The 112,929-nt window shown below is 64.0% G+C and carries 106 protein-coding genes, 1 other RNA gene and 1 pseudogene (2 of these 108 cut by a window edge); 42 read left to right on the forward strand and 66 right to left on the reverse strand.

Annotated features, from left to right (window positions below; translation table 11 throughout):
- The 3 genes from ttgB to AC1MHZ_RS09560 all read left to right on the forward strand — a co-directional run.
- Window positions 1-2,868: the 3' portion of a multidrug efflux RND transporter permease subunit TtgB gene (ttgB, locus tag AC1MHZ_RS09550; RefSeq protein ID WP_084855861.1), read on the forward strand. Its footprint begins 285 nt before the window's first position; only the last 2,868 of its 3,153 coding nucleotides appear in the window; its start codon lies beyond the left edge, outside the window; the stop codon is at window positions 2,866-2,868.
- The gene (locus tag AC1MHZ_RS09555; RefSeq protein ID WP_084855860.1) at window positions 2,865-4,319 is read left to right on the forward strand and encodes an AdeC/AdeK/OprM family multidrug efflux complex outer membrane factor; all 1,455 of its coding nucleotides are present in this window, start codon (window positions 2,865-2,867) and stop codon (window positions 4,317-4,319) included. The genes ttgB and AC1MHZ_RS09555 overlap by 4 nt, the downstream gene beginning before the upstream one ends.
- A 188-nt stretch (window positions 4,320-4,507) precedes the next feature.
- Window positions 4,508-5,032 (forward strand): Mpo1 family 2-hydroxy fatty acid dioxygenase, encoded by a 525-nt coding sequence (locus AC1MHZ_RS09560; RefSeq protein ID WP_324812857.1) that lies wholly within the window; start codon window positions 4,508-4,510, stop codon window positions 5,030-5,032.
- Between the two features lie 154 nt (window positions 5,033-5,186).
- On the opposite strand, the gene pcaD is transcribed toward AC1MHZ_RS09560, so the two are convergent.
- The 6 genes from pcaD to pcaR all read right to left on the reverse strand — a co-directional run bounded on the left by pcaD (window position 5,187) and on the right by pcaR (window position 11,340).
- Window positions 5,187-5,978 (reverse strand): 3-oxoadipate enol-lactonase, encoded by a 792-nt coding sequence (gene pcaD, locus AC1MHZ_RS09565; RefSeq protein ID WP_482966294.1) that lies wholly within the window; start codon window positions 5,976-5,978, stop codon window positions 5,187-5,189.
- A gap of 112 nt (window positions 5,979-6,090) precedes the next feature.
- Window positions 6,091-7,380, reverse strand: a complete 1,290-nt coding sequence (locus AC1MHZ_RS09570) for an MFS family transporter (RefSeq protein WP_465001758.1) — start codon at window positions 7,378-7,380, stop codon at window positions 6,091-6,093.
- A gap of 81 nt (window positions 7,381-7,461) precedes the next feature.
- Window positions 7,462-8,673 (reverse strand): 3-oxoadipyl-CoA thiolase, encoded by a 1,212-nt coding sequence (gene pcaF / locus AC1MHZ_RS09575; RefSeq protein WP_482966335.1) that lies wholly within the window; start codon window positions 8,671-8,673, stop codon window positions 7,462-7,464.
- Entirely contained in the window at window positions 8,670-9,449 is a 780-nt protein-coding gene (locus AC1MHZ_RS09580) for a CoA-transferase subunit beta (protein ID WP_084855855.1), read from the reverse strand. Before AC1MHZ_RS09580 ends, pcaF begins: the two co-directional genes overlap by 4 nt.
- Window positions 9,446-10,306, reverse strand: a complete 861-nt coding sequence (locus tag AC1MHZ_RS09585) for a CoA transferase subunit A (RefSeq protein WP_084855854.1) — start codon at window positions 10,304-10,306, stop codon at window positions 9,446-9,448. Before AC1MHZ_RS09585 ends, AC1MHZ_RS09580 begins: the two co-directional genes overlap by 4 nt.
- A gap of 164 nt (window positions 10,307-10,470) precedes the next feature.
- On the reverse strand, window positions 10,471-11,340 hold the full coding sequence (pcaR, locus tag AC1MHZ_RS09590) for a pca regulon transcriptional regulator PcaR (protein ID WP_084855853.1): 870 nt from the start codon (window positions 11,338-11,340) through the stop codon (window positions 10,471-10,473).
- A gap of 562 nt (window positions 11,341-11,902) precedes the next feature.
- On the opposite strand from pcaR, the gene AC1MHZ_RS09595 reads away from it, so the two are divergent.
- Complete coding sequence (locus AC1MHZ_RS09595) at window positions 11,903-12,103, forward strand: hypothetical protein (protein WP_084856120.1); 201 nt, start codon at window positions 11,903-11,905, stop codon at window positions 12,101-12,103.
- Window positions 12,104-12,420: 317 nt separating this feature from the next.
- Complete coding sequence (locus AC1MHZ_RS09600; RefSeq protein ID WP_084855852.1) at window positions 12,421-13,893, forward strand: inorganic phosphate transporter; 1,473 nt, start codon at window positions 12,421-12,423, stop codon at window positions 13,891-13,893.
- 110 nt (window positions 13,894-14,003) lie between these two features.
- Here the strand turns inward: AC1MHZ_RS09600 and AC1MHZ_RS09605 are convergent, their stop codons facing one another.
- Window positions 14,004-15,479 (reverse strand): helicase HerA-like domain-containing protein, encoded by a 1,476-nt coding sequence (locus tag AC1MHZ_RS09605; protein WP_324812873.1) that lies wholly within the window; start codon window positions 15,477-15,479, stop codon window positions 14,004-14,006.
- Between the two features lie 167 nt (window positions 15,480-15,646).
- Here AC1MHZ_RS09605 and AC1MHZ_RS09610 point away from each other — a divergent pair.
- From AC1MHZ_RS09610 to gpgF, 5 genes and pseudogenes are all read left to right on the forward strand, one after another.
- Window positions 15,647-16,663, forward strand: a pseudogene (locus tag AC1MHZ_RS09610) (HAMP domain-containing protein); the annotation flags it as partial.
- 93 nt (window positions 16,664-16,756) lie between these two features.
- Window positions 16,757-17,521: a methyl-accepting chemotaxis protein gene (locus AC1MHZ_RS09615; RefSeq protein WP_482966336.1), complete on the forward strand. Its 765-nt coding sequence runs from the start codon at window positions 16,757-16,759 to the stop codon at window positions 17,519-17,521.
- 316 nt (window positions 17,522-17,837) lie between these two features.
- Window positions 17,838-18,959: an N-acetylglucosaminyl phosphatidylglycerol synthase gene (gene gpgS, locus AC1MHZ_RS09620; protein WP_482966295.1), complete on the forward strand. Its 1,122-nt coding sequence runs from the start codon at window positions 17,838-17,840 to the stop codon at window positions 18,957-18,959.
- Entirely contained in the window at window positions 18,952-19,716 is a 765-nt protein-coding gene (gene gpgD / locus AC1MHZ_RS09625) for an N-acetylglucosaminyl phosphatidylglycerol deacetylase (RefSeq protein ID WP_084855848.1), read from the forward strand. The genes gpgS and gpgD overlap by 8 nt, the downstream gene beginning before the upstream one ends.
- Window positions 19,713-20,705: a glucosaminyl phosphatidylglycerol flippase gene (gene gpgF, locus AC1MHZ_RS09630; RefSeq protein WP_084855847.1), complete on the forward strand. Its 993-nt coding sequence runs from the start codon at window positions 19,713-19,715 to the stop codon at window positions 20,703-20,705. The genes gpgD and gpgF overlap by 4 nt, the downstream gene beginning before the upstream one ends.
- A 65-nt stretch (window positions 20,706-20,770) precedes the next feature.
- Here gpgF and purU read toward each other — a convergent pair whose 3' ends face one another.
- On the reverse strand, window positions 20,771-21,622 hold the full coding sequence (purU, locus tag AC1MHZ_RS09635; RefSeq protein WP_084855846.1) for a formyltetrahydrofolate deformylase: 852 nt from the start codon (window positions 21,620-21,622) through the stop codon (window positions 20,771-20,773).
- 305 nt (window positions 21,623-21,927) lie between these two features.
- Here purU and mvaT point away from each other — a divergent pair, with 305 nt between their 5' ends.
- Window positions 21,928-22,305 carry a histone-like nucleoid-structuring protein MvaT gene (gene mvaT / locus AC1MHZ_RS09640; RefSeq protein ID WP_084855845.1) on the forward strand — a complete coding sequence of 126 codons (378 nt, stop codon included), beginning with the start codon at window positions 21,928-21,930 and terminating at the stop codon, window positions 22,303-22,305.
- A 67-nt stretch (window positions 22,306-22,372) separates the two neighbouring features.
- On the opposite strand, the gene sbcB is transcribed toward mvaT, so the two are convergent.
- The 3 genes from sbcB to AC1MHZ_RS09655 form a co-directional block, all read right to left on the reverse strand.
- Window positions 22,373-23,803 carry an exodeoxyribonuclease I gene (gene sbcB / locus AC1MHZ_RS09645; RefSeq protein WP_324817788.1) on the reverse strand — a complete coding sequence of 477 codons (1,431 nt, stop codon included), beginning with the start codon at window positions 23,801-23,803 and terminating at the stop codon, window positions 22,373-22,375.
- Window positions 23,804-23,891: 88 nt separating this feature from the next.
- Complete coding sequence (locus tag AC1MHZ_RS09650; RefSeq protein WP_084855843.1) at window positions 23,892-24,251, reverse strand: PilZ domain-containing protein; 360 nt, start codon at window positions 24,249-24,251, stop codon at window positions 23,892-23,894.
- 117 nt (window positions 24,252-24,368) lie between these two features.
- A complete protein-coding gene (locus AC1MHZ_RS09655) occupies window positions 24,369-24,755 on the reverse strand; it encodes a tol-pal system YbgF family protein (RefSeq protein ID WP_084855842.1) in 387 nt (128 codons plus the stop codon).
- 182 nt (window positions 24,756-24,937) lie between these two features.
- On the opposite strand from AC1MHZ_RS09655, the gene pyk reads away from it, so the two are divergent.
- Window positions 24,938-26,392: a pyruvate kinase gene (pyk, locus tag AC1MHZ_RS09660; RefSeq protein ID WP_084855841.1), complete on the forward strand. Its 1,455-nt coding sequence runs from the start codon at window positions 24,938-24,940 to the stop codon at window positions 26,390-26,392.
- 136 nt (window positions 26,393-26,528) lie between these two features.
- Here pyk and AC1MHZ_RS09665 read toward each other — a convergent pair whose 3' ends face one another.
- Window positions 26,529-27,449 carry an iron-sulfur-binding ferredoxin reductase gene (locus tag AC1MHZ_RS09665; RefSeq protein ID WP_324817783.1) on the reverse strand — a complete coding sequence of 307 codons (921 nt, stop codon included), beginning with the start codon at window positions 27,447-27,449 and terminating at the stop codon, window positions 26,529-26,531.
- A 365-nt stretch (window positions 27,450-27,814) separates the two neighbouring features.
- Here AC1MHZ_RS09665 and AC1MHZ_RS09670 point away from each other — a divergent pair, with 365 nt between their 5' ends.
- Window positions 27,815-29,338, forward strand: coding sequence for a fumarate hydratase (locus AC1MHZ_RS09670; RefSeq protein WP_084855838.1), 1,524 nt, complete (start codon window positions 27,815-27,817; stop codon window positions 29,336-29,338).
- A gap of 113 nt (window positions 29,339-29,451) precedes the next feature.
- Here the strand turns inward: AC1MHZ_RS09670 and AC1MHZ_RS09675 are convergent, their stop codons facing one another.
- Window positions 29,452-30,324 carry a carbon-nitrogen hydrolase family protein gene (locus AC1MHZ_RS09675; protein WP_084855837.1) on the reverse strand — a complete coding sequence of 291 codons (873 nt, stop codon included), beginning with the start codon at window positions 30,322-30,324 and terminating at the stop codon, window positions 29,452-29,454.
- Window positions 30,321-30,911, reverse strand: a complete 591-nt coding sequence (locus AC1MHZ_RS09680; RefSeq protein WP_084855836.1) for a GNAT family acetyltransferase — start codon at window positions 30,909-30,911, stop codon at window positions 30,321-30,323. Before AC1MHZ_RS09680 ends, AC1MHZ_RS09675 begins: the two co-directional genes overlap by 4 nt.
- A gap of 115 nt (window positions 30,912-31,026) precedes the next feature.
- On the opposite strand from AC1MHZ_RS09680, the gene AC1MHZ_RS09685 reads away from it, so the two are divergent.
- The gene (locus AC1MHZ_RS09685) at window positions 31,027-31,425 is read left to right on the forward strand and encodes a nuclear transport factor 2 family protein (RefSeq protein WP_482966296.1); all 399 of its coding nucleotides are present in this window, start codon (window positions 31,027-31,029) and stop codon (window positions 31,423-31,425) included.
- 214 nt (window positions 31,426-31,639) lie between these two features.
- Here the strand turns inward: AC1MHZ_RS09685 and AC1MHZ_RS09690 are convergent, their stop codons facing one another.
- The 6 genes from AC1MHZ_RS09690 to AC1MHZ_RS09715 all read right to left on the reverse strand — a co-directional run bounded on the left by AC1MHZ_RS09690 (window position 31,640) and on the right by AC1MHZ_RS09715 (window position 36,395).
- Window positions 31,640-32,218: a DJ-1/PfpI family protein gene (locus AC1MHZ_RS09690; protein WP_084855834.1), complete on the reverse strand. Its 579-nt coding sequence runs from the start codon at window positions 32,216-32,218 to the stop codon at window positions 31,640-31,642.
- 80 nt (window positions 32,219-32,298) lie between these two features.
- Window positions 32,299-33,456 carry a phospholipase D-like domain-containing protein gene (locus AC1MHZ_RS09695; RefSeq protein WP_084855833.1) on the reverse strand — a complete coding sequence of 386 codons (1,158 nt, stop codon included), beginning with the start codon at window positions 33,454-33,456 and terminating at the stop codon, window positions 32,299-32,301.
- A 1-nt stretch (window position 33,457) separates the two neighbouring features.
- Complete coding sequence (locus AC1MHZ_RS09700; protein WP_482966297.1) at window positions 33,458-34,039, reverse strand: YceI family protein; 582 nt, start codon at window positions 34,037-34,039, stop codon at window positions 33,458-33,460.
- A gap of 44 nt (window positions 34,040-34,083) precedes the next feature.
- Window positions 34,084-34,380, reverse strand: coding sequence for an amidase (locus AC1MHZ_RS09705; RefSeq protein ID WP_084855831.1), 297 nt, complete (start codon window positions 34,378-34,380; stop codon window positions 34,084-34,086).
- The gene (locus tag AC1MHZ_RS09710; protein WP_482966298.1) at window positions 34,377-35,465 is read right to left on the reverse strand and encodes a serine hydrolase domain-containing protein; all 1,089 of its coding nucleotides are present in this window, start codon (window positions 35,463-35,465) and stop codon (window positions 34,377-34,379) included. The genes AC1MHZ_RS09705 and AC1MHZ_RS09710 overlap by 4 nt, the downstream gene beginning before the upstream one ends.
- A gap of 42 nt (window positions 35,466-35,507) precedes the next feature.
- Window positions 35,508-36,395 carry an acyl-CoA dehydrogenase middle domain-containing protein gene (locus AC1MHZ_RS09715; protein ID WP_084855829.1) on the reverse strand — a complete coding sequence of 296 codons (888 nt, stop codon included), beginning with the start codon at window positions 36,393-36,395 and terminating at the stop codon, window positions 35,508-35,510.
- 134 nt (window positions 36,396-36,529) lie between these two features.
- Here AC1MHZ_RS09715 and olsB point away from each other — a divergent pair, with 134 nt between their 5' ends.
- A complete protein-coding gene (olsB, locus tag AC1MHZ_RS09720) occupies window positions 36,530-37,285 on the forward strand; it encodes an L-ornithine N(alpha)-acyltransferase (RefSeq protein WP_084855828.1) in 756 nt (251 codons plus the stop codon).
- Window positions 37,285-38,073 carry a lysophospholipid acyltransferase family protein gene (locus AC1MHZ_RS09725; RefSeq protein WP_482966299.1) on the forward strand — a complete coding sequence of 263 codons (789 nt, stop codon included), beginning with the start codon at window positions 37,285-37,287 and terminating at the stop codon, window positions 38,071-38,073. The genes olsB and AC1MHZ_RS09725 overlap by 1 nt, the downstream gene beginning before the upstream one ends.
- Before the next feature lie 27 nt (window positions 38,074-38,100).
- Here AC1MHZ_RS09725 and AC1MHZ_RS09730 read toward each other — a convergent pair whose 3' ends face one another.
- On the reverse strand, window positions 38,101-38,673 hold the full coding sequence (locus AC1MHZ_RS09730; RefSeq protein ID WP_324813620.1) for an acyl carrier protein phosphodiesterase: 573 nt from the start codon (window positions 38,671-38,673) through the stop codon (window positions 38,101-38,103).
- Window positions 38,674-38,824: 151 nt separating this feature from the next.
- On the opposite strand from AC1MHZ_RS09730, the gene AC1MHZ_RS09735 reads away from it, so the two are divergent.
- Together AC1MHZ_RS09735 and AC1MHZ_RS09740 are read left to right on the forward strand one after the other, a co-directional pair.
- Complete coding sequence (locus tag AC1MHZ_RS09735; RefSeq protein ID WP_084855825.1) at window positions 38,825-39,127, forward strand: ArsR/SmtB family transcription factor; 303 nt, start codon at window positions 38,825-38,827, stop codon at window positions 39,125-39,127.
- Window positions 39,128-39,210: 83 nt separating this feature from the next.
- Window positions 39,211-40,260, forward strand: a complete 1,050-nt coding sequence (locus AC1MHZ_RS09740) for an alkene reductase (protein WP_084855824.1) — start codon at window positions 39,211-39,213, stop codon at window positions 40,258-40,260.
- Window positions 40,261-40,378: 118 nt separating this feature from the next.
- On the opposite strand, the gene AC1MHZ_RS09745 is transcribed toward AC1MHZ_RS09740, so the two are convergent.
- The 3 genes from AC1MHZ_RS09745 to AC1MHZ_RS09755 all read right to left on the reverse strand — a co-directional run bounded on the left by AC1MHZ_RS09745 (window position 40,379) and on the right by AC1MHZ_RS09755 (window position 43,250).
- On the reverse strand, window positions 40,379-41,224 hold the full coding sequence (locus AC1MHZ_RS09745) for a coiled-coil domain-containing protein (RefSeq protein ID WP_084855823.1): 846 nt from the start codon (window positions 41,222-41,224) through the stop codon (window positions 40,379-40,381).
- A 90-nt stretch (window positions 41,225-41,314) separates the two neighbouring features.
- Window positions 41,315-42,310 (reverse strand): NAD-dependent epimerase/dehydratase family protein, encoded by a 996-nt coding sequence (locus AC1MHZ_RS09750; protein ID WP_368829550.1) that lies wholly within the window; start codon window positions 42,308-42,310, stop codon window positions 41,315-41,317.
- 49 nt (window positions 42,311-42,359) lie between these two features.
- A complete protein-coding gene (locus AC1MHZ_RS09755; protein WP_324813613.1) occupies window positions 42,360-43,250 on the reverse strand; it encodes a LysR family transcriptional regulator ArgP in 891 nt (296 codons plus the stop codon).
- Between the two features lie 124 nt (window positions 43,251-43,374).
- On the opposite strand from AC1MHZ_RS09755, the gene AC1MHZ_RS09760 reads away from it, so the two are divergent.
- The 9 genes from AC1MHZ_RS09760 (at window position 43,375) to AC1MHZ_RS09800 (ending at window position 57,048) form a co-directional block, all read left to right on the forward strand.
- The gene (locus AC1MHZ_RS09760) at window positions 43,375-43,974 is read left to right on the forward strand and encodes a LysE/ArgO family amino acid transporter (protein WP_084855820.1); all 600 of its coding nucleotides are present in this window, start codon (window positions 43,375-43,377) and stop codon (window positions 43,972-43,974) included.
- A 283-nt stretch (window positions 43,975-44,257) separates the two neighbouring features.
- Window positions 44,258-44,854 (forward strand): superoxide dismutase, encoded by a 597-nt coding sequence (locus AC1MHZ_RS09765; RefSeq protein WP_084855819.1) that lies wholly within the window; start codon window positions 44,258-44,260, stop codon window positions 44,852-44,854.
- 288 nt (window positions 44,855-45,142) lie between these two features.
- Window positions 45,143-47,194, forward strand: coding sequence for a putative bifunctional diguanylate cyclase/phosphodiesterase (locus AC1MHZ_RS09770; protein ID WP_224458060.1), 2,052 nt, complete (start codon window positions 45,143-45,145; stop codon window positions 47,192-47,194).
- Between the two features lie 144 nt (window positions 47,195-47,338).
- On the forward strand, window positions 47,339-48,673 hold the full coding sequence (locus AC1MHZ_RS09775) for an imelysin family protein (RefSeq protein ID WP_482966300.1): 1,335 nt from the start codon (window positions 47,339-47,341) through the stop codon (window positions 48,671-48,673).
- A 404-nt stretch (window positions 48,674-49,077) separates the two neighbouring features.
- A complete protein-coding gene (locus AC1MHZ_RS09780; protein ID WP_368829551.1) occupies window positions 49,078-50,505 on the forward strand; it encodes a di-heme oxidoreductase family protein in 1,428 nt (475 codons plus the stop codon).
- A gap of 17 nt (window positions 50,506-50,522) precedes the next feature.
- On the forward strand, window positions 50,523-51,587 hold the full coding sequence (locus AC1MHZ_RS09785) for an imelysin family protein (RefSeq protein ID WP_084855815.1): 1,065 nt from the start codon (window positions 50,523-50,525) through the stop codon (window positions 51,585-51,587).
- A 2-nt stretch (window positions 51,588-51,589) separates the two neighbouring features.
- Entirely contained in the window at window positions 51,590-52,687 is a 1,098-nt protein-coding gene (locus AC1MHZ_RS09790) for a DUF1513 domain-containing protein (RefSeq protein WP_084855814.1), read from the forward strand.
- Between the two features lie 163 nt (window positions 52,688-52,850).
- Window positions 52,851-54,002, forward strand: a complete 1,152-nt coding sequence (locus AC1MHZ_RS09795) for an efflux RND transporter periplasmic adaptor subunit (RefSeq protein ID WP_084855813.1) — start codon at window positions 52,851-52,853, stop codon at window positions 54,000-54,002.
- 13 nt (window positions 54,003-54,015) lie between these two features.
- Complete coding sequence (locus AC1MHZ_RS09800) at window positions 54,016-57,048, forward strand: multidrug efflux RND transporter permease subunit (protein WP_324813599.1); 3,033 nt, start codon at window positions 54,016-54,018, stop codon at window positions 57,046-57,048.
- Window positions 57,049-57,294: 246 nt separating this feature from the next.
- Here the strand turns inward: AC1MHZ_RS09800 and AC1MHZ_RS09805 are convergent, their stop codons facing one another.
- From AC1MHZ_RS09805 to colR, 5 genes are all read right to left on the reverse strand, one after another.
- Window positions 57,295-57,522: a hypothetical protein gene (locus AC1MHZ_RS09805; protein ID WP_084855811.1), complete on the reverse strand. Its 228-nt coding sequence runs from the start codon at window positions 57,520-57,522 to the stop codon at window positions 57,295-57,297.
- The gene (locus AC1MHZ_RS09810) at window positions 57,519-58,220 is read right to left on the reverse strand and encodes a lipopolysaccharide kinase InaA family protein (protein WP_084855810.1); all 702 of its coding nucleotides are present in this window, start codon (window positions 58,218-58,220) and stop codon (window positions 57,519-57,521) included. The genes AC1MHZ_RS09805 and AC1MHZ_RS09810 overlap by 4 nt, the downstream gene beginning before the upstream one ends.
- Window positions 58,221-58,225: 5 nt before the next feature.
- Window positions 58,226-58,906, reverse strand: coding sequence for a class I SAM-dependent methyltransferase (locus AC1MHZ_RS09815; protein WP_368829555.1), 681 nt, complete (start codon window positions 58,904-58,906; stop codon window positions 58,226-58,228).
- Window positions 58,907-59,014: 108 nt separating this feature from the next.
- Entirely contained in the window at window positions 59,015-60,343 is a 1,329-nt protein-coding gene (locus tag AC1MHZ_RS09820) for a sensor histidine kinase (protein WP_482966301.1), read from the reverse strand.
- Entirely contained in the window at window positions 60,333-61,016 is a 684-nt protein-coding gene (gene colR, locus AC1MHZ_RS09825; protein WP_043213544.1) for a two-component system response regulator ColR, read from the reverse strand. The genes AC1MHZ_RS09820 and colR overlap by 11 nt, the downstream gene beginning before the upstream one ends.
- Before the next feature lie 178 nt (window positions 61,017-61,194).
- On the opposite strand from colR, the gene AC1MHZ_RS09830 reads away from it, so the two are divergent.
- The gene (locus tag AC1MHZ_RS09830) at window positions 61,195-61,923 is read left to right on the forward strand and encodes a phosphatase PAP2 family protein (protein WP_482966302.1); all 729 of its coding nucleotides are present in this window, start codon (window positions 61,195-61,197) and stop codon (window positions 61,921-61,923) included.
- 160 nt (window positions 61,924-62,083) lie between these two features.
- On the opposite strand, the gene groL is transcribed toward AC1MHZ_RS09830, so the two are convergent.
- From groL to AC1MHZ_RS09855, 5 genes are all read right to left on the reverse strand, one after another.
- On the reverse strand, window positions 62,084-63,727 hold the full coding sequence (gene groL, locus AC1MHZ_RS09835; protein WP_084855806.1) for a chaperonin GroEL: 1,644 nt from the start codon (window positions 63,725-63,727) through the stop codon (window positions 62,084-62,086).
- A 48-nt stretch (window positions 63,728-63,775) separates the two neighbouring features.
- Window positions 63,776-64,069: a co-chaperone GroES gene (locus tag AC1MHZ_RS09840; protein WP_012274036.1), complete on the reverse strand. Its 294-nt coding sequence runs from the start codon at window positions 64,067-64,069 to the stop codon at window positions 63,776-63,778.
- A 275-nt stretch (window positions 64,070-64,344) separates the two neighbouring features.
- Window positions 64,345-64,806, reverse strand: a complete 462-nt coding sequence (locus AC1MHZ_RS09845) for an FxsA family protein (RefSeq protein WP_324813589.1) — start codon at window positions 64,804-64,806, stop codon at window positions 64,345-64,347.
- A gap of 67 nt (window positions 64,807-64,873) precedes the next feature.
- A complete protein-coding gene (locus AC1MHZ_RS09850) occupies window positions 64,874-65,605 on the reverse strand; it encodes a HugZ family pyridoxamine 5'-phosphate oxidase (protein WP_084855804.1) in 732 nt (243 codons plus the stop codon).
- A gap of 110 nt (window positions 65,606-65,715) precedes the next feature.
- Window positions 65,716-66,723 carry a DUF481 domain-containing protein gene (locus AC1MHZ_RS09855; protein WP_482966303.1) on the reverse strand — a complete coding sequence of 336 codons (1,008 nt, stop codon included), beginning with the start codon at window positions 66,721-66,723 and terminating at the stop codon, window positions 65,716-65,718.
- A gap of 153 nt (window positions 66,724-66,876) precedes the next feature.
- Here AC1MHZ_RS09855 and AC1MHZ_RS09860 point away from each other — a divergent pair, with 153 nt between their 5' ends.
- Complete coding sequence (locus AC1MHZ_RS09860; protein ID WP_324813581.1) at window positions 66,877-67,230, forward strand: MGMT family protein; 354 nt, start codon at window positions 66,877-66,879, stop codon at window positions 67,228-67,230.
- A 44-nt stretch (window positions 67,231-67,274) separates the two neighbouring features.
- A complete protein-coding gene (locus AC1MHZ_RS09865; RefSeq protein WP_084855801.1) occupies window positions 67,275-68,822 on the forward strand; it encodes an AmpG family muropeptide MFS transporter in 1,548 nt (515 codons plus the stop codon).
- Between the two features lie 86 nt (window positions 68,823-68,908).
- Here the strand turns inward: AC1MHZ_RS09865 and AC1MHZ_RS09870 are convergent, their stop codons facing one another.
- From AC1MHZ_RS09870 to AC1MHZ_RS09880, 3 genes are all read right to left on the reverse strand, one after another.
- A complete protein-coding gene (locus AC1MHZ_RS09870; RefSeq protein WP_084855800.1) occupies window positions 68,909-70,150 on the reverse strand; it encodes an MFS transporter in 1,242 nt (413 codons plus the stop codon).
- A 179-nt stretch (window positions 70,151-70,329) separates the two neighbouring features.
- A complete protein-coding gene (locus tag AC1MHZ_RS09875; protein WP_324813576.1) occupies window positions 70,330-71,172 on the reverse strand; it encodes a mechanosensitive ion channel family protein in 843 nt (280 codons plus the stop codon).
- Between the two features lie 118 nt (window positions 71,173-71,290).
- A complete protein-coding gene (locus AC1MHZ_RS09880) occupies window positions 71,291-71,776 on the reverse strand; it encodes a YajQ family cyclic di-GMP-binding protein (RefSeq protein WP_084855798.1) in 486 nt (161 codons plus the stop codon).
- Window positions 71,777-71,872: 96 nt separating this feature from the next.
- Between AC1MHZ_RS09880 and AC1MHZ_RS09885 the strand changes: the two genes are divergently transcribed.
- Genes AC1MHZ_RS09885 through AC1MHZ_RS09895 form a run of 3 tightly spaced genes read left to right on the forward strand, consistent with a single transcriptional unit; the run spans window position 71,873 to window position 75,428 of the window.
- A complete protein-coding gene (locus tag AC1MHZ_RS09885) occupies window positions 71,873-72,790 on the forward strand; it encodes a putative 2-dehydropantoate 2-reductase (RefSeq protein ID WP_482966304.1) in 918 nt (305 codons plus the stop codon).
- A gap of 39 nt (window positions 72,791-72,829) precedes the next feature.
- Window positions 72,830-74,860, forward strand: a complete 2,031-nt coding sequence (locus tag AC1MHZ_RS09890; protein ID WP_084855796.1) for a sensor histidine kinase — start codon at window positions 72,830-72,832, stop codon at window positions 74,858-74,860.
- Window position 74,861: 1 nt separating this feature from the next.
- Complete coding sequence (locus AC1MHZ_RS09895) at window positions 74,862-75,428, forward strand: cob(I)yrinic acid a,c-diamide adenosyltransferase (RefSeq protein ID WP_084855795.1); 567 nt, start codon at window positions 74,862-74,864, stop codon at window positions 75,426-75,428.
- 129 nt (window positions 75,429-75,557) lie between these two features.
- On the opposite strand, the gene AC1MHZ_RS09900 is transcribed toward AC1MHZ_RS09895, so the two are convergent.
- From AC1MHZ_RS09900 to secA, 4 genes are all read right to left on the reverse strand, one after another.
- Complete coding sequence (locus AC1MHZ_RS09900) at window positions 75,558-76,502, reverse strand: Nudix family hydrolase (protein WP_084857301.1); 945 nt, start codon at window positions 76,500-76,502, stop codon at window positions 75,558-75,560.
- Window positions 76,499-77,131 carry a glutathione S-transferase family protein gene (locus AC1MHZ_RS09905; RefSeq protein WP_084857299.1) on the reverse strand — a complete coding sequence of 211 codons (633 nt, stop codon included), beginning with the start codon at window positions 77,129-77,131 and terminating at the stop codon, window positions 76,499-76,501. Before AC1MHZ_RS09905 ends, AC1MHZ_RS09900 begins: the two co-directional genes overlap by 4 nt.
- Before the next feature lie 155 nt (window positions 77,132-77,286).
- A complete protein-coding gene (gene argJ / locus AC1MHZ_RS09910) occupies window positions 77,287-78,504 on the reverse strand; it encodes a bifunctional glutamate N-acetyltransferase/amino-acid acetyltransferase ArgJ (protein ID WP_084857297.1) in 1,218 nt (405 codons plus the stop codon).
- Window positions 78,505-78,683: 179 nt separating this feature from the next.
- Window positions 78,684-81,422 (reverse strand): preprotein translocase subunit SecA, encoded by a 2,739-nt coding sequence (gene secA, locus AC1MHZ_RS09915; protein WP_084857295.1) that lies wholly within the window; start codon window positions 81,420-81,422, stop codon window positions 78,684-78,686.
- Between the two features lie 198 nt (window positions 81,423-81,620).
- Between secA and AC1MHZ_RS09920 the strand changes: the two genes are divergently transcribed.
- Complete coding sequence (locus tag AC1MHZ_RS09920; protein WP_301178466.1) at window positions 81,621-81,749, forward strand: hypothetical protein; 129 nt, start codon at window positions 81,621-81,623, stop codon at window positions 81,747-81,749.
- A gap of 32 nt (window positions 81,750-81,781) precedes the next feature.
- The gene (locus tag AC1MHZ_RS09925; RefSeq protein ID WP_084857293.1) at window positions 81,782-82,237 is read left to right on the forward strand and encodes a DUF721 domain-containing protein; all 456 of its coding nucleotides are present in this window, start codon (window positions 81,782-81,784) and stop codon (window positions 82,235-82,237) included.
- An 86-nt stretch (window positions 82,238-82,323) separates the two neighbouring features.
- Here AC1MHZ_RS09925 and lpxC read toward each other — a convergent pair whose 3' ends face one another.
- From lpxC to rsmI, 18 genes are all read right to left on the reverse strand, one after another.
- Entirely contained in the window at window positions 82,324-83,235 is a 912-nt protein-coding gene (gene lpxC / locus AC1MHZ_RS09930; protein ID WP_070092350.1) for a UDP-3-O-acyl-N-acetylglucosamine deacetylase, read from the reverse strand.
- Window positions 83,236-83,347: 112 nt separating this feature from the next.
- A complete protein-coding gene (ftsZ, locus tag AC1MHZ_RS09935) occupies window positions 83,348-84,544 on the reverse strand; it encodes a cell division protein FtsZ (protein ID WP_084857291.1) in 1,197 nt (398 codons plus the stop codon).
- A gap of 55 nt (window positions 84,545-84,599) precedes the next feature.
- Complete coding sequence (gene ftsA, locus AC1MHZ_RS09940) at window positions 84,600-85,856, reverse strand: cell division protein FtsA (protein WP_084857289.1); 1,257 nt, start codon at window positions 85,854-85,856, stop codon at window positions 84,600-84,602.
- Window positions 85,857-85,870: 14 nt separating this feature from the next.
- The gene (locus AC1MHZ_RS09945; RefSeq protein ID WP_084857287.1) at window positions 85,871-86,740 is read right to left on the reverse strand and encodes a cell division protein FtsQ/DivIB; all 870 of its coding nucleotides are present in this window, start codon (window positions 86,738-86,740) and stop codon (window positions 85,871-85,873) included.
- A gap of 5 nt (window positions 86,741-86,745) precedes the next feature.
- The gene (locus AC1MHZ_RS09950) at window positions 86,746-87,702 is read right to left on the reverse strand and encodes a D-alanine--D-alanine ligase (protein ID WP_084857285.1); all 957 of its coding nucleotides are present in this window, start codon (window positions 87,700-87,702) and stop codon (window positions 86,746-86,748) included.
- Window positions 87,699-89,153, reverse strand: a complete 1,455-nt coding sequence (gene murC / locus AC1MHZ_RS09955; protein WP_482966305.1) for a UDP-N-acetylmuramate--L-alanine ligase — start codon at window positions 89,151-89,153, stop codon at window positions 87,699-87,701. The genes AC1MHZ_RS09950 and murC overlap by 4 nt, the downstream gene beginning before the upstream one ends.
- A complete protein-coding gene (gene murG, locus AC1MHZ_RS09960) occupies window positions 89,146-90,225 on the reverse strand; it encodes an undecaprenyldiphospho-muramoylpentapeptide beta-N-acetylglucosaminyltransferase (protein WP_084857281.1) in 1,080 nt (359 codons plus the stop codon). The genes murC and murG overlap by 8 nt, the downstream gene beginning before the upstream one ends.
- On the reverse strand, window positions 90,215-91,429 hold the full coding sequence (gene ftsW, locus AC1MHZ_RS09965) for a putative lipid II flippase FtsW (protein WP_084857279.1): 1,215 nt from the start codon (window positions 91,427-91,429) through the stop codon (window positions 90,215-90,217). Before ftsW ends, murG begins: the two co-directional genes overlap by 11 nt.
- Window positions 91,426-92,772 carry a UDP-N-acetylmuramoyl-L-alanine--D-glutamate ligase gene (murD, locus tag AC1MHZ_RS09970; RefSeq protein ID WP_084857277.1) on the reverse strand — a complete coding sequence of 449 codons (1,347 nt, stop codon included), beginning with the start codon at window positions 92,770-92,772 and terminating at the stop codon, window positions 91,426-91,428. The genes ftsW and murD overlap by 4 nt, the downstream gene beginning before the upstream one ends.
- Window positions 92,773-92,778: 6 nt before the next feature.
- Window positions 92,779-93,861, reverse strand: a complete 1,083-nt coding sequence (gene mraY, locus AC1MHZ_RS09975) for a phospho-N-acetylmuramoyl-pentapeptide-transferase (protein WP_084857275.1) — start codon at window positions 93,859-93,861, stop codon at window positions 92,779-92,781.
- A complete protein-coding gene (locus AC1MHZ_RS09980; protein WP_482966306.1) occupies window positions 93,861-95,228 on the reverse strand; it encodes a UDP-N-acetylmuramoyl-tripeptide--D-alanyl-D-alanine ligase in 1,368 nt (455 codons plus the stop codon). The genes mraY and AC1MHZ_RS09980 overlap by 1 nt, the downstream gene beginning before the upstream one ends.
- A complete protein-coding gene (locus AC1MHZ_RS09985) occupies window positions 95,221-96,708 on the reverse strand; it encodes a UDP-N-acetylmuramoyl-L-alanyl-D-glutamate--2,6-diaminopimelate ligase (RefSeq protein WP_084857271.1) in 1,488 nt (495 codons plus the stop codon). The genes AC1MHZ_RS09980 and AC1MHZ_RS09985 overlap by 8 nt, the downstream gene beginning before the upstream one ends.
- Complete coding sequence (locus tag AC1MHZ_RS09990) at window positions 96,708-98,462, reverse strand: peptidoglycan D,D-transpeptidase FtsI family protein (RefSeq protein WP_172403020.1); 1,755 nt, start codon at window positions 98,460-98,462, stop codon at window positions 96,708-96,710. The genes AC1MHZ_RS09985 and AC1MHZ_RS09990 overlap by 1 nt, the downstream gene beginning before the upstream one ends.
- Window positions 98,462-98,755: a cell division protein FtsL gene (gene ftsL, locus AC1MHZ_RS09995; protein ID WP_070092339.1), complete on the reverse strand. Its 294-nt coding sequence runs from the start codon at window positions 98,753-98,755 to the stop codon at window positions 98,462-98,464. The genes AC1MHZ_RS09990 and ftsL overlap by 1 nt, the downstream gene beginning before the upstream one ends.
- A complete protein-coding gene (rsmH, locus tag AC1MHZ_RS10000) occupies window positions 98,752-99,699 on the reverse strand; it encodes a 16S rRNA (cytosine(1402)-N(4))-methyltransferase RsmH (RefSeq protein ID WP_084857267.1) in 948 nt (315 codons plus the stop codon). Before rsmH ends, ftsL begins: the two co-directional genes overlap by 4 nt.
- Complete coding sequence (mraZ, locus tag AC1MHZ_RS10005; protein WP_011535546.1) at window positions 99,696-100,151, reverse strand: division/cell wall cluster transcriptional repressor MraZ; 456 nt, start codon at window positions 100,149-100,151, stop codon at window positions 99,696-99,698. The genes rsmH and mraZ overlap by 4 nt, the downstream gene beginning before the upstream one ends.
- A gap of 310 nt (window positions 100,152-100,461) precedes the next feature.
- An RNA gene (gene rnpB, locus AC1MHZ_RS10010) (RNase P RNA component class A) lies at window positions 100,462-100,821 on the reverse strand.
- Between the two features lie 67 nt (window positions 100,822-100,888).
- Entirely contained in the window at window positions 100,889-101,764 is an 876-nt protein-coding gene (rsmI, locus tag AC1MHZ_RS10015; RefSeq protein WP_084857265.1) for a 16S rRNA (cytidine(1402)-2'-O)-methyltransferase, read from the reverse strand.
- A 187-nt stretch (window positions 101,765-101,951) separates the two neighbouring features.
- Between rsmI and AC1MHZ_RS10020 the strand changes: the two genes are divergently transcribed.
- The 5 genes from AC1MHZ_RS10020 to AC1MHZ_RS10040 all read left to right on the forward strand — a co-directional run bounded on the left by AC1MHZ_RS10020 (window position 101,952) and on the right by AC1MHZ_RS10040 (window position 105,697).
- Window positions 101,952-103,769 carry a penicillin-binding protein activator gene (locus AC1MHZ_RS10020; protein ID WP_482966307.1) on the forward strand — a complete coding sequence of 606 codons (1,818 nt, stop codon included), beginning with the start codon at window positions 101,952-101,954 and terminating at the stop codon, window positions 103,767-103,769.
- Entirely contained in the window at window positions 103,769-104,140 is a 372-nt protein-coding gene (locus AC1MHZ_RS10025; protein ID WP_084857262.1) for a YraN family protein, read from the forward strand. The genes AC1MHZ_RS10020 and AC1MHZ_RS10025 overlap by 1 nt, the downstream gene beginning before the upstream one ends.
- 88 nt (window positions 104,141-104,228) lie before the next feature.
- Entirely contained in the window at window positions 104,229-104,822 is a 594-nt protein-coding gene (locus AC1MHZ_RS10030) for a phosphoheptose isomerase (RefSeq protein ID WP_043207486.1), read from the forward strand.
- On the forward strand, window positions 104,819-105,397 hold the full coding sequence (locus tag AC1MHZ_RS10035) for a BON domain-containing protein (protein WP_084857260.1): 579 nt from the start codon (window positions 104,819-104,821) through the stop codon (window positions 105,395-105,397). The genes AC1MHZ_RS10030 and AC1MHZ_RS10035 overlap by 4 nt, the downstream gene beginning before the upstream one ends.
- A gap of 81 nt (window positions 105,398-105,478) precedes the next feature.
- Window positions 105,479-105,697, forward strand: a complete 219-nt coding sequence (locus AC1MHZ_RS10040) for a YgdI/YgdR family lipoprotein (RefSeq protein ID WP_084857259.1) — start codon at window positions 105,479-105,481, stop codon at window positions 105,695-105,697.
- A 52-nt stretch (window positions 105,698-105,749) separates the two neighbouring features.
- Here AC1MHZ_RS10040 and AC1MHZ_RS10045 read toward each other — a convergent pair whose 3' ends face one another.
- The 7 genes from AC1MHZ_RS10045 to rplM all read right to left on the reverse strand — a co-directional run bounded on the left by AC1MHZ_RS10045 (window position 105,750) and on the right by rplM (window position 110,615).
- Window positions 105,750-106,169, reverse strand: a complete 420-nt coding sequence (locus AC1MHZ_RS10045) for a ClpXP protease specificity-enhancing factor (RefSeq protein WP_084857257.1) — start codon at window positions 106,167-106,169, stop codon at window positions 105,750-105,752.
- A 10-nt stretch (window positions 106,170-106,179) separates the two neighbouring features.
- Window positions 106,180-106,803 (reverse strand): glutathione S-transferase N-terminal domain-containing protein, encoded by a 624-nt coding sequence (locus AC1MHZ_RS10050; RefSeq protein ID WP_084857255.1) that lies wholly within the window; start codon window positions 106,801-106,803, stop codon window positions 106,180-106,182.
- A 122-nt stretch (window positions 106,804-106,925) separates the two neighbouring features.
- Window positions 106,926-107,708 (reverse strand): cytochrome c1, encoded by a 783-nt coding sequence (locus AC1MHZ_RS10055; protein ID WP_084857253.1) that lies wholly within the window; start codon window positions 107,706-107,708, stop codon window positions 106,926-106,928.
- A complete protein-coding gene (locus tag AC1MHZ_RS10060) occupies window positions 107,708-108,919 on the reverse strand; it encodes a cytochrome b (RefSeq protein ID WP_084857251.1) in 1,212 nt (403 codons plus the stop codon). Before AC1MHZ_RS10060 ends, AC1MHZ_RS10055 begins: the two co-directional genes overlap by 1 nt.
- The gene (gene petA / locus AC1MHZ_RS10065; RefSeq protein WP_084857248.1) at window positions 108,919-109,512 is read right to left on the reverse strand and encodes a ubiquinol-cytochrome c reductase iron-sulfur subunit; all 594 of its coding nucleotides are present in this window, start codon (window positions 109,510-109,512) and stop codon (window positions 108,919-108,921) included. Before petA ends, AC1MHZ_RS10060 begins: the two co-directional genes overlap by 1 nt.
- Window positions 109,513-109,779: 267 nt before the next feature.
- Window positions 109,780-110,172, reverse strand: coding sequence for a 30S ribosomal protein S9 (rpsI, locus tag AC1MHZ_RS10070; protein ID WP_054893989.1), 393 nt, complete (start codon window positions 110,170-110,172; stop codon window positions 109,780-109,782).
- Window positions 110,173-110,186: 14 nt separating this feature from the next.
- Window positions 110,187-110,615 (reverse strand): 50S ribosomal protein L13, encoded by a 429-nt coding sequence (rplM, locus tag AC1MHZ_RS10075; RefSeq protein ID WP_043207468.1) that lies wholly within the window; start codon window positions 110,613-110,615, stop codon window positions 110,187-110,189.
- Between the two features lie 257 nt (window positions 110,616-110,872).
- Between rplM and AC1MHZ_RS10080 the strand changes: the two genes are divergently transcribed.
- Together AC1MHZ_RS10080 and AC1MHZ_RS10085 are read left to right on the forward strand one after the other, a co-directional pair.
- A complete protein-coding gene (locus AC1MHZ_RS10080; RefSeq protein WP_482966308.1) occupies window positions 110,873-111,913 on the forward strand; it encodes an NADP(H)-dependent aldo-keto reductase in 1,041 nt (346 codons plus the stop codon).
- 298 nt (window positions 111,914-112,211) lie between these two features.
- Window positions 112,212-112,929: the 5' portion of a GlxA family transcriptional regulator gene (locus AC1MHZ_RS10085; protein WP_172403018.1), read on the forward strand. Its footprint extends 179 nt past the window's final position; only the first 718 of its 897 coding nucleotides appear in the window; its start codon is at window positions 112,212-112,214; its stop codon lies off the right edge, out of view.

Here is a 112,929-nt window from a genome sequence, read left to right on the forward strand (position 1 = left end):
CAGGGCACCAACCCTGACACCGCGCAGGTCCAGGTGCAGAACAAGCTGAACCTGGCCACCCCGTTGCTGCCGCAGGAAGTGCAGCAGCAAGGTATCCGTGTGACCAAGGCGGTGAAGAACTTCCTGTTGGTGATCGGCCTGGTGTCCGAAGACGGCAGCATGACCAAGGACGACCTGTCCAACTACATCGTCTCGAACATGCAGGACCCGATCTCGCGGACCGCAGGTGTAGGTGACTTCCAGGTCTTCGGTGCCCAGTACGCCATGCGTATCTGGCTCGATCCGGCCAAGCTGAACAAGTTCCAGCTGACCCCGGTCGACGTGCGCACCGCCGTCAGCGCGCAGAACGTGCAGGTCTCCTCCGGCCAGCTCGGCGGCCTGCCGGCGATGCCTGGTACCCAGCTCAACGCCACCATCATCGGCAAGACCCGCCTGCAGACCGCCGAGCAATTCGAAAATATCCTGCTCAAGGTCAACAGCGACGGCTCCCAGGTGCGCCTGGGCGATGTCGCCAAGGTCGGCCTGGGTGGCGAGAACTACGCCATCAGCGCGCAGTACAACGGCTTCCCGGCCTCGGGCCTGGCGATCAAGCTGGCCACCGGCGCCAACGCCCTGGATACCGCCAAGGCGCTGCGCAAGACCATCAGCGACCTGGAGCCGTTCTTCCCGCCAGGCGTGAAGGCGGTGTTCCCGTATGACACCACCCCGGTGGTCACCGAATCCATCAGCGGCGTGATCCACACCCTGATAGAGGCGGTGGTGCTGGTGTTCCTGGTGATGTACCTGTTCCTGCAGAACTTCCGCGCCACCATCATCACCACCATGACCGTGCCGGTGGTGTTGCTGGGTACCTTCGGCATCCTGGCCGCGGCGGGCTTCAGCATCAACACCCTGACCATGTTCGCCATGGTCCTGGCCATCGGCCTGCTGGTGGACGATGCCATCGTCGTGGTGGAGAACGTCGAGCGGGTGATGTCCGAGGAGGGCCTGCCGCCCAAGGAGGCGACCAAGCGCTCGATGGAGCAGATCCAGGGCGCCCTGGTGGGTATCGCCCTGGTGCTGTCGGCGGTCCTGCTGCCAATGGCCTTCTTCGGCGGCTCCACCGGTGTGATCTACCGGCAGTTCTCGATCACCATCGTCTCGGCCATGGGCCTGTCGGTGCTGGTCGCGCTGATCTTCACCCCAGCCCTGTGCGCCACCATGCTCAAGCCGCTGAAAAAGGGCGAGCACCACGTGGCCAAGCGTGGCTTCTTCGGCTGGTTCAACCGCAACTTCGACCGCAGCGTGCAAGGCTATGAGCGTAGCGTTGGCACCATCCTGCGCAACAAGGCACCGTTCCTGCTGGCCTACGCGCTGATCGTGGTCGGCATGATCTGGCTGTTCATGCGCATCCCCACCGCGTTCCTTCCGGAAGAAGACCAAGGCGTTCTGTTCGCCCAGGTGCAGACTCCGGCGGGCTCCAGTGCCGAGCGCACCCAGGTGGTGGTCGACCAGATGCGCGAGTACCTGCTCAAGGACGAAGCCGATACCGTGTCGTCGGTGTTCACCGTCAACGGCTTCAACTTCGCCGGTCGTGGCCAGAGCTCGGGTATGGCATTCATCATGCTCAAGCCGTGGGAAGAACGTTCGGCCGAGAACAGCGTGTTCAACCTCGCCGCCCGCGCCCAGCAGCACTTCTTCAGCTTCCGCGACGCGATGGTGTTCGCCTTCGCACCGCCTGCGGTACTCGAACTGGGTAACGCCACCGGCTTCGACGTGTTCCTCCAGGACCGCGCCGGCGTCGGCCACCAGAAGCTGATGGAAGCGCGCAACCAGTTCCTGGCCAAGGCCGCCCAGAGCAAGGTGCTCAGCGCCGTGCGCCCGAATGGCCTGAACGACGAGCCGCAGTACCAGCTGACCATCGATGACGAACGTGCCAGCGCCCTGGGCGTGACCATCGCCGACATCAACAACACCCTGTCGATCGCCCTCGGCGGCAGCTACGTCAACGATTTCATCGACCGCGGCCGGGTCAAGAAGGTGTACATCCAGGGTGAACCCAGCGCCCGGATGAGCCCGGAAGACCTGCAGAAATGGTACGTGCGCAACGGCGCCGGCGAGATGGTGCCGTTCTCCTCCTTCGCCAAGGGCGAATGGACCTACGGCTCGCCCAAGCTGTCGCGTTACAACGGCGTGGAAGCCGTCGAGATCCTCGGCGCCCCGGCGCCGGGCTACAGTACCGGTGAAGCCATGGCCGAGGTCGAGCGCATCGCCGGCGAACTGCCAGCAGGCATCGGTTATTCCTGGACCGGTATGTCCTACGAGGAGAAGCTCTCCGGCTCGCAGATGCCGGCGCTGTTCGCCCTCTCGGTACTGTTCGTGTTCCTGTGCCTGGCGGCGCTGTACGAAAGCTGGTCGATCCCGATCGCCGTGGTGCTGGTGGTGCCGCTGGGTATCATCGGTGCGCTGATCGCCACCAGCCTGCGCGGGCTCTCCAACGACGTGTACTTCCTGGTCGGCCTGCTGACCACCATTGGCCTGGCGGCGAAGAACGCGATCCTGATCGTCGAGTTCGCCAAGGAACTGCACGAGCAAGGTCGCAGCCTGTATGACGCGGCCATCGAGGCCTGCCGCATGCGTCTGCGTCCGATCATCATGACCTCGCTGGCGTTCATCCTCGGCGTGGTACCGTTGACCATCGCCAGTGGCGCAGGCTCGGGCAGCCAGCACGCCATCGGTACCGGGGTGATCGGCGGCATGATCAGTGCGACCGTGCTGGCTATCTTCTGGGTACCGCTGTTCTTCGTAGCAGTGTCGTCGTTGTTCGGCAGCAAGAAGCCAGAACCCGACGCCACCCCTGAAACTACTCGTTATGAGGCTGGGCAATGACCAAGTCTTTGTTATCCCTGGCGGTGACCGCTTTCATCCTGGGCGGCTGCTCGCTGATCCCTGACTACCAGACCCCGGAATCGCCGGTGGCTGCGCAGTGGCCGCAAGGCCCTGCGTACTCGCCGACCGAGTCGGCCAACGTGGCCGCCGCCGAGCAGGGCTGGCGCCAGTTCTTCCACGACCCGGCGCTGCAGAAGCTGATCCAGACGTCCCTGGAAAACAACCGCGACCTGCGCGTCGCGGCGCTGAACATCGACGCCTACCGGGCCCAGTACCGCATCCAGCGGGCCGACCTGTTCCCGGCGGTCTCGGCCAATGGCAGCGGCAGTCGCCAGCGGGTACCGGCGAACATGTCGCAGACCGGCGAGGCAGGCATCACCAGCCAGTACTCGGCGACCCTGGGCGTCAGTGCCTACGAGCTGGACCTGTTCGGCCGTGTACGCAGCCTGACCGAGCAGGCCCTGGAGACCTACCTCTCCAGCGAGCAGGCCCGCCGCTCCACGCAGATCAGCCTGGTGGCCAGCGTGGCCAATGCCTACTACACCTGGCAGGCCGACCAGGCCCTGCTCAAGCTGACCGAGGAAACCCTCAAGACCTACGAGGAAAGCTACAACCTGACCCGCCGCAGCAACGAAGTGGGCGTGGCCTCGGCGCTCGACCTGAGCCAGGCGCGCACCGCCGTGGAAGGCGCCCGGGTCAAGCTGTCGCAATACCAGCGCCTGGTGGCCCAGGACCTGAACAGCCTGACCGTGCTGCTGGGCACCGGCGTGCCTGCCGACCTTCCAGCACCGCTCAAGCTCAGCGAAGACCAGTTGGCCGAAGTGCCGGCAGGCCTGCCGTCCGAGTTGCTGCAACGCCGCCCGGACATCCAGGAAGCCGAGCACCTGCTCAAGGCGGCCAACGCCAACATCGGCGCGGCCCGGGCGGCGTTCTTCCCGAGCATCAGCCTGACCGCCAACGCCGGCACCCTGAGCCCGGACATGGGCGGGCTGTTCAAGGGCGGCTCGGGCACCTGGCTGTTCCAGCCGCAGATCAACCTGCCGATCTTCAACGCCGGCAGCCTGAAGGCGAGCCTGGACTACTCGAAGATCCAGAAGGACATCAACGTCGCCAAGTACGAAAAGACCATCCAGACCGCCTTCCAGGAAGTCTCCGATGGCCTGGCCGCGCGCAAGACGTTTGAAGAACAGCTTCAGGCGCAGCGCGACCTGGTGGCCGCCAACCAGGACTACTACCGCCTGGCCGAGCGTCGCTATCGCATCGGCATCGACAGCAACCTGACCTTCCTCGATGCCCAGCGCAACCTGTTCAGCTCGCAACAGGCGCTGATCAGCGACCGCCTCTCGCAGCTGGTCAGCGAGGTCAACCTGTACAAGGCCCTGGGTGGTGGCTGGCTGGAGCAGACCGGCCAGGCCAACCAACAGGCCGCGGCGCAATCACCGAAAGGCTGATCGCTCTGCAGTGCATCAAGCCCACCCTCGCGGTGGGCTTTTTCGTTTTGCGGCCTGCCCATTCGCCCCAGTGATGGATGCCCATTACCTACGCACGGTTCCAGCGCCGGTGGTCGAGCGCTATGCTCATGCCATGGCGGTTAGCCCCGCTGCAGGGTGAACCTGTAGCCACACAGGGAGGAACAACAATGAAAAGCCTCGTCGACCACCTGAGCCAATACGCGGCCTACCACCGCGACCCGCGCAATATCGCCACCCACTTCATCGGCATCCCGTTGATCGTGCTGGCGGTGACCATCCTGCTCTCACGCCCCGGCTGGGACCTGGCCGGCATCTGGCTCTCCCCCGCGCTGCTCGTGGCCGCCGCATCGGTATGGTTCTACCTGCGCCTGGACCTGCGTTTCGGGCTGGTCATGGGTGCGCTGCTGGGGTTGTGCCTGTGGGTCGGCCAACTGCTGGCCATACAGGCCACCGGGCTATGGTTGAGCGCCGGGTTGGGGGCGTTCGTGGTGGGCTGGATCATCCAGTTCGTCGGGCATTATTACGAAGGCCGCAAGCCGGCGTTCGTCGACGATATCAGCGGGCTGATCATCGGCCCGCTGTTCGTGGTAGCGGAGCTGGCGTTCATGCTCGGGCTATGCCCGGCGCTCAAGCGCGCGGTAGAGGCCAACGCCGGCCCGGTGGCGGTGCGGCAGAAGAAAGCGGCGGTTTGATCCGCGTCATTGCGCCGCCCTCATCGCGGGACAAGCACCCTCCCAAAGGAACAGTGCTGCCCTCAAGGCTAATACGTGACTTGTGGGAGCCGGCTTGCCGGCGATGGGCATGCAGCGCCCCGAGGCCTTGACTGACAGGCACTCCCTCAGAGTCTCAATGAACCAGCAGGAAATCGAGCACGCGGCGGCTGAACGGCGCACCGACCTCGACGTTGGACAAGTGCGCGGCCGGGAACTCGACATACTCGGCGCCTGCGATCCGCGCCTGCATGAAGCGGCCATGCTCAGGCGTGGTCACGGCATCCTCGGTACCGGCGACGATCAAGGTCGGCACCTGGATCTGCCCCAGTTGCTCGCGAAAATCGGCGTCACGCACGGCTGCGCAGTTGGCCGCATAGCCCTCGGCCGAGGTCTGCGCCAGCATCTGGCAGATACGCTGGGCCTGCTCGGGTCGGGCCTGAACGAAGCCCGGGGTGAACCAACGTGCGAGCGAGGCGTCGCGCAGGTCGAGCATGGCGTGTTGTCCGCCTTGGCCCACGGTCTCGATACGGGTGTTCCACACCTCGTCATCGGCGATCTTCGCGGCGGTATTGCACAACGTCAGGCTACGCAGGCGCGTGCTGGCGTTGATGCCCAGCCATTGGCCGATCAGCCCGCCCATGGACAAGCCGACGAAGTGGGCCCGTGGAATGTCCAGGGCATCGAGCAACGCCAGCACGTCACGGCCCAGCTGCTCGATGGTATAAGGCCCCTCGGTCACCAGCGACCCGCCATGGCCACGGGTGTCGTAGCGCAGTACCCGTACCCGCTCACGCCACGCCGGCACCTGCGTGTCCCACATATGCAGGTCGGTCCCCAACGAGTTGGACAACACCAGCACCGGCGCGTGTTCAGGGCCATCGAGTTGGTAGTTCAGTACGCCATCGGCCAGTTGCAGGTGCGCCACAGCGGTCTCCTTCAAACATTTGAACATTGATGGACGGCCAGCCCCGTTACCGGAGCGTGCCTCTTGTGTCCTGCCTCGCCAAACGTGAACAGCTTATTTCCGAGACAGGACACTAGTGGTCATGGTGCAGGTAGGCCGCCTCTTTCGGCAGGCGCAGGCTGAACAGGAAGGCCACCGCCATCATGGCGGTCACGTACCAGTAGAACGTGTTCTCCATGCCCAGGGTCTTCAAGCCCAAGGCCACGTATTCGGCCGAACCGCCGAATACGGCGTTGGCCACGGCATAGGCCAGGCCCACGCCCAAGGCACGCACCTGCGCCGGGAACATCTCGGCCTTCACCAGGCCGCTGATCGAGGTGTAGAAACTCACGATGCACAGCGCCAGGGTCACCAGCACGAACGCCAGGAAAGGGCTGGTCACGGTTTTCAACGCCATCAGCAGCGGCACGGTGAACAGCGTGCCCAGGCCACCGAACAGCAGCATGGAATTGCGCCGCCCGATGCGGTCGGACAGCATGCCGAACAGCGGCTGCAAAAGCATGAACAGGAACAGGGCACCGGTCATCACGTAGCTGGCACTCTTGGCGTGCATGCCGGCCGTGTTGACCAGGAACTTCTGCATGTAGGTGGTGAAGGTATAGAAAATCAACGAACCGCCCGCGGTGTAGCCCAGCACGGTGATGAAGGCGGCAGCATGGTTGCGCAACAGCCCACCGATGGTACCGGCTTCTTTGTTCTGGCGGGTTTCGGCGCTGCTGGTCTCTTTCAGCGAGCGACGCAGCATGAGCGAGATCAAGGCGGCGACGGCACCCACCACGAAGGGGATCCGCCAACCATAGGCCCGCAGCTCCTCCTCGGTCAGCAGTTGCTGCAGGATCACCACCACCAGCACCGCCAGCAACTGGCCACCGATCAGCGTGACGTACTGGAACGAGGCGAAGAAGCCGCGCTGGCCACGCAGGGCCACCTCGCTCATGTAAGTGGCGGTGGTGCCGTATTCGCCGCCCACCGACAGGCCCTGGATCAGCCGCGCCAGCAACAACAGGGCCGGGGCCCAGGCGCCGATGCTGGAGTAGGTCGGCAGGCAGGCGATGATCAGCGAGCCACCGCACATCATCAGCACCGAAATCATCAAGGAATTCTTGCGGCCATGGCGGTCCGCCAGGCGACCGAAGATCCAGCCGCCGATCGGACGCATCAAGAAGCCTGCGGCGAACACGCCGGCAGTATTGAGCAACTGCACGGTGGGGTTGTCGGAGGGGAAGAATGCCGGGGCGAAGTAGATGGCGCAGAAGGCGTAGACATAGAAGTCGAACCATTCCACCAGATTGCCCGACGAAGCCCCGACGATGGCGAAGATGCGTTTGCTGCGTTCTTCGCCTGTGTAATAGGTAGAAGTCATGAGGTACTCACTCCAGGAAGGTCCCTGCCTGATCTAGACACACCCAGTAACAATCTCGTTCCACCGCCGCGCCTACAGGGCTTAGGTGTCTACGCGCTCGATCGCCAGGGCCAACCCCTGCCCTACCCCTACGCACATGGTCGCCAGGCCCTTGCGCCCGCCGCACTTTTCCAGTTGGTGCAACGCCGTCAGCACCAGCCGCGCGCCGCTCATGCCCAAGGGGTGCCCCAAAGCGATGGCGCCACCATTGGGATTGACCTGCGGCGCATCGTCCGCGATGCCCAGCTCACGCAACACCGCCAAGCCCTGGCTGGCGAACGCTTCGTTGAGTTCGATGACATCGAATTCACCCACCGCGATCCCCAGCCGCTCGCTCAGCTTGCGCACCGCAGGCACTGGTCCGATGCCCATCACCCGCGGCGCTACCCCGCCGCTGGCCATGCCCAGCACCCGCGCACGCGGGGTCAGGCCATGCGCGTGCACCGCCTCGGCCGAGGCCAGGACCAGCGCCGCGGCGCCATCGTTGACACCCGAGGCGTTGCCGGCAGTAACGGTCTTTTCCGGGCCGTTGACCGGTTTGAGGCGTGCCAGCGTCTGCAGGGTGGTTTCCGGGCGCAAATGCTCATCCTGCTCGACCAGGCTTTCACCCTTCTTGTGGGCAATACGCACCGGCACGATTTCCTCTGCAAAGTAGCCCGCGGCTTGGGCAGCCGCGGCCTTCTGCTGGCTTCGCAGGGCGAAGGCGTCCTGGTCGGCGCGCGAGATATGGAAATCGTCGGCCACGTTGTCGGCAGTCTCAGGCATTGAGTCCACGCCGTACTCGGCCCTCATCAATGGATTGACGAAGCGCCAGCCGATGGTGGTGTCCTCGAGCTTCATGTTGCGCGAATAGGCGCTCTCGGCCTTGCCCATCACGAAAGGTGCGCGGGACATGGATTCGACCCCACCGGCAATCGCCAGCTCCATCTCGCCGCTGGCAATGGCGCGAAACGCGGTACCGATGGCATCCATGCCCGAGGCGCACAGGCGGTTCAGGGTCACGCCCGGCACGCTTTGCGGCAGGCCGGCCAACAGCAGCGCCATGCGTGCCACGTTGCGGTTGTCCTCGCCAGCCTGGTTGGCGCAGCCAAGAAACACTTCGTCCAACTGGGCCCAGTCGACCTGGGGGTTGCGCGCCATGAGCGCCTTGAGCGGCACCGCCGCCAAATCATCGGCACGCACGCTGGCCAAGGTTCCGCCGAAACGGCCGATCGGGGTGCGGATGGCATCACAGATGAATACGTCACGCATCAGACTTCTCCTACTGTCTGCCCATGGGCGACAGCGGTGCGGGCCTCCAGCTCGCGCAGGGCACCCAGCTCGATGTCGCTGGGTGCAGCGGTGGTCTGCACGCTGTCGGCGAAGCGAATCGGCCAGCCGGTGGCGGCGATGATCTGCTCGCGGGTCACGCCCGGGTGGATCGATGTCACCACGAACTCATGGGTACCGGCTTCCGGTTCCATGATGCACAGGTCGGTGATGATGCCCACCGGCCCCTCCCCTGGCAGGCCCAGGCGTTGACGCGAATCACCGCCCTCGCCGTGGCCGACCGAGGTAATGAAATCGAGCTTTTCGACGAAGGCACGCGTCGACTGCTTGAGGATGATCAGCACCTGCTTGGCCGAGCCTGCAATCTCCGGGGCACCACCGGCACCCGGCAGGCGGGTCCTGGGGGCATGGTAGTCACCCACCACGGTGGTGTTGATGTTGCCGAAGCGGTCGACCTGGGCAGCACCGAGGAAGCCCACGTCGATCCGCCCACCCTGCAGCCAGTAGCGGAAGATCTCGGCGGTGGGCACCACGGTGTCGGCGGTTTCCGCCAGCTCACCATCCCCGATGGACAGCGGCAGCACGCTGGGCTTGGCGCCGATCGGGCCGGACTCGTAGATCAACACCACATCGGGCGACGAGGTCAGACGCGCCAGGTTGGCGGCCTTCGACGGCAAGCCGATGCCGACGAAGCAGACAGCCCCGTTACGCAGGCGACGGGCTGCGGCGACAGTCATCATTTCGGACGTTGAATAGCTCATTGCGCAGCCTCCGCGGTACCGGCCAGCTTGGCCTTGAATGCGTTGAAGTCGACGGTGCCTCGGATATAGGTGTCGATCCAGGCGGTGAACGACTCACGGTCGCGGGCGATCGGGTCCCAGGCCTGGTAGAAGTGGTTGTCTCGCTCGTAATAGCCATGCGCATAGGATGGATGAGCGCCACCAGGCACCAGGCACACCGCGCTCAAGGCCCAGGTCGGCAGGATGCAGGCGTTCATCGGCGCCCGCAGGTCGTCGACGATTTCCTCGACAGTGACGATGCAGCGCCTGGCCGCCAAGGCCGCCTCCTTTTGCACGCCGAGGATGCCCCATAGCAGCACGTTGCCCTTGCGGTCAGCCTTCTGCGCGTGGATCACGGTGACGTCGGGGCGCACCGACGGCACCGCCGCGAGCACCTCGCCGGTGAACGGACAGGTGACGCTCTTGATCAATGGGTTGACCTTCGGCAGGTCGGAGCCTGCGTAGGCACGCAGCACCGCGAAGGGCAGGCCTGAGGCACCCGCAACGTAGGCATTGGCCAGGTCGGCGTGGCTGTGTTCCTCGATTTCGATCGCGTGGGGCCAGCGCTTTTCCACTGCGTCTCGCAAGCGATGCAGGGAACCGACCCCCGGGTTGCCGCCCCAGGAGAAGATCAGCTTGCGCGCACAACCGGCACCGATCAGCTGGTCGTAGATCAGGTCCGGGGTCATGCGCACCAAGGTGAGGTCCTGCTTGCCCTGGCGGATGATCTCGTGGCCCGCGGCGGTCGGGATCAGGTGGGTGAAACCTTCGAGGGCGACCGTGTCGCCATCCTGGATGAATTGCTTCACCGCGTCGTGAAGGGAAAGGATTGCTGCCATTGGAGACTCCTGGTCAGGACGAGCCGGTCAGTGAGCAGCGGGCAAGAGCATCGCTGCGATGCGCTCAGATTAAGGAGCCTCGCAGGTGGCTTACAATCCGATAATCGAACTTTAGTTCGATTATCGAACTAAAAATTTGAGACGCAAACGTAGCTGCGGTAACCCTAGCCAAACAGTTGATGGCATAGGTCCCGACTGGCTGCCAGCAGGATCGGCAGGAACCGCTGCTCCAGTTCGCTGCGGGTCACCCTCCCCACGTGCGTGCTGACGTTCAGCGCCGCCAGCACCTGCCCCGAGGCGTCATAGATCGGCACGGCAATCGAACGCAAACCTTGCTCCAGTTCCTGATCGACCACGCACCAGCCCTGGGCACGCACCTGCTGGATGCAGGCGAACAGCGAATCCGGATCATGCAGGGTGCGACTGGTACGGGCCTTGAGGTCGGCACGCTCCAAGTACTCCCAAAGGCTCGCATCGTCCAGCGCCGCCAACAGGATCCGCCCCATGGACGTGCAATAAGCCGGCAAGCGGCCGCCGACCGACAAGTCGACCGAAATCAGGCGCTCCACGGTGGCCGAGCGGGCGATATAGAGAATGTCGTCGCCTTCAAGGGTCGCCATGTTGGCCGCTTCGTGCAGTTGGTCGCTGATGCGGTCCAGATACGGCTGCGCGGACACCGCCAACGGGGTCGACGACAGGTAGGCATGCCCCAAGGTCAGCACCTTGGGCAACAAGGAATAGGTACGCCCATCGGTGGTTGCGTACCCCAGCTTCATCAGCGTGTGCAAGCAACGGCGCACCGCCGCCCGGGGGATCTCGGTCCGGTGGCTGATCTGAGCGATGGTCAGGTGGCGCTTACGCTCCTGGAACGCCTGGATGACGGCCAACCCCCGGGCCAGGGAGGTCATGAAGTCCGGATCACCGGTAAAGGCCTGGATGCGCTTGGCCGGCGATGCCACGATCGGCGGTGCCAGCGCGGGCGCCGCAGGGCGCGCCGGTTCCGGGTTGGTGGTGTCCTGGGTGTCTTCGCTCATGGCTACCTCAAAAAAATCTCCGCTTTGTGCGATTATCGAACAAACGGCCGATAATCGCAATTGACCGCTGACACGTTTGCTTATACCTTTCTCCTGCCACATGTGGCTTCTTTGGAGAGACTGGTCAGGTACCCACCGTAGAAGTCCCCAGGCAACGGCCTCGCTAACCCCGAGGCCGTTTTTCCTTTTGTTGCTCTTTGTAAGAACTTTCGAAACCCTCGAGCCTCAAACTTTCAAGGCCTACCCAATTGTGAAACACGCCAGGCTTAAACTGTGCAGTGGCTTGGTGTTGTCGCCTAAAGTAGGTAGCCATTGACTTGCTGGTTGCTATAATCGAACCCGCTGGCCCGGACATTCGGCATCGCCCTCATCCGGCACCCTCATCGAGTTCCCCGCCAGCAAAGCCGCGTGCAGGGCCAAGACCTTAATCACTTTCCGGGTGCCCTGTTCCGTATTGAATATTGTCGCTACGACAACCTGTTCGCACTGGCGGCGTAGCCGTATGCATAACTTTGCATGACGAAGGCCAGCGCAAAATTTCAAATTTTATTCGGGTATGACTGTGACGAAAGAAGAACTGCGCGCGGAACTCGAGCGCCAGGCTGAACGTTACAAGGATGTTTACGGTGGTGAAGTCACCACTTATGCCGCACAACCGGAACCGGAGCGCAAACCTTGGCGCAAGCGTGCCACGGTCCAGGACCAGGCGTTCGCCCAGGAACTGGAAAAAATGGAAAAGGAACTGCGCAGCGAAGAAAGCTGACCCAGCGCTTCATGCCATCACGCATGCCTTGCCGTCAGGCAAGACGGGCGTAGGCTTTTTTACCGAAAAGCCAGGAACGAAACGGAATTACACAAATTTAATACAAGCGTTTGAATCATTCAGCGCATGCAGAATTTGCGATTTTTCCATTTGTTTCGCAGGATTTAGCTGCTTTTAGCCACTGAAGTCCTGCAGAAGCTCGCCTTGCGTTGCGCTTCGTGGCAGTCGGCAGGGTCGTCATCGGTTCGTCGCAGGGGCATCGATTGCCAAGGTTTTCTGGCATAATCGCGCCCCCCTATGACCGCCAGACAACCTTCATGATCGAATTATTCAGCGGACTGGATGCGTGGGTGCTGGTGAGCTTGCTGCTCGCTTTGACCTTCGTGCTCGCATTCGAGTTCATCAATGGCTTTCATGACACCGCCAACGCGGTAGCCACTGTCATCTATACCAAAGCCATGCCGCCGCACCTGGCCGTGTTCTTCTCCGGCGTGTTCAACTTCCTCGGGGTTCTGCTGGGCGGTGTCGGGGTGGCCTATGCCATCGTCCACCTGCTGCCGGTCGAGCTGCTGATCAATGTGAACACCGGCCACGGCCTGGCCATGGTCTTCTCGTTGCTGGCCGCGGCCATCACCTGGAACCTGGGCACCTGGTACTTCGGTATCCCGGCGTCCAGCTCCCACACCCTGATCGGCTCGATCCTCGGCGTGGGCCTGGCCAACGCGCTGCTCAACGACATCCCACTGGGCGATGGCGTCAACTGGCAGAAGGCGATCGACATCGCCCTGTCGCTGGTGGTCTCGCCGATGGCCGGCTTCGCCGTCGCAGCCCTGGTGCTGATCGGCCTGAAGTGGTGGCGTCCGCTGTCGAAGATGCACAAGACCCCCGAGCAGCGTCGCAAGCTCGATGACAAGAAGCACCCGCCCTTCTGGAACCGCCTGGTACTGGTGATCTCTGCCATGGGCGTGAGCTTCGTGCACGGTTCCAACGATGGCCAGAAAGGCATCGGCCTGATCATGCTGGTGCTGATCGGCATCGTTCCGGCGAAGTTCGTCCTCGATCTGAACAGCACCACCTACCAGATCGAGCGCACCCGCGACGCCACCTTGCACATGAGCCAGTTCTACGAGCGCAACGCAGCCACCCTGGGCGAGTTCCTGGCGCTGGGCAAAGCCAAGTCGTCCGACCTGCCCGAGCAGTTCAGCTGCAACCCGCAGCAGACCGAGCCGACCATCGCCGCCCTGCAATCATCGCTCAAGGGCGTGACCGATTACCGCGACCTGAGCGCCGAGAAACGTGTCGAAGTGCGTCGCTACCTGCTCTGCCTGGACGACACCGCGAAGAAGGTCGGCAAGCTGCCAGGCCTGGAAAGCCGTGAAAAGGCCGACTTGGAAAAGCTGCGCAAAGACCTGACCGCCACCACCGAATACGCCCCGTTCTGGGTGATCGTGGCCGTCGCCCTGGCCCTGGGCCTGGGCACAATGGTCGGCTGGAAGCGCGTGGTCCTGACCGTTGGCGAGAAGATCGGCAAGCAAGGCATGACCTACGCCCAAGGTATGTCGGCACAGATCACTGCAGCCTGCGCCATTGGCATGGCCAATATCTTCAGCCTGCCGGTGTCGACCACCCACGTATTGTCGTCGGGCGTGGCGGGCACCATGGTCGCCAACAAGAGCGGCCTGCAAGGCGGCACGGTGAAAACCATCCTGCTGGCTTGGGTACTGACCCTGCCAGCTTCGATGAGCCTGGCCGCCGGCCTGTTCTGGCTGGCCTCCAAGGCGATCAGCTGAGCGATACCGCTGTAGTGGAAAAGGCGCCCTTCGAGGCGCCTTTTTCGTTCCTGCTCACATCCGTGACGCAGCCATCGCGGGACAAGCCCGCCCCCACAGGGCCCTGCTCGCTACCGCCGCTTGCCCCCCAGCAACGACCCCATCAACCCCCGCACCAATTGCCGGCCGAGCTGATTGGCCGCCTGACGTACCGCCGACTTGATGGCCTGCCCCGCGGCACTCTGCAGGAACTCGCCGGCCTTGTCGGCAAAGCTTTCCTCGTCAGCCTGCGGCTGCGGGGCCGGCTCTACCGGCTCGCCCTTGCGTGCCGTGAGCATTTCATAGGCCGACTCCCGGTCGATCGGCTTGTCATAGCGCCCGGCCAAAGGTGACCCCGCAATCAAGGCTCTGCGCTCGACCTCCGTCAACGGGCCGATCCTCGACTGCGGCGGGGCGACCAGCACCCGCTGGACCATTTCCGGCGTGCCCTTGTCCTGCAGGGTGCCCACCAACGCCTCGCCGATCCCAAGCTCGGTGAGTACGCTGAGCGCATCGAAGGCCGGGTTCGGCCGGAAGCCATCGGCCACTGCCCGCAGCGACTTCTGCTCCTTGGCGGTAAAGGCGCGCAGCCCATGCTGGATACGCAAGCCCAACTGCGCCAATACCGCATCCGGCAGGTCACCCGGCGACTGGGTGACGAAATACACGCCCACGCCCTTGGAGCGGATCAGCCGCACGACCTGTTCCAGACGATCCTGCAGCGCTTTCGGCGTGCCATTGAACAGCAGGTGGGCTTCGTCGAAAAACAACGCCAGCACCGGCTTGTCGGCATCGCCACGCTCGGGCAACTGTTCGAACAATTCGGCCAGCAGCCACAGCAGGAAAGTCGCGTATACCTTGGGCGCTTCATGCACCAGGCGGCTGGCATCGAGCAGGTGGATGCGCCCGCGGCCATCACCGTCCGGGCGCAGCAGGTCTTCCAGCTGCAAGGCCGGTTCGCCGAACAAGGCCTCGGCCCCCTGCTGCTCCAGGGTCGAGAGGCGGCGCAGCAAGGCCTGGGTGGAGCCGGTGGTCATCAGCGCGGCATCGTCACCCAGCAGTTGCGGGTTGTCCTTCAGGTGCCCGAGCAGGGCCTTGAGGTCCTTGAGGTCAAGCAACAACAGCCCCTCGCGGTCTGCCACCTTGAACGCGGCGTACAGCGCCGCCTGCTGGCTGTCGGTCAGCTCCAGCAGGTTACCCAGCAGCAAGGGCCCCATTTCGCTGAGGGTGGTGCGCAACGGGTGGCCCGACTGGCCGGCGACATCCCACAGGGTGACGGGGTAGGCCTGGGGCTTATGGCCCAGCCAGGGCATGCCGGCAATACGTTCGGCCACCTTGCCCTGTGGCGCACCGGCCGCGCCCAGACCGCACAGGTCACCCTTCACGTCGGCGGCGAACACCGCCACGCCGGCGTCGCTGAAGGCCTCGGCCAGGTGCTGCAGGGTCACGGTCTTGCCCGTTCCCGTGGCACCGGCCACCAAGCCGTGGCGGTTGGCCAGGCGCATGGCCTGGCCTACGGGCTGGCCATCCATGCCCGCCCCTACAACGATTTGCGAAGAATCCGACATCTTCTTTCATCCTCTATTCAAGCTTTGCCGCGTTACGGCCGATACCCCAGGGTGATGTTTCACCTCGAAAGACAGGAACAACCCGAAAAGGACCTGCGGGCATTGTTGCACTGTTTTCAAGCTGCCTTCGTGCGAACGACCCGATAAAAACCTTAGCGGACCACGCCATGAACAAAAGCCTTCGTTTCAGCCACAAGATACTCTTGGCGGCCTCATTGATCGTGATAGTCGCCTTCAGCCTGTTCACGCTCTATAACGATTACCTCCAGCGTAATGCGATTCGCGACGACCTGGAGAGTTACCTGGCGGAAATGGGCGAGTCGACATCGACCAATATTCGCAACTTGTTCGACGGCCGTATCAAGTTGGTGGAGAACCTGGCACAGAACATCGCACATAATCCCGCCAATGCCGAAACTTTCATGGGGCAACCGGCCCTGCTTTCGAGTTTCCTCACCGTTTACCTGGGCAAGGTGGACGGCGGCTTCAGCGTCCGCCCGGACTCGAAGATGCCTGATGGCTACGACCCGCGGGTACGCCCCTGGTACAAGGACGGTATGAGCGCCAGCGGCGCCATGCTGACCGAGCCCTATATCGACCTGACCACCAACAAGATGGTCATCGGTATCCTCAGCAAGGTGTCGGCCAACGTCGGCGTAGTCGGTGGTGACCTGGCCCTCGATGGCCTGGTGGAAATCATCAATTCGCTGGACTTCGGCGGCATGGGCTACGCCTTCCTGGTCAACGACCAGGGCAAGATCCTGGTGCACCCTGATAAAGAGCTGGTGATGAAGTCGCTCACCGACCTGTTCCCCGAGGGTACCCCGACGCTTTCCGGCGAACTGACCGAAGTCCAGGCCAATGGCCAGGCCCGCCTGCTGACTTTCACGCCGATCAAGGGCCTGCCTTCGGCCAACTGGTATATCGGCCTGTCGGTGGACAAGGACAAAGCCTTCTCCATGCTCAGCACCTTCCGAACCTCGGCGATCATCGCCACGCTGGTGGCGGTGGTCATCATCATCGCCTTGCTGGGCCTGCTGATCCGTGTGCTGATGCAACCGCTGCATACGATGACCCGTGCCATGGAGGACATCGCCGAGGGCGAAGGCGACCTGACCAAGCGCCTGCAGATCCACCAGCACGACGAATTCGGCATCCTCGGCACTGCGTTCAACCGTTTCGTGGAGCGCATCCATGGCTCGATCCGCGAAGTATCCTCGGCCACCGAGCAGGTCAATGAAGTAGCCCTGCGGGTGATCAGCGCCTCCAACTCGTCGATGGCCAACTCCGACGAGCAGTCCAACCGCACCAGCAGCGTCGCCGCCGCCATCAACGAACTGGGCGCCGCCGCCCAGGAAATCGCCGGCAATGCGGCCCAGGCCTCCCAGCACGCGACCTCCGCGCGGCTGCTGGCCGAGGAAGGCCAACAGGTGGTGGAACGCAACATCGAGGCGATGAACCGTCTCTCGGACCTGATCGTGACCTCGAGCGCGCACATCGAGACGCTCAATCACAAGACCGTTAACATCGGCCAGATCCTCGAGGTGATCACCAGCATCTCCCAGCAGACCAACCTGCTGGCACTCAATGCCGCCATCGAAGCTGCCCGCGCCGGGGAAGCCGGCCGTGGCTTCGCCGTGGTCGCCGACGAAGTACGCAACCTCGCCCACCGTACCCAGGAATCAGCCCAGCAGGTGCAGGCCATGATCGAGGAACTGCAGGTAGGCGCCCGCGAATCGGTGGAAACCATGGGCCAGAGCCAGCGCCACAGCCAGGACAGCATGGAGATCGCCAACCAGGCCGGCGAACGCCTGGACAGCGTGACCCTGCGCATCGGTGAAATCGACGGCATGAACCAGTCGGTGGCCACTGCCACCGAGGAACAGACCGCCGTGGTCGACTCGATCAACATGGACATCAACGAGATCAACATGCTCAACCAGGAAGGCGTCGAGAACCTGCAGGCCACCCTGCGCGCCTGCGCCGACCTGGAGCAGCAGGCCAGCCGGCTCAAGCACCTGGTCGGCAGCTTCCGCATCTGATTCACCGCTCCCCTCCTGTAGGAGCGGCCTCGTGCCGCGAAAGGGGCGCAAAGCGCCCCCGTCGATCTACAGCCGATCACCGATAGCGGCCGGACCACTCCTGGCCTTGGAATCTTGGGGCTGCCTTGCAGCCCTTTCGCGGCACGAGGCCGCTCCTACAACAGACAAGACGCCGTGGCGCCTCCCGCCTGCAGGACAAGGCCCGCCCTCGCCTCGAATCCCGATCGAACAAACTATCCTTAAGGAAGGTCAACCTTTAGGCGTGTCATTACGGCCATTACCGCCAGATGACAGACCCGAAGACGATCCCGGAGGGATGCTGATCGTGCACATCGCTGACATCACCATGTTCTACGCCCCGGCCAGCGGAGGCGTACGTACCTATCTTGATGCCAAACATCGCCGACTCGACGCCAGGCCAGGCGTGCGTCACAGCCTCTTGATCCCCGGCGCCAGCGCCAGCCATGCCAACGGCATCTACCAGGTGCCGGCACCGCCCTTGCCCTTCGGCAACGGCTACCGTTTCCCGGTACGCCTGGCTCCCTGGTGCAATGTGCTGCGGCGCCTACAGCCGGACCTGATCGAAGTCGGCGACCCCTACCTCACCGCCTGGGCCGCCCTCGAGGCGCGGCGCAAGCTTGACGTCCCGGTGATTGGTTTCTATCACTCCGACCTGCCGTTGCTGGTCAGCAACCGCATGGGCAATTGGTTCACCCCCAATGTCGAGGCCTATGTCAGCAAGCTCTACGGCAACTTCGACCGGGTCCTGGCCCCCAGCCAAGTGATGGCCGACAAACTGTGCCGGCTCGGGGTCAAGGATGTGCATGTGCAACGCCTGGGCGTGGACCTGGCCACCTTCAACCCCGAACACCGCGACCCTCACCTGCGCGCCGAGCTCGGCATCCACGACACCACCCGCCTGCTGGTGTTCGCCGGCCGCGGTTCGCGGGAGAAGAACCTGCCGGTGCTGCTCGACTGCATGACCCACCTGGGCCGCCACTACCACTTGCTGCTGGTCGGCTCCAACATGCCCGCCAACGTACCGGGCAATGTCAGCGTCATCGACCACTTCTGCCCGCCCCAGGAGGTCGCCCGGTTGTTCGCCAGCGCCGACCTGCTGGTGCATGCCGGGGACCAGGAAACCTTCGGCCTGGTCATCCTCGAGGCCATGGCCAGCGCCACGCCGGTGGTAGCGGTGCATGCCGGTGCCTTCGGCGAGATCATCACCGACCAGTGCGGGCGCCTGTGCACGCCCAACGACGGCCAGGCCATGGCCACCGCGGTGCGGGAAATCTTCGAAGCTGGTGTGCGGCGTCTCGGCGCCCAGGCCCGCCGCCACGTGGAGCAGCACTACGCCTGGGACAAGGTGGTCGATGGCTTGCTCGCCCACTACCAGGCCGTGCTGGGCCATCAGCCGCAGGTGCGTGCCCATGGTTGAAGCGGCCGCCGCGCCACGCAGCCTTATGCTGGTGCTGCACGACGTCGCGCCCGAGACCTGGCCCGACTACCAGCCCTTCGTCCAGGCCGTGGACCAGCTCGGTGGGGTGCCCATGACCTGGCTGGTGGTACCGGACTTTCACCACCGCAATGCGTTGGCGCGCTCACCGACCTTCTGCCGGCTGCTCGAGCGACGCCTGGCACAGGGGGACGAACTGGCCCTGCATGGCTACTTCCACACCGACGACGCTCCGGCGCCACGCAGCCCCGGCGAGTTCTTCATGCGCAGGGTGTATACCCACGAAGGCGAGTTCTATGGGCTGGACGAAGCCGATGCCTTGCTGCGCCTGGAGGCCGGGCTGGAAGTATTCCATCGCCATGCCTGGCCTGTGGCCGGCTTCGTCGCCCCGGCCTGGCTGATGAGCGAAGGCACGCGCCAGGCCCTGCGCCGTCTACCGCTGCGCTATACCAGCACACCACGGCACCTCTACCGACTGCCGGAATTCACCGCCATCGACGCCCCCGGCCTGGTGTGGAGCGCCCGCAGTGCCTGGCGCCGTGGGCTATCACGGATGGTCTGCGATTGGCAATGCCAGCGATGGCGCGAAGCCGACACCCTGCGCCTGGGGCTGCACCCGGTGGACATGCGCCATCGATCCTCCCGTGACTATTGGCTGCGTACCTTGTACACATTGCTCGAGCAAGGCCGTCAACCGCTGACCAAGTCTGCCTGGCTGGCACGCCAGGCTGTCGCATGAACCGCTTCGGCTGGCTGGGGCTGGCGCTGCTGGTGGCAGTGCTGGTCCCGACCCTGCTGGGCGGTGGTGACCTGCTGCCACGCCTGAAATCCTTCGCCCCCGGGCTGATGGCGATACTGCTGGGCATGATTCTGGTGTGCTGGATGATCAATGCCCTGCGCCTGCGCCTGCTGCTCGGCCAGCAGGGCGCCAGACTCGGCCGGGTCCGCAGCCTGGGCGTAATCATGGCCACCGAATTCGCCATCTGCACCACCCCGGGCGGCAGTGGCGGGCCGCTGACGCTCATGGCGTTGCTGGCCCGCGAGCGTATCGGCCCGGCGCGCAGCGGCGCCGTGTTCGCCATGGACCAGCTCAATGACTTGGTGTTTTTCTTCTGCGCCATGCTGGCCATTGCCGGCTACGCCCTGTTCCACAGCCTGGGGCACACCCAGGAAAGCATGCTGTTGGGCAGCGCCTTGCTGCTGTGCTCGGCTCTGGCAGGGATCGTCGCGCTGCTGCGCTATCGCCGCGCGGTGATGCGTTTCAACGGGCGATTGTTGTATCGGTTGGGCATGTCATGCCGGCGACGGCGACGCTGGGCGCGCAAGCTGCTGCGGTTCGTGCACGCCCTGACGGATACCTGGCGCCTGCCCAAGCGCACCCTGGCCCTGGTCTTCACCCTGACCTGCGCCCACTGGAGCCTGCGCTACAGCGTGCTGTACCTGGTATTGCGAGGTTTGGGCGTGGAGTTGTCGTGGATCCCCAGTTTCCTGGTGCAGATCCTTTCGCTCAGTGCAGGGCAGTTCAGCCTGTTGCCCGGCGGAGCGGGTGCAGCCGAGCTGACCTCGGCCAGCCTGCTCGCGCCCCTGGTGGGCAGTTCGACGGCCGCCGCAGCGATCCTGATCTGGCGCGCGGTGACCTACTACTTCTATTTGATCGCGGGCGGGCCGGTGTTCGTCTGCCTGTTGGCGCGTCCATTGCTGGAGCGCTGGCGTCGTCAGACGCGCTGAGCGGCATAGGCCGCTGTGCGGCCCGCATCGACAAGATTTCGCGCCCCGAGCCGCAGCGATAGCGATCAGTCGAACACTACGGTCTTGTTGCCATGCACCAGCACGCGGTCTTCCAGGTGATAGCGCAGGCCGCGGGCCAGCACCATCTTTTCCACGTCACGGCCGAACCGCACCATGTCCTCGATGCTGTCGGCATGGCTCACACGTACCACGTCCTGCTCGATGATGGGGCCTGCGTCCAGCTCCTCGGTGACGTAGTGGCAGGTGGCGCCGATCAGTTTCACGCCACGCAGGGCCGCCTGGTGGTAAGGCTTGGCACCGACGAAGGACGGCAGGAAGCTGTGGTGGATGTTGATCACCTTTTCAGCGTATTCCTGGCACAGCTGCGGTGGCAGGATTTGCATGTAGCGGGCCAATACCACTACGTCGGCACCGTGCTCCTCGACCAGACGCGACACTTCGGCGAATGCCGGTTGCTTGTCCTTCGGGTCCACCGGGACATGGAAGAAGGGAATGCCGTGCCACTCGACCATGCTGCGCAGGTCATTGTGGTTGGAGATCACGCATGGGATGTCGCAATCGAGCTCATCGGTGTGCCAGCGATGCAGCAGGTCGGCCAGGCAGTGGGACTCACGGCTGGCCATCAGGACAACGCGCTTCTTCTGGGCCGAATCGGTGATTCGCCAAGTCATGGAGAACTCTTCGGCGATCGGCGCGAACGCCTCGCGGAAGGCCTCGATGCCAAAGGGCAGGGATTCGGCGCGGATCTCATGGCGCATGAAGAACCAACCACTCTGCTCATCGGAGTGGTGGCTGGCTTCGTTGATCCAGCCGTTGTACAAGGCCAGGAAATTACTGACTTTCGCCACGATGCCGACACGGTCGGGGCAGGCAATCACCAGTCGATAGGTGCGCATGAAGGAGACTCCGGAAACTTCGCAAAGGCGCACATTCTAGCGGCCCTCCGGAAAAAACGCAGTATCGATTGCCCGGCCCCTTGGATGCCCTGTCGCTTGTACCGCCGGCAAACGCTGTCGTGGGCAATATCTGTAGGAAAGGATGAATTTGCCAGCCGATATGTAAAAATTTCTTAACCCAAAGCCTGCTTTGTCGCACAACAATTAACAGTTCATTGTCTTTTTAATTGTTTACTTGCGAGTTTGGCCTGTCTATTATTGCCCCGAACTGTTATCCCTCGAACATGCTACTCAAGGAACACTCCATGTCCCTGATCAACGAATACCGCGCCACCGAAGAAGCTATCAAGGAACTTCAGGCCCGCCTGGCCAACCTGTCTCAAGATGACAAGCTGAAGAAAGAGCTGGAATTCGAAGGCAAACTGCGCGCACTGATGGGTGAATACTCCAAGTCCCTGCGCGACGTGATCGCCCTGTTGGATCCAGAATCCAAGCTGAGCAAAGCACCGCGCGGTGCCGTCAAGGCCACCGGCACCAAACGTGCCCGTAAAGTCAAGCAATACAAGAACCCGCACAACGGTGAAGTGATCGAAACCAAAGGCGGCAACCACAAGACCCTGAAAGAGTGGAAAGCCAAGTGGGGCGGTGATGTGGTTGAAAGCTGGGCAACCCTGTTGGATTAAAGGGTTGCCTGTGCAATACCCATGAAAAACGCCGGCCTATTGCCGGCGTTTTTTTATGGGCTCGACCCTACAACTGATACTGCGCTTTCAATTGCTGAACATAGGCTCGCCATGCGTCCAGCACTTGTCGCCCTGCCTCGTCAGCCGCACCCCAGGCGCTCTGGCACGCCTGTTCGAAGTCACCCAACGTATTCGGCGCGCCCAAGCGTGGGTCACTCAAGCGCTGCTGGCAGAACCGATGCCAACGTTGCTGTTCTTCTGCAGTCAAGGTGTCGGTAAAGTTCCTGGCACGGTAACGGAACAACAATTCCGGCATTCGTGGGTCGTCGAACATCCAATGCCCCTGCCCCAATTGGCGAGGGTCAAGGCTACGGACCTGTTCGCATAATCGACGATCCCGATCGCCCAGGAAACCGTCATACAGTTGCTGCTCCGGATCTTCGCTGGGGGCAAACTCGTCGCCTGTGTAAATAGCGTCCAGCTTGCCCTGCCAAAGGTGTTGCTGATTGGCCAAATGTTCGCCGCGCTGTTGCAGGAGGGCCATATCCAGCCCCAGCCGTTGCTGGTCGGCAGGCCGTAATACCGACAACGGAGCGAGTACCGGACAACGGTTGATCTGCACCAACTTCAGAGGAACAGGTAATTGTCCGTCAGACAATTCGTCACGCCGGGTATACAAACATTTTCGTAATGTTTCGGCACTGTCCTGCAACAGCGGCGCGCTGTCCAGGTGCAGGTCACATACAATCAACGCATTGCGATTACGTGGATGCCAGGCCAACGGCAATACAACCCCCAGGTAACTACGCTCTGCCGAAAAACGCCCCGACACATGCACCAGGGGCTGCAGAAGGCGAATGTGTTCCATGACCTTGTGTTTGCTGCGCAGGTTGAACAGCCAGTCATACAAGCGGGGTTGTTTTTCACGAATCAGGCGCGCCAGGGCGATGGTTGCCCGCACGTCTGACAGCGCCTCGTGCGCCTGCCCATGGTCGATACCGTTGGCCTTGCTGAGCAGCTCCAGACGCAGGCTGGTGCGCCCGTCTTGTTGCGGCCAGACGATGCCCTCCGGGCGCAACGCATAGGCGGTGCGCACCACATCGATCAAGTCCCAGCGGCTGTTGCCGCCCTGCCATTCGCGTGCATACGGGTCGAAGAAATTGCGATAGAGGCTGTAGCGGGTGACCTCGTCGTCGAAACGCAAGGTGTTGTAGCCGGCACCGCAGGTACCGGGGCGTGCCAGCTGCTCATGCACACGGGTCATGAATTCGGCTTCGCCCAGGCCGTTGGCGGCCAGCTGCGCGGGCGTGATGCCCGTCACCAGGCATGCCGCCGGGTGCGGCAGGATATCGTCACTGGGCCGGCAATACAGGTTGAAGGGCGCTTCGATCTCGTTGAGCTCGAGGTCGGTGCGCACGCCGGCGACCTGCAGCGGGCGGTCGCAACGGGGGTTGATGCCGGTGGTTTCGTAGTCGTGCCAGAAGATGCTGGAGCTCACGGGGTCTTCCTGTAACAAGGTCGACAGAGTCTAGCGGCCTGGCCGGTCAATTCGAATACCGATTTCGATGCAGCGCATTGCGTGCGCCTTATGCGGAGGCGTTCAGGGGGCGAAAACTGAAGTAGTCACGCAGCGCCCGGACGAAGTCCTCGTACTCGCGCGGCGGCTGCAGCAACATGAACCCTGCATCGTAGTGGCCGGGCGTCTGATCTTCACGGCACCAGAGGCAACTGGCTGTCAGGTCGATGCACTGGCTAGCTGCGCCAGCGAGCGGCAGGCGCAACTGCAGCTCGAAGTCCGGCCCCACCAGCACCGGCAACTGGCTGATCAGCATCATGCCATCTTCCGAGGCATTGCCCAGGAAACCGATCGGCTGGTCGGTATAGCGGTTGTAGACCTTGAGCATGCAAGGCAGTTGATGCCGCTCTATATGACGTTGGATAAACATGGGGCGCGGTCCGTACCTGATGCCAGGAAGACAAGGTACTGGCGATGAACGTTACAACCCTTAACAGATTAGCTCAGCGCAGGTGGCTGTTTCGGTGATAGCAAGAACACCTTGGTATTAACGCCAAGGTGTAGCTGCCGCCGGGCTCGCGAGTGCCGCCTCGCCTGGGCGGTAATGGCCCAGCTGCTCGAGGGTCTGCAAACGCGCCTTGGCCCGGTAGGCATACTCGTTGTGTGGGTAGCGCTGGATCAGGTACTGATAGGTCTGCGCCGCATCCACATAGAGTTTCTGGCGCTCCAGGCATTGGCCGCGCAGCATCGAGACCTCGGGATGGATGAATGGCCGGGCCCGGCTGGTGCGGTCGACCTGGGACAGCTCCAGCATCACACGCTGGCAATCGCCACGGTCGTAGGCGCGGTAGGCATTGTTCAGGTGATGGTCCATGGACCAGCGGGTACAACCGACGACACTGGCCGCCACGGCCAAAACGATCAGGGCACGCATGGGGAATCTCCTTTGATGAGCAGGGTATCGGCCGGGCGCGGCAAATCTTCACACGTGCATGCAAGCATACCCCGGTCCGTTCAAATGCCAGCCTGCCGAACCCGGAGGTAGTGCAACGGAACAATGACTACAGCGATATTCAGGAGTAGCCTTTCGCTGCGCTTCACTATAGGAGTCTGTGCATGACCATCCGCCGTACCAAAATCGTCGCCACCCTTGGCCCCGCCAGCAACTCGCCGCAAGTGATCGAACAGCTGATCCTCGCCGGCCTGGACGTGGCACGCCTGAACTTCTCCCACGGCACCCCGGACGAGCACAAGGCCCGCGCCCGCCTGATCCGCGAGATCGCCGCCAAGAACGGCCGCCATGTGGCGCTGCTGGGCGACCTGCAGGGTCCGAAGATCCGCATCGCCAAGTTCACCAACAAGCGCATCGAACTGAAGATCGGTGACAAGTTCACCTTCTCCACCGTCCACCCGCTGACCGAAGGCAACCAGGACATCGTCGGTATCGATTATCCCGACCTGGTCAAGGACTGCGGCGTCGGTGACGAACTGCTGCTCGACGACGGCCGCGTGGTCATGCGCGTCGAGACCGCCACGGCCGATGCCTTGCACTGCGTGGTGATCGTCGGCGGCCCGCTGTCCGACCACAAGGGCATCAACCGCAAAGGTGGCGGCCTGACCGCGCCGGCCCTGACCGAAAAAGACAAGGCCGACATCAAGCTGGCCGCGGAAATGGACCTGGACTACCTGGCCGTCTCCTTCCCGCGCGATGCCAAGGACATGGAATACGCCCGCAAGCTGCGCGACGAAGCCGGCGGCACCGCCTGGCTCGTGTCCAAGATCGAGCGCGCCGAAGCCGTGGCCGACGATGAGACCCTCGATGGCCTGATCGCCGCTTCCGACGCCGTGATGGTCGCCCGTGGTGACCTGGGCGTGGAAATCGGCGACGCCGAGCTGATCGCGATCCAGAAGAAGATCATCCAGCACGCCCGCCGCAACAACAAGGCGGTGATCGTCGCGACCCAGATGATGGAGTCGATGATCCAGAACCCGATGCCGACCCGTGCCGAGGTTTCCGACGTGGCCAACGCCGTGCTGGACAACACCGATGCGGTGATGCTCTCGGCCGAAAGCGCCGCCGGCGCCTACCCGATCGAAGCAGTCCAGGCCATGGCACGCATCTGCCAGGGTGCCGAGAAGCATCCGACCAGCCAGAAGTCCAGCCACCGCCTGCACACCACTTTCGAACGCTGCGACGAAAGCATTGCCCTGGCGGCCATGTACACGGCCAACCACTTCCCGGGGGTCAAGGCGATCATCTCGCTTACCGAGAGTGGCTACACCCCGCTGATCATGTCGCGCCTGCGCTCGCATGTGCCGATCTTCGCCATGTCGCCGCACCGCGCCACCCAGGCGCGCGCCTCGCTGTTCCGTGGCGTGTACCCCATCGCCTTCGACCCGGCTTCACTGCCGGCGGACAAGGTCAGCCAGGCAGCCGTCGACGAGCTGCTCAAGCGCGGCCTGGTGGAGCAAGGCGACTGGGTGATCCTGACCAAGGGCGACAGCTACCACACCATCGGTGGCACCAACGGCATGAAGATCCTGCATGTGGGTGACCCGCTGGTTGGCTGATAGCCCCGAGGGCCGCTTTGCGGCCCTTTCGCGGCGCAAGGCCGCTCCTACAGGTATCGCGCAGGCCGGGGTCTTGCGCTGCCCCTGTAGGAGCGGCCTTGTGCCGCGAAAGGAGGGCGAAGCCCTCCCCGTCCACTCAGGCATGCTCGACAAACACATCAGAGAACATCTGGTTCCTCGGCACCCCGGCAATGAACAGCCGCCGAGCAAAGCGCTCGACACTCCCCGGCGCTCCGCACACCAACGCCACCGTTTGCCGCGAGGACGGCCGCAATCCCGCCAGCGTTTCATCCAACTGCTCCGCCAGCACCAGCTCGACATTCACGCCTTCCAGGTGCATCAGCGGCTCAGCCAGATAGTGCCCAAGGCTATCGCACGCCACATGTACCACCCTGATCTCCCCTTGATGCCCCTGCCGTAACGCCTCTCGCAAAATGCCCCATAACGGCGCCAGCCCCGTACCTGCCGCCAGCAGCCAGAGCGGTCGCTCCTGCCAGCCCGGGTCATAGTGCAACGCCCCACCCCTGAGTTCACCCAAGCTCAACACATCGCCGACCTGCAGCAGGCGGGCCTGGCCACAAAAAGCACCCGGGTGCCGGCAATCGATATGAAACTCGAGAAAATCATCTTCTCCCGGCACGCTCGCCAAGGAATATGGCCGGGCCACCGTTCCAAGCCACAGCACCAGGTGCTGCCCTGCCTGGTAGCGCAGCGGCCGCTCGGGGCGCAGGCGCAAGCGCAGCACGTCACCGAACCAGGCCAGGTCACACACCGTTGCGGCCTGGCCATCGCTGCGCGGGTCGAACACCGCCACGCGCAGGTCGCCCTGCACCTGGCACTGGCAGGCCAGGCACCAGCCCTGCTCACGCTGCGCCGGGCTCAGGGCATCGGGCATGGCCTCGAGCGGGTGACCATCCAGGCAGCGCACCAGGCAGGCATGACAACTGCCGGCGCGGCAGCTGTAGGGCACCGTGACGCCGGCCTCGTTCAAGGCATCGAGCAGGTTGCTGGCGACCGGCACCGTCCAGCGGCGGTCGCCGACACAGAGTTCGGGCATGGTCAGAAAATCTCGTTCAGTTCAAAAATCACCTGAGGCTGCATCGCGGGCAAGCCTGCTCCCACAGGTATGGCGGTGTCTCTAAAACAACGCAGGACAGGTGGGAGCCGGCTTGCCGGCGATGGCCGCGCAGCGGCCCTCATGCAACAGGATCGCACGTTCGCAGCAAAAAGAATGCCCGCCCCGTGCCGACCTTGGTCCAGACCACGCGCAGGTGTGCCGGGCACGGATGCGCGCTATACTGCCGCGCCCTTTTGCGTCGGCCACTGCCTGCCGGCGCGCCTTGCAAGGTGTTTCGACGCGCTGGTCGGCTGTGTCGGAAATGCCTTTACGAAATGTTCCCGTCTTTAAGAGGAGCGCGCTGCATGACCGTGATCAAGCAAGACGACCTGATTCAGAGCGTTGCCGACGCCCTGCAATTCATCTCGTACTACCACCCCGTCGATTTCATCCAGGCGATGCACGAGGCCTACCTGCGTGAAGAGTCGCCCGCCGCACGCGACTCCATCGCCCAGATCCTGATCAACTCGCGCATGTGCGCCACCGGCCACCGCCCGATCTGCCAGGACACCGGCATCGTCACCGTGTTCGTGCGCGTGGGCATGGACGTGCGCTGGGACGGCGCCACCATGAGCGTCGACGACATGATCAACGAAGGTGTACGCCGCGCCTACAACCTGCCTGAAAACGTCCTGCGCGCCTCGATCCTGGCGGACCCCGCCGGTGCCCGCAAGAACACCAAGGACAACACCCCGGCCGTCATCCACTACTCCATCGTTCCCGGCGACAAGGTCGAAGTCGACGTCGCGGCCAAGGGCGGCGGCTCGGAGAACAAGTCGAAGATGGCCATGCTCAACCCATCCGACTCGATCGTCGACTGGGTCCTGAAGACCGTGCCGACCATGGGCGCTGGCTGGTGCCCACCGGGCATGCTGGGCATCGGTATCGGCGGCACCGCCGAGAAGGCGGCCGTGATGGCCAAGGAAGTGTTGATGGAGTCCATCGACATCCATGAGCTCAAGGCCCGCGGCCCGCAGAACCGTATCGAAGAGCTGCGCCTGGAGCTGTTCGAGAAGGTCAACCAGCTGGGCATCGGCGCCCAGGGCCTGGGCGGTCTGACCACCGTGCTCGACGTCAAGATCATGGACTACCCGACCCACGCCGCGTCGCTGCCGGTCTGCATGATCCCTAACTGCGCCGCCACCCGCCACGCCCACTTCGTGCTGGACGGCTCCGGCCCTGCCGAGCTGGAAGCGCCGTCGCTGGATGCGTACCCGGAAATCGTCTGGGAAGCCGGCCCGAGCGCCCGTCGCGTCAACCTCGACACAATCACCCCGGAAGAAGTGGCCAGCTGGAAGCCGGGCGAGACCCTGCTGCTCAACGGCAAGATGCTCACCGGCCGCGATGCCGCGCACAAGCGCATGGTCGAAATGCTCAACCGTGGCGAAGAACTGCCGGTCGACCTCAAGGGCCGCTTCATCTACTACGTCGGCCCGGTCGACCCGGTCGGTGACGAAGTGGTAGGCCCTGCCGGCCCGACCACCGCCACCCGCATGGACAAGTTCACCCGCCAGATCCTCGAGCAGACCGGCCTGCTGGGCATGATCGGCAAGTCCGAGCGTGGCCCGACCGCCATCGAGGCGATCAAGGACAACAAGGCCGTGTACCTGATGGCCGTCGGCGGCGCCGCCTACCTGGTGGCCCAGGCGATCCGCAAGTCCCAGGTCCTGGCGTTCGCCGAACTGGGCATGGAGGCGATCTACGAGTTCGAGGTCAAGGACATGCCGGTCACCGTCGCGGTGGACAGCAACGGCGAGTCGGTGCACATCACCGGCCCTGCCCTGTGGCAGAGCAAGATCGCCCAGAGCCTGGCGGTTGAAGTGAAGTAACCCTCGGGGCCGCTTTGCGGCCCTTTCGCGGCACAAGGCCGCTCCTACAGAAATCACACGTCTCCTGTAGGAGCGGCCTTGTGCCGCGAAAGGGCTGCGCAGCAGCCCTGAATTCAGCTCACGCATTCGAACTGCTCCGGCCAGTCCCGCCGGATGAACACCTGCCCCTCGCGCCGCACCCGGCGTACCGCCTCCAGATCCAGCTCGCAGATCAGCCAGCGGCTACCCTCCGGGCACAACTCGGCACTCTCGGCCACCACCCCGTTGCCCGGCATGCCATGGTCCGGTGGCACGAACAGCCCTGCCCGTCCGATATTCTCATCCAGCGCCGGCGACCAGGCCGCCATGCCCACCGTTGGGCTTTGCAGCACCGCGATCTGGTTCTCCAACGCCCGTGCCTGGGCGCCGATGCGTACGCGGTGGTAGCCCGCCTCGGTGTCGGTGCAGCTCGGCGCCAGGATCAGGTCGGCCCCACCTTCGGCCAAGTGGCGGGCCAGCATGGGAAATTCATTGTCATAGCAGATCAGTATGCCCAACCGCCCGAGTGCGGTATCGAACACCTTGAGCCCTTCACCGGCAGCGATGTCCCACTGCTCCCGCTCGAAGCGCGTCATGATCAGCTTGTCCTGGTACCCCAGCACGCCGTCCGGGCCGAACAGCCAGGCACGGTTGCGATAGCAACCATCCGCATCGAGCACCGGCAGGCTGCCCGGCTGGAGATAGATACCCCAGCGCCTGGCAACGCCTTCGCACAAGGCCAGCCATGGCTCCAGCAGCGGCTGGATGCCGGCGATCGACCCCTTCAGGTCGCTGCGCTGGTCCGGGGGTAGTTGGCCGCTGAGCACCAGCCCGGCGTACTCCGGCAACAGCAGCAATTGCGCACCGCCCTCGACGGCTTCGGCGCACAAGGCCTGGAAGTGGTCGGCATAGGCCTCCCAGGTCTCGTGCAGCTCGATGGCGTACTGGCAGGCGGCGAGGCGGATCATATCGGCAGTTCCTTGAGCCAGAACGACATGATCTTCGACGACGCTTGTTCATCGTCCAGGTCACGCCAGGCGTAGGTCGTGCGCAGCGAGGGGTCGTGCAGGAAGCCGCGGTTACGCCAGAAGCCGTGCAGCGGCTTGTAGTCCGAAGGCCGACGCGGATGCCCGGCCGGGCGCTCCACGGCGCAGAAGGCGCAGTAGTCGAACTCGGCGAGCTTGTGGGCATAGGACTCGCGCTCGATAAAGAAGCGCACGCCCAGGCCCTGGCCACGGTAGGCCGGCAACAGCACCGACTCGCCGAAGTAATAGACGCTGGCCGGGTCGCGCCCCTGGGCCAGGAAAGGCTGCTGGAACTCGGGCGTTTCGTCGACCAGGGGCAGGCCGGTGGAGGCACCGACCACCCTGCCCTGGTCGATGGCCAGCACCGCCAGGCTACGCCCGGAGCGGGCATAGGTGGACAGGTATTCGGCCTCATATTCCGGCGTACCGTCGTAAAGGTAGGGAAACTCGCGGAACACCGTCAGGCGTAGGCGAGCGAGGTCATCGATGTAAGGCGCAATGGCTGCGCCGTGCAACAGGCGGATTTCCATGCGTAGCGGTCGTTTTGTCGATGTGGATGACGCGCTCGGCTAAGCCGGGCTTGAGGGGAAACCCTATCATCCGGCCCGAACCATTCCCTTTCCCGTACACGACAGGAACATTGCCATGACCGCTACCGAGCTTGTGAACGCCTACTACGCAGCCTTTAACGCCGGGGACATGCCGACCTTCCTTGGGTTGCTCAGCGAGGACGTGATCCACGACATCAACCAGGGCGAGCGGCAGATGGGCAAGGCGGCGTTTGCCGGGTTCATGGAGAAGATGAACCGCTGCTACCGGGAGCGGCTGGCCAATATCGTGGTCATGCAGAATGCCGATGGCAGCCGAGCGGCGGCGGAGTTCACGGTGCATGGGGAGTACCTGGCCGATGACGAGGGCCTGCCGCCAGCCAAGGGGCAGACCTACGTACTGCCGGCCGGGGCGTTCTTCTACATTCATTGCGGGAAGATTGCGCGGGTGACCAACTACTACAACTTGAATGATTGGGTTGAGCAGGTTGGGTGAGCCATACCCGGTTTGAAATGTAAACGATGTCTCCGGTTTGTACTGGGACGACCTCGCGCCCACAGGGACCTGAGCTTGCACGGCCCTTGTGGGAGCGGGCGTGCCCCGCGATTGGCCCAAGAGCCCACCGCCACTCCCGCTGAAAAAACAACGCCAGCCCAGGCGCCACGCGTAACTTGCGCCGCCTCAGGAGGCCGGATGCAGGGGCGCGAAATCAGGAAACCCGCGTCCCAAGCACCTTGAGAAACGCCGCCAGCCAAGCCGGATGCGCAGGCCAGGCAGGCGCAGTCACCAGGTTCCCGTCCACGTGCGCCTGGTCCATGGCGATATCCACGAAGCGCCCACCCGCCAACCGCACCTCCGGCGCACACGCCGGGTATGCACTACAGGCCCGCCCCTCCAGCACCCCGGCAGCCGCCAGTAGCTGCGCCCCATGACACACCGCCGCAATCGGCTTGCCCGCCTGGTCGAACGCCTTCACCAACGCCAGCACCCGCTCGTCCAGGCGCAGGTATTCAGGCGCCCGCCCACCCGGAATCAGCAAGGCGTCGTACCCCTCGGCCCGTACCTGCACGAAGTCGAAGTTCAAGGCAAAGTTGTGCCCAGGCTTCTCGCTGTAGGTCTGGTCCCCCTCGAAATCGTGGATCGCCGTGCGCACCGTCTGCCCCGCCAGCTTCTCCGGGCACACCGCATGCACGGTGTGCCCGACCATCTTCAGGGCCTGGAACGGCACCATCACTTCGTAATCCTCGACGAAGTCGCCCACCAGCATGAGAATCTTCTTGGCTGTCATCGCATCCACTCCTTTGCGTCGCATGGGAACAATCCCTGCACGATAGTCTGCTTCTACGCCACCGGGTATCCGCAGCACGTCTAGTCGCGACGATTGAGCAGGTTGACCACCAGGCGGTCCAGCCATCCCCACATCCGCTGCTGCATCCGGCGCCAGAATGGGCGGGCGTTCCAGCGCTCCAGGTCGACCTCCTGGCTGAGGCCGAAGTCCCGCTCGAAGCTGGCCACCACGGCGGCGGTCAACGGTGGGTCGAGGGCCTCGACATTGGCCTCGAGGTTGAAGTGCAGGTTCCAATGGTCGAAATTGCACGAACCGACACTGACCCAATCGTCCACCAGCACCATTTTCAAGTGCAGGAAGCACGGTTGGTATTCGAAGATCCGAACGCCGGCCCGCAACAGGCGCGGGTAGTACCGGTGCCCGGCGTAGCGTACCGCCGGGTGGTCGGTGCGCGGGCCGGTGAGCAGCAGGCGCACATCGATGCCTTTCTGCGCGGCACGACGCAAGGAGCGGCGCACACTGAAGGTCGGCAGGAAATACGGCGTCGCCAACCAGATACGGCGTTGGCCACTGTTCAAGGCACGCACCAACGAATGCAGGATGTCCTGGTGCTGTCGGGCGTCGGCATAGGCCACCCGGCCCATGCCCTGCCCTTGGGCCGGCACCCGCGGCAGGCGTGGCAGGCCGAAGCCTTCCGGCGGACGCCAGGCGGTGCGCCGGTTGTTGGCGTGCCATTGGCGATCGAACAGCAACTGCCAGTCGGTGACGATCGGGCCCTCCATGCGCACCATCACCTCATGCCACTCGCTGGTGTCGACACCCGGCGTCCAGAATTCATCCGTGACACCCGTGCCGCCCACGACCGCCCAGCGCTCATCCACCAGCAACAGCTTGCGGTGGTCACGGTACAGGTTGCGAAACCCGCGTCGCCAGCGGATGCGGTTGTAGTAGCGCAGGTAGACCCCGGCGGCCTCCAGACGCTCGCGCAAGGCCGAGGGGAATGCCAAAGAGCCGTAGTCATCGAACAGGCAGCGCACCCGTACGCCACGGGCAGCGGCCTGCTCCAGGGCCTCGACCACCGCCTCGGCACAGGCGCCCCCTTCTACCAGGTACAGTTCCAGATCGATCTGGAACTCAGCGCGCATGATCGCCAGGAGCATGCGCGGAAAAAAGTCGGGGCCGTCGATCAGCAGCTCGAATTCGTTGCCATCCCGCCAGGGGAAGACCGGCCCAGGCATGTCAGCGCGCGGAGAAGATCAGCACCGCGCTCACCGGCACCGATGGGCTGATGGAGGAGGCCCCGGCGAGCTTGCGCAACGTCGCCAGGCCCGGCAACAGGCCGAAGTCCTCGGCACGCAGCAACAGGGGCTCCAGGGTCACCACCTGGAAACGACGCTCGTCCAGGCGGGTGGCCAACAGCAAGGTGCTGTAGCTGTGCGACTGGCCACGCAGGGTCACGGTCACCGGCAGGCGCAACTCCACCTGGGCACCATTGGCCAGGTCATTGATCGGGCTCAGGTCGATCTTTGCCTGCACCGTGGCCTCGGGGAACTTGGCGACTTCGAACAATTCTTTGCGCGTGCGCTCGTCACGCAGCGGGATGCCGCCGCTGACCGAGTCCATCTCGATGCGCAGTTGCGCGGCACCATTACGATCCACTTTGCCGTGGAATACCAGAAAGCGGTGAACCTCGGCAGTATCCCCGTTCTTGCTGGTGACGAAAGACAGGCGCGACGACTCGCCATCGAGGTGCCAGTTGGCATGGGCGGGCAGGCACAGGGCCAGCAACAGGGCGGGCAGCAAGCGAGGCAGTTTGAGCATGGGAGATCCTGTGTAACAAGGCCGTCAACCTTACCCGCACGCCCTCACGGCAGCAAGCGGCAGCCCTCGCGCGCGCCCTGCCAGGCTGCCTGGTGGCGACGCCCCAGGCCCTCGGCAATCACATGGCGCTCGACGCTGTCTTCCTCCAGCCGCCCCAAGGGTAGGTACTGCTTCACGTAGCCTCGGCAATAGGCCTGGTCAAACCCCATGACGAAGCGGCACGAGCAATACTCTTTCGCCGAATATGCCGAGAGGATGCCCGGAAAGTCCGCCAAGGCCTGACGCTCGTGCCAGGCCCAGGCCAGCAAGGCAATGAGCAACAGCCACAGTACGCGTTTCATAGCCCCTCCCCGGCCATGGCCGCCAATACCCGCTCGAGCAGTTCGTCATGCCGGTAGCTGCCATCTCGATCGTCGGCGTAGCGCACGATGACCAGCTTTCGCGACGGCACCACATACAGCGCCTGCCCCCAGTGACCAAGCGCAGCAAAGGTGTCCTCCGGCACGCTGGGCCAAGGCCGCGGGCTACCCGGCAAGGGTTGGTTGAGCCACCAGTGCCCACCGGGGCTGGTCTCGCCGGGAATCGCCTGGGCATGCGCGAACAGCTGTCGGTTGAAGGCCACCCAATCGGCCGGCAACACCTGCCGGCCGTGCCAACGCCCGTCACGCAGCATCAGCAGGCCGATGCGGGCAAGGTCGCGGGCACTGAGGTAAAGGTAGGAGGACCCCACGTAGTTACCGGCACCGTCGCGCTCCCAGACCGCACTGCGAATGCCCAGCGGCTCGAACAGCGCCTGCCAGGGGTAGACGTCGTAGCGACCGGGTTCCAGCATGCCGCGCAGCGCTGCAGCCAACAGGTTGCTGTCGCCGCTTGAATAGAGAAAACCCTGGCCAGGTGCCTGGGCAGCCGGCTGCGCGGCGGTGAAGGCCGCCATGTCGGTGTGGCCCCGGGTATAGAGCATCGCCACCACCGACGACTTGAGCGGCGCGTATTCATAGTCTTCCTGCCAGGCCAGGCCACTGGCCCAGTGCAACAGGTCGACCAGGCGCACCCCAGGGTGGGCATGCAGCGGCGGATAATAGCGGGCCGCTGGGTCCTCCAGCGCGAAGCGCCCCTCGCCGTAGGCGACACCGAGCACGGTGGCGAGCACGCTCTTGCTCACCGACCAGGTCAGGTGCGCCGTATCCGGCCCGGTGGGTGCGGTGTAGCGCTCATACAGAATGTGGCCATCGCGCACGATCAGCAGCGCATCGGTGCGTACCCCTATGCGCCTGCCCTCGTCACGGGCCGGAAAGGCGTAGGCTTCCACCGCCCGCCAGTCGACCTTGGCAGGCTCGCGGCTCCAGTTCGCGTCCGGCCATTGCTCTGCCCAGGCTGAAAGACTCACCAGGCTCAGGATACCCAGTACTTTTCCGAATACACCCATGGCCAGTCCTCACGTCGCGGATCGGGCGAGCCTGCCAGGGTTTCATGACAGCCCGGCGGCGGCCCAGGCTTTCTGCAAACGCTTCTCGCGAGCCGCGGTGGCCAGCGCCAGCACCCCTTGGTCACGCTGCCACAGCTGCGCCCATTGCGCCGGGCCGGCTGCCAGCGCTTTGTCGATGGCGCCATGCAAGCTGTGGAATTGGGCGAACAGGCCCCCCAGCAACAGGTGGCAGGCCGCACTGTCGGCGCATTGCCGGCTGCCTTCGGCGCAACCGCCGAGCAACCCCAGCAAACGCAGCTGCAGGTCCTGCGGCCAGCTGCACTCCTGGCCGACGCCGTACAACCAGGCAGCCAACGCAGCCAGCACGTAGAGGTCCTCGAGGGATCGGAAGGGCTTGACGTAGGCGTCCCAACCGTCGCCTGCCAGCAGCTCGCAGCTGGCTTGGTGCAATTGCAGGCGGGCATGCCCAACCTCGGGCATCAACGGCAACGTAGGCAAGGGTTCCAGCGTCACGCCGGGTTCCCCCGGGTAGACCACGGCCAGTTGCAGCCGTGGCGCCTCCCCCTGCCCTTCGCTGCGCGCCGCGACCAGCAACCATTCGGCCTCCAGGCCTGCGGTGACGAAATCCTTGCGGCCGGTCAAGCGCAGGTCCTCGAGGCGGGTGTGCATGTCCGCCGGCCGTACGCTGCGCCGCTCGGTGGCGCACAGGGCGCCCAAGCTGACAGGGGCGCTGGGCCAGAGCACGCGCAACGCTGCCTGGTAGCCAACCAGGAAGGCCAGCCCTGGGGTAGCCATCGCCCGGCCGCCCAGTACCGCGAGTTCGAACGGTGTGGCGTGCCCCAGCCGCTCGAGCAGCGCGCCATGGCCTTCGCCCAAGGTGGCTGCCAGGGGTTGCCGGTAAGGGTCGTTGAGTCGTTGCAACCAGGCCATCGGGCACTCCTCGTCTGGGTTGTCACGCAAGCATCACCAAAGGTTCATGGGGGTGACACCACGCATACCTAGGCTGACTTTGCACAACAAAGCCGACCGGCCGCAACCCTTTGGCTGGCTTAGGGAGACTCGTAATGACTCGGATCGCTCGCTCTGGCGACAACAGCACTGAACGCCGTCTGCAAGCCGAACGCCTGGTCGGCGCCGCGGCGCTGCAGGAAGCACAGGCCCTGCGTTTCAAGGTGTTCAGCGCCGAATTCCAGGCCAAGCTCAAGGGCGCTGAGCAGGGCCTGGACATGGATGACTACGATGTCCATTGCCGCCACATCGGCGTGCGCGACCTGGCCACCGGCCGCCTGGTCGCCACCACCCGCCTGCTCGATCACCAGGCCGCCAGCAGCCTGGGCCGCTTCTACAGCGAAGAGGAATTCAGCCTGCACGGCCTGCTGCAACTGCAGGGGCCGATCCTGGAACTGGGTCGCACCTGCGTCGACCCGGCCTACCGAAACGGCGGCACCATCGCCGTGCTCTGGGGCGAGCTTGCCGAAGTGCTCAACGAAGGTCGCTACAGCTACCTGATGGGTTGCGCCAGCATTCCCATGCAGGATGGCGGCGTACAGGCCCACGCCATCATGCAACGGCTGCGCGAACGCTACCTGTGCACCGAACACCTGCGCGCCGAGCCGAAGAACCCCCTGCCGAGCCTGGCCCTGCCGGGCAATGTGATCGCCGAGATGCCGCCCTTGCTCAAGGCCTACATGCGCCTGGGCGCCAAGATCTGCGGCGAGCCGTGCTGGGACGAGGACTTCCAGGTCGCCGACGTGTTCATCCTGCTCAAGCGCGACGACCTCTGCCCACGCTACGCCCGCCACTTCAAGGCGGCGGTGTGATGCCGAGCCTGCGGGTACTGGCCCGCCTGTCCCGCCTGGTGCTGGTCCTGCTGCTGGGCATGGCCATGGCCAGCGTCATCGCCTTGGGCGAACGGCTGGGCCTGGCTGCCTCCATCGAACGTCGCCAACGCTGGACGCGCCTGTTCATGCAGCGCCTGGTCGCGGCCCTGCCCTTGGACGTACGCGTGGTGGGCAGCCTGCCGCAGCAGCCGATGCTGTGGGTCAGCAACCATGTGTCGTGGACCGACATTCCCCTGCTCGGCATGCTCACGTCGTTGTCATTCCTGTCCAAGGCCGAAGTGCGTCGCTGGCCATTGGCCGGCTGGCTGGCGGAAAAGGCCGGTACGCTGTTCATCCGCCGCGGCGGTGGCGACGGCCAGCGCCTGTCCCAGCAGATCGGCAACCAGTTGGGTGAACACAGGCCCTTGCTGATCTTCCCCGAAGGCACCACCACCGATGGCCGAAGCGTGCGCACCTTCCATGGCCGGCTGCTCGCCGGTGCCATCGACCAAGGCACACCGGTACAGCCGGTGGCGATCCAGTACCTGCGCGGTGGCGAGCCGGACCCGATCGCGCCGTTCATTGGCGACGACGACTTGGTCTCGCATCTGATCCGCCTGTTCGACCAACCGCGCAGCGAGGTGGTCATCCACTTGCTGCAGCCGATCGCGAGTGCTGGCAAGGAACGGGCGGCCCTGGCGTTCCAGGCACAGCAGGCGGTTCACCTGGCATTGTTCGGCGTCGAAGATATCGGCAGCGTGCCCCGGCGTCAGGCGCGGGCAGCCTGAAGCCCGATCGCGGGCGTGTCCCGCGATTTACCTGCCCGCAGCCGCAAACGCCTGCAGCTGTGGATAAAACGCCCGAAAGTCCGCCATCAGCGGCTCGTACAGCGCCTCCAGCTCCTGCATCACCCCGCTCATCCCCTCCGGCCGCGACAAGCGCCGGGCAATCCCGTTGAACACCTGCTCCAGCGTGGCGAAGTCGCCATAGGCGCCCAACCAGTCGTCGGCGGCCATGAACGGCGCAATCCGCGCCAGGCGCCCTGGCAATTCGGGCTCAGCCAGCAGCACCCGGTAGAAGCCCTGGGTGAATGCTGCCAGCGGTTGCTCGGCATAGTCGCTCCAATGCCGAGCCAGGCAATGGTCGAAGAACACGTCCAGGATGATGCCGGCGTAGCGCCGCCGCTCCTGGGGGAAGCGCGCCAAGGCCGCCAGCACCAGCGGATGGCTGTCGGTATAGCTGTCGATGTGCCGGTGCAGGCGGATCGCGGCCTCCAGCGCAGGCGGGAAACGCCCTTCGAGCGAGCCTTTGACGAAATCGCCATACAGGCTGCCCAGCAACTGCTGCGGCTCGTTGCCGCCAAGATGAAGGTGTGCAAGGTAGTTCATGGCGCCAGTCTAGCACCCGGGTGGCGAATATCGTTATAACGCGATATAGCGATTGATGCTCAGCTCAGAACCTCTTCATATTTGTATATCGCGAAATACCGATTTATATTTCGCTCCATCGCGATATGACGTTACACACATGAGCACCTCCATGCCTCTCGACCTCGACGAAATCATTAAGGCCCTCGCCCACCCGGTACGGCGAGAAATCCTCACCTGGCTGAAGGACCCGGCGGCGCAGTTTCCCGACCAGTACCACAGCACCGAGCACGGCGTGTGTGCCGGGCAGATCGACCAACGCTGCGGCCTGTCGCAGTCGACCGTCTCCGCCCACCTGGCCACCCTGCAGCGCGCGGGGCTGATCACCAGCCAGAAGATCGGCCAGTGGCACTTCTTCAAACGCAACGAAGAAACCATCCAGGCCTTCCTCGAGCAGATGAGCCAGGAGCTCTGATCCACTCCTGTCTTTCCCTTCAACCAGCACGGCTGCGTGCCGAGCTGGCAACCCCTTTCAATTGACCACGCGAGGCTTAGCAGATGACCACGCTCTTCGATCCGATCACCCTGGGCGACCTCGAGCTGCCCAACCGCATCATCATGGCCCCGCTGACCCGCTGCCGCGCCGACGAAGGCCGCGTGCCCAACGCACTGATGGCCGAGTACTACGTGCAACGGGCCAGCGCCGGCCTGATCCTCAGTGAGGCCACCTCGGTGACCCCCATGGGCGTCGGCTATCCGGACACGCCGGGCATTTGGTCCGACGAACAGGTACGCGGCTGGACCAACGTCACCAAGGCCGTACACGGCGCCGGCGGGCGCATCTTCCTGCAGCTGTGGCATGTGGGCCGTATCTCCCACCCCACCTACCTGAACGGTGAGCTGCCGGTGGCCCCGAGCGCGATCCAGCCCAAAGGCCATGTCAGCCTGGTTCGCCCGATCACCGAGTACCCGACGCCACGCGCCCTGGAAACCGAGGAGATCGCCGACATCGTCGAGGCCTACCGCACCGGTGCCGAGAACGCCAAGGCGGCCGGCTTCGACGGCGTGGAGATCCATGGCGCCAACGGCTACCTGCTCGACCAGTTCTTGCAAAGCAGCACCAACCAGCGCACCGACCGATATGGCGGCTCGCTGGAGAACCGTGCGCGCCTGCTGCTGGAGGTGACCGACGCGGCCATCGAGGTGTGGGGTGCCAACCGTGTGGGCGTGCACCTGGCGCCACGGGCCGATGCCCACGACATGGGCGACGCTGACCGCGCCGAGACCTTCACCTACGTCGCCCGGGAACTGGGCAAGCGTGGCGTGGCGTTCATCTGCTCACGGGAAATGGAAGCCGACGACAGCATCGGCGCGCTGATCAAGGACGCCTTCGGCGGCCCGTACATCGTCAACGAGCGCTTCGACAAGGCCAGCGCCAACGCCGCCCTGGCCAACGGCAAGGCTGACGCGGTGGCCTTCGGCATCCCGTTCATCGCCAACCCGGACCTGCCCGCCCGCCTGGCCGCCGATGCGCCCTTGAACGAAGCACATCCGGAAACCTTCTACGCCAAGGGGCCGGTGGGGTACATCGATTACCCACGGATGTAAGCCAGGGCCGCCCAGGCCCCGATCGCCGGCAAGCCGGCTCTCACAGGTATGGCGGTGTCTTCGAAAACAGCGCAGGATAAGTGGGAGCCGGCTTGCCGGCGATTGGGTCTGGCGATCATCAGGGCCGGGCGTTGATCTGCTGCTGCAGGTTCTGGATCTGGCTCTGCAGGGTATTGAGACTGCGGGTGGTCTGCCCGCGGAACGCATCGAACTCCTGCACCGAGGCACCACCGGCAGCCGGTGCCGGGCGGTTGTCGATCTGGCTCTTGAGCACCAGGATGTCCTGCTCCAGGCTCTGGATCGCCGCGTTCGGATTGCCCTGTTTCTTCAGCGCTGCCACCTCGTTGCCCAGGCTCTTGAGCTGGGCATCGATCCTGCCGCCATCCACCTGCCCCGACTTGAGGGCAGCCAGCTCACCATTGACCGCCTTGAGCTGGGCTTCCAGCTGGCCTTGCAGAGCCGTGATGGTCTTTTGCTGCTGCGCCATGGCGTCTTGTTGCGCGCGGGCATCGGCCAGCACTTTTTCCAAACGCTTGCCCAGATCGCCGGTCTGCCCGGCCACGCCCTGTTGCTGGGCACGTGCCTCGGCCAGGCTGGCCTGCAGCTTGCGAATCTGCAACTTCAACGCTTCGCTGCCGGTACTGGCGCTGGACTCGGTGGCGTCGACCTTGCCGCTGATCGCCTGCAGGCGCCCGGCGGCCTCCTCACTGATGCGCGCGAAGCTTTCCTGGGTCGCCACCAACTGCTGCTCCATCAGCGAGATCTGCTGGAAACTCCACCAGCCCAGACCCGCCAGGGCAATGAACGAGGCGCCGAGCAAGGCCCACAGCGGCCCGTTGCTGGCCGGGCGCGCCGCCTTCTCGCGGCTGCGCGCCACCCGTGCGGGCAACAGCTCGTCATCGTCAGGAGTGCCGGCGCGCAGGACAGGCACGTCGTCGAAATCGTCGTGGACATTGTTACGCATGGGTACGTTCAACCGCGGTAGTAGTAGCAAAGGGGCAGTAGTATAAACCGCTCGCGCGGCGCTCTGATGACCATCATCCCGCCCACTGGTTCACCCGATACCCGGCTGAGCCTTCCACCAGGCGCAGAATTCATCCAGCGCGGTCCACAGGCTGACCTTCGGGCGGTAGTCCAGGTACTGCCGGGCGCGGCTGATGTCCAGGGTAAAATCCTTGCTCATCACCTGCGCGCCCAGGCGCGACAGCGTCGGCTCGGGGCGCCCGGGCCAGAGCAGGCAGGCCGCCTCGTTCAGCGCGCCCAGGCTGTAGGCCAACCCTGGGGCACGGTAGCGGTTGACCGGCGGCAACTGCATCTGACGCATCACATAGTTGACCACGTCCCACACCGGCAAGGGGTGGCCGTTGCTGATGTTGTAGGCCTGGCCGAGGGCCTGCTCATCGGCGAACAGGGCGCTGAGCAGGGCCTCGTTGAGGTTGTGCACACTGGTGAAGTCGGCCTTGTTCAGGCCATTGCCGATGATTGCCAGGCGCCCCTTGCGCTGCATCTGCATCAAGCGCGGGAAGATGCCGGCATCGCCTGCCCCGGTGACGAAGCGTGGCCGCAGAGCCAGCACCTCCAGGCCGAACTCCTGGGCACCGAAGGCCTTCTGCTCGGCCAGGTACTTGGTCGTCGCGTAATGGTCATGCAAGCGACGCGGCACCTGGTCCTCACGAATATCCAGGCGCGAACGGCCATTGAAATAGATCGATGGCGACGACAGATGTACCAGGCGGCGTACACGCGCCTTCAGGCAACCCTCCACCACGTTCTCGGTGACCACCACGTTGCCCTGATGGAAGTCCTGATAGCGCCCCCAGTGCCCGACCGCGCCCGCGCAATGCACCACGGCATCGATGCCCTGGCACAGGCGCCGGGCCAGCTCGGCATCGGTCAGGTCGCCTGGCATGAACTCGGCGCCACGCTTGACCAGGTGCTCCAAGCCCTCGGCACGCCGGCCATTGACCCGTACGTCCAGGCCCTGCTCCAGGGCGAAACGCGCAAAGCGTCCGCCAATGAAGCCGCTCGCGCCGGTGACCAGAATTCGCATGTAAGACTCCGCCTTGCCAGATTACAGATGCAGCTGACGTCGCCCGCGCCTACAAGGGCACCAGCCAGCCTGGCGCCGTCTGGCGCAAGTGCTCCGTCAACTGGGCGAGTAATTGCCCGCCGTTGCGCCAATGATGCCAGTACAGCGGCACATCGATGGGAGTATCAGCGCAGATTTCCACCAATTGGCCCGTCGCCAGTTGCTCCTGGGCCTGCAACTCCGGCACCAGCCCCCAGCCCAGGCCGGCCTCGGTCATACGCAGGAAGCCTTCCGAGGAAGGGCACAGGTGGTGCAGGAAACCATCCTGGATCCCCAGGGACGCCAGATAGCGGTGCTGCAGGAAATCGTCCGGCCCGTACACCACCGCCGGGATGCGTGCCAGGCGCCGGGCTTCGAAGCCTTGGGCGAAGTGCCGCGCCATGAATGCCGGGCTGGCCAGCGCTCGGTAGCGCATCGCCCCTAGCGGCAGGCTGCGCGCCCCGGCCACCGGCCGCTCGCTGCCGCACAGGCAGGCAGCTACCTCGCCTGCGCGCATGCGCTTGAGGCCAACCTCCTGATCTTCTACCACCAAGTCCAGCAGCACCTGCTGGCCGGCGCAGAAATCGCCCACCGCGCCGGCCCACCAAGTGGCCAGGCTGTCGGCGTTCAAGGCGACGCGCAGGCGTTCCGGCATGCCCTCTTCGTCCAGCGCCGGCACCTGGCGCTGCAAGTCGCGCTCGAGCAAGCGCACCTGCTGCACATGGTTGAGCAGTTGGCGCCCCACCTCGGTGGGGCTGGGTGGCGTGGCACGTACCAGCACCGGTTGCCCGACCCGCGCCTCGAGCAACTTGATGCGCTGGGAAATGGCCGACTGCGACAGGCCCAGGACCTGCGCCGCACGCTCGAAACCGCCTTGTTCGATGACTGCAGCGAGGGCGGCGAGCAGCTTGTAGTCGAACATCTATTTTCCTAATGTCTGATCAGCTTTATTTGTTTTTCTTATACAGTGTCGTTGCCCACAATGGCCAGCATCTTCTTTGGCAATAAACGCCGCACATCGCCGGCGTCTGTGGAGTGTTCCCGCTATGTGGCAAAGCTATCTGAACGGCATGCTGGTGGCCTTCGGCCTGATCATGGCCATCGGCGCGCAGAACGCCTTCGTCCTGGCCCAGAGCCTGCGCCGTGAACATCACCTGCCGGTGGCCGCGCTGTGCATCCTCTGCGATGCCATCCTGGTCGCCGCCGGGGTGTTCGGCCTGGCCACGGTGCTGGCCCACAATCCGACTTTACTGGCAGTGGCCCGTTGGGGGGGCGCGGTGTTCCTGATCTGGTACGGCGCCAAGGCCCTGCGCAGCGCCTGCTCCAAGCAGAGCCTGCAGCACCAGGAGGGCCAGGGCATGCGCTCGCGCCGTGCAGTGCTGCTCAGCGCCCTGGCCGTAACGCTGCTCAACCCGCACGTCTACCTGGACACCGTGCTGCTGATCGGCTCGCTGGGTGCCCAGCAGACCGTGCCGGGCGCCTACGTGGCCGGCGCCGCCAGTGCCTCGCTGGTGTGGTTCTCGACCCTGGCCCTCGGCGCGGCCTGGCTGGCGCCCTGGCTGGCCCGCCCGACCACCTGGCGCCTGCTCGACCTGATGGTGGCGGTGATGATGTTCGCGGTGGCGGCGCAGTTGATCTTCAACTGAGGCCTGGGTCGGCGCAGTATATTTATCGCCTGTGAGATCGCACGCCGCGCGGGTGGCGCTCGATCTCACAGGCAACACAATCGCCAAGGCGAACACCACCGGTCGCTATCGCCCATCCATTCGGGAACCTCTATTCCCTATCTTTGTTGCGTGGTTATGCGCCGGGGCCGGTGCTATGATCCAGCCCTTGCGTCGCAAAGAGTACAAACTCCCCGACGCACACCGGGCCGCCCGTGATCGGCCTTGCGCAAACCGCACACAGACCTGAATCAGGAGATCCACCATGGCTTTTGAATTGCCGCCGCTGCCGTACGCCCACGATGCCCTGCAGCCGCACATCTCCAAGGAAACCCTGGAGTATCACCACGACAAGCACCACAATACCTATGTCGTGAACCTGAACAACCTGGTCCCAGGCACCGAATTCGAAGGCAAGACCCTGGAAGAGATCGTCAAGACCTCTTCGGGTGGCATCTTCAACAACGCCGCTCAAGTCTGGAACCACACCTTCTACTGGAACTGCCTGTCGCCGAACGGCGGCGGCCAGCCGACCGGCGCCCTGGCCGATGCCATCACCAAGGCTTTCGGTTCCTTCGACAAGTTCAAGGAAGAGTTCACCAAGACCTCCGTCGGCACCTTCGGCTCCGGCTGGGGCTGGCTGGTGAAGAAGGCCGACGGTTCCCTGGCCCTGGCCAGCACCATCGGCGCCGGCAACCCGCTGACCAGCGGCGACACCCCGCTGCTGACCTGCGACGTCTGGGAACACGCCTACTACATCGACTACCGCAACCTGCGTCCGAAGTACGTCGAGGCGTTCTGGCAGCTGGTCAACTGGGACTTCGTTGCCCAGCAGTTCGAAGGCAACACCTTCAAGGCCTGATCGCCTGGGTAGCCTTCGCAAAAAAATCCGACGCCCAGGCGTCGGATTTTTTTTGCCCGTTCGCCCGCCATGAAACTCCATCCGCTACCTCTTGCCCCTCCCCGATAGCGCGCTAACATCAATCATCTGGAAAGTTGACATCGCGCTCTCAAGTCACCAGCCACCTCAACCGATACATTGCCACAGGGACCATGAAGGCCCCCTCGCCTGCCGCGGCAACAAGGTCGATAGTGTATCGCCAAGGCTAATGGCAAAATAATGGCACGCGCATGGATTAAGGAAACCCCATTGAAGCTGGAATTTCGGAACAGCTTATCGGTCAAGTTGCTCAGGGTCGTGCTGCTCTCGGCGCTGGCCGTCGGTGTCGTTCTCAGCTGCGCGCAGATCGTCTACGACGCCTACAAGACCCGCCAATCGGTCAACAACGACGCCCAGCGCATCCTTGACATGTTCCGCGACCCGTCCACCCAGGCCGTCTACAGCCTGGACCGGGAAATGGGCATGCAGGTCATGGAAGGCCTGTTCCAGGACGAGTCCGTGCGCATCGCCTCCATCGGCCACCCCAACGAAACCATGCTGGCGGAAAAGTCCCGGCCGCTGCAGGACACGCCCGTGCGCTGGCTGACCGACCTGATCCTCGGCCAGGAGCGCACCTTCACCACCCAGTTGGTCGGCCGTGGCCCCTACAGCGAATACTACGGTGACCTGAGCATCACCCTGGACACCGCCGACTATGGCGAGGGTTTCCTGGTCAATGCCGTGATCATCTTCATTTCCGGCGTGCTGCGCGCGCTGGCCATGGGCCTGGTGCTGTATCTGGTGTATCACTGGCTGCTGACCCGACCGCTGTCGAAGATCATCGAACACCTTACCCAGATCAACCCCGACCGCCCCAGCCAGCACCAGATCCCGTTGCTCAAGGGCCACGAAAAGAACGAACTGGGCCAGTGGGTCAACACTGCCAACCAGTTGCTGGCCTCCATCGAACGCAATACCCATCTGCGCCACGAGGCCGAGAACAGCCTGCAACGCATGGCTCAGTACGACTTCCTCACCGGCCTGCCCAACCGCCAGCAGTTGCAACAGCAGTTGGACAAGATCCTCGTCGACGGCGGGCGTCTGCAACGCCGGGTCGCTGTGCTGTGCGTAGGCCTGGACGACTTCAAGGGCATCAACGAACAGTTCACCTATCAGGTCGGTGACCAGCTGCTGCTGGCACTGGCCGACCGCCTGCGCGCCCACAGCGGCCGCCTGGGTGCTCTGGCGCGGCTCGGGGGCGACCAGTTCGCCCTGGTCCAGGCCGACATCGACCAACCCTACGAAGCCGCCGAACTGGCCCAGAGCATCCTCGACGACCTGGAGGTCCCCTTCGCCGTCGACCACCAGCACATTCGCCTGCGCGCCACCATCGGCATCACGCTGTTCCCCGAGGATGGCGACAGCACCGAGAAGCTGCTGCAAAAGGCCGAGCAGACCATGACCCTGGCCAAGGCCCGTTCGCGCAACCGCTACCAGTTCTACATCGCCAGCGTGGACAGCGAGATGCGCCGTCGTCGCGAGCTGGAAAAGGACCTGCGCGAAGCCCTGCCGCGCAACCAGCTGTACCTGGTGTACCAGCCGCAGATCAGCTATCGCGACCATCGTGTGGTGGGCGTCGAGGCGCTGCTGCGCTGGCAGCATGCGGAGCTGGGCATGGTCCCACCCGACCAGTTCATCCCTCTGGCCGAGCAGAACGGCAGCATCGTCGCCATTGGTGAATGGGTACTCGACCAGGCCTGCCGCCAGCTGCGCGAATGGCATGACCAGGGTTTTACCGAGTTGCGCATGGCGGTCAACCTCTCGACCGTGCAACTGCACCACAGCGAACTGCCGCGGGTGGTCAACAATCTGCTGCAGATCTATCGCCTGCCACCCCGCAGCCTGGAGCTGGAGGTGACCGAGACCGGCCTGATGGAAGACATCAGCACCGCCGCCCAGCACCTGCTGAGCCTGCGCCGCTCCGGGGCGCTGATCGCCATCGACGACTTCGGTACCGGCTATTCCTCGCTCAGCTACCTGAAGTCGCTGCCGCTGGACAAGATCAAGATCGACAAGAGCTTCGTCCAGGACCTGCTGGACGACGATGACGACGCCACCATCGTGCGGGCCATCATCCAGCTGGGCAAGAGCCTGGGCATGCAGGTGATCGCCGAGGGCGTGGAGTCGGCCGAGCAGGAGGCGTACATCATCGCCCAGGGTTGCCACGAAGGTCAGGGCTACCACTACAGCAAGCCCTTGAACGCCCGCGAGCTGACCGCCTTCCTCAAGCATGCGCAACGCAACCAGGCCACGGTCACGTAGGGCAAGACCGGCACGAGCGTGAAAACGACCCTTCTGCACGAATTACGCGCCGGCCTCTTTACACCAAATGCAAATCTTTCGCATTATGTTGCGGTTTCGTATCCCACAGCACAGTGTCCAACCCCACGACGCAGGAAACCTACAATGATTCGAATGCCTCTGGCCTCCGCCAGTCTGCTGGCCATCGCCATCGCCCTCGCCGGTTGCGGCGAGAGCAAGGATGAAAAGGCTCCCGCAGCGCAAGCACCTGCACCTGCCGCCACCACCGCCGCGGCGGCGCCGGGGGCTGTCGACGAAGCGGCCGGCAAAGCCGTGGTCAAGCATTACGCCGAGATGGTCCATGCCGTTTACAGCGACTCGCTGAGCACCGCCAAGGCCCTGCAGAGCGCGATCGATGCGTTCCTCGCCAAGCCCAACGACGAGACCCTGAAAGCCGCCAAGGAAGCCTGGGCCGCTGCACGCGTACCGTACCTGCAGAGCGAAGTCTTCCGCTTCGGCAACACCATCATCGACGACTGGGAAGGCCAGGTGAACGCCTGGCCCCTGGACGAAGGCCTGATCGACTACGTCGACAAGAGCTACGAACACGCCCTGGGCAACCCGGCGGCCAGCGCCAACATCATCGCCAACACCGAAGTCCAGGTGGGCGAAGAGAAGGTCGACGTCAAGGACATCACGCCTGAGAAGCTGGCCAGCCTGAACGAGCTCGGTGGTTCCGAGGCCAACGTCGCCACCGGCTACCACGCCATCGAATTCCTGCTGTGGGGCCAGGACCTCAACGGTACCGGCCCAGGCGCCGGCAACCGCCCGGCTTCCGACTACCTGGAAGGCGAAGGCGCCACCGGTGGCCACAACGAGCGCCGCCGCGCCTACCTGAAGGCCGTGACCCAGCTGCTGGTCCAGGACCTGGAAGAAATGGTCGGCAACTGGGCACCGAACGTCACCGACAACTACCGCGCCAAGCTCGAGGCCGAGCCTGTGGCCGATGGCCTGCGCAAGATGCTGTTCGGCATGGGCAGCCTGTCTCTGGGCGAGCTGGCCGGCGAGCGCATGAAGGTCTCCCTGGAGGCCAATTCGCCGGAAGACGAACAGGACTGCTTCAGCGACAACACCCACTATTCGCACTTCTACGACGCCAAGGGTATCCGTAACGTCTACCTGGGCGAGTACACCCGCACCGACGGCACCAAGTTGACCGGCCCGAGCTTGTCTTCGCTGGTGGCCAAGATCGACCCGGCCACCGACGCCACCCTCAAGGCAGACCTGGAAGCCACCGAAGCCAAGATCCAGGTCATGGTCGACCGCGCGCTCAAGGGTGAGCACTACGACCAGCTGATCGCCGCCGACAACGCGGCCGGCAACCAGGTCGTGCGCGACGCCATCGCTTCGCTGGTCAAGCAGACCAGCGCGATCGAGCAGGCCGCCGGCAAGCTGGGTATCGCCAATCTGAACCCGGACACCGCTGATCACGAGTTCTGATCCGACGCGTAGCGGGTTCGACAGAGGCGGCCCTCGGGCTAATGCCAGTCAGTAAAGCCTTATCGGCTGCGCTTGGGGCTGCTATGCAGCCCATCGCCGGCAAGCCGGCGATGGGCGTGCAGCGCCCCGTGCCCCTAACTGACAGGCATTGGCCTTCGGGCCGCCTTTTTTATGGCCGACTGTCCTTCGTCCCCCGCAGGAGCAGCACTCGCCACTTGTTCTCTGCCCGAAGGGCTGGGTTACCTCCCACAGAGCGCCAGCGCCAGGATCAAATAACATCGTGCTGTTCGATCAGGCTGGCAGTGACAAGGATTTCATCCAGCAATTGCAAATTGCTCTTATTCAAACTTCTTCACCCTGCTAAGCTTGCACGCCGGTTTTTTAGCCCATAGCCAGGATCCTCGATGTCCGCGTCGCTGTTCCGACTCTCCCCTTTGCTGCTGGCCCTTGCCCTGGCCGCCTGTGACGACGCCCCGCGCTTCACCCAGGCCGAGCCCGGCGAAGCCCTTTCCGGCGGCACGGCAACGGTACAACGCAGCGACCGCAACGCATATTCCCTGCCCTCGGCCAACCTTTCGCCAGAGCGGCGCCTGGACTTCAGTGTCGGCAACAGCTTCTTCCGCAGCCCTTGGGTCATCGCGCCGTCCACCACTACCGCCCGTGACGGCCTAGGCCCACTGTTCAACACCAACGCCTGCCAGAACTGCCACGTGCGCGACGGCCGTGGCCATCCGCCCGAGCCCGATGCCAGCAATGCGGTGTCGATGCTGGTGCGCCTGTCGATCCCGGACCAGCCGCAGTATGTGAAGGAAATCGAACGCCTGGGCGTGGTCCCGGAGCCGGTCTACGGCACCCAGCTACAGGACATGGCCATCCCGGGCGTGGCGCCGGAAGGCAAGGTGCGCGTGACATACACCACCGAGACGGTCACTTTCGAGGATGGCCACCAGGTCGAGCTGCGCCGCCCGCACCTGCAGATCACCCAGCTCGGGTACGGGCCCATGCACCCCGACACCCGGTTCTCCGCGCGGGTGGCTCCGCCAATGATCGGCCTGGGCCTGCTCGAGGCCATCCCGGAAGCCGCGATCCTGGCCAACGCCGACCCGCACGACCGTAACGGCGATGGTATCCGTGGCCGTGCCAACCAGGTCTGGGACGACGCTGCCGGCAAGGCCGTGCTAGGCCGTTTCGGCTGGAAGGCCGGCCAGCCCAACGTCAACCAACAGAACGTCCATGCCTTCTCCGGCGACATGGGCCTGACCAGCACCCTGCTGCCCTTCGACGACTGCACCCCGGCCCAGGCGGCCTGCCTGGCCGCGCCCAATGGCGACGGGGCCGATGGCGAGAAAGAAGTCAGCGACAACATCCTGCGCCTGGTCACCTTCTACACCCGCAACCTGGGCGTGCCGGCACGCCGTGACGTCGCCGCACCGCAGGTACTGGCCGGCAAGACCCTGTTCTTCCAGGCTGGCTGCCAGGGCTGCCATACCCCGCAGTTCACCACCGCCGCCGACACCCCGGAGCCGGAGCTGGCCAACCAGGTGATCCGCCCCTACAGCGACCTGCTGCTGCACGACATGGGCCCGGGCCTGGCGGACGAGCGCAGCGAATTCAAGGCTTCCGGGCAGGACTGGCGCACCGCGCCGCTCTGGGGCATCGGCCTGAGCGAAACGGTCAGCGGCCACTCCCAGTTCCTCCATGACGGCCGTGCCCGCAACCTGCTCGAGGCCGTGCTCTGGCACGGCGGCGAAGCCCAGGCGGCGCGCAACCATGTACTGACCTTCAATGCCGAGCAACGCGCCGCGTTGCTGGCCTTCCTGAACTCACTTTAAAGCGCAAGGAGCCGGGCATGTTCCGACCCAAACTGTTGTTCACCAGCCTCGCCGCACTCGCCCTCGGTGCCTGTTCGCCGCAAGACCCACAGGCGGTGACGTCCGCGGCCATCGCCAAGCAGGTGATCCTGCCGACCTACAGCCGCTGGGTCGAGGCCGACCGCCAGCTGGCCAGCAGCGCCCTGGCCTACTGTGAAGGCAAGGCCTCGCTGGAAAGCGCCCGCGCCGACTTCCTCAACGCCCAGAAAGCCTGGGCCGAGCTCCAGCCGCTGCTGGTAGGCCCACTGGCCGAGGGCAACCGCGCCTGGCAGGTACAGTTCTGGCCGGACAAGAAGAACCTGGTGGGCCGCCAGGTCGAGCAACTGGTCGCCGGCGACAAGCCGATCGACGCCGCGGCACTGGGCAAGGCCAGCGTGGTGGTGCGTGGCCTGTCGGCCTACGAATACATCCTGTTCGACAGCAAGCCGGATGTTGCCACCCCGGAACAGAAAGCCCGCTACTGCCCGCTGCTGGTGGCCATCGGCGAACACCAGAAAGCCCTGGCCGAGGAAATCCTCAAGGGCTGGAACAGCACCGACGGCATGCTCTCGCAGATGACCAAGTTCCCCAACCAGCGCTACGCCGACTCCCATGAGGCGATCGCCGACCTGCTGCGTGCCCAGGTCACGGCCCTGGACACCCTGAAGAAGAAGCTCGGTGCCCCCATGGGTCGCCAGAGCAAAGGCATCGCGCAGCCGCTGCAGGCCGAAGCCTGGCGCAGCAGCTCCTCGCTCAAGAGCCTGGAAGCCAGCCTCAAGGCCGCCCAGGCGGTATGGGTAGGGGTCGACAACCAGGGCCTGCGCGGCCTGTTGGGCAAAGACCAGGACGCTCTGGCCGAGAAGATCGACACCGCCTATGCCACGTCGTTGAAACTGCTGGCCGACAACCAGAGGACCCTGGGCGAGCTGCTCGCCGACGACGCTGGCAAGCAGGCCTTGGACAAAATCTACGACAGCCTCAACGTCGTCCACCGCCTGCACGAAGGCGAGCTGGCCAAGGCGTTGAACATCCAGCTGGGCTTCAATGCCAACGACGGTGACTGATCATGTTGCGACGCCAGGCCCTCAAACTCGGTAGCGTGTTGCTCAGCGCCCTGACCCTGGGTGGCTGGAGCCTGCTGCGCAGCAAGGGCAGCGAACCGCTGCTGCTCTCGGCGCGCGATGACGGCGACGGCAAGCATTATGCCGTCGGTTATCGCCTGGACGGCACCCAAGTGTTCGCCACCCAGGTCGCCCAGCGTTGCCACGCCATCATCCACCACCCTGAACGGCCCATCGCCCTGTTCGTCGCCCGCCGCCCCGGCACCGAAAGCTACCTGGTCGACCTGCGTGACGGGCGCCTGTTGCAGACCGTGGCCTCCCAGCCAAACCGGCATTTCTATGGCCATGCGGTGGTCCACAAGGGCGGTGAGTGGCTGTACGCCACCGAGAACGACACCACCGACCCCGGCCGTGGCGTGCTCGGCATCTACCGCTTCGAGGGTGACCGCTTGGTGCACAGCGGCGAGATTTCCACCCACGGCATCGGCCCCCACGAAGTGGCCTGGCTGCCGGACGGCGAGACCCTGGCGGTGGCCAACGGTGGCATCCGCACCGAGGCCGAAAGCCGTGTGGAGATGAATCTCGACGCCATGGAACCGAGCCTGGTGCTGATGCGCCGCGACGGTACCTTGCTGAGCAAGGAGACCCTGGCCCAGCAGATGAACAGCGTGCGCCACCTGGCCATCGGCAGCGATGGCACCATCGCCGCCTGCCAGCAGTTCATGGGCGATGCCGAGGAAACCGCCGAGCTGCTGGCGATCAAGCGCCCTGGCGAGCCGTTCAAGGCCTTCCCGGTGCCGGAGCGGCAACTGCAGTCGATGGCCCAGTACACCGCCAGCGTGGCCATCCACAGCGACCTGCGCCTGGTCGCGCTGACCGCCCCGCGGGCCAACCGCCTGTTCATCTGGGACCTGGACAGCGGCGCCGTGAAGCTGGACGCACCGATGCCCGATTGTGCGGGCGTGGGCGCGGTCAAGGATGGCTTCGTGGTGACTTCCGGCCAGGGGCGTTGCCGCTACTATGATTGCCGCAAGACCGAGCTGGTCGGCCAACCGTTGAACCTGCCGTCCGGGTTCTGGGACAACCACCTGCACCTGGTCTGAGCCATTGGGCTGCTTTGCAGCCCAATGGAATAACCGACCGTCAGGCCGATCCACCCTTCCCCCTCCTCTAGAAAACAGGCAATACTTCCCCCATCCGCACGTGGGCAGGATCGCCCGTTGTCGTGCCATACGAACAACAACCCTTTTCCAAGGAACCGGAACTATGCTGCGCCGCCGCATGCTGATCATGTTGGCCGTGGTCCTGCTGATCGTGCTGGCCCTGGGTGGCATCAAGGCGTTCTCGATCTACCAGCAGGTCCAGATGTTCTCCGCCCCGAAACCGCCGGTGAGCGTGGCTGCGGCCTGGGCCGAACAGCGCCAGTGGCAAGAGCGCCTGCCCGCAGTCGGCAGCCTCACGGCCTTGCAGGGTGTGGACTTGAGCCTGGAGGTGGCGGGCACGGTCAAGTCGCTGCACTTCGAGTCCGGGCAGAAGGTCAAGGCCGGCCAACTGTTGCTGCAACTGGATCACGACCAGGAGACCGCCCTGCTGGGCACCGCGCAGGCCGACCTGGGCCTGGCCAAGGTCGACTTCGGCCGGGGCAGCCAACTGGTCGGCGACTCGGCCATCTCCCGTGGCGAGTTCGACCGCCTCACGGCCCAGTACCGGCGCAACCAGGCGGTGGTCGAGCAACTGAAGGCTTCGCTTGCCAAGAAAAGCATCAGCGCTCCCTTCAGCGGCACCATCGGCATCCGTCAGGTGGATGTGGGCGACTACCTGCCCAGCGGCACTGTCATCGCCACCCTGCAGGACCTCTCCAGCCTCTACGTCGACTTCAACGTGCCCGAACAGGCCCTGCCGCAACTGACGCTCGGCCAGCAGGTACTGGTACAGGTGGCAGCCTACCCGGGCCAGACCTTCCCAGGCAGCATCAGCGCCATCAACCCCAAGGTCGATGAGAGCACCCGCAACCTGCTGGTACGTGCGACCCTGGCCAACCCCGACGGCAAGCTGCTGCCCGGCATGTTCGCCAGCCTGTTGGTGCTGCTGCCCAATCCGCAGCCACAGGTGGTGGTCCCGGAAAGTGCCATCACCTATACCCTCTACGGCAACTCGGTGTATGTCGTGACCCAGAAGAAAGGCAAGGACGGCCAGGTGGAAAAGAACGCCGATGGCCAGCCGCAGCTGATCGCCGAGCAACGCACGGTCAAGACCGGCGAGCGCCGCGATGGCCTGGTGGTGGTGAGCGAAGGGCTCAAGGCTGGCGAGCAGGTGGTGAGCGCAGGCCAGTTGAAGCTGACCCCAGGCGCCGCCATCCGTATCAGTGCCGACAAGGCGCTCGAGCAGGGTGGCCAGGGCGCCTCCGGCGCCGAGTGAGCAGGAGGCAGGCATGGCGTTCACCGACCCGTTCATCCGCCGCCCGGTCCTGGCCAGCGTGGTCAGCCTGCTGATCCTGCTGCTGGGCTTCCAGGCCTGGAGCAAGCTGCAGATCCGCCAGTACCCGCAGATGGAAAACGCCCTGATCACGGTGACCACCGCCTACCCTGGCGCCAATGCCGAGACCATCCAGGGCTACATCACCCAGCCGTTGCAGCAGAGCCTGGCCAGCGCCGACGGCATCGACTACATGACCTCGGTGAGCCGCCAGAACTTCTCGGTGATTTCCGTCTACGCACGTATCGGCGCCGACACCGACCGCCTGTTCACCCAACTGCTGGCCAAGGCCAACGAAGTACGCAACAAGCTGCCCCAGGACGCCGAAGACCCCGTGCTGAGCAAGGAAGCGGCCGACGCCTCGGCCCTGATGTACATCAGCTTCTACAGCCAGCAGATGAGCAACCCACAGATCACCGACTACCTGTCGCGGGTGATCCAGCCCAAGCTGGCCACCCTGCCCGGCATGGCCGAGGCCGAGATCCTTGGCAACCAGGTGTTCGCCATGCGCATCTGGCTCGACCCGGTGAAGCTGGCAGGCTTCGGCCTGGCCGCGAGCGATGTGACCGATGCGGTGCGCCGCTACAACTTCCTCTCTGCCGCAGGCGAGGTCAAAGGCGAGTACGTGGTCACCAGCATCAACGCCACCACCGAGCTGAAGTCCGCCGAGGCCTTCGCCAAGCTACCGGTCAAGACTGCCGGTGACCGGCGCGTGCTGCTGGGCGACGTGGCACGGGTGGAAATGGGCGCGGAAAACTACGACACGGTCAGCTCCTTCGACGGCACGCCTTCGGTCTACATCGGCATCAAGGCCACCCCGGCAGCCAACCCGCTGGAAGTGATCAAGGAAGTGCGGCGCATCATGCCCACCCTGGAGTCGGAGCTGCCCGCCAACCTCAAGGTTTCCATCGCCTACGACGCCACCTTGTTCATTCAGGCGTCCATCGACGAGGTGATCAAGACCCTTGGCGAGGCGGTGCTGATCGTGATCGTGGTGGTGTTCCTGTTCCTGGGGGCCTTGCGGTCGGTGCTGATACCGGTGGTGACCATTCCGCTGTCGATGATCGGTGTGCTGTTCTTCATGCAGATGATGGGGTATTCGCTGAACCTGCTGACCTTGCTGGCCATGGTGCTGGCCATCGGCCTGGTGGTGGATGACGCCATCGTCGTGGTGGAGAACATCCATCGGCACATCGAGGAAGGCAAGACACCGTTCGAGGCCGCCCTGGAAGGCGCACGGGAAATCGCCATGCCGGTGGTGTCGATGACCATCACCCTGGCGGCCGTGTATGCGCCCATCGGCTTTCTCGAAGGCCTGACCGGCGCGTTGTTCAAGGAATTCGCCCTGACCCTGGCGGGCGCCGTAATCATTTCAGGCATCGTCGCCCTGACCCTGTCGCCGATGATGTGCGCCCTGCTGCTGCGCCACGAGCAGAACCCCAGCGGCCTGGCGCATCGTCTGGACGTGCTGTTCGAAGGGCTGAAGGTTCGCTACCAGCGCTTGTTGCACAGCACCCTGGACAGTCGCCCGGTGGTGCTGGTGTTCGCCGTGCTCGTGCTGTGCCTGATCCCGGTGCTGTTGATGTTCACCCATAACGAACTGGCGCCGGACGAAGACCAGGGCGTGATCTTCATGATGAGCAATTCGCCGCAGACAGCCAACCTGGACTACCTCAACGCCTACACCGATGAATTCACACCGCTGTTCAAGACCTTCCCCGAGTACTATTCATCCTTCCAGATCAACGGCTTCAACGGCGTGCAAAGCGGCATCGGCGGCTTTCTCCTGAAGCCCTGGAACGAGCGCGAACGCACCCAGATGGAGCTGCTGCCGCTGGTGCAGGCCAAACTCGAGGAAATCGGCGGCCTGCAGATCTTCGGCTTCAACCTGCCATCGTTGCCCGGTACCGGCGAAGGCCTGCCGTTCCAGTTCGTGATCAACACCGCCGGCGACTATCCGGCGCTGTTGGAGGTGGCCCAACGGGTCAAGGAGCGGGCCCAGGCCTCGGGCAAGTTCGCCTTTCTGGACATTGACCTGGCCTTCGACAAACCGGAGGTGGTGGTGAACATCGACCGGGCCAAGGCCGCGCAGATGGGCGTATCCATGGACGATCTGGGCGGTACCCTGGCGACGCTGCTGGGCGAAGGGGAAATCAACCGCTTCACCCTCGAAGGGCGCAGCTACAAGGTCATCGCCCAGGTCGAGCGGCCCTACCGGGACAACCCCGGCTGGCTGAACAGCTACTACGTGAAGAACGACCAAGGCCAGCTGCTGCCGCTATCGACCCTGATCAGTGTCAGCGACCGCGCCCGGCCGCGCCAGCTCAACCAGTTCCAGCAATTGAACTCGGCGATCATCCAAGGCTTCCCGCTGGTCAGCATCGGCGAGGCGCTGCAGACGGTGCAGGCGATCGCCCGCGAGGAAGCGCCGGAAGGCTTTTCCTTCGACTATGCCGGCGCGGCGCGCCAGTTCGTGCAGGAGGGCAGCGCCTTGTGGGTCACCTTCGGCCTGGCGCTGGCGATCATCTTCCTGGTGCTGGCCGCACAGTTCGAAAGCTTCCGCGACCCGCTGGTGATTCTGGTGACCGTGCCCTTGTCGATCTGCGGCGCGCTGTTGCCGTTGTTCCTGGGGGTCTCCAGCATGAATATCTATACCCAGGTGGGCCTGGTGACGCTGATCGGGCTGATCAGCAAGCATGGCATCCTGATCGTCGAGTTCGCCAACCAGTTGCGTGAGGAAAAGGGGTTGGGCGTGCGCGAAGCGATCGAAGAGGCAGCCGCCATTCGCCTGCGCCCGGTGCTGATGACCACCGCGGCCATGGTGTTCGGCATGGTGCCACTGATTCTCGCCACCGGGGCCGGGGCGGTCAGCCGGTTCGATATCGGCATGGTGATCGCTACGGGGATGTCGATCGGGACCTTATTCACATTGTTCGTGTTGCCGTGCATCTACACACTGTTGGCACACAGGACAGCGGTACACGCCTGACTACCTGCTTTGGCCCCAATCGCCGGCAAGCCGGCTCCCACAACATGACACTGCTCCTGAGCGGGACGCTATACCTGTGGGAGATTCTGGAGCCCATCGCAGGCTGCCGCCAGCTCCCACCGAGATTGCGCCGCTCTCAAGACTTGCGAACTACCTGTGGGAGCCGGCTTGCCGGCGATCGGGCCGGAATGAAAACGCCAGGGGCCCTTCATGGACCCCTGGCGTTTTCAACCATCACGCGCTCGCTCACCCGAACGGCCGCAGCCCCTGGCGCATGCCGAACAGGAACAACAACAGGTCGTTGTCCGGCTGGACCCTCACCTGCTGCTTCACCTCACGGGGCACCGCGCACAGCCCCCCGACCTCTGCCTTGCTGAACACCGCGGGACGCGGCTCTTCCCAGGCCGCCACCGCCGCGGTGGTCACCGCCAGTGCAGCCAACAGGAACAAAGCTCGAGCGATTTCTAGTTTCATTGCTCTAACCCTTTGACAGCGCTGCCAAACGCCATCTGGTAAAAATAGAGCAGTGTCTGCCAGTGCGCCTCATTGAATGACGAATGGCGCCGCAACTGGCGAAGATCGTTGTAGGCCGCACGTTGGCAGCTGATGCGCCGCCGGCACTTTTCCAGGTCCAGCAGGGCGACTTCGGCCCGGGCCTGTTCACCTTCGCCGACAACTTTGACGAATACGTGCTTGCCATACAGGCAACCATGCTGCCAGTGCCCCAGGTGCATGCGCGCCAGGTTGTCCGCCAGGTCTTTGAGCAGGCGTTCATGCAGCGCTTGCGGGTAACGCTCCACGGCACCCTCGGCATGCCAGGTGTCCAGGTCGACGAAACCGTCCAGGGCCTCGCTCACCAACAGCGCACGCCATTGATGATCGGTACCGCGTTCAGCGCCGGCGAAGACGATACGCGGTACGCGCACGCCCAATCGTTCGAAGCTGTGCAAGGCGTCCAGTTCACGTAATACCGTCGGCCGGCCGAAGGGATGGCGCAGGCTGCGATAGATATGCCCGACCTGGCGCTTGGCATACAGCAACTGCCCACCCGCAGCGGTCAAACGTTGCACGCCACTTTCGCCGCCACGGCGCTGATTGGGTGCTTCGACCCATTCGCCCTGCTGGCTCCAGTAGAACTCGAACTGGGAAGCTGTATTGCCGGCCACTGCCATGAAACCTACCCCTTGCGTAATACGTATACCCGCCACATGGCGTAGAACGGCAGGAAGTCCAGGCGATCCTGGATACGGAAACCTGCTGTCATAAATTCTTCTTCGATTGTATCAACTGGTAACACAAAACGATTCTGGTAACTGCCCTGCTCCGCCTTGGCGCTGCGACGGCGCTCAAGTTTCTTGCGACGCCACGCCTTGAAATTGCCATCGACCCACAGCGAGAGGATCACGCTGTCGCGGCTAACCCGGTGAAACTCCGAGAGAATCGCCTTGCGATGAGCGGCCTCGCCGATGTGATGGAACAGGCGCATGCAGAAGATGTTGTCGACCGCATTGTCCGGCAGTTGGATATCGAAGGCGGAAGTCTGCAAGGGGCGTACCCGTGACACCACGTCTGCCGGCTGCGAGGCACAGGCGGTCTCGATCATCGCCGCGGAGTTGTCGGCGCCGATGATCACTCGATTGGTTTTTTCCGCCAGCAGCGGCCAGAAGCGGCCGGCACCGCATGGCAGGTCCAGCACCAGCCCCGGCTCCCCGGCCAAGGCCAGGGCACGGCGCGCCAATTGCTCGTCGCGTTGGTGCGAGAGGCGACGCGCCAGGCCGTCCTGGTGCTTGAGGAAGTACTCCTGGGCGTGCTGCCGGTCGTACTTCTCGGAAAATTCGAGTTTGATGGGGCTACGCATGGTGCTCTCCTGACTCCAAGTGCGCTCACTCTAGGGCGCCAAGCGTTGGAATCAGGTCATGCGAATGTGAAAATTACGTCAGCCCTGCAACAGGATATTTCCGAAAAATCAACGGGAAACCGGTATCTGGTCACCGGTTTCGCTATCTTCGGCAGGGGTCTTGCCCTGGCTCAGGTCCACCTGGAAACGGCAGCCATGGGGCTGGGTTGCCGTCAGGGTGACCCGCCAGCCCTGGTCATCGCAGATCCGCTGCACCAGCGACAACCCCAGGCCCAGGCCTTCACCACGACGCTCGTCACCACGCACGAAGGGGCGGAACATGGCTTCGCGCTGTTCTTCCGGGATACCCACGCCGCTGTCCTCGACACTGAAGCCGGCGGGCTCCAGGCTCAGACGTATGTAACCGCTGTCGGTGTAATGGGCAGCGTTACGTAGCAGGTTGCCCATCACCGATTGCAGGAACGTGGCGTTATAGAGCACCCGACCGGCGCTGATGCGGCCGTCGTAGTAGAGCGTCAGCCCCTTCTGCTCGATGGTGTCGCGCCACACACCGATCAAGTCGTCGGCCACCTCGCTCAAGGTCGCCTGGGAAGCTACCGCGCCTTCGTCGCGCTGGGCCCGGGCGAGCATCAGGAAGGTCTTGACCAACTCGCGCATTTCCTCGGTCGCCCGGGCGATGCGCTCCACCTGGCTGCGCGAACGGCTGTCGAGGTTCGGGTTCTCCATCAGCAATTCGCAGGAGGTGGCCAGCACCATCAAGGGCGTACGCAGTTCATGGCTCACGTCACTGGTGAACAGCCGCTCGCGGGTCAGGGCATCGCGCAGGCGGCCCAAGGTATCGTCGAAGGCCACCGCCAGCTGGCCGACTTCGTCCGCAGCGTAATCGGGGGCCAAGGGCGGCGCCAGGCCCAGTAACTGGTCACGATGGCGCACCTGTCGGGCCAGGCGGATGACCGGCGCCATCACGCGCCTGGCCAGCAACCAGCCAAGGGTCACGGCCAGCACCAGGCTGAGCATGAACCCTACGACCACGACGGCGAACAGCACCCGCTCGCGCTCTTCGAAGTCGCTCTGGTCCTGCAGCAGTACGTAATGGCGACCGTCGACGATCTCCACCATGGCGTGGTAGGACAGCTGGTCGCGGAACACTTCGTGGAAACCCGGCTTCAGATGGCGCAGGTCCTTGGGCAATTCGAAATCGTCGCGGCCTCCGCTGAAGTAGAACAGCTGGTCAGGGCGCGGTCGATGGCTCCAGTCACTGATACTGTCCATACGCAGCAAGCGCTGCAGGTCCCCACCGAGCACGGCGGAAATCAGCCGCTCCTCGACCAGGTGCACGGTGGCGACGATACCGAAGGCGAAGGCGCCGGCCACCAGCGCACTCATCAGCGCGAAAGCAATGATGATGCGCTGGGCAAGGCTCTGCTTAAACTCCATCACGGCCCTCGGCGAGGCGATAGCCGACGCCATGGACGGTATGCAGCAGCGGTTTTTCGAACGGCTTGTCGATCACCTGACGCAGTTGGTGGACATGGCTGCGCAGGCTGTCGCTGTCGGGGCAGTCGTCGCCCCACAAGGCTTCTTCGAGCACCTCGCGGCGCAGCACATGGGGGCTCTTCTGCATCAGCACGGCGAGCAGCTTGAGGCCGACCGGGTTGAGCTTGAGCAGGCGCCCCTGGCGGGTGACCTCCAGGGTATCGAGGTCATAGCTCAGGTCCGCGACTTGCAGGGTACGGCGGCCGCCCCCCTGGGAGCGGCGTAGCACCGCCTCGATGCGCGCCGCCAGCTCCGACAGGGCGAACGGCTTGAGCAGGTAGTCATCGGCACCGGAGCGAAAGCCCTGCAGGCGGTCATCGAGCTGATCGCGGGCGGTCAGCATGATCACCGGGGTATCGCGGCGGGCATCCTCGCGCAGGCGCTTGCACAGGGTATAGCCGTCGATGCCCGGCAGCATGATGTCGAGCACGATCAGGTCGTAATGCTCAGTGGCGGCCAGGTGCAACCCGGACAAGCCATCCTGGGCGCAGTCGACGGTGTAGCCTTTCATGCCCAGGTAGTCGGCCAGGTTGGCGAGGATATCGCGGTTGTCTTCAACCAGTAGAATGCGCATCGGGGTCTCCTGTGCGGCGCTTTCGCTCTGCGCGGCAGGCGCAGCTTAAGGCCATCGTCCGCGCGGCGCCAGTCTTGGGCATCGATCCAGGAGGCTGACGGATTTTTCACCCATCCTTCACGAACCCAGCATAGCGGCAAGCCGACAATGGCCGGCATTTATCGCCCCTGGAGCCGTCATGCAGCAACATCCCCGCCCCCGCCCACTCAACCTGTGGTTGTACCTGGGCATCCCACTGGCTACCGCCGTGGCCTTGATCCTGTTGGAATGGACGTCCCTGGACATGGATGTGGCCAAGCTGGCTTTCGACCCGGTCGCCGGCCAGTTCATCGGCCGTCACAGCTACCTGTTGGAGAACATCCTGCACGACCGGGTCAAGCAGGTGGTCATCGGCCTGGGCCTGTTGTCGATCGTCGCCTTCGTGGCCAGCTGCTTCTGGTCACGGCTGTTCGGGTGGCGTCGCGAGCTGGGCTGTCTGGTATTGTCGCTGGCGTTGTCCACTGCCTTCGTCACCCCGCTCAAGGCCGCGACCGAGGTGCAGTGCCCGTGGAGCCTGAGCCAATTCGGCGGCAAGGAGACCTACAGCAAACTGCTTGAACACCGCCCGGCCACCGACAAGCCCGGGCGCTGCTGGCCTGGCGGCCATGCGGCGACCGGTTTCAGCCTGTTCGCCCTGTTCTTCGTCCTGCGCGACCGGCGCCCACGCCTGGCGCGCGCCGCCTTCATGCTGGCGTTCACCACCGGTACGGTACTGTCGATCGGGCGCATGCTGCAGGGCGCGCATTTCTTGTCGCACAACCTGTGGACAGCGGTGTTCTGCTGGATGATCGGGCTGGGGTGCTATTACCTGGTGCTGTATCGCCGGGGAACAGTGACGGTGCCCGAAGCACAAGGTAGCGTTGCCTGAATGAACGGGGGCGCTTTGCGCCCCTTTCGCGGCACAAGGCCGCTCCTACAAAAAAGCGTGACCACGTAGCCGCGAAAGGGCCGCAAAGCGGCCCTCTGCTGTAACAAAAAAGCCCCGCACTAGGCGGGGCTTTCTTGTTACAGCAGAGGGTAAGGCTGGCTTACATCATGCCGCCCATGCCACCCATGCCGCCCATGTCTGGCATGCCGCCAGCTGCTGGCTTGTCTTCCGGCAGGTCGGCAACCATCGCTTCGGTGGTGATCATCAGACCGCCGATCGAAGCTGCGGCTTGCAGGGCCGAACGGGTGACCTTGGCTGGGTCCAGGATACCCATCTCGATCATGTCGCCGTATTCGCCGGTAGCGGCGTTGTAGCCGTAGTTGCCCGAACCTTGCTTGACCTTGTCAGCGACAACGCTTGGCTCGTCGCCGGCGTTGGCAGTGATCTGACGCAGCGGAGCTTCGACCGAGCGACGCAGCAGCGCGATACCAACGTTCTGGTCTTCGTTCTCGCCCTTGAGGTCGGCAACGGCTTGCAGGGCACGCACCAGGGCAACACCACCGCCAGGCACCACGCCTTCTTCGACGGCTGCACGGGTAGCGTGCAGGGCGTCTTCGACGCGAGCCTTCTTCTCTTTCATCTCGACTTCGGTGCCAGCACCGACCTTGATCACGGCAACACCGCCAGCCAGCTTGGCCAGACGCTCTTGCAGCTTCTCACGGTCGTAGTCCGAGGAAGTCTCTTCGATCTGGGCACGGATCTGCTTGACGCGTGCTTCGATGTCGGCGTCGGAACCGGCGCCATCGATGATGGTGGTGTTTTCCTTGGACAGGATCACGCGCTTGGCGTTACCCAGGTGCTCCAGGGTGGTGGTTTCCAGGGTCAGGCCGATTTCCTCGGAGATGACCTGGCCGCCGGTCAGGGTGGCGATGTCCTGCAGCATGGCCTTGCGGCGGTCGCCGAAGCCAGGTGCCTTGACAGCAGCGACCTTGACGATGCCGCGCATGTTGTTGACCACCAGGGTGGCCAGGGCTTCGCCTTCGACGTCCTCGGCAACGATCAGCAGCGGACGGCCGGCCTTGGCAACGGCTTCCAGAACAGGCAGCAGCTCGCGGATGTTGGAGATCTTCTTGTCGACCAGCAGCAGCAGCGGGCTTTCCAGCTCGGCAACCATGGTGTCCGGCTTGTTGATGAAGTACGGCGACAGGTAGCCACGGTCGAACTGCATGCCCTCAACGACGGACAGTTCGTTTTCCAGGCCCGAGCCTTCTTCAACGGTGATCACGCCTTCTTTACCGACCTTTTCCATGGCTTCGGCGATGATCTCACCGATGGAGGTGTCGGAGTTGGCGGAGATGGTACCTACCTGGGCGATGGCCTTGGAGTCGGCGCATGGCTTGGACAGGTTCTTCAGCTCGGCGACGATGGCGGCGGTGGCCTTGTCGATACCGCGCTTGAGGTCCATCGGGTTCATGCCGGCAGCAACGGCCTTCAGGCCTTCGTTGACGATGGCCTGGGCCAGGACGGTAGCGGTGGTGGTGCCGTCACCGGCAGCGTCGTTGGCCTTGGAAGCGACTTCCTTGACCAGCTGGGCGCCCATGTTCTCGAAGGCGTCCTTCAGCTCGATTTCCTTGGCGACGGAAACGCCGTCCTTGGTGATGGTCGGCGCGCCGAAGCTCTTGGCCAGGACCACGTTGCGGCCTTTCGGGCCCAGGGTCGCTTTGACGGCGTCAGCCAGAACGTTGACACCAACCAGCATTTTCTTACGAGCGGAATCGCCGAATTTTACGTCTTTAGCAGCCATGATCGTTTATTCCTTGAAAATCTTTGGAGTAACGGGAAGTCGGGGAAATCAGCCTTCGATGACGGCCAGGATTTCGTTTTCAGCCATGACCAGCAGGTCTTCGCCATCGACTTTCACGGTGTTGCTGCCCGAGTAGGGGCCGAAAACCACTTTGTCACCCACTTTCACGGCCAGCGCGCGTACTTCGCCGTTTTCCAGGATGCGACCGGTGCCGACGGCGACGACTTCGCCGCGGTTTGGTTTTTCAGCGGCCGAACCCGGCAGGACGATACCGCCAGCGGTTTTCGATTCTTCTTCGCTGCGACGGATGACGACGCGGTCATGCAGAGGACGAAGCTTCATTGTCGATCTCTCCCAAATTGTGGTTTTCATCGGCCGGTGTCGATACCGGCGGGTTGATACGGTCCGGCGTTGCCGGTCGGGGCTCGCCCGGGCGAACCCCGTATATATGTCTGGTGTTGCCACCAGAAACCTTGCGGTGACCCATACATGTGGTCGGCGAAATCAATTACAAGGCTTGGTACGTAAAAATTTTTTTCAGGCAAAAAAACTGGGCCGCTTCGCCCCCCCTTCCTGGCACAAAGCCACGGAAGGGGCGCGAAGCGGCCCCAGCGATATTACTTGTCGCGGCGCTCGTACTCGCCCTCGATCACATTCGGGCGATGACCACCGTCACGCGGCTGCGCCTGGAACGGGTCGTCCTGGAAGGCGCGTTGGCGCATGGCCTGGGCTTCGGCACGCTGGCGCATCTTGCGTGCGGCCAGGTGGCGGGTGAACGGCAACAGGCACAGCAGGCCCAGCACGTCGCTGATGAAACCGGGCAACAACAGCAGGCCGCCAGCGACGGCCAGCATCATGCCCTGGAACATGTCCTCGGCGGGCAGTTCGCCGCGCTGCAGGCTTTCACGGGCACGCAGGGCGGTCGCGAGGCCTGCCACGCGCATCACCAGCACACCCAGGGCGGAACCGGCGATGATCAACAGCAGCGCCGGGAAGAAACCGATGGCGGCGCTGACCTTGACGAAGACGAACAGCTCCAGCACCGGAAAAATCAGGAACAGCAGTAGAAAAGCACGCATTCAAGGGATCCTCGGCGGAAGAAAACCTTCCAATAAGACCATCAGATGGATGCGTGTGTGCCTGTTTTCAACCCTCGACCTTCGCCGCAACCGGCCATTGGTCGGCGCGAGCCAGTAAAACCAAGGCTTCGCGAACCTGTATCGGCGTATTGCAAACAGTGGGAAACGCCAGCCAGTGGATGCCCTGACCGATTCGCAGGTGCATGCCCTCGCTGTCGATGCCCACCAGTTGCGCCGGCGCCGTGCGCGGCAGGTTGGTGAGCTCGACGTAGTGGGCGATGGCATTGGCATGGTCGTTGTTCATGTGCTCGACCATGCTCGCCTCGACTTGGCCGGCGAAGGGGTTGGCCAGGGTCACCTGGTCGAGCCAGTGGATCGCGCCGAAGCCGCCGATGTAGCGGTGACGTACAGGCTCCAGTACCCAGAAATCGAAGTCGTGCGCCTTGTGGTAGTTCGCCGCATCGGGGAAGTAGCGGTAGTAGCGCTCGGCCGCCGCCTCGATGGCGGCTTCGTCGGTGAGCTTGCGGGCCTGCGCCATGATCGTCAGCCGCCCCACGGCCTGGACATCCTCGGCATCGCGCTCGCCTACCAGTAGCGAACACTTAGCGTCCTTCTGCAGGTTATGGGTGTGCTGGGCGATACGGCTGATCAGGATCAGCGGGTGTCCATCGCCGTCCAGGCAGTACGGCACCACCGAACCAAAGGGGAAACCGGGCATGGACTTGGAATGGGTCGAAAGGACGCCACGGTATTCCTTGAGCAGCAGTTCCCGGGCGGGGCGGATGGCATTGTTACTCACGAAGCGCGCTCCTGGGCGGCGGACTGGATGCGGACAAGATAAGCACTATCACTGCCCACTGCCAATCGCCGCCTTGTCACACCCGTTGCAGGCGCGAGTCACCTTGCGCCCTACCAGGTCACCCCGAAGCCGGCCGTGTAACGGGTCTTGTCCAGGTCGCTGTCCCGGGTTCCGCTGATGATGTCCTTCTCCGCCTTGAGGTTGAGCGAGGCCCATTCGGTGACCTTGTAGCGCAGGCCCGCCTCGGCATCCAGCGAGTAATCGGCCACGCCACCCAGAGGCTTGCCGAATTCGCCATTGGTGAAGATCTCGACGCTCTTGCCGATCAGGTAGCGGTTGTAGTCCCACTTCAGCGCCGCGGAATAGAAATTGTCCTTGCCACCGTCCCGGTATTCGAAATCGGTGCGGTTGATCAGCGAACCGAGGGAGAACGCCCCCAGCTCGTCGTCCCAGAACTGGTAGCCCGGGCCTGTACCGACGGTACGCTGGCGCGCCAAGTCCTCGATGTGGTCGCGCTTGTATTCCATGCGCCCCTGCCAGAACCACTGGTCGGTGATGAAACGGTCCAGGGCGTATTCGGCGCTCCAGTTGTTGGTGGTGGTGACGTCGTCCTTGGTCTCACGGTTGTATTCGCCTTCGGCATTGTGCCGCCAGCGACCATGGCGCGCGGTGGTCTTGAAGCTGACGTCGTAGTCGTCGGTATCGTTCTCGGCGCGCTTGTAGTCCATGGCCACATCGACGTTGCCCTTCCACAGGAAGTCCTCGACCAATGGCTTGGGCTTCATGATCTGTTCGATGCTCGCCAGGTCCACGGTCTTGGGCGCCTCGCCATTGGCCAGGGTCACCTTGCCCGGTTCGGCAGCCTTGAGCGACTTGGTCTTCTCGCCGTTGTAGGCGTCCTGCTTGACCAGCAGTGCCTGGTCGCTTTCCAGGGTCTGCACTTCTTTCCAGTCCAGGGCGATGGAACCGCCATACGGGGTTTCCAGCAACAACTTGCCGCCATCGAAGACCTTGATCTTGCCGCTGAGCCTGTCGCCGTTCTTCATCCACACGGTGTCGGCGAGCGCCGGCGCGCAGAGTGAAGCGGCAAGGATGCATAGCAGGGTTCTAGAATACATAAGCTGACTACGGGTTCGATTTACCAAAAAAAGCCGGGCATTATCCAGATCACCACGACCAGAGCAAGGACAGACCCAGACCATGCCGTTGAGTTCAACTCTCATTTACCCCGACCGCCGGTCCGCTTTCATCCACAGGCCAGGGCTGCAGTGATGCCGGCGCCCCTTCCTGGGCCAGCGGAAGATGCCGAGGGCCGACGAATGGCGCTTTACTCGGTGCTTGGCCAGATTCCGCCCGGCAAGGTCGTCAGCTATGGCCAGCTGGCCGAGCTGGCCGGCCTGGGGCGCGCAGCCCGCTGGGTCGGGCGCACGCTCGGGCAACTCCCGGTGGACACCCGCCTGCCCTGGCACCGGGTGCTGGGTGCAGGCGGCCGCCTGAGCCTGGCGCTGGGCACGCCATCGGGGGATGAACAGCGTGCTCGTCTGCGTGCAGAAGGCGTTGCAGTCGTGAACAATCGCGTCGATATGTCGCGTCATGGCTGGCGTCCGATGGAGCACAGCGGTTAGAGTGCGCGCTTTGTTTTCGCAAATGTTGAGGCAGATGTTGGCCCATGCCCCGTAAAACCTGGCGCGCTGCGCTCGCTGCCTATGCCAGCCCGTCGACCTTGGTGCTTTTGCTGCTTGGATTCGCTGCCGGCCTGCCCTACATGCTGGTGTTTTCGACGCTTTCCGTGTGGCTTCGGGAAGCAGGCGTAGCACGCGAGACCATCGGCTATGCCAGCCTGATCGGCCTTGCCTACGCGTTCAAATGGGTCTGGTCGCCGCTACTGGACCAATGGCGCCTGCCGGTGCTCGGTCGCCTTGGCCGGCGCCGCTCCTGGCTGTTGCTGTCGCAGGCCCTGGTCGTGGTCGGCCTGGTCGGCATGGGCTTGTGCGATCCACAGAAACACCTGTCCTGGCTGATCGCCCTGGCCGTGCTGGTGGCTTTCGCCTCGGCGACCCAGGACATCGCCGTGGATGCCTACCGCCTGGAAATCGCCGATGACCAGCGCCAGGCCGCCCTGGCTGCCAGCTACATGGCCGGCTACCGTGTCGCGGCCCTGCTCGCCACGGCCGGTGCGCTGTTCTTCGCCGAATGGTTCGGCTCCACCGGTTTCAGCTACCTGCACAAGGCCTGGACCGGCACCTATGTGCTGTTCGGCGTACTGATGCTACCTGCGGTGTTCACCACCCTGGTGATGCGCGAGCCGCCCGTGCCGATGCGTACCCAGCTGTCGGCTGCGCGCTACGGCCTGGTCCACCAGCTGGCGTCGGTGTTCGTGCTGATCATTCTGCTGGTGTCGGTGCCGGCGAGCTTCACGCAGATGTTCAATACCGGCTGGTCCAGCGTGATTGCTGGTGATGCGACCATGCTCGACCTGCTGCTCGAGGATCGTGCCTTCCTGCGCCTGATCCTCTATGTGCTGCTGACCTGGGCTTGCCTGTCGTCCCTGGGCCGAAGAGGCCTGGCACCGGTGTTGACGCCGGTCAACGACTTCATCCTGCGTTATCGCTGGCAGGCGTTGCTGCTGCTCGGGCTGATCGCTACCTATCGCATGTCCGATACGGTGATGGGCGTGATGGCCAACGTGTTCTACATCGATCAAGGCTTCACCAAGGACCAGATCGCCAGCGTCAGCAAGATCTTCGGATTGATCATGACATTGGTCGGTGCCGGGGCCGGCGGCCTGCTGATCGTACGCTTCGGCATCCTGCCGATCCTGTTCATCGGTGGTGCAGCCTCGGCGGCGACCAACATCCTGTTCCTGATGCTGGCCGACATGGGCCCGAACCTGGAAATGCTGGTGGTCACCATCTCCCTCGACAACTTCAGCTCGGGCCTTGCCACCTCGGCATTCGTGGCCTACCTGTCGAGCCTGACCAACCTGAAGTTCTCGGCCACCCAGTACGCACTGCTCAGCTCGATCATGCTGCTGCTACCGCGTCTGATCGGCGGTTACTCAGGGGTGCTGGTGGAGAAGTTCGGCTACCACGATTTCTTCCTGATCACGGCCCTGCTGGGCGTACCGACGCTGATCCTGATCGCCCTGCACTGGCACCAAGAGGCCGGGCGTGGCAAGCCGGCGCCTGTGGACAATTCCGCGGCCGAGCAGCCTTGATGCAGCCCATCGCGGGACAAGCCCGCGCCTACAGAGGGGGTAAGTCCCTGTAGGTGCGGGCTTGCTACGCGATGCGGCCCTAGGACCTAGACCACAGCACCTTGGTCCCGACGCCCGCCTACCACAAACCACAACGGCCACAGCGCCAATGCTCCGGCAAGGCCGGCGCCCAGGGCAAAGTGCACCAGGCTCGCCCCCGCCCCCAGCATCGCCAGCACCGCGCCACCGAGCCCCAGCAGGGCGATGGTGATCATCCCCAGCATCGCCGATACCAGCCCCTTGCTCTGCTCGCTGGCGAACAGCGTCATGCGATACAACACGGCATTGGCCACACCCAAGCCCAGCGCATACAGCGACATGCCCGCTACCAGGCTGGTCACCGTCGGCCAGTACCAGGTCGCCAGCGCCATCAGGCACAGCCCTGCCAGGTATGGCCAAAGCGCCCCGCGCACCAGGCTGGCCAAGGGGTAGCGGTCGGCGATACGGTTGATGATCAGGTTGCCCAGGATCAACCCACCGAACACCGGCAACTGCCACAGGGCGTACTCCATCGTGCTCAAACCTTCGTCAGTGATCAGCAACACCGGGGACAGGCCGATCCAGCCGATCAGCGGCAAGCCCACCAGCCCGAGCGCCGCACTGCCCGCGACGAAGCGAGAGTTGCCCAGCAGCTGGCCATAACCGGCGAGCAACGGCAGCAGGTGGATCGGCGTGAACGGCAGGCGCGAACCATCGCGGCGCTCCACGCCCAGGGTCTCCGGCATCAATCGGTAGAGCAGCGCCCAGGTCAGTACAGCGCCCACGGCAAACGCCACGAACAACCAGCGCCAATCCAGCCATTGCAGCATCAGGGTCCCCACCAGCGGCCCCAGCAGCGGCGACAACAGGGCGATGTTGGCCAACAGGGCCATCATGCGCACGGCATCGGCCTCGCTGAATGCCTCGTTGAGCGCCGGGTAGCTGACCGTCACCACGAAGCCCAGGCCAATGCCCTGCAACAGGCGCAGCAGGTTGAACAGGCCAATGTCGTGCACCCAGTAGGTGGCCAAGCACGCCAGGCCGAAGAACGCACAACCGGCCAGCAGCAGCGGCCGCCGCCCATAGCGGTCGGCCAAGGGGCCGATCAGCCACTGCAGCAGCACACCACCGAGCAGGTACAGGTTCAGGGCATGGGGAATGTATTCGGGGCTGGCCTTCAGATCGTCGACCACTACCGGCATGGCGGGCATGACCGCATCGCTGGCCAGGTAGGTCAGCAATTCGAACAGGGCCAAGGTCAGCCCGAACAGCAAGGCACGCAGGGGCGTGATGTACAGCAATGGTTTCATGGTCGAAGACAGCTTGAAAAACAGGAGGGGCCAGCCTATATGCCAGAAACGGCGGGGCGAGGCTGTGAACAAGTGTAATGGCTACCAACGCATCGCGGGGCAAGCCCGCCCCCACAGTCGTCTGTAGGAGTGGGCTTGCCCCGCGAAAGGGCTGCAAAGCAGCCCCAGGAACACCGGCTTTACTGCGCAGCCGCTTCCTGTACCACGCGGATCACCCGCTGCGGGAACGGAATGTCGATACCCTCGGCCTTCAGGCGATCACGGGCCTGTTCATTGAGCATGAACATCACGTTCCAGTAGTCGGCGGTTTTGACCCAGGCACGCAGGGAGACGGTAATGGCGCTGTCGCCCAGGGTCGACACCACGGCTTCCGGAGCCGGGTCCTGCAGCACGCGCGGGTCCTTGGCCAGCTCCAACAGAACGTTGCGAGCCTTTTGCAGGTCAGCGTCGTAATCCACACCCACGTCGAACACCACCTTGCGGGTCGGCTGGCGGTTGTAGTTGGTGATGATGCCGTTGGACAGATTGCCGTTGGGCATGATCACGGTCTTGTTGTCACCGGTGCGCAGCACGGTATGGAAGATCTGGATACTGTCGACAGTGCCGCTGACCCCTTGGGCCTCGATCCAGTCACCGACACGGAACGGGCGGAACAACAGGATCAGCACCCCTCCGGCGAAGTTGCCCAGGCTGCCCTGCAAGGCGAGGCCGATGGCCAGGGCCGAACCACCGATGGCCGCCACGAACGAGGTCGTCTCGATGCCGATCATGGAGGCCACGCTGATGACCAGCAGAACCTTCAACACGATGTTGGCGATGGTCTTGATGAAACCCTGCAATGCGGGATCAGGCGCGCGCAGGCCCACTAGCCGGCCCAGGCGGTCACTGATCTTGTTGGTCACCCACCAGCCGATGCCCAGGGTCACCAATGCCAGCAGCACACGGCTGCCGTATTCCATGATCAACGGGATCCAGGTCTGCGACTGGCGGACCAGCTGGTCCACTTCAGCATTCAAGTCCATCTATTTCATCTCCTGATGCCAAACGGCATGTACACGAAAAAAACAGGCCGCGAAGATCTCGCGGCCCCAGGTTCCGATGGACATCACTAGGCCATCAAGGTTCCTGTTTCACAAACGGTCAGTCGCGGAAGTTGTTGAACTGCAGCGGCATGTCGAATTCCTTGGTGCGCAGCAGGGCGATGGCTTCCTGCAGGTCGTCGCGCTTCTTGCCGGTGACCCGCACCTGCTCGCCCTGGATGGCGGCCTGGACCTTGAGCTTGGCGTCCTTGATGGTAGCGACGATCTTCTTGGCCAGTTCTTTATCGATACCCTCGCGGAACTTGGCTTCCTGCTTCATTTCCTTGCCGGAGGGGTAGGCATCCTTGACTTCCAGGCATTTGACGTCGATCTTGCGCTTGACCAGGGCCAGGCGCAGGATCTCGATCATCGCCTCGAGCTGGAATTCCGCCTCGGCGGTCAGGAGCACGGTCTGCTCCTTGTCCTTGAACTCGAAGCTGCCCTTGCCCTTGAGGTCGTAGCGACGGTCCAGTTCCTTCACCGCGTTGTCCACGGCGTTGGTGACTTCGTGCTTGTCCAGTTCCGATACCACGTCGAACGAAGGCATGGTTGTTCTCCAAAATAAAAGCGCGCTCGGTCGGATGGAGCGCGCCAGGTTTGACGGTTAAAATGCGGGCTCATTATAACGGGTTGCGAAACGCAGATGAGCAGCACCTGGCATATTCTCGGCGCCGGTAGCCTCGGTAGCCTCTGGGCCTGCCGCCTGGCCCGCGCGGGCAAGGCGGTGCGCCTGGTCCTGCGTGACGAACAGCGCGTGGCCGCCTACCAGGCCGTCGGCGGCCTGACCCTGGTCGAGCATGACCAGGCCAGCCGCTATGCGATCCCGGCCGAGAGCCCCGGTGCCCATGGGCCGATCCATCGCCTGCTGGTGGCCTGCAAGGCCTATGACACCGCCCCTGCCGTGGCCCGCCTGGCGTCGCGCCTGGCCGAAGGGGCCGAACTGGTTCTGCTGCAGAACGGCCTGGGCAGCCAGGACGAAGTCGCCGAGCAGGTGCCCCGGGCCCGCTGCATCTTCGCCTCGAGCACCGAAGGCGCCTTTCGCGAGGACGACTGGCGCGTACGCTTCGCCGGGCAAGGCTTCAACTGGCTGGGCGACCCCGCCAACCCCACCATGCCGCACTGGTACGACGAACTGGCCGAAGCCGCCATCCCCGCCGAATGGACGGTGGATATCAACACCCGCCTGTGGCGCAAGCTGGCGCTCAATTGTGCGATCAACCCCCTGACGGTGCTTCACGACTGCCATAACGGTGGCCTGTTGGAACACCTGGGAGAAGTCGCCACACTGTGCGACGAGCTCGCCGCACTGCTGCGCCATTGTGGCCAGCCCCAGGCCGCCGACAGGCTGTACGAGGAAGTACAGCGGGTCATCCTGGCCACGGCAGCCAACTATTCTTCCATGTACCAGGACGTACGCCATGGTCGGCGCACCGAAGTGCACTACCTGCTCGGCCATGCCTGCCGGACCGCAGCCCGCCATGGTCTGGGCCTGCCGCACCTGGAACGCCTGCACCAGCGCCTGGTCGATAGCTTGCAGGCCCGTGGCCTGCCCAGCGACTGACGCTGCCCCATCAACCGCACAGAGGACACCGCCTCGCCCATGACCCTGCGCCAACGCCTGGAAAACCTCCCGGTCGGGCAGAAACTGCTGGCGGCCTTGCTGGTACTGCTGGTCACCATCCTGCTGGTAGCCAACCTGGCTTTCATCAGCGCCGCCTATTGGATCACCCAGGAAAGCATGGCGCCCCAGGCCCTGCACACCATCGGCCGGCTGGTATCCAACCCACAGCTGTCGGCGCGTGCCGGCGACTCGCAGGAGGCGGCCAGCGCACTGCTCAAGGAACTGGACAGCTACTCTCCCCTGCGCGCCGCCGCCCTCTATGGCGGCGATGGGCGCATGCTCGCACAGTTGCAACATGGCGACCCGCTGGCGCTGCCCAAGCGTTTTCGCAACATCAGCGGCTGGCGCATGATGGAATTTCGCAGCACCCAGCTGATCCCGCTGCCCCGCGAAGGCCAGCCCCCGGCCCACCTGCTGCTGGTCGCCAGCAGCGAACTGCCGACGGCCTTCTACACTGGCACCCTCACCGCGAGCCTGGCGATCCTGGTCTTCAGTGTGCTGCTGTGGTTGCTCATCGCCCGGCAGATCAAGCGCCTGATCACCGAACCGATCAACCAGCTCGAGGAGCTGAGCCGCCAGGTCACCCGTGAGGAAAGCTACGCCCTGCGCGCCCAACGCGGCAACGACGACGAGATCGGCAGCCTGGCCAACGCCTTCAATACCATGCTTTCGCGCATCGAGGCTCGCGAGCAACAGCTCAAGCGCACCCGCGACGAATTCCAGATGGCCTATGACCAGGCCCAGGGCCTGGCCGAAGAAACGCGACACACCAATCGCAAGCTGGAACTGGAAGTCCAGGTCCGCAGCAAGATCGAGAAGAAGCTCACGGGCTTCCAAAACTATCTCAACAGCATCATCGACTCCATGCCTTCGGCCCTGATCGCCCTCGATGAACAGCTCTACGTGACCCAGTGGAACCATGAAGCCACGGTGCTCTCCGGCACACCGCTGGACGAGGCACTGAACCAGCCGATCTTCATCGCCTTCGAGCCGCTCAAGCCGTTCCTTCCGCAACTCAAGGAAAGCGTGGAAAAACACCGCGTGGCGAAGATCGAACGGGTCACCTGGCCCAAGGGCGAGGACGTGCGCCACTACGCCCTGACCTTCTACCCGTTGACGGGCGGCGGAGGGCGTGGCGTGGTGATCCGCATCGACGACATCACCCAGCGCCTCTCGCTGGAAGAGATGATGGTGCAGTCGGAGAAGATGCTCTCGGTGGGCGGGCTCGCCGCGGGCATGGCCCACGAGATCAACAACCCCCTGGGGGCCATCCTGCACAACGTGCAGAACATCCGCCGACGGCTGTCGCCGGAGCTGCCTCGCAACCAGGAGCAGGCGGCCGAGCTGGACATCGACCTGTCCAGCGTCAACCGCTACCTGGAAAGCCGCGAGGTGCCCCAGCTGCTCGATGGCATCCAACAAGCCGGCGCGCGCGCAGCGAAGATCGTCACCCACATGCTCAGTTTCAGCCGCCGCAGCAACCGTCAGCTGGCGCCCTGCGATCTGCCGGCGCTGATCGACCAGGCCGTGGAAATCGCCGGCAACGACTTCGATTTGGCCATCGGCTTCGACTTCAAGGGCCAACACATCGTGCGTCAATTCGACCCGGCACTCGGGCCAGTGCCCTGCACGGCCAACGAGCTGGAGCAGGTGCTGCTCAACCTGCTCAAGAACGCCGCCCAGGCCATCCACCAGCGCCCGCAAGCCAGCGAACCGGGGCGCATCACCCTGCGCACCCGGCTCAACCCGCCGTGGGCGGAAATCCAGGTGGAAGACAATGGCGTCGGCATGCCCGAAGCCGTACGCAAGCGAACCTTCGAACCGTTCTTCACCACCAAGGAGATTGGGCAGGGCACCGGCTTGGGCTTGTCGGTCTCGTATTTCATCATCACCAACAACCACAAGGGGCAAATGGAAGTGCATTCCGCCCCCGGCCAGGGTACCTGCTTCACCTTGCGCCTGCCCCTTGGCCAACCGGCGCCGACGGCACCGGGCACCACGGAGGCATGACATGGGCTATCGCCTGTCGAAGATCTACACCCGCACCGGCGACAAAGGCGAGACCGGCCTGGGCGATGGGCGCAGGGTGCCTAAGGACCACCCACGCATCGAAGCCATTGGCGAGGTGGACAGCCTCAACAGTCAACTGGGCCTGCTGCTCGCAGGGCTCGCCAGCGAAGGGCTGCAGGAGGTGATCGAGGTCCTTGCGCCCTGTCAGCACCGGCTGTTCGACCTGGGTGGCGAGTTGGCGATGCCCAGCTACCAGGCGTTGGATTCCCAAGAGGTCGAACGGCTGGAAGCGGCGATCGACCGCTGGAACGAAGAGCTGGGGCCGCTGAAGAACTTCATCCTGCCCAGCGGCTCGGCGCTGGTGGCCCAGGCCCATGTGTGCCGGAGCCTGGCGCGGAGCGCGGAGCGGCGTTGCCAACAGCTGAATGCGCTCGAGCCGCTGGAGGGGGTCGGGTTGGCGTATATCAACCGATTGTCGGACCTGCTGTTCGTGGCGGCGCGGATCATCGGCCGGCGGCAGGGGGTGGCTGAGGTGTTGTGGCAGCCTGCGGATAAGCCTAACGGCTGATTTTTGGGGCTACTTTGTAGCCCATCGCCGGCAAGCCGGCTCCCACAAGGACCGCACAGGGCTTGAGTTCTGTGCAGGCCCTGCGGGAGCCGGCTTGCCGGTGATGGGCCGCAAAGCGGCCCCGATTACTCAGACTTCAGGCCAGAACGCCCGGATCCCGGCAACACCCTGTGCTCCGGCATCCCAGGCTTGCTCCCGCTCACCGGCACCGACGCCTCCGAGCAGGAACACCGGATGGTTGATCCCCTGGATCAACCGCCTCGCCTGCTCCCATCCCAGCGGCGTGGCGTCCGGATGAGTCTGGGTCGCCTGCACCGGCGACAGGGTGACGAAGTCCACGCCCATTTGCTCGGCCAGGGCCAACTCCTCGGCATCGTGGCAGGACGCCGCCAGCCAGCGCGCCTTGGGGAAGGGGCGGCCATTGGTAGCGTACTTGCGCAGCTGTGCCGAGGTCAGGTGCCAGCCGGCGGAAGGGAAATCCCCCAACCACTCCAAGGGCCCCTTGAGCATCAGCTGGGCCTTGCCGGCACACAGGCCGACCGCATCCACCGCCACGTCGCGATACTTGGGATCGTACATGTCCGGTGCACGCAGCTGGATCAGGCGGATACCGCCGGCGATGGCCTTCTGGATACCGCGCAGCAGCTGCGGCGCGTCCAGCCCGTCCGGGGTGATCAGGTACTGGTCTGGCAGGCGGGCGGCTGCCACGATCGGCGTGTTGGCCTCGGGGAAGTCGTACTGCCCCAGGTCGCGGGGCGCCACCCAGGCCAGCGGCTGGCCCTCGGCGCCATGGGGCTCGCCGGTGAAACCGTCGACTTCACGGACATCCAGCAGCACCTGCTTGTCCGGGTAATCATGGCTGACCTTGATCAGCGGTCGGGAACGGGTCACCTCGATGCCCAGTTCCTCGCGCAGCTCACGGGCCAGCGCCGCCTCGACGGCCTCGCCCTCCTCCACCTTGCCGCCGGGGAACTCCCACAGGCCGCCCTGGTGCTGGGTGTCGGCGCGCCGAGCGATCAGGATGCGCCCATCGATACCACGAATGACTGCTGCTACCACATGAATCCGCTTCACCCTTCACGCTCCGCCAGGCCTGCCTTCTGCCAGGCCTGGAAGGCCGGCCACTGGTAGATGGTCTCGATGTACGTGGCCGCTTGCGCAGGCACTTCGACGCGGTAGGTACGCAGGCGCACAGCCACCGGGGCGAAGAAAGCGTCGGCCAGGCTCGGCTTGCCGAACAGGAACGGGCCGCTTTCCTTGGCCGCCAGCCGGCATTCGGACCACAGGGCGACCATACGATCGATATCCACCTGGACATCCAGCGGGATGCTTTCCAGGCCCTCGTCGCGAGACAGGTCGAATGGCATGGCACTGCGCAGGGCCATGAAGCCGCTGTGCATCTGCGCGCAAGCCGAGCGGGCCTGGGCACGGGCAGTGACATCGGCAGGCCACAGCTGGGCGTCGGGGTGGCGCTCGGCCAGATACTCGGCGATGGCCAGGGAATCGGCGATCACACCATGCTCGGTCTTGAGCAGCGGCACCTTGCCACTGGTCGAGAACTCGAGGATGCGCTTGCGGGTGTCGGGCTGGTTCAGTTTGATCAGCGTTTCTTCATAGGGCACGCCAGCCAGCTCCAGGGCCAGCGCGCCACGCAGCGACCAGGAGGAGTACAGCTTGTCGCCGATGATCAGGTGATAGCTCATGGTTCGGCTCCATTGGTTTGGAAATTCGTGGCTGCCTTGCAGCCCATCGCCGGCAAGCCGGCTCCCACAGGTTCAGCACAGATCTGGGGGTATACGGCGACATCTGTGGGAGCCGGCTTGCCGGCGAAAGGGCCGCGAAGCGGCCCTGTGATGGTTCAGGTACGGTACTCGGCGTTGATTTTCACGTACTCGTGGGACAGGTCGGTGGTCCAGATGGTTTCGCTGCATTGGCCACGGCCCAGCTCGATGCGAATGGTGATTTCCTCCTGGGCCATCACCTTGGAACCCTGCTCTTCGGTATAGCTCGGGCTACGACCACCCTTGCTGGCGATGCAGACGTCATCGAGGAACACGTCGATCAGGCTGACATCCAGCGCCGGTACGCCGGCACGGCCGACCGCGGCGAGGATGCGGCCCCAGTTGGGGTCGGAGGCGAACAGCGCGGTCTTGATCAGCGGCGAGTGGGCCACAGCGTAGCCGACGTCCAGGCACTCCTGGTGGTTGCCGCCGCCATTGACCTGCACGGTGACGAACTTGGTGGCGCCTTCACCGTCGCGCACGATGGCCTGGGCCACTTCCATGCACACCTCGAACACGGCCTGCTTCAGGGCGTCGAACAGCGCACCGCGGGCTTCAGTGACTTCCGGCAGGTTGGCCTTGCCAGTGGCGACCAGCATGCAGCAGTCATTGGTCGACGTGTCGCCGTCGATGGTGATCCGGTTGAACGACTTGTTGGCGCCGTCGAGCAGCAGGTCCTTGAGCACGCCCGGCGCGACCTTGGCGTCGGTGGCGATGTAGCCGAGCATGGTGGCCATGTTCGGGCGGATCATCCCGGCGCCCTTGCTGATGCCGGTGACCGTGACGGTGACGCCGTCGTGCTGGAACTGGCGGCTGGCACCCTTGGGCAGGGTGTCGGTGGTCATGATGCCGGTGGCGGCTTGCGCCCAGTTGTCTTCCGACAGGTCGTCCAGGGCGGCCTGCAGCGCACCCTCGATCTTCTCGACCGGCAGCGGTTCGCCGATCACGCCGGTGGAGAACGGCAGTACCGTGCTGGCATCGACACCCGCCAATTCGGCCAGCTTGGCGCAGGTGCGCTCGGCGGCGGCGAGGCCCGGCGCGCCGGTGCCGGCATTGGCGTTGCCGGTGTTGGTCAGCAGGTAGCGCACGGTGCCTTGTACACGCTGCTTGGAGAGGATCACCGGTGCTGCACAGAAGGCGTTGAGGGTGAACACACCCGCGACGCTGGAGCCTTCGGCGCAACGCATCACCACCACGTCCTTGCGCCCAGGGCGCTTGATGCCGGCAGACGCGATGCCGAGTTCAAAACCGGGAACCGGGTGCAGGGTGGGCAAAGGACCAAGACCAACAGCCATTAGAGCGCTCCTAGAAAATACGGTGGACAGGTGATGGAAGAGCGAGGCCGCTTCGCACCCCATTCGCGGCACAAGGCCGCTCCTACAGGACCATGCTCGAGTCTCTGTAGGAGCGGCCTTGTGCCGCGAATGGGCCGCACAGCGGCCCAGGTTTGTCACGTTACAGCAAGCGGATCAGATCATTCGATCTGGCCGTGGCAATGCTTGAACTTCTTGCCCGAACCGCACCAGCATGGCTCGTTGCGGCCCAGCTTCTGTTCGTTGCGCACCGGCGCGGTGGCCACGGCCACTTCGGCACCTTCCTGGGCAGCTTGCTCTTCGCTTTCCAGGCCAGGGGCGGCGGCATGCTGGAACTGCATGCGCTGGGCCAGTTCCTCGGCCTCGCGACGCAGGCGCGCTTCCTCTTCGGCCGGGTCCTCGCGACGGACCTGGACATGGGACAGCACACGGATGGTGTCGCGCTTGATCGATTCCAGCAGCTCCTGGAACAGGCTGAAGGACTCGCGCTTGTACTCCTGCTTCGGGTTCTTCTGTGCATAGCCGCGCAGGTGGATACCGTGACGCAGGTGGTCCATGGTGGACAGGTGGTCCTTCCACAGATCGTCCAGTACACGCAGCAGGATCTGTTTCTCGAAGGTACGCAGGGCTTCCTCGCCGGCCTGGTCTTCCTTCTCGTTGTAGGCTGCGGTGATTTCGCTGAGCAGCTTCTCGCGCAGGGTCTCCTCGTAGAGGCGCTCGTCCTCGTCGAGCCACTGCTGGATCGGCAGCTTGATGGCGAAATCGCTGGCCAAAGCAGCTTCCAGGCCGGCCACGTCCCACTGCTCGGGCAGCGACTGTGGCGGAATGTGCTGGCTGATGGTGGCATCGAGCACTTCCTGGCGGAACTCGGCGATGGTGTCGCCGATGTTGTCGGCCGCCAGCAGGCTGTTGCGCATGTGGTAGATCACCTTGCGCTGCTCGTTGGCCACATCGTCGTATTCGAGCAACTGCTTGCGGATGTCGAAGTTACGGCCTTCGACCTTGCGCTGGGCCTTCTCGATGGCGTTGGTGACCATGCGATGCTCGATGGCCTCGCCGGACTGCATCCCCAAGGCCTTCATGAAGTTCTTCACCCGGTCGGAGGCGAAGATACGCATCAGGCTGTCTTCGAGCGACAGGTAGAAACGGCTGGAACCCGGGTCACCCTGACGGCCGGCACGACCGCGCAGCTGATTGTCGATACGGCGGGATTCGTGGCGCTCGGAGGCGATCACGTGCAGGCCGCCAGCCTCGATCACCTGCTGGTGACGCTTCTGCCAGTCGGCCTTGATCTGGGCGATCTGCTCAGGGGTCGGGTTCTCGAGCGCTGCGACCTCGGCTTCCCAGTTACCACCCAACAGGATGTCGGTACCCCGACCGGCCATGTTGGTGGCGATGGTCAGCGCGCCCGGCGCACCGGCCTGGGCGATGATTTCGGCTTCCTTCTCGTGGTACTTGGCGTTGAGCACCTTGTGGTCGATACCTTCCTTCTTCAGCAGGTTGGACATGTGCTCGGAGGTTTCGATGGTGGCCGTACCGACCAGGACCGGGCGGCCCTGCTTCATGCTTTCCTTGATGTCGGCGATGATCGCCGCGTACTTCTCGTCGGCGGTCAGGTATACCAGGTCGTTGAAGTCCTTGCGCGCCAATGGCTTGTTCGGCGGAATGACCATCACGTTCAGGCCGTAGATCTGAGCGAACTCGAAGGCCTCGGTGTCGGCGGTGCCGGTCATGCCCGCCAGCTTGGTGTAGAGGCGGAAGTAGTTCTGGAAGGTGGTCGAGGCCAGCGTCTGGCTCTCGGCCTGGATGTTCAGGTTTTCCTTCGCCTCGATGGCCTGGTGCAGGCCTTCGGACAGGCGGCGGCCCGGCATGGTACGGCCGGTGTGCTCGTCGATCAGCAGGACCTGGCCGTCCTGGACAATGTATTCGACGTTGCGATGGAACAGCTTGTGGGCGCGCAGGCCGGCATAGACGTGGGTCAGCAGCCCCAGGTTGTGCGCCGAATAGAGGCTCTCGCCCTCGGCCAGCAGGCCGGCCTGGGTGAGCATCTCCTCGATGAACTGGTGGCCGGCTTCGTTGAGCTCCACCTGACGGCTCTTCTCGTCGATGGTGTAGTGACCTTCCTGGGTCACCTGGCCTTCGACTTCTTCGATGTGCTGGGTCAGGCGTGGGATCAGGCGGTTGATCTCGATGTACAGCTTGGAGCTGTCCTCGGCCTGGCCGGAGATGATCAGCGGGGTACGAGCTTCGTCGATGAGGATGGAGTCGACTTCGTCGATCACGGCGAAGTTCAGCTCGCGCTGGAACTTCTCCTCCTGGCTGAACGCCATGTTGTCGCGCAGGTAGTCGAAACCGAATTCGTTGTTGGTGCCGTAGGTGATGTCGGCGGCGTAGGCGGCGCGCTTCTCCTCCGGCGGTTGGAAGGCCGAGACGATACCCACGGAAAGACCGAGGAACTCGTACAGCGGACGCATCCAGTTGGCGTCACGGCGGGCCAGGTAGTCGTTCACCGTCACCACGTGCACGCCCTTGCCGGACAGTGCGTTGAGGTAGACGGCCAGGGTACCGACTAACGTCTTGCCTTCACCGGTGCGCATTTCTGCGATCATGCCCTCGTGCAGGGTCATGCCGCCGATCAGCTGCACATCGAAGTGACGCATGCCCATGACGCGCTTGCCGGCCTCACGGGCCACGGCGAAGGCTTCGGGCAGCAATTGGTCGAGGGTCTCGCCTTTGGCCAGGCGCTCCTTGAACTCTGCGGTCTTGCCCCGCAGCTGCTCGTCGGAGAGGGCCACCATCTTCTCTTCGAAGGCATTGACGATATTCACCGTCTTGAGCATGCGTTTGACTTCACGCTCGTTCTTGCTTCCAAAAAGTTTCTTTAACAAAGGCGCAAACATATCGACAGGATCTTCCACACTTAGGGATGGAGGGCGGCCCCGTGAGTCGCCCGTGCAGCCCATGGGCTGCATGCGAACGAGCATTCTACCCGGAAACGATGGTGAGGAAAGTGGTGGATTTCCACGATGCTGGCACAGCGCTTTGGCGGGGGCCCTCCTAACATAAGGGCTTTTCGGGCAAGTTCAAGGTGCTGGAAGATGAAACGTATCTGGGACATTTCCGAAGCAGATCAGGCGGTTGCGTTGCGTTTGCTGCCCAATCGCGGGACAGGCCTGCTCCCGCAGGGGTTCGGCAAGACAGGCCGTGAGGCGTGCAGCTTCTGTTAAGATGGCCACCCAGCAACCCATTGTGTACTCCAATGGCCTACAAGCCCTCCCCCGCCCGCCCACCGGCCGCCCTGCTACGCCAGGCCCGGCCGCTGCGCCTGCTGCTCAACCAGGCCGAACGCCTGGAATACCTGCAGCGCCTGCTGGAGAGCCAGCTGCAGCCGGCTGCTCGCGAGCATTGCCATGTGGCGTCCTGGCGCGATGGCACATTGTTGCTGGTGGTGACGGATGGTCATTGGGCGACACGCCTGCGCTACCAGCAGAAAAGGCTGCAACGTCAGCTGCAAACGCTGGAGGCATTCGGCAACCTGCAGCGCATCCTGTTCAAGGTGCAGCCGCCGCTGGTCCCGGCCAAGCGCGAGGGGCAAGGGGTCGAACTGTCGAGCAAGGCAGCCGAGAGCATTCGCGATTCGGCCGAAGGCATTGCCGACCCCAGGCTGCGCGCAGCCCTGGAGCGGTTGGCCAGTCACGCCCGCGACAAGCGATAGGCCCACTGGGACCGCTTCGCGCTCCGTCAGCAAGCATAAAAAAGGCCACCCGAAGGTGGCCTCAATGAACTAGAGAGTGTTCGAACTTACACGGCCGCAACAGGGCGCATGTAGGAGATCGGTGCCGTGCTGGCATCTTCGAAGGTGACCACTTCCCAGGCGTCTTTCTCGGCAATGAGCTTGCGCAGCAGCTGGTTGTTCAGCGCGTGTCCGGACTTGTAGCCCTTGAACTCGCCGATCAGGCTGTTGCCCAGCAGGTAGAGGTCACCGATGGCGTCGAGGATCTTGTGCTTGACGAATTCGTCTTCGTAACGAAGGCCGTCTTCGTTGAGCACGCCGTCCTCATCGACCACGATGGCGTTTTCCACACTGCCGCCCAACGCAAGGTTGTGCTTGCGCAGGTACTCGATGTCGCGCATGAAACCGAAGGTACGGGCGCGGCTGACTTCCTTCACGAACGACGTGCTGGAGAAGTCGACGCTGGCGCTCTGGGTCCGGTTGCGCAGTACCGGATGATCGAAGTCGATCTCGAAGCTCACCTTGAACCCGTCGAAAGGCAGGAAGGTAGCGCGCTTGTCGCCCTCCTCCACCGTCACTTCGCGCAGGATGCGGATGAACTTCTTGGCTGCGTCCTGTTCTTCCAGGCCGGCGGATTGAATCAGGAATACGAAGGGGCCCGCGCTGCCATCCATGATCGGTACTTCCGAGGCGGAGAGCTCGACGTAGGCGTTATCGATGCCCAGGCCCGCCATAGCGGAGAGCAGGTGCTCGACCGTATCGACCTTTACGTCACCGTTGACCAGCGTCGTCGACATGGTTGTCTCGCCGACGTTGGCCGCGCGCGCCGGGATCTCGACGACAGGGTCGAGGTCGGCACGGCGGAAGACGATGCCGGTGTCCACAGGCGCTGGCTTGAGGGTCAGGTAGACCTTCTCCCCGGAGTGCAGGCCGACACCTGTGGCACGGATGGTATTCTTCAGGGTGCGTTGTCTAATCATGGCATTGGCCGCTTCAGCGCAAATTGCGAACAGGTATCAACAAAGGCTGGGGATGATAACAGACCCGGCCTTTGCTGAACACCAATCACCCCTATACCCCTGATAAATTCCATTAATCGGCCTGACGACGCAGGAACGCCGGGATGTCGAGGTAGTCCAGATCATCCTGTGGGTTGAGTTTAGCGGCTGCGGCAGCACCGCCATGGGCCTGGTTGCGCATCACGGTCGGACGCTCCAGGTCACGGTAGTTGACCGCTGGTTGCTCCTGGCGGGCCGGTGCCGGGATGGACGCCTCGTAGGCCTGTTGGGCGTTCTGCAGGGTGTTGTCCACGACCTTGACCGGCTTCTCGATGCGCGCGCCCAGGCCGGTGGCCACCACGGTCACGTGCAGTTCGTCGCGCATGTCCGGGTCGATCACGGTGCCGACCTTGACCATCGCGTGGTCGGAGGCAAAGGCTTCGATGATGCTACCGACGTCGGAGTACTCGCCCAGGGACAGGTCCGGGCCTGCGGTGATGTTCACCAGGATGCCGCGGGCGCCCTGCAGGTTGACGTCCTCGAGCAGCGGGTTGCGGATCGCCGCCTCGGTCGCTTCGCGGGCACGGTTCGGGCCACTGGCGCAACCGGTACCCATCATTGCCATACCCATTTCGCCCATCACGGTGCGCACGTCGGCGAAGTCGACGTTGATCATGCCTGGGCGCTTGATGATGTCGGAGATACCGCGTACGGCACCGGCCAGTACGTCGTCGGCCTTGGCGAAGGCAGACAGCAGGCTGGCATCCTTGCCCAGGATGGTCAGCAGCTTCTCGTTGGGGATGGTGATCAACGAGTCGACGCTCTCGGCCAGCATGCGAATGCCTTCATCGGCGATCTGCATGCGCTTGCGGCCTTCGAACGGGAACGGACGGGTCACCACCGCAACGGTGAGGATGCCCATTTCCTTGGCCACTTCGGCGATGATCGGCGCAGCACCGGTACCGGTACCGCCACCCATGCCGGTGGTGATGAACACCATGTTGGTGCCCTGCAGCACTTCGGCGATGCGCTCGCGGTCTTCCAGCGCAGCCTGGCGGCCGACTTCCGGATTGGCACCTGCACCCAGGCCCTTGGTGACGCCGGTACCCAGTTGCAGGATGGTGCGCGCGCCGATGTTCTTCAGCGCCTGTGCATCGGTGTTGGCGCAGATGAACTCGACGCCTTCGATGTTGCTTTTGACCATGTGGTTGACGGCGTTGCCGCCACCACCGCCGACACCGATCACTTTGATGACCGGGCTTTGCGGGACGTTGTCTACGAGCTCGAACATTTTCCCTCTCCTTACAGTTCTCTAGTTTTTGCGCCTACCACTACTGCTTTGAAACTTAGAAGTTGCCCTGGACCCAACGCTTGAATCGCTCAAGCACCGGGGCCTTCGGTTCATCGCCATAGCTGTTGTTGCTGCTGTTACCGGTCAAGGGCAGGTCCTCGGTCTGCTTTTGCAGGCCATAGGTGAGCAGGCCCACGCCGGTGGAATAGATCGGGTTGCGTACTACATCGCTCAGCCCCCGAACGCTGTGCGGCACGCCCAGGCGTACCGGCATGTGGAAGATTTCCTCGGCCAATTCCACGGCGCCTTCCATCTTCGCGGTGCCGCCGGTAAGGACGATGCCGGCCGGCACCAGGTCCTCGTAACCGCTGCGACGCAGCTCGGCCTGGATGAGGGTGAAGAGCTCGTCGTAACGGGGCTCCACCACCTCGGCCAGGGCCTGGCGCGACAGCTCGCGCGGCGGGCGATCGCCCACGCTCGGCACCTTGATGGTCTCGCCGGCGCCGGCCAACTTGGCCAGGGCGCAGGCGTAGCGGATCTTGATTTCCTCGGCGTACTGGGTCGGCGTACGCAAGGCCATGGCGATGTCGTTGGTCACCTGGTCGCCGGCGATCGGGATCACCGCGGTGTGGCGGATAGCGCCTTCGGTGAAGATGGCGATGTCGGTGGTGCCTCCACCGATGTCCACCAGGCACACGCCCAGTTCTTTTTCGTCATCGGTCAGCACCGAGTAGGCCGAGGCCAACTGCTCGAGGATGATGTCGTCGATTTCCAGGCCGCAGCGGCGCACACATTTTTCGATGTTCTGCGCGGCATTGACCGCGCAGGTGACCACGTGAACCTTGGCCTCCAGACGTACGCCCGACATGCCCAGGGGCTCGCGCACGCCTTCCTGGTTGTCGATCACGTAGTCCTGCGGCAGGGTGTGCAGCACCCGCTGGTCGGCCGGAATGGCTACAGCCTGGGCAGCGTCGAGCACACGCTCGAGGTCAGCGGTGCTCACTTCCCGGTCGCGGATGGCGACGATGCCGTGGGAGTTCAGGCTGCGGATGTGATTGCCGGCGACACCGACGAACGCCGAGTGGATGCGGCAGCCGGCCATCAGCTGCGCCTCTTCCACGGCGCGCTGGATCGACTGCACGGTCGATTCGATGTTCACCACCACGCCCTTCTTCAGGCCGCGGGACGGGTGGGTGCCGATCCCCACGATCTCCAGGGAGCCGTCGTCGGCCACTTCACCCACCAGCGCCACCACCTTGGAGGTGCCGATGTCCAGCCCGACGATCATTTTGCCGCTATGCGCGTTTGCCATGGTCCTGCCTCTCTCTAATTCTTCGCAACGGCGGGTTGGGCCGTCGTCGGTGCAATCGGTTCCCGCCAGCCAACGGCAAGCCCGTTGGCGTACCGCAGATCAACGCGGGCGATGTTTGTGATCTGCTCTTTGAGTGTCTTGTCGTAAATGGCAATGAAACGGCGCATCTTCTCCACCAGGTGGTCGCGCCCCAGCAGCAGCTCGATCCCAGGCCCAGCGCTGCCCGCGCCGGTGGTCAGGAACCAGCTGCCTCGCTCGCGCAGCTCCAGGCGAGCGATGGAAAAGCCCAAGGGGCGCAGCATCTGGCTCAATACCTGATACTGCTGCATGACTTGTTGCTGAGCGCGCTGCGGCCCGAACAGCTGCGGCAGATGCTCATAGTTGGCCAGCTCGCGCGGGGTGAAGGCCTGCCCCTGGTTGTTGAGCAGGGCCTCGTCGCCCCAGCGCGCCACCGGCAACTGTTCTTCCAGGCGGATCACCACCTCGTCCGGCCAGACACGACGGACTTCGGCATGGGCGATCCACGGCATCTGTTCGAGCTCCGTACGCATCGCTGTGAGGTCGACGCTGAAGAAGCTCGCCGCCACGTAGGGCGCGATCCGCTGCTGCACCGCCTGCTGGCTGATGTAGCTCAGGTCGCCCTGCACGGCGACCTTGGTGATCGGACGGTCGGCGTACGGCATCAGGCGCACGGCACCTTCATAGGCACCGAAGCCCGCGGCCACCAGCAGCACCGGCCACAGCAGGCGCTTGAACACACTGAAGTTGGCCTTGGGCAGGCGCGCCGACATTGGCTCCTTGGCCACCAGTCGGCTGGCACCACGCGGCACCGGCTTGCTACGGCCGGTGGCGGGTTGCTGATGACGTAACATCGCGCCTTGCATGGCTGTTAACCTCGCGTCTCGACGCTGGCGGCCAGGATCGCCAGCACCAATTGCTGGAAGTCCAGGCCGGCCGCGCGGGCCGCCATGGGCACCAGGCTATGGTCGGTCATGCCGGGTGCGGTGTTGACTTCGAGCAGCCAGAACCGGCCCTGCTCGTCCTGCATCACGTCCAGCCGGCCCCAGCCTTCGATGCCAATGGCATCGCAGGCGCGTGCGGTCAGGTCGATCAGTTCCTGTTCCTTGGCACTGTCCAGTCCGCACGGGATGCGGTACTGGGTGTCATTGGCGATGTACTTGGCGTCGTAGTCGTAGAACACATGCGGGGTGCCCAGCGCGATCGGCGGCAGCACCTGGCCACGCAGCACCGCGACGGTGAACTCCGGGCCGCGAATCCACTGTTCGACCAACACTTGGGAATCGTACTTGGCGGCATCCTTCCAGGCAGCGACCAGCTCTTCGACGCTGTTCACCTTGGCCATGCCGATACTGGAACCTTCATGGGCCGGTTTGACGATCAAAGGGAAGCCCAGTTCCGTGCCGGCCTCGACACAATCGTTTTCGTTACCCAGCACGGCGTGGCGCGGGGTCGGGATGCCCAGGCTTTGCCAGACCTGCTTGGTACGCAGCTTGTCCATGGCCAGCGCCGAGGCGAGGATGCCGCTGCCGGTGTAGGGAATGCCCAAGCATTCCAGCAGGCCCTGCATGCTGCCGTCTTCGCCGCCACGACCATGGAGGATGATGAAGGCGCGGTCGATCTTCTCGCTCTGCAGGCGAGCCAGCAGGTCATCGCCTACGTCGATGCCGACCACGTCGACACCGGCGTCGGTCAGTGCCTGCAGCACGGCCTTGCCAGACTTGAGCGAGACTTCGCGCTCGGCGCTCTTGCCTCCGTACAGCACGGCGACCCGCCCGAAGGCCTTCACGTCCAGGGTGGAATGCAACTTGGCGTATGCGCTGCTCATTTCGACTTCTCCGGGCTGGCGACGGCGCCAGCGAACAGCGGGCTCTTGATCAGTTGCGGGGCCAGGCCGCCGATGTCACCGGCGCCCTGGCACAGCAGGATGTCATCGGCGCGCAGCAGCGGCTTGACCAGCGGTGCCAGGTCGACACCACGCTCGATGTAGATCGGGTCCAGCTGGCCGCGCTGGCGGATGCTGTGGCACAGCTGGCGGCTGTCGGCACCGGGGATCGGCTCTTCGCCGGCCGGGTACACCTCCATCAGCAACAGCACGTTGGCGTCGGCCAGCACCTGCACGAAATCGTCGTACAGGTCGCGGGTACGGCTGTAGCGGTGCGGCTGGTAGACCATCACCAGGCGCCGGCTCGGCCAGCCGCCACGCACCGCCTTGATCACCGCAGCCACTTCGGTCGGGTGGTGGCCGTAGTCGTCGACCAGCATCACGCTGCCACCTTCGACCGGCAGCTCGCCATACACCTGGAAGCGTCGACCGACGCCCTGGAAGCCGGACAGCCCCTGGACGATGGCTTCGTCGCTGATGCCTTCGTCAGTGGCAATGGCGATGGTGGCCAGGGCATTGAGCACGTTGTGGTTGCCCGGCATGTTGACCGAAACGTCCAGCGGCTCGCGGTCGCGGCGCAACACGGTGAAGTGCGTTTGCATGCCCTGCTGGCGCACGTTGATCGCGCGGATGTCGGCCTCGTCGCTGAAGCCGTAGGTGACGGTCGGGCGCTTGACCTGCGGCAGGATCTCACGCACCACCGGGTCGTCCAGGCACATCACCGCCAGGCCGTAGAACGGCAGGTTGTGCAGGAATTCGACGAAGGTTTTCTTCAGCTTGTTGAAGTCGCCTTCATAGGTGGCCATGTGGTCGGCGTCGATATTGGTGACCACCGCGACCATCGGCTGCAGGTGCAGGAAGCTGGCGTCGCTCTCGTCGGCCTCGGCGATCAGGTAGCGGCTGGTGCCGAGCTGGGCGTTGGTGCCGGCGGCAGTCAGGCGGCCGCCGATGACGAAGGTCGGGTCCAGGCCGCCGGCGGCGAATACCGAAGCCAGCAGGCTGGTGGTGGTGGTCTTGCCATGGGTGCCGGCCACGGCGATGCCATGGCGGTAGCGCATCAGCTCGGCGAGCATCTCGGCGCGCGGCACCACGGGAATGCGACGTTCCAGGGCGGTGGCAACTTCCGGGTTGGCCGGGTTGATCGCGCTGGATACCACCAGCACATCGGCGTTGGCCGCGTTCTCGGCGCGGTGGCCGACGAAGATCTCGGCACCGAACGACTCCAGGCGCTCGGTAACCGGCGAGGCCTTGAGGTCGGAGCCGGACACCTGGTAACCCAGGTTCAGCAGCACTTCGGCGATGCCGCACATGCCCACGCCGCCGACACCGACGAAGTGGATACGACGGATACGGCCCATCTTCGGCTGGGGCATGGCTTTCTGGCTCTCAACCATGGGCCACCTCCAGGCAGATGTCGACCACGGTGCTGGTTGCGGCAGGTTTGGCCAGGCGCCGTGCGGTGCTGGCCATGGTGTTGAGTTTCTCGGGTTGCATCAGCACCTCGTTCAGGCGTTCAGCGAGCTGCGCTGCGCCAGTTGTCGCTTGTGGCATCAGGAAGGCGGCGCCTTCACGTGCCAGGTATTGGGCGTTATGGGTCTGGTGGTCATCGATGGCGTGGGGCAAGGGCACCAGCACCGAGGGCAGGCCTGCGGCCGCCAGTTCGCTGACGGTCAGGGCACCGGCCCGACAGACCACCATGTCGGCCCAGCCATAGGCGTGGGCCATATCCTTGATGAAGGGCTCTACCTGAGCCTCGACCCCGGCCTCGCGATAACGCTCGGCGGTGATCGGCGCATGCTGCTTGCCGGCCTGGTGGAACACCTCGGGGCGTACACTGGCGGGCACTTCCGACAGGGCCTTAGGCAGCAATTTGTTCAATGGTTCCGCACCCAGGCTGCCGCCGAGTACCAACAGGCGTGCACGGCGCTCGGCCAGGGGCGTGCGATGGGCGTCCAGGAACAGTTCCGGGCGTACCGGATTGCCGGTGGTGCGGCGCTTGTCGCTGGCCCCGAAGGTGTCCGGGAAAGCCTCGCAGACACGGGCCGACAATGGCACCAGCAGCCGATTGGCGGTACCGGCCCGGGCGTTCTGCTCGTGGATCACCAGCGGAACGCCGCACAGCCGTGCGGCAACGCCGCCGGGGCCGGTCACATAACCGCCGAAGCCCAGCACGCATACCGGCTTGAGCTGACGAATGACACGCCGCGCCTGGAGCACAGCCTTGACCAAGGTGAACGGCGCCTTGAGCAGCGACAGCTTGCCCTTGCCGCGCAGGCCGCTAACCTGGATCAGGTGCAGCGGCAGGCCCGCCTGGGGCACCAGTTCGTTCTCGATGCCACGCGGGGTACCCAGCCAGTGCACGCTGTAGCCGCGGGCCTGGAATTCGCGGGCACAGGCCAGGGCCGGGAACACATGCCCTCCGGTGCCGCCAGCCATGATCAGGACGTTCTTGCCGTCAGCGGCCATGATAGGTCTCCTCGGCAAAATCGCTTTCCTTGAATTCGTGCTCCTCGCTGCCCAGGTGCGTGCGGCTCTCCCATTCGATGCGCAGCAACAAGCCCACACAGGCACAGCAGATCACCAGGGAACTGCCGCCGTAGCTGAGGAACGGCAAGGTCAGGCCCTTGGTAGGCAGCAGGCCGACGTTCACACCGATGTTGATCAGGAACTGGCCGATCCACAGGAAAGCCAGGCCGAATGCCATGTAGGCGGCGAAGAACTGCTTGGCCTTCTCGGCCCATAGGCCGATGTACAGGGCACGCACGGTGACGAAGACGAACAGCGCCACGGTGCACAGCGAGCCGACCACACCCAGCTCCTCGGCCAGTACCGAGAACACGAAGTCGGTGTGCGCCTCGGGCAAGTAGAACTGCTTCTGCACACTGTTGCCCAGGCCCACGCCCAGCCATTCGCCGCGACCGAAGGCGATCAGCGCCTGGGTCAGCTGGTAGCCGGAACCGAACTGGTCGGCCCACGGGTCGGTGAAGGTGATCAGGCGCGCCATCCGGTAGGGTTGCGCCTGGACCAGGACGAACACCGCCACCACCGCCAGCGCCACCATCAGGCTGAAGCGGAACAGACCCACCCCGCCGAGGAACAGCATGGCCGCCGCGGCGCCCATCATGACCACGGTGGCCCCGAAGTCCGGCTCCATCAGCAGCAGGCCCGCCATCGGCAGCAGGACGATGAACGGCTTGAAGAAGCCCATCCAGCTTTCGCGCACTTCCTGTTGCCGGCGAACCAGGTAGCCAGCCAGGTAAATGACCACGAAGACCTTGGCGATCTCCGAAGGCTGGACGTTGAAGAAGCTGAAGCCGATCCAGCGCATCGAGCCGTTCACTTCCCGGCCGATGCCCGGCACCAGCACCAGTACCAGCAGGCCGAAGGCGCCAACCAGCATGGTGAAGCCCATGCGTTGCCAGGTGGCGATCGGGACTAGCAGGGTGGCGCCGCAGGCGACCAGGCCCAGGGCTACATACACCAAGTGCCGGAACATGTGGTACAGCGGGTTGCCCGACTGTACCGCGGCGACTTCCGACGACGCCGAGGTGATCATCACCAGGCCCAGGCCGAGCAGCGCCAGGCAACCGGCGAGGAAGGCGAAGTCCAGGTCGATGCCGCGACCGCTGATCAGTGGCGATGGGTAGGGCTTGAGGATGCCGAAGATCATGCCAGCCCTCCCGCCGCCTGGGCGAACAGGCGCCCGCGTTCTTCGAAATTCTTGAACATGTCCAGGCTGGCGCAGGCCGGCGACAGCAGCACGGCGTCCCCTGGCTGGGCCAGCTCGGCGCACTGCTGCACCGCTTCGTCCAGGGTCTTGACCCTGACCTGGCGCACGCCCTCGCCCAGCGACTCGGCCAGGCGTTCAGCGTCACGGCCGAGCAGCACCACCGCGCGGCAGAAACGCGCCACCGGTTCGCGCAGGGCAGAGAAATCTGCGCCCTTGCCATCGCCACCGGCGATCAACACCAGCTTGCCGTCGATATCCGCGCCCAGGCCTTCGATCGCCGCCAGGGCGGCACCGACATTGGTGGCCTTGGAGTCGTCGTACCAGTTGACGCCATTGCGCTCGCGCACCCATTGGCAGCGGTGGGCGAGCCCGGCGAATTCGCGCAGGGCCTCGAGCATCGGGGCGAACGGCAGGCCCACGGCATGGCCCAGGGCCAGGGCGGCCAGGGCGTTGCTCTGGTTGTGGGCACCACGGATCTTCAGCTCGCGCACCGGCATCAATGCCTGGAACTCGAAGGCCAGGTGCTTCTCGCCGTTCACTTCACGCAAGCCGAAGGCCTTGAAGTCCGGAGTATTGAGACCGAAGGTCCAGCATGGGCGGCCTTCGACCGGCAAAGGCCGGCTCAGGGCGTCCTGGCGGTTGACCACCACCTGACGCGCGCCACGGAAGATCCGGTGCTTGGCCAGGTGATAGGCCGGCAGACCGCTGTAGCGGTCCATGTGGTCTTCACTGATGTTCAGCACGGTGGCCACTTCGGCGTTGAGCTGGTCGGTGGTCTCCAGCTGGAAGCTGGACAGCTCAAGAACGTACAGCTCCACGGCGTCGTCCAGCAGGTCCAGCGCTGGAGTGCCCAAGTTGCCGCCCACGGCCACGCGCTTGCCGGCCTTGGCCGCCATCTCGCCGACCAGGGTGGTCACGGTGCTCTTGGCATTGGAACCGCTGATGGCGACGATCGGCGCCTTGGCGAAACGTGCGAACAGCTCGATGTCGCCGGACAGCTTCACGCCACGTGCGGCAGCCTGCTGCAGCGCCGGGGTGGCCAGGGCCAGGCCAGGGCTGACATAGAGTTCGCTGGCGCGGCACAGGAAGTCCACGTCCAATTCGCCACAGCGCACTTCCACCTGCGGGTATTCACGGCGCAGGGTGTCCAGTTCCGGCGGCTGCTCGCGGGTGTCGGCGACCGCAAAGGCGATGCCCCGGTTCGCCAGGAAACGAACCAGGGACATGCCGCTCTTGCCGAGGCCGACAACGATGCGGAATTGGTCGGAAGCGATCAGTGACACGCTCGTCTACCTCAGTTTCAGGGTGGCAAGGCCGATCAGCACCAGAATCACGGTGATGATCCAGAATCGGACGATCACTCGCGGCTCGGGCCAACCCTTGAGTTCAAAGTGGTGGTGAATCGGCGCCATGCGGAACACGCGCTTGCCGGTCAGCTTGAAGGAGGCCACCTGGATCACCACCGAAAGGGTCTCCATGACGAACACGCCGCCCATGATGAACAGCACGATCTCCTGGCGCACGATGACCGCGATGGTGCCCAGGGCCGCGCCCAGCGCCAGTGCGCCGACGTCGCCCATGAAGACCTGGGCCGGGTAGGTGTTGAACCACAGGAAGCCCAGCCCGGCGCCGATCAGCGCGCCGCAGAACACGATCAGCTCGCCGGCGCCCGGCACGTAGGGGATCAGCAGGTATTCGGCAAATTTCACGTTGCCCGACAGGTAGCAGAAGATGCCCAGGGCACCGCCGACCATCACCGTCGGCATGATCGCCAGGCCATCGAGACCGTCGGTCAGGTTGACCGCATTGCTCGAGCCGACGATAACGAAATAGGTCAGCACGACGAAGCCGATGCCCAGCGGGATCGTCACATCCTTGAGCATCGGCACGATCAGGGTGGTCTCTACGCTGGTCGGCGCAGTCATGTAGAGGAACACTGCGGCCCCCAGACCGAACACCGACTGCCAGAAGTACTTCCAGCGGCTTGGCAGACCGCGGGAGTTCTTCTCGATCACCTTGCGGTAATCGTCGACCCAGCCGATGGCGCCGAACAGCAGGGTCACGATCAGCACGACCCAGACGTAGCGGTTGGTCAGGTCGGCCCATAGCAGGGTGCTGATGCCGATGGCGGACAGGATCAGCGCACCGCCCATGGTCGGGGTGCCGGACTTGGACAGGTGCGATTGCGGTCCGTCGTTGCGCACGGCCTGACCGATCTGGCGAATCTGCAGGGTACGGATCATCCACGGCCCCAGCCACAGCGCCAGGGACAATGCGGTCAACACGCCCAGGATCCCGCGCAGGGACAGGTACTGGAAGACCGCGAAGCCCTTGTGGAACTGTTGCAGATACTCAGCCAACAGCAGCAGCATTAATGTTTCTCCCCGCTGGCACCGCACAAGGCCGCCACGACGTTTTCCATCGCAGCGCTGCGCGAGCCCTTGATCAAGATAGTGGTGTCGCTGGCAGTCTCGGCGCGAACGGCATCGATAAGCTCAGCCTGAGTAGCGAAATGACGGCCATTGGCACCGTACGCCGCAACCGCATGGGCCATGTTGGTACCCACTGCGTACAGGGCGTCGACCTTGCCGCGTGCATAGTCGCCCACCTGACGGTGGCCTTCCTGCGCCCATTGCCCCAGTTCGCCGATATCCCCGAGCACCAGGACGGTGCGGCCGGAAAAGCCGGCGAGTATATCAATGGCGGCGCACATCGAGGTGGGATTTGCGTTGTAGCTGTCGTCGATCACCCGCACGCCATTGGGCGCGATCTGCGCCACGGTACGGCCCTTGACCGGTTGCACAGCGCTAAGGCCTGCGGCGATACCGCTCAGGCCCAGACCGACGGCATGGGCGGCGGCTGCGGCAGCCAAGGCGTTGCTGACGTTATGGATGCCCAGCAGGTTCAGTTGCACCGGGACGCTGCCGTCCGGGCCATGCAAGGTGAACGACGGGCAGCCCCGGGCGTCGCGACCGATGTCGCTGGCGTGGAAGTCGGCCTGCGGGTTGTCCAGGGCGAAACTCAGGACGCGGTGCTCGCCCGCACGCCTGCGCCAGGTATCGAAGGCCTTGTCGGCCAGGTTGAGGATGGCGGTCCCCCCCTCGCTCAGGCCTTCGAGGATCTCGCCCTTGGCCTCGACGATCTTCTCGGGGCCACCGAACTCGCCCACATGGGCAGTGCCGGCATTGTTGATGATGACCACCTGGGGTTGGGTCAGGCCGACGGTGTAGCGGATCTCGCCGATACGCGAGGCCCCCAGCTCGATCACCGCGGCGCTGTGTTCAGGCGCGATCTCCAACAAGGTCAGCGGCGCGCCGAGGTCGTTGTTCAGGTTGCCACGGGTCGCCAGCACCGGGCCACGGGTACGCAGGATGCTGGCCAGCATTTCCTTGACCGTGGTCTTGCCGCTGGAGCCGGTGATGGCCACCACCGGCTTGTCGAACGCGGCACGGTTCAGGGCGCCGAGCTGGCCCAGGGCGACGCGGCAGTCTGCGACCAGCAGCTGCGGCAGGTCGACATCGGCGACTTCGCGCTCGACCAGGGCGGCGACGGCGCCCTTTGCCTTCACATCGGCCAGGTAATCGTGACCATCGAAACGCGGCCCGGCCAGGGCGATGAACAGCTGGCCGGTGGCCACGGTCCGGCTGTCGATGCTCACGCCGGTGAAGCGGGCATCGGCACCGACCACACGCGCCTGCAGCGGCGCGGCCAGCTGGCTGAGTGTCATGGGCTTAAGCATCGGTCGCCTCCCAGGCTGCAAGTGCCTTTTCGGCTTCGATCAAGTCGGAGAAGTCATGGCGCTGGCCGTCGATCTCCTGATAGTCCTCATGCCCTTTGCCGGCCAGCACGATCACATCGTCAGCCGCAGCCGTGGCGATCAGGTGGCCGATGGCCTCGCCACGGCCGGCGACGAACTCGACCTCGGCGGGCCTGGCAAAGCCGGGGCGGATGTCATCGAAGATCCGCAGGGGGTCTTCGGTGCGCGGGTTGTCATCGGTGACCAGCACGCGATCGGCCAGGCGTTCGGCCACTTCGGCCATCAGCGGACGCTTGCCGCGATCGCGGTCGCCACCACAGCCGAACAGGCACAGCAGGCGGCCGTGGGCGTGGGGGCGCAAGGCTTCCAGTACTTTTTCCAGGGCGTCCGGGGTGTGGGCGTAGTCGACCACCACCAGCGGCTTGTCGCCGCCTCCCAGACGCTGCATGCGACCGACTGGGCCTTGCAGCTGCGGGGTGACCTTGAGGATTTCGTCCAGCGGGTAGTCCAGCGCCAACAGCGTGGCGACCGCGGCGAGCATGTTGCTCAGGTTGAAGCGGCCCAGCAACTGGCTGCGCAGGGTATGTTCACCCTGGGCGGTGACGAGGATGGCGCGCACGCCATCGTCATCGAAATGGGCTTCGCGGCAGAACAGCGAGGCGTCCGGGTTTTCCAGGCTGTAGCTGAGCAGCCGGGTTTCGACATGCTCGGGGCTCGGACGCCGGGCAAAGTCTTCAGCCAGGCGACGCCCGAACTCATCGTCCAGGTTGACCACCTGGCAACGCAGGTTCGGCCAGGCGAACAGCTTGGCCTTGGCGGCCTCGTAGGCCTCCATGCTGCCGTGGTAGTCCAGGTGATCGCGGGACAGGTTGGTCATCACCGCGATATCGAAGGCCAGGGCGGCGACCCGGCCCTGTTCCAGGGCGTGGGAGGAAACTTCCATGGCCACGGCCTTGGCGCCACCTTTCTTGAGGTCGTTCAGGGTCGCCTGCACAGCGATAGGGTCTGGGGTGGTCAGGCGGCCGCTGCGCAGCTCGCCATAGAAACCGGTACCCAGCGTGCCGATCAGCCCGCAGCGCTGGCCCAACGCATCGAGGGCCTGGGCCACCAGCTGGGTGACGCTGGTCTTGCCGTTGGTACCGGTGACACCCACCAGGTCGAGCTGGCGGCTGGGCTCGCCGTAGAAGCGCCCGGCGATCTCCGACAACTGGCCGATCAGGCCACGCACCGGGATCAAGGGCGCCTCGGTGAGCGGCAGGACGCTGGCGCCCTGCTCTTCGTAGGCTACGGCGGCAGCGCCGCGAGCCAGTGCATCGGCAATGTGCGCACGGCCGTCGACCTTGGCACCGGGCACCGCCAGGAACAGGTCACCCGGCCGGACCAGGCGGCTGTCGAGGGTCAGCTCGCGGATCAACGGATCGCGGCTGGCATGGGCGAAAAGCTTGCTCAATGGCATTGTCATCAACCACGCCCTCCATTGGCGGGTACTGCGCTGGCCTGCTGGGTCTGGGGCTGGGTCGCCGAAGGGGCCGGTGGCGGTGGCAGGTTGTCCGGCGGCACGTTCATCAGGCGCAGGGTGCCCGACATCACCTTGCTGAATACCGGGGCCGATACCAGACCGCCGAAATAGCCACCCTTGCTCGGCTCGTCGATGACCACGACGATGGCGTAGCGCGGGTCGCTCATCGGGCCGAAGCCCGCGAACAACGAGCGGTAGGCGTTTTCCCGGTAGCCCTTGGCGCCCACGGAAACCTTACGCGCCGTACCCGACTTGCCGCCCACGTGATAGAACGGCACCTGCGCACGGAACACGCCCCGCGGCGCCTCGATCACCTGTTGCAACATCGCTTGGACGGTCTCAGCCGTATCTTTCGGGATCGCCTGCACAGCATCAGGAGCCTTGTCGACCTTGACGATGGACAACGGCACCATCTTGCCGTCGTTGGCCAAGGCCGCGTAGGCATGCACCAGTTGCAAAGCGGTCACCGAAACGCCATAGCCATAGGACAAGGTGGCGGTTTCAGCCTTGCGCCACTCACGATGGTTAGGCAGGTTGCCAACGCGCTCGCCCGGGAAACCCAAGCCGGTGTATTGGCCAAGCCCCAGTTGCGACATGACCCGGTAGATCGCCTCGCCGCCGATGTCGAAGGCGATCTTGCTCATGCCCACGTTACTGGAGTTGATCAGGATGCCGGTCAGGTCGAGGATCGGCCCCTCGCTGCGGGACACGTCCTTGATGGTGTAGCGGCCGATCTGCAGGCTGCCGGGGTAGACCTCGACCTTGTCGGTAGGTTTCCAGCGACCGCTCTGCAGGGCGGCACTCATGGAGATCGGCTTGACCGTGGAGCCTGGCTCGAACACGTCGATGATCGCCCGGTTGCGCATGGCCGCGGGGAACATGCTGCGGCGGTTGTTCGGGTTGTAGGTCGGCTGGTTGACCATGGCCAGGACCTCGCCGGTCTTGACGTCCATGATCACCAGACTGCCGGCCTTGGCTTCCTGCTCGGCGATGGCGTTGCGCAGCTCGCGGGTGGCCAGGTATTGCAGGCGCAGGTCGATCGACAACGCCAAGGTCTTGCCGGCCTTGGCGTTCTTGGTCACCTGGATGTCCTTGATCAACCGGCCGCGCCGGTCCTTGATCACCTGCCGCTTGCCGGGCACCCCGGCGAGCCATTCGTCATAGGCCAGCTCCACCCCTTCGCGACCGTGGTCGTCCAGGTCGGTGAAACCGACCATGTGCGCGGTGACATCACCGGCCGGATAGAAACGCCGGAATTCCTCCATGCCGTAGACACCCGGCACCTTGAGGTCAAGCACCTGCTGCCCCTGCTCCGGGGTCAGGCCTCGCACCAGGTAGATGAATTCCTTGCCGGCCTGCTGGGTCAGGCGGTCGGCCAGCTGCTGCGGGTTCTGCCCGAGTGCGGCGGCCAGTTGTGGCCAGCGCTCGCGGGAGGCCTGCATTTCCTTGGGGTTGGCCCACAAGGTGGTGACCGGCGTACTGACTGCCAACGGCTCGCCGTTGCGGTCGGTGATCAGGCCACGGTGCGCGGGAATGGGAATATGGCGCAGGCTGCGGGCATCGCCCTGGCCCTTGAGGAAGTCGCGATCGACCACCTGCAGGTCGATGATGCGCCAGGCGATCGCGCCGACCATCAACGCCAGCAATGCGATCACCACCCGGAAGCGCCAGGGGTAGAGTGCGCCTTCAAGCTTCATCATGGCGCCACCATCCGCACTTCGTCAGCGGCCGGCACGCGCATCTTCAATTGCTCGGAGGCCAGGTTCTCGATACGGCTGTGAGCCGTCCATGTGCTTTGCTCGAGGATCAGCCGGCCCCATTCGGCCTGGGCCTTGTCACGCTCGTTCAGTTCACCGTACAGCGTGTTGAGCAGTTGGCGGTTCCAATGGGCGCTGTAGGACACGGCAATGGCCGAAACCAGGACGCCGACGAACAGCAGAAGCATCAGGAAGCTTCCGCCTGGCAGGGGCTTGGCGAACAGCCGGCTCACCGCAATTTCTCCGCCACCCGCATGACGGCGCTGCGCGCCCGCGGGTTGGCCTTGAGTTCGGCTTCAGAGGCGAACTGTGCTTTGCCGATCAGGCGGATCTTCGGCTCGAACACCTTGTGTTGCACCGGCAGGTTGCGCGGCAGGTTGTCCGCCTCGCCCTTGGCCAGTTTGCGCATGAACAGCTTGACGATGCGATCTTCGAGCGAGTGGAAGCTGATCACCGCCAGGCGGCCACCGACCTCCAGCGCCTCGATAGCAGCCTCCAGGCCCGCCTCCAGGTCGCCCAGTTCGTTGTTGACATGGATGCGCAGGCCCTGGAAGGCGCGGGTCGCCGGGTTCTTGCCCTTCTCCCAGGCCGGGTTGGCGACCTTGAGGACTTCGGCCAGGTCGGCCGTGCGGGTGAACGGCTGCTGCTCGCGGCGCTGCACCACGGCGCGCGCCATGCGCTTGGCGAAACGCTCTTCGCCGTACTCCTTGAAGACACGGGCGATTTCTTCTTCGGGCGCGGTGGCGATGAACTCGGCAGCGCTGATGCCCTGGTCCGGGTTCATGCGCATATCCAAAGGGCCATCATTGAGGAAGCTGAAGCCGCGCTCTGGGTCGTCCAGCTGCGGCGACGACACGCCCAGGTCGAGCAGTACGCCGCTGACCTTGCCGTCCAAGCCACGCTGGGCGACTTCATCGCCCATCTCGGCAAAGCTGCGCTGCACAATGACAAAGCGGCCGTCTTCGGCCGCCAGCGCTTGCCCCGTGGCAATCGCTTGTGGATCTTTGTCGAAGCCCAGCAGCCGCCCTTGCGGCCCGAGCTTGCTGAGGATCAGGCGGCTATGCCCGCCCCGGCCGAACGTGCCGTCCAGATAGCAACCGTCGGCGCGCAGGGCCAATGCCTCGACAGCCTCGTCGAGCAGCACGGTGATGTGGTTGAAGCCGCTATCTATCGTCACAGGATCAGGTCACGCAAATCGTCGGGCATGGCGCCCGGTTGTTGGATAGCTGCAAGATCAGCTGCCGAAACCGCGTTCCAGGCATCCTCATCCCACAGCTGGAATTTGTTCAGCTGCCCCACCAGCATCGCCTTCTTGTCGAGCTTGGCGTATTCGCGCAGGCGGGGCGGTACCAGGAAACGGCCACTGCCATCGAGCTCCAGGTCCACCGCATTACCGATCAGCAAACGCTGCAAACGGCGGTTTTCCTCACGCAGCGACGGCAAGGCACGCAACTTGGCTTCTATCTGTTCCCACTCATCGAGGGGATAAACACACAAGCAGGGGTCCACCGCGTCGATGGTCACGATCAATTGACCATTGCAACGCGAATCGAGCTCGTCACGGTACCGACTCGGCATGGCGAGTCGGCCCTTTGCATCGAGGCTGACGGCGTTAGCTCCGCGGAACACGGCTGCGATTCCCCACAATGTTAGCTTTTTTGTGTCAGAAAACCCACTTCATCCCACTTTCTGCCACTTGCGCACACTATAGGAATCCGTCCGGCACACCGTCAAGGCACGTTCAGAAGGAAATCCCTTACAGGACGGAGATTTAGCGCAACAAAGGAAGGAGGAAGCATTACCGGAAGGAAAAACTGGCGAGAAAAATCAAGTTCACTCAAGCGGATAGAGTGAGAACTTAAAGTGATTTATTAAGAGTAAGATTTTTTTGGTATTACCGGGACGTATCTGCTGACGATTCAAGCAGGGAAGGAAGGAGGTGGAGAGTCGATCTGTAAGCCGGGTTCTGTCGAGGACAGTCATTCCTCTACGACGGCCATCACTGGACGCCTTTAGCAACCTACCCGGTTCCGACGCGGGCCACGCCGTATGGAACCCTATTTGGTCTTGCTCCGAGTGGGGTTTACCTAGCCACGAACTGTTACCAGTCGCGCGGTGCGCTCTTACCGCACCTTTTCACCCTTACCGGCACCGAAGTGCTTAGGCGGTTGTTTTCTGTGGCACTTTCCGTAGGCTCGCGCCCCCCAGGCATTACCTGGCACTCTGCCCTATGGAGCCCGGACTTTCCTCCCCCCTCTTTTGCGGAACAAAAGAAGGCAGCGACTGTCCAATCGACTCTCCGCCGACAAGGTTAACGGCACAAGCGCCCAAGAACAAGTGACACAATGAACTATGTCACTTTGCCACTACTGCGCCTTTTGTTTTTCCAATGCCACCTGATAGAGCAGGTTCTTGCGCACACCGGTGATTTCCGCCGCCAGCGCAGCCGCACGCTTGAGTGGCAGCTCCGCCAGCAGCAGGTCCAACACGCGCTGCGCTTCGCTGCCGATGGCCTGCTCATCCTCGGGAGCACTCCAGCCGCCCACCAGAACCACGCACTCTCCACGCTGTTGGTTGCTGTCGCCTGCGACGAAGGCTCGCAACTCACCCAACGGCAACCCCTTGAGCGTCTCGAAGGCCTTGGTCAGCTCACGGCCCAGCACCGCCGGGCGCTGCGCGCCGAATACCGCTTCCATGTCCTCCAGGCACTCGAGGATACGGTGCGGCGCCTCGTAGAAGATCAAGGTACGCGGCTCCTCCTTGACCTGCTCCAGGCGCGCGCGACGGCCAGCCGCCTTGGCGGGCAGGAAACCTTCGAAGATGAACCGGTCCGACGGCAGGCCGGCCGCAGACAACGCGGCGATCAAGGCGCAAGCGCCCGGCACCGGCACCACCTGCACCCCGGCGGCGCGCGCCTGGCGCACCAGATGGTAGCCGGGGTCTGAAATCAACGGCGTGCCCGCGTCGGACACCAGGGCCACGTCATCACCGGCCAGCAGGCGAGTGATGAAGCGCCCACCCTCGTCGCGCTCGTTGTGCTCATGGCAGGCGGCCAGAGGCGTATCGATGCCGAAGTGCTGGAGCAGGCGCACCGAGTGACGGGTGTCCTCGGCGGCGATCAGCGCCACGTTGGCCAGCACCTTGAGGGCCCGGGCACTCATGTCGTCGAGGTTGCCGATTGGCGTGGCGACCACGTAAAGCGTGCCCACCGTGGATTTCGAAGCCCCTGCACCATCAGTCACTGCGCATACCTGTCATGTGGATCAAAGGCGCCATTGTAGCCCGAGCGCCCGCAACAACGCGCAAAGAACTTCGCCGGCAAGCCCCGCAAGGCGACCTATATTGAAGGATCAACGTCAGCGACATCGCACCCCGGCCGACGCTTGGGTACAATTGCCGGCCAACTTGATCGAGTAATAGGACTTTTACATGATCGCTTGCCTGCGGCTGTTCACAGCCCTCTGCCTGGCTGCCCTGCTGGCAGCCTGCGCCAGCTCGCCCTCATCCAGCCTGGGCGAACTGCCACGCACCCCGGATGCCAGCATCGAGCAACTGCTCGACAAGGCCGCCACCAGCAAGTCCGCTGAAGATGCCGCCCTGCTGCGCCTGAGCGCCGCCGACCTGGCCTACAAGCAGAAGGACTACCCACGCGCCGCACGCATTCTCGAGCAGGTCCCGCTGGACTCGCTCAAGCCTGCCCAGCAGGTGTTCGCCAGCACCCTCGCTGCCGAGCTCGCCATGAGCCGCAACCAGCCCAAGGCCGCCCTGACCGCCCTCGCCCACCCGAGCCTGCAGCGCCTGGGCGAACTGCCGCAGGAGCAGCAGGCACGCACCTACAGCGTCCATGCCGCCGCCCTCGAGGCCGATGGTCAGGCACTGGCCGCCGCCCAACAGCGCGTGTTGCTCGCGCCTCTGCTCAGCGACCAGGCTGCTGCCGCCAACAACGACTCGATCTGGGCATTGGTCGCCTCGCTGCCGGCCGAACAGCTGCAACAGCCCGCCGCCAACGAAACCCTGGCCGGCTGGACCAGCCTGGCCCTGGCGGTGAAGAGCGCCGGCACCCTGGAGCAGCAACAGGCCGCCATCGACACCTGGCGCAACCAGCACCCGGAACACCCTGCCGCCAAGCAACTGCCCCTGGCCCTGGTCAAGCTCAAGGAGCTGGCCAGCCAGCCGCTGACCAAGATCGCCCTGCTGCTGCCCCAGGAAGGCCCGCTGGCCGGCGTCGCCCGCGCCCTGCGCGACGGCTTCATGGCGGCCCACTTCCAGGCCCAGCAATCCGGTCAGCCGGCTCCTGCCGTACAGGTGTTCGACAGCTCGCGCCTGACCTCGCTGGACGATTTCTACCGCCAGGCCCAGGCCGCCGGCGTGCAGCTGGTGGTCGGCCCGCTGGAAAAACCACTGGTGAAGAAGCTCGCGGCCAACCCGCAACTGCCGATCACCACCCTGGCACTGAACTACGCCGATGCCGGCCAGAAAGCACCACCCCAGCTGTTCCAGTTCGGCCTTGCCGCCGAGGACGAAGCCCGCGAGGTCTCGCGACGTGCCCGCGCCGATGGCCTGGTCCGCGCCGTAGCCCTGGTACCGAGCGGTGAGTGGGGCGATCGCGTGCTCGCCGCCTTCCGCCAGGATTGGGAAGGCCATGGCGGCACACTGCTGGCCGCCGAACGCATCGCCCAGCCGGTCGCCCTGGCCCAGCAGATTGCCGAGCTGTTCCAACTGCGCCAGAGCGAAGGTCGTGCCAAGAGCCTGCAGAGCACCGTTGGCGGCAATATCGCCGCGCAACCGTCGCGTCGCCAGGACATCGACTTCATCTTCCTCGCCTCCACCCCACAGCAGGCCCAGCAGATCAAGCCGACCCTGAACTTCCAGTACGCAGGCGATGTGCCGGTCTACGCCACCTCCAACCTCTACAGCGCCAGCGGTGACGTGAACCAGTACAACGACATGAACGGCATCCGCTTCTGCGAGACCCCCTGGCTGCTCGACAGCAGCAACAGCCTGCGCCAGCAGGTGGTCCAGCAGTGGCCCCAGGCGGCCGGCAGCCTCGGCCGCCTCTACGCCATGGGCGTGGACGCCTACAGCCTGGCCCCTCGCCTGGGCCAGCTGAAGGCCCTGCCGGACAACCGCATCGAAGGTCTCTCCGGCAGCCTGACCATGAGCCCCAGCCAGCGCGTCGAGCGCCAACTGCCCTGGGCCGAGTTCTCCGGTGGCCAGGTCAAGCGCCTGCCGGACACCCCACGCTGATGCCCGACGCATCGCCTTCCAGCGCAGGTCTTGCCGCGGAAAACCATGCCCTCGAATACCTTCGAGGACATGGCCTGCGACTACTGGCGCGCAATTGGCGATGCAAGGGCGGTGAGCTCGATCTGGTCATGCTCGACGCCGATACAGTAGTATTCGTCGAAGTCCGCTACCGGTTGCATGCGGCCTTCGGCGGCGCCGTCGGCAGCATCGACAGACGCAAGCAGAAGCGACTGGCGCTAGCCGCCAACCTGTTCCTGCAGAAGGAGCCGCGCTGGGCCAACCAACCCTGCCGCTTCGACGTTGTCGCCCTGCAGGGCAGCCACCACGCGGGCCAGCCGCTGCAATGGCTGAAAAACGCCTTCGAATGCTGAACCCATTCCGATTTTTTAGCTCTATGTTTCGCGGGCTGGTTCCTGTCGCGCGTCGCGTCGGCCACCGCCCCACTTAAGGTCACACCAGATGGACATGCAATCCCGAATTCGCCGGCTGTTCCAGGCCAGCATCGATACCAAGCAACAGGCGATGGACATCCTGGCACCCCACATCGAGCAGGCCAGCCTGGTCATGGTCAATGCGCTGCTCAACGAGGGCAAGATGCTTGCCTGCGGCAACGGCGGCTCGGCCGGCGACGCGCAGCACTTCTCCTCGGAGCTGCTCAACCGCTTCGAGCGCGAGCGCCCCAGCTTGCCGGCCATTGCCCTGACCACCGACAGCTCGACCCTGACCTCGATCGCCAACGACTACAGCTACAACGAAGTCTTCTCCAAGCAGATCCGTGCCCTGGGCCAACCGGGCGACGTGCTGCTGGCGATCTCTACCAGCGGCAATTCCGCCAACGTGATACAAGCGATTCAGGCCGCGCACGACCGTGAAATGATCGTCGTGGCACTGACTGGGCGTGACGGCGGCGGCATGGCCTCGCTGTTGCTGCCTGAAGATGTGGAGATCCGCGTGCCGTCGAACGTCACCGCGCGAATCCAGGAAGTCCACCTGCTGGCGATCCACTGCCTGTGCGACCTGATCGACAGCCAACTGTTCGGGAGTGAAGAATGATCCCCAAGCGCCTTGGCCTGATGGCCCTGACCCTGTGCCTGAGCATCTCCGGCTGCAGCTCGGTACTGACCTCGGCTCGCAATTCGCCCATCGAGGATGATCGCGGCACCCGCACCATCGGCAGCAAGATCGACGACTCGCTGATCGAAACCAAGGTCTCGGTGAATATCGCCAAGGCCAACGCGGACCTCGACAAAGGCTCGCACATTGTCGTCAGCAGCTACAACGGCATCGTCCTGCTGGCCGGCCAGACCCCGCGCGCCGACCTCAAGAGCCTGGCCGAACAAACCGCAGGCCAAGTACAGCGGGTCAAGAAGGTGCACAACGAACTGCAGGTCATGCAGCCCTCTTCGATCCTGGCGCGCAACAATGACGCCTGGCTGACCACCAAGATCAAGGCACAAATGCTTGGCGATGCCAACGTACCAAGCACGCGCATCAAGGTGATCACCGAGAACGGCATCGTCTACCTGCTGGGCCTGGTGACCCAACAGGAAGCCAACGCCGCCACCAACGTGGTCCAGGGTGTGTCGGGCGTGCAGAAGATCGTCAAGCTGTTCGAATACATCGATTGATACCCAACTGCATCGCCGGCTTGCCGGCGATGAGGCCATGACTGGCAACAACAGCGTTCAACCAAAACCCAGGAAGTACCCATGAAGAAGTCCCTGCTGTCCGTCCTTGCAATCGGCGCCTTCGCCGCCCTGGCCGGCTGCTCCACCCCGAGCCAGATCACCCTCAACGACGGCCGCGAATTCCAGACCACCGACGCCCCAGAATACGACGCCGATTCGGGCTTCTACGAGTTCGAGCAACTGGACGGCAAACGCACCCGCGTCAACAAGGACCAGGTGCGCAGCATCAAGGATCTGTAATCACAGGCCCCGCGACACAAAAAAGGCGATCCATCCGGATCGCCTTTTTTGTTTACTTGACCACTTTGAGGCTGGGCCGGCCACTCGGGCGCGGTGGCTCGGGCGGGCCATCGTCATCCGGCTCGACGCTTTCGTCGTCCAGATCGTCGCCGCCCATCAACGGCGGCTCCAGCTCGAACACCATGCCCTGGCCATTCTCCCGGGCATAGATGCCCAGGATCGCGCCCACCGGCACGAACAGCGAATGGGCCACACCACTGAAGCGACCTTCGAAGCTCACGGCGTCGTTATCCATGTGCAGGCTGCGCACGGCATTGGGGGAGATGTTCAGGACGATCTGGCCGTCACTGGCGAATCCCTGGGGAACCTGGACAGCCGGATATTCAGCGTTGACCAGCATGTGGGGGGTGCAATCGTTGTCGACGATCCACTCGTACAGCGCTCGAACCAGATAGGGGCGACTGGAGTTCATCAACGGCTCCTTAAAGCTTGCGCATTTCACGTTCTGCAGCGGACAGGCTCGCCTGGAAAGGCTCGCGGGCAAACTGCCGCTCCATGTAATCCAATAGCGGCTTGGCCTGCCGCGGCAATTCGATACCCATGACCGGCAACCGCCACAATATGGGTAATAGACAACAATCGACCAGGCTTTGCTCCTCACTCATGAAGCAGGAGAACTCGCCGAACAACGGCGACACGCCTGTCAGGCTTTCGCGCAGCGCCTTGCGCGCCTCGGCACGCGCCGCATCCGTGCTGCGCGGGTCGAGGATGGTGTCCGCCAACACGCACCAGTCGCGCTGGATGCGATGCATCAGCAAGCGGCTGTTGCCCCGGGCCACCGGGTAGACCGGCATCAAGGGCGGGTGCGGGTAACGTTCCTCGAGGTACTCCATCACCACGCTGGGCTCGTAGAGCGCCAGGTCACGATCGACCAGCGTCGGCACACTGCCGTAAGGGTTCACTTCGACCAGCTTGGGCGGCAGACGACCGGGGTCGACGTCGACAATCTGTACACTGACGCCCTTCTCGGCGAGAACAAGGCGTACCCGATGAGAATAATGATCAGCGGGGTCGGAATAGCAGGCTAACCTGTTGGTTGCGCCCATGTAGCGCCTCCTCGCATGGGGATGCTTGTGAAACTCCAAATGCAAACGCGCCCTGGAGGACCCCGACGCAATCGCGAAGGGGCGCCCCAGGGCGCGTTCAACTACCAGAAACTACTGCGTGATCAGTGCACGTCCTTCCAGTATTCGCGCTTGAGCAAGTAGGCGAACACGAAGAAGAAAGCCAGGTACAGCAACACATAGGTACCGATGCGCTGGCTTTCCAGTTTGACCGGGTTGGCCGAATAGGCCAGGAAGGTCACCAGGTTCTTGACCTTCTCGTCGAACTGCTCGGTCGTCAGGGTACCGGAATTCGGCTCGATGGTCAGCTGGTCACAGGCTTCATGGGTCAATGGGCTGCCGGTCAGCGGGTCGAATTGCTTCTTGCCGTCGACCACAGTCTGCACTTGCTTGCAGCCGATCACCTGGTTGCCTTGCAAGCCCACCAGCACGTTAGGCATGCCGACGTTCGGGAACACCTTGTTGTTCACCCCATAAGGACGCGACTTGTCCTCATAGAAGCTGCGCAGGTAGGTGTACAGCCAGTCGGTGCCGCGCACGCGGGCGACCAGGGTGAGGTCCGGCGGCGCCGCACCGAACCAGGTCTTGGCATCGTCGGGCTGCATGCCGATCTTCATGTGGTCGCCAATCTTGGCCCCGGTGAACACCAGCTTCTCGAGCATCAGCTCGTGCGGGATGTCCAGGTCGTCGGCGACCCGCTCGTAACGCTGGAACTTGGCGCTATGGCACCCCATGCAATAGTTGGCGAAGGTACGCGCACCGTCCTGCATGGCGGCCTTGTCGGTGAGGTCGATATCGACCTTGTCCAGCACCGGGCCGTGCTCGCTGGCGGCAAAGGACAAGGCGGGCATCACTGCCAGGAACAATACTGCTATTAGCTTTTTCATCAGCCAGTCACCCTTTCCGGAACCGGTTTGGTCTTCTCGAGCCTGGTGTAGAACGGCATCAGGAGGAAGTAGGCGAAATACAGCACGGTGCAGACCTGCGACAGCAAGGTCCGACCCGGCGTCGGCGCCAGTACGCCCAGCACACCCAGGATCATGAAGGCCACGCAGAACACGAGCAGGAAGATCTTGCTCAGCCAGCCCTTGTAGCGCATGGAGCGCACGGGGCTGCGGTCAAGCCAGGGCAACACGAACAGTACGGCAATGGCGGCGCCCATGGCGATGACGCCGAACAGCTTGTCAGGGACGGCACGCAGGATCGCGTAGAACGGCGTGAAGTACCATACCGGCGCGATGTGCTCGGGGGTCTTGAACGCGTTCGCCTGCTCGAAGTTCGGTTTCTCCAGGAAGTAGCCACCCATTTCAGGGAAGAAGAACACCACGGCGCAGAACACGAACAGGAACACCACCACCCCGACGATATCCTTCACGGTGTAGTACGGGTGGAAAGGAATGCCATCGAGCGGCACGCCGTTCTCGTCCTTGTTCTTCTTGATGTCGACGCCATCGGGGTTGTTGGAACCCACCTCATGCAGCGCCAGGATGTGCAGCACCACCAGGCCCAGGATGACGATCGGCAAGGCGATCACGTGCAGGGCGAAGAAGCGGTTCAGGGTGATGCCCGAGATCAGGTAGTCACCACGGATCCACTGGGTCAGGTCGTCGCCGATCACCGGAATGGCACCGAACAGCGAGATGATCACCTGTGCGCCCCAGTAGGACATCTGGCCCCAGGGCAGCAGGTAGCCCATGAACGCCTCGGCCATCAGTGCCAGGTAGATCAGCATGCCGAACAGCCAGACCAGCTCGCGCGGCTTCTGGTACGAGCCATAGAGCAGCCCGCGGAACATGTGCAGGTACACCACGATGAAGAACGCCGAAGCACCGGTGGAATGCAGGTAGCGCAGGATCCAGCCGTACTCCACGTCGCGCATGATGTATTCGACCGAGGCGAACGCCTCTTCGGCCGACGGCGTGAAACTCATGGTCAGCCAGACGCCAGTGACGATCTGGTTGACCAGCACCAACAAGGCCAGGGAGCCGAAGAAGTAGAAGAAGTTGAAGTTCTTGGGCGCGTAATACTTGCTCAGGTGGTCTTCCCACATCTTGGTAGCGGGGAAGCGAGCATCAATCCAGTCCATGAACTTGCTCATCATGCGTTCTCCTGATCGACGCCGATGACGATGATGTCATCCGACTCGTACGAGTGCGGAGGCACTGGCAGGTTGAGAGGTGCCGGCTGCGCCTTGTAGACGCGACCAGCCAGGTCGTAGTGCGAACCGTGGCAGGGGCAGAAGTAGCCCCCCACCCATTTCGGCCCCAGGTCGGCGGGCGCCACTTCAGGACGGAACGTGGGCGAGCAGCCCAGGTGGGTGCATAGACCGACCAGCACGAGGATCTCGGGTTTGATGGCGCGGTTCTGCGGATCGACATAGGTCGGCTGCACCGACGACTTGGACTCGGGGTCGGACAAATCCCCGGTGATCTTCTTCAGGTTGCCGAGGATCTCCTCGGTTCGTCGCACAATGAAAACAGGTTGCCCCCGCCACTCAGCCACCATCTGCTGACCCGGCTCGACCTTGGCGATATTGACCTTCACCGGTGCACCTGCGGCTTTCGCCTTGGCACTGGGGAACCATGACCCCACGAACGGTACCGCAGCCCCCACTGCCCCCGCTGCGCCTACCACGGATGTGGCGGCTACGAGGAAGCGGCGCCGGCCTGCGTTGACGCCGTCATTGCTCATTCAGTCCTCTCCCATCAGCTGCTTTGGCCTGTTGGATCAGGCATCTACTTAGTAATGTCTGTGGCACTAAAAATTGGCCGCAATGGTAAGGAACAAGTCCACACACTGACAAGGTGATTACCCCCCGGTCGGGCTGCAACCCTCGCTTTGCTTGATCTGTGTCTATGCGGCAAGTCGTCACTGACATGCTGACAGGTTAGTTCAAGACATAAAAAAAGCCCGGTTCCAAATATGGAACCGGGCTTTTTTTCGACTGCCGAAGCGGTATTAACGCTTGGAGTACTGAGGACGCTTACGCGCTTTACGCAGACCCACTTTCTTACGCTCGACTTCACGAGCGTCGCGGGTGACGTAGCCAGCACGACGCAGGGCGCCACGCAGGGTTTCGTCGTATTCCATCAGCGCACGGGTGATACCGTGACGGATCGCACCGGCCTGACCGCTGACACCACCACCGGCGACGGTGACGTAGATGTCGAACTTCTCGACGGTCTCGGTCAGCTCCAGCGGCTGGCGAACAACCATGCGAGCGGTTTCGCGGCCGAAGAAGGTGTCCAGAGGACGGTTGTTGATGGAGATGTTACCAGTACCCGGACGCAGGAAAACGCGAGCGGTTGCGGTCTTGCGACGGCCAGTGCCGTAATTTTGAGTCGCCGACATAATGAACTATCCCGTTAGATCTTCAGTTCTTGAGGCTGCTGAGCAGTGTGAGGGTGAGCAGCACCCGCGTACACTTTCAGCTTGCGGTACATGTCGCGACCCAGCGGGTTCTTCGGCAGCATGCCTTTGACCGCAGTTTCGATAACACGCTCAGGGGCTTTGTCGATCAGCTTCTCGAAGCTGATTTCCTTGATGCCGCCTGGGAAACCGGAGTGGGAGTAGTACATCTTGTCCGAAGTCTTGGCACCAGTGACACGTACCTGCTCGGCGTTGATGACGACGATGTAGTCGCCGGTGTCAACGTGAGGGGTGTATTCTGGCTTGTGCTTGCCACGCAGGCGACGAGCGATTTCGGTAGCCAGACGACCCAGGGTCTGACCAGCGGCGTCAACTACGTACCAGTCGCGCTTTACTGTTTCCGGTTTAGCAGTAAAAGTTTTCATTCTCTAAAGCCTCAGAGGCCGCCCAGCGAAAAATAGACGGCGAATCTTACTGGATAGTGCACAGCTTGCCAAGGGCAAGCGCGCAGCCGCACACGGACGCTATTGGGGGCTCGGGTCGGCGCGTCCAATGTTCGACAAGGGTTCCTCCTGCATGGTGGTGCATCACTTCCGCCACACGGAGAGGGGCAGAATTATCCAGATTGCGCAAAAAATTTCAACCTGATTTGATGGCTTCATTTGCAAGGAGACGATGCCTGATGGAATACCGCCAGCTCGGCCGTACCGACCTCAACGTCAGCGCCCTGTGCCTGGGGACCATGACCTGGGGCGAGCAGAACGACGAGGCCGAAGCCTTCGCCCAGATCGCCCTGGCCAAGGCCAGTGGGGTCAATTTCATCGATACCGCCGAGATGTACCCGGTGCCTCCGCGCCCGGAAACCTACGCTGCCACCGAGCGCATCATCGGCAACTGGTTCCGCCGCCATGGCGATCGCGACGACTGGATCCTGGCCAGCAAAGTGGCCGGCCCAGGCAACGGCATCAGCCATATCCGCGATGGCCAGCTCAAGCACAACCGCCAGCACATCGTCGCCGCCCTGGACGAGAGCCTGCGCCGCCTGCACACCGATCGCATCGACCTGTACCAGCTGCACTGGCCCGAGCGCAGCACCAACTTCTTCGGCAAGCTCGGCTACCAGCACCTGCCGCACGACCACTTCACGCCGCTGGAAGAAACCTTGGAAGTGCTCGACGAGCAGGTGCGCGCGGGCAAGATACGCCACATCGGCCTGTCCAATGAAACGCCCTGGGGCACGATGAAGTTCCTGCACCTGGCCGAAACCCGCGGGTGGCCGCGAGCAGTGTCGATCCAGAACCCCTACAACCTGCTCAACCGCAGCTTCGAGGTGGGCCTTGCGGAAGTGGCGATCCGTGAACAGTGCGGGCTGTTGGCCTATTCGCCTCTGGCGTTCGGCATGCTCTCGGGCAAGTACGAAGACGGTGCCCGGCCGGAGCGTGCGCGTCTGACCCTGTTCAGCCGCTTCGCCCGCTACTCCAACCCGCAGACCGTGGCGGCCTGCAGCCGCTACGTACAACTGGCCCGGGCCCATGGCCTGGACCCGGCGCAGATGGCCTTGGCGTTCGTGACCCGCCAACCGTTCGTGACCAGCAATATCCTCGGCGCCACCAGCGTGGAGCAATTGCAGAGCAACCTGGACAGCCTGGCCCTGACCCTGAGCGACGAACTGCTCGCGGCCATCGAGGCGATCCATCAGGAGCAGCCCAACCCGGCGCCTTGAGCGCAGCCCCGTACCGCCCTCTTCGCGGGTAAACCCGCTCCCACTGGGCCTCGCTGCCCTTCTGGCCTGTCGGGCACTTGTGGGAGCGGGTATATCCGCCAAGGAACCCGCGCGGTATGCCAGGGTAGACACAACCGCCAAAAAATAAGACGATCCAGCCGGTGATTGACCACTCTACCCTATAAGAACAATGACAATGATGTTCACCCAACCCTCCGCGTCGCTGCGGCGCGTCAGCATCCTGGCCATCGACAAGGTGTTCGCTTCGACCCTCATGCAGGCCAAGGACTTCTTCCACCTGGCCAGCCTGCGCTACAGCAAGCAATTGGGCCTGGGCCTGCAACCGATGTTCGACATCAGCCTGGTGAGCCCGGACGCCAAACCCGTGGACAGTTTCAGCAACGTGCAGGTGCCGGTCGATGGTGGCCTGGGTGATGCCGACGTGATCATTCTCCCGGCGTTCTGGGAAGACTTCGACATCTTGCAGCAACGCTACCCGCAGGTCCTGCCGTGGTTGCGCGAACAGCACGCCCGCGGCGCCGTGCTGTGTGGCGAGGCCAGTGGCGTGTTCTGGCTCGCCGAGGCCGGCCTGCTCGACGGCAAGGAGGCGACCACCTACTGGCGCTTCTTCAACAGCTTCGCCGAGCGCTTCCCGAACGTGCGCCTGAACCAGGACAAGCACCTGACCGATGCCGACAACCTTTACTGCGCAGGCGGCTCCACCTCGGCGTGCGATCTGTACATCTACCTGATCGAGCGTTTCTGCGGCGCCAACGTCGCCCGCGCCGTGGCACGGGACATTCTCTACGAGGTCCAGCGCAGCTATACCCCGGGGCGCATGGGTTTCGGCGGGCAGAAGCTGCACCAGGACCTGATCATCCTGCAGATCCAGCACTGGCTGGAGGAGCACTTCGCCGACAAGTTCCGGTTCGAGGACGTGGCGCGCAACCACGGCATGAGCATTCGCAACTTCATGCGTCGCTTCCAGAGCGCCACCGGTGACAAGCCCCTGCACT

The sequence above is a fragment of the Pseudomonas sp. FA-1 genome (assembly GCF_056856075.1).

Coding starts and splice junctions, on each gene's coding strand:
- AC1MHZ_RS09555 (WP_084855860.1), top strand. CDS start 2,865: ATGACCAAGTCTTTGTTATCCCTGGCGGTGACCGCTTTCATCCTGGGC.
- AC1MHZ_RS09560 (WP_324812857.1), top strand. CDS start 4,508: ATGAAAAGCCTCGTCGACCACCTGAGCCAATACGCGGCCTACCACCGC.
- AC1MHZ_RS09570 (WP_465001758.1), bottom strand. CDS start 7,380: ATGACTTCTACCTATTACACAGGCGAAGAACGCAGCAAACGCATCTTC.
- AC1MHZ_RS09580 (WP_084855855.1), bottom strand. CDS start 9,449: ATGAGCTATTCAACGTCCGAAATGATGACTGTCGCCGCAGCCCGTCGC.
- AC1MHZ_RS09585 (WP_084855854.1), bottom strand. CDS start 10,306: ATGGCAGCAATCCTTTCCCTTCACGACGCGGTGAAGCAATTCATCCAG.
- pcaR (WP_084855853.1), bottom strand. CDS start 11,340: ATGAGCGAAGACACCCAGGACACCACCAACCCGGAACCGGCGCGCCCT.
- AC1MHZ_RS09600 (WP_084855852.1), top strand. CDS start 12,421: ATGATCGAATTATTCAGCGGACTGGATGCGTGGGTGCTGGTGAGCTTG.
- AC1MHZ_RS09605 (WP_324812873.1), bottom strand. CDS start 15,479: ATGTCGGATTCTTCGCAAATCGTTGTAGGGGCGGGCATGGATGGCCAG.
- AC1MHZ_RS09615 (WP_482966336.1), top strand. CDS start 16,757: ATGGCCAACTCCGACGAGCAGTCCAACCGCACCAGCAGCGTCGCCGCC.
- gpgS (WP_482966295.1), top strand. CDS start 17,838: ATGCTGATCGTGCACATCGCTGACATCACCATGTTCTACGCCCCGGCC.
- gpgD (WP_084855848.1), top strand. CDS start 18,952: ATGGTTGAAGCGGCCGCCGCGCCACGCAGCCTTATGCTGGTGCTGCAC.
- gpgF (WP_084855847.1), top strand. CDS start 19,713: ATGAACCGCTTCGGCTGGCTGGGGCTGGCGCTGCTGGTGGCAGTGCTG.
- purU (WP_084855846.1), bottom strand. CDS start 21,622: ATGCGCACCTATCGACTGGTGATTGCCTGCCCCGACCGTGTCGGCATC.
- mvaT (WP_084855845.1), top strand. CDS start 21,928: ATGTCCCTGATCAACGAATACCGCGCCACCGAAGAAGCTATCAAGGAA.
- AC1MHZ_RS09650 (WP_084855843.1), bottom strand. CDS start 24,251: ATGTTTATCCAACGTCATATAGAGCGGCATCAACTGCCTTGCATGCTC.
- AC1MHZ_RS09655 (WP_084855842.1), bottom strand. CDS start 24,755: ATGCGTGCCCTGATCGTTTTGGCCGTGGCGGCCAGTGTCGTCGGTTGT.
- pyk (WP_084855841.1), top strand. CDS start 24,938: ATGACCATCCGCCGTACCAAAATCGTCGCCACCCTTGGCCCCGCCAGC.
- AC1MHZ_RS09665 (WP_324817783.1), bottom strand. CDS start 27,449: ATGCCCGAACTCTGTGTCGGCGACCGCCGCTGGACGGTGCCGGTCGCC.
- AC1MHZ_RS09670 (WP_084855838.1), top strand. CDS start 27,815: ATGACCGTGATCAAGCAAGACGACCTGATTCAGAGCGTTGCCGACGCC.
- AC1MHZ_RS09675 (WP_084855837.1), bottom strand. CDS start 30,324: ATGATCCGCCTCGCCGCCTGCCAGTACGCCATCGAGCTGCACGAGACC.
- AC1MHZ_RS09680 (WP_084855836.1), bottom strand. CDS start 30,911: ATGGAAATCCGCCTGTTGCACGGCGCAGCCATTGCGCCTTACATCGAT.
- AC1MHZ_RS09685 (WP_482966296.1), top strand. CDS start 31,027: ATGACCGCTACCGAGCTTGTGAACGCCTACTACGCAGCCTTTAACGCC.
- AC1MHZ_RS09690 (WP_084855834.1), bottom strand. CDS start 32,218: ATGACAGCCAAGAAGATTCTCATGCTGGTGGGCGACTTCGTCGAGGAT.
- AC1MHZ_RS09695 (WP_084855833.1), bottom strand. CDS start 33,456: ATGCCTGGGCCGGTCTTCCCCTGGCGGGATGGCAACGAATTCGAGCTG.
- AC1MHZ_RS09700 (WP_482966297.1), bottom strand. CDS start 34,039: ATGCTCAAACTGCCTCGCTTGCTGCCCGCCCTGTTGCTGGCCCTGTGC.
- AC1MHZ_RS09705 (WP_084855831.1), bottom strand. CDS start 34,380: ATGAAACGCGTACTGTGGCTGTTGCTCATTGCCTTGCTGGCCTGGGCC.
- AC1MHZ_RS09710 (WP_482966298.1), bottom strand. CDS start 35,465: ATGGGTGTATTCGGAAAAGTACTGGGTATCCTGAGCCTGGTGAGTCTT.
- AC1MHZ_RS09715 (WP_084855829.1), bottom strand. CDS start 36,395: ATGGCCTGGTTGCAACGACTCAACGACCCTTACCGGCAACCCCTGGCA.
- olsB (WP_084855828.1), top strand. CDS start 36,530: ATGACTCGGATCGCTCGCTCTGGCGACAACAGCACTGAACGCCGTCTG.
- AC1MHZ_RS09725 (WP_482966299.1), top strand. CDS start 37,285: ATGCCGAGCCTGCGGGTACTGGCCCGCCTGTCCCGCCTGGTGCTGGTC.
- AC1MHZ_RS09730 (WP_324813620.1), bottom strand. CDS start 38,673: ATGAACTACCTTGCACACCTTCATCTTGGCGGCAACGAGCCGCAGCAG.
- AC1MHZ_RS09735 (WP_084855825.1), top strand. CDS start 38,825: ATGCCTCTCGACCTCGACGAAATCATTAAGGCCCTCGCCCACCCGGTA.
- AC1MHZ_RS09740 (WP_084855824.1), top strand. CDS start 39,211: ATGACCACGCTCTTCGATCCGATCACCCTGGGCGACCTCGAGCTGCCC.
- AC1MHZ_RS09745 (WP_084855823.1), bottom strand. CDS start 41,224: ATGCGTAACAATGTCCACGACGATTTCGACGACGTGCCTGTCCTGCGC.
- AC1MHZ_RS09750 (WP_368829550.1), bottom strand. CDS start 42,310: ATGCGAATTCTGGTCACCGGCGCGAGCGGCTTCATTGGCGGACGCTTT.
- AC1MHZ_RS09755 (WP_324813613.1), bottom strand. CDS start 43,250: ATGTTCGACTACAAGCTGCTCGCCGCCCTCGCTGCAGTCATCGAACAA.
- AC1MHZ_RS09760 (WP_084855820.1), top strand. CDS start 43,375: ATGTGGCAAAGCTATCTGAACGGCATGCTGGTGGCCTTCGGCCTGATC.
- AC1MHZ_RS09765 (WP_084855819.1), top strand. CDS start 44,258: ATGGCTTTTGAATTGCCGCCGCTGCCGTACGCCCACGATGCCCTGCAG.
- AC1MHZ_RS09775 (WP_482966300.1), top strand. CDS start 47,339: ATGATTCGAATGCCTCTGGCCTCCGCCAGTCTGCTGGCCATCGCCATC.
- AC1MHZ_RS09780 (WP_368829551.1), top strand. CDS start 49,078: ATGTCCGCGTCGCTGTTCCGACTCTCCCCTTTGCTGCTGGCCCTTGCC.
- AC1MHZ_RS09785 (WP_084855815.1), top strand. CDS start 50,523: ATGTTCCGACCCAAACTGTTGTTCACCAGCCTCGCCGCACTCGCCCTC.
- AC1MHZ_RS09790 (WP_084855814.1), top strand. CDS start 51,590: ATGTTGCGACGCCAGGCCCTCAAACTCGGTAGCGTGTTGCTCAGCGCC.
- AC1MHZ_RS09795 (WP_084855813.1), top strand. CDS start 52,851: ATGCTGCGCCGCCGCATGCTGATCATGTTGGCCGTGGTCCTGCTGATC.
- AC1MHZ_RS09800 (WP_324813599.1), top strand. CDS start 54,016: ATGGCGTTCACCGACCCGTTCATCCGCCGCCCGGTCCTGGCCAGCGTG.
- AC1MHZ_RS09805 (WP_084855811.1), bottom strand. CDS start 57,522: ATGAAACTAGAAATCGCTCGAGCTTTGTTCCTGTTGGCTGCACTGGCG.
- AC1MHZ_RS09810 (WP_084855810.1), bottom strand. CDS start 58,220: ATGGCAGTGGCCGGCAATACAGCTTCCCAGTTCGAGTTCTACTGGAGC.
- AC1MHZ_RS09815 (WP_368829555.1), bottom strand. CDS start 58,906: ATGCGTAGCCCCATCAAACTCGAATTTTCCGAGAAGTACGACCGGCAG.
- AC1MHZ_RS09820 (WP_482966301.1), bottom strand. CDS start 60,343: ATGGAGTTTAAGCAGAGCCTTGCCCAGCGCATCATCATTGCTTTCGCG.
- colR (WP_043213544.1), bottom strand. CDS start 61,016: ATGCGCATTCTACTGGTTGAAGACAACCGCGATATCCTCGCCAACCTG.
- AC1MHZ_RS09830 (WP_482966302.1), top strand. CDS start 61,195: ATGCAGCAACATCCCCGCCCCCGCCCACTCAACCTGTGGTTGTACCTG.
- groL (WP_084855806.1), bottom strand. CDS start 63,727: ATGGCTGCTAAAGACGTAAAATTCGGCGATTCCGCTCGTAAGAAAATG.
- AC1MHZ_RS09840 (WP_012274036.1), bottom strand. CDS start 64,069: ATGAAGCTTCGTCCTCTGCATGACCGCGTCGTCATCCGTCGCAGCGAA.
- AC1MHZ_RS09845 (WP_324813589.1), bottom strand. CDS start 64,806: ATGCGTGCTTTTCTACTGCTGTTCCTGATTTTTCCGGTGCTGGAGCTG.
- AC1MHZ_RS09855 (WP_482966303.1), bottom strand. CDS start 66,723: ATGTATTCTAGAACCCTGCTATGCATCCTTGCCGCTTCACTCTGCGCG.
- AC1MHZ_RS09860 (WP_324813581.1), top strand. CDS start 66,877: ATGCCGGCGCCCCTTCCTGGGCCAGCGGAAGATGCCGAGGGCCGACGA.
- AC1MHZ_RS09865 (WP_084855801.1), top strand. CDS start 67,275: ATGCCCCGTAAAACCTGGCGCGCTGCGCTCGCTGCCTATGCCAGCCCG.
- AC1MHZ_RS09870 (WP_084855800.1), bottom strand. CDS start 70,150: ATGAAACCATTGCTGTACATCACGCCCCTGCGTGCCTTGCTGTTCGGG.
- AC1MHZ_RS09875 (WP_324813576.1), bottom strand. CDS start 71,172: ATGGACTTGAATGCTGAAGTGGACCAGCTGGTCCGCCAGTCGCAGACC.
- AC1MHZ_RS09880 (WP_084855798.1), bottom strand. CDS start 71,776: ATGCCTTCGTTCGACGTGGTATCGGAACTGGACAAGCACGAAGTCACC.
- AC1MHZ_RS09885 (WP_482966304.1), top strand. CDS start 71,873: ATGAGCAGCACCTGGCATATTCTCGGCGCCGGTAGCCTCGGTAGCCTC.
- AC1MHZ_RS09890 (WP_084855796.1), top strand. CDS start 72,830: ATGACCCTGCGCCAACGCCTGGAAAACCTCCCGGTCGGGCAGAAACTG.
- AC1MHZ_RS09895 (WP_084855795.1), top strand. CDS start 74,862: ATGGGCTATCGCCTGTCGAAGATCTACACCCGCACCGGCGACAAAGGC.
- AC1MHZ_RS09905 (WP_084857299.1), bottom strand. CDS start 77,131: ATGAGCTATCACCTGATCATCGGCGACAAGCTGTACTCCTCCTGGTCG.
- argJ (WP_084857297.1), bottom strand. CDS start 78,504: ATGGCTGTTGGTCTTGGTCCTTTGCCCACCCTGCACCCGGTTCCCGGT.
- secA (WP_084857295.1), bottom strand. CDS start 81,422: ATGTTTGCGCCTTTGTTAAAGAAACTTTTTGGAAGCAAGAACGAGCGT.
- AC1MHZ_RS09920 (WP_301178466.1), top strand. CDS start 81,621: ATGAAACGTATCTGGGACATTTCCGAAGCAGATCAGGCGGTTGCGTTG.
- AC1MHZ_RS09925 (WP_084857293.1), top strand. CDS start 81,782: ATGGCCTACAAGCCCTCCCCCGCCCGCCCACCGGCCGCCCTGCTACGC.
- lpxC (WP_070092350.1), bottom strand. CDS start 83,235: ATGATTAGACAACGCACCCTGAAGAATACCATCCGTGCCACAGGTGTC.
- ftsZ (WP_084857291.1), bottom strand. CDS start 84,544: ATGTTCGAGCTCGTAGACAACGTCCCGCAAAGCCCGGTCATCAAAGTG.
- ftsA (WP_084857289.1), bottom strand. CDS start 85,856: ATGGCAAACGCGCATAGCGGCAAAATGATCGTCGGGCTGGACATCGGC.
- AC1MHZ_RS09945 (WP_084857287.1), bottom strand. CDS start 86,740: ATGCAAGGCGCGATGTTACGTCATCAGCAACCCGCCACCGGCCGTAGC.
- AC1MHZ_RS09950 (WP_084857285.1), bottom strand. CDS start 87,702: ATGAGCAGCGCATACGCCAAGTTGCATTCCACCCTGGACGTGAAGGCC.
- murC (WP_482966305.1), bottom strand. CDS start 89,153: ATGGTTGAGAGCCAGAAAGCCATGCCCCAGCCGAAGATGGGCCGTATC.
- murG (WP_084857281.1), bottom strand. CDS start 90,225: ATGGCCGCTGACGGCAAGAACGTCCTGATCATGGCTGGCGGCACCGGA.
- ftsW (WP_084857279.1), bottom strand. CDS start 91,429: ATGATCTTCGGCATCCTCAAGCCCTACCCATCGCCACTGATCAGCGGT.
- mraY (WP_084857275.1), bottom strand. CDS start 93,861: ATGCTGCTGCTGTTGGCTGAGTATCTGCAACAGTTCCACAAGGGCTTC.
- AC1MHZ_RS09980 (WP_482966306.1), bottom strand. CDS start 95,228: ATGCTTAAGCCCATGACACTCAGCCAGCTGGCCGCGCCGCTGCAGGCG.
- AC1MHZ_RS09985 (WP_084857271.1), bottom strand. CDS start 96,708: ATGACAATGCCATTGAGCAAGCTTTTCGCCCATGCCAGCCGCGATCCG.
- AC1MHZ_RS09990 (WP_172403020.1), bottom strand. CDS start 98,462: ATGAAGCTTGAAGGCGCACTCTACCCCTGGCGCTTCCGGGTGGTGATC.
- AC1MHZ_RS10020 (WP_482966307.1), top strand. CDS start 101,952: ATGATCGCTTGCCTGCGGCTGTTCACAGCCCTCTGCCTGGCTGCCCTG.
- AC1MHZ_RS10025 (WP_084857262.1), top strand. CDS start 103,769: ATGCCCGACGCATCGCCTTCCAGCGCAGGTCTTGCCGCGGAAAACCAT.
- AC1MHZ_RS10030 (WP_043207486.1), top strand. CDS start 104,229: ATGGACATGCAATCCCGAATTCGCCGGCTGTTCCAGGCCAGCATCGAT.
- AC1MHZ_RS10035 (WP_084857260.1), top strand. CDS start 104,819: ATGATCCCCAAGCGCCTTGGCCTGATGGCCCTGACCCTGTGCCTGAGC.
- AC1MHZ_RS10040 (WP_084857259.1), top strand. CDS start 105,479: ATGAAGAAGTCCCTGCTGTCCGTCCTTGCAATCGGCGCCTTCGCCGCC.
- AC1MHZ_RS10045 (WP_084857257.1), bottom strand. CDS start 106,169: ATGAACTCCAGTCGCCCCTATCTGGTTCGAGCGCTGTACGAGTGGATC.
- AC1MHZ_RS10050 (WP_084857255.1), bottom strand. CDS start 106,803: ATGGGCGCAACCAACAGGTTAGCCTGCTATTCCGACCCCGCTGATCAT.
- AC1MHZ_RS10055 (WP_084857253.1), bottom strand. CDS start 107,708: ATGAAAAAGCTAATAGCAGTATTGTTCCTGGCAGTGATGCCCGCCTTG.
- AC1MHZ_RS10060 (WP_084857251.1), bottom strand. CDS start 108,919: ATGAGCAAGTTCATGGACTGGATTGATGCTCGCTTCCCCGCTACCAAG.
- petA (WP_084857248.1), bottom strand. CDS start 109,512: ATGAGCAATGACGGCGTCAACGCAGGCCGGCGCCGCTTCCTCGTAGCC.
- rpsI (WP_054893989.1), bottom strand. CDS start 110,172: ATGTCGGCGACTCAAAATTACGGCACTGGCCGTCGCAAGACCGCAACC.
- rplM (WP_043207468.1), bottom strand. CDS start 110,615: ATGAAAACTTTTACTGCTAAACCGGAAACAGTAAAGCGCGACTGGTAC.
- AC1MHZ_RS10080 (WP_482966308.1), top strand. CDS start 110,873: ATGGAATACCGCCAGCTCGGCCGTACCGACCTCAACGTCAGCGCCCTG.